This window comes from Tabrizicola sp. TH137, assembly GCF_002855575.1.
In the GTDB taxonomy this organism is placed as follows: domain Bacteria; phylum Pseudomonadota; class Alphaproteobacteria; order Rhodobacterales; family Rhodobacteraceae; genus Paragemmobacter.
Genome location: NZ_PKRQ01000004.1, coordinates 215,775 through 325,866, shown reverse-complemented (window position 1 = coordinate 325,866; position 110,092 = coordinate 215,775). Strand labels below are relative to the sequence as shown.

The window sequence follows — 110,092 nt, the reverse complement described above, 5'->3', positions numbered from 1 at the left end:
GCCGCCAAAGCCGCGCCCAACTGCGCCATGGCCGTCGGTGTGGCAAAGGCATCGCCCTTCACATCGGCGTGGTAACGCAAGTCACCGATCGCCGCCGCCCCCTCGCGCGCCAGCACCATCAGGGCATAGGCCAGCGCCTCACCGCCAAAGTCGAAATCGGGCGCGAAATTCACCTGATTGCGCAGATTGTCCAGCGCCATGCGGAAGGCAGGGTCTGGCACCTCGAACCCCCGCGCCTTGGCCCGCGACAGGAAGTCGGTCACATAGGCATCCAGCCACAGATCACCCGACCCCGGCCCCCAAAGGCCAAATCCGCCCTCCGCGCCCTGATTGGTCAGGATCTCCGCCACCGCCTCTTGCACCCGGCCCTGCACATTCTCCGCCCAGGGCAGCGACATGGCCTGCGCCACTTCGTCGAAATAGAGCAAGGGCATCGCCTTCGATGTCATCTGCTCCGTGCAGCCATAGGGATACCGGTCCAGCGCCGCCAACAGCCCCGGCGCATTCAGCCGCGCCAAAGGCCCGATGGCCAGCGTCGCCCGCGCGCCGGGCAGATATCCCGCCAGCACCGCATCGTCGAACTGGAAGGTCTGCCCCGCCGCCAGATCGAACCGCGACACGCGCACCACCTCCGGGTCGTTTCGCTGCACGGGCAGGGTTAGCACCTTCTCCAGCACCTTCCCATCCGGCGTGGTCAGCGTCACCGCCACCTCGTGGATACCCTCCGCACCCGCCACCACCGGCACGGCAAGCACCTGCTTGCCCTTCTCTGCCAGATCGACAGTCGCGGGCGCGTCGCCCACCTCCACGCCCCGGCCCGCGACGGCAAGCTGCATCGTCCCGAAGGGCCCCGTTGCATGGACAATCTCCAGCAACACCCGGCTTTCATCCCCCGGCGCCATGAAACGAGGCAGCGACGCCGTCACCACCACCGGATCGCGCACCAGAACGTCCGCGCTTGCCTGCCCGACCCCGGTCTTGGACCAGGCCACCGCCATCACCTTCACCGTGCCGTTGAAGGCCGGAAGCTGGAACTCCGCCCGCGCAAATCCATCCGCGCCCACTGCCACCGGCCCGGTGAAATAGGCCACCAGCTCTTCCGTGGGGGGCGGCGCCTGCAACCGCGCCCCCGCCCCCGCATCGCCACCCGACCGCACCACGCCCTCGGCCCCGTTCAGCCCGTCGATCAGCCGCCCATAGATGTCGCGGATGCCGACGCCCAGCTTCCTCTGCCCGAAGTAATGCCCCTGCGGATCGGGCGCCTTGTATCCCGTCAGGTTCAATATCCCCTGATCCACTGCCGCGATGGTGACATAGGCCGTCTCGCCCGCCGCCACCCCGTCCACCTTTACTGCAACGGGCAGCGCCCCACGCGGATCGACCTCGGCCGGAACCTCCACCCTGGCCGCCAGGGCCCGCGCCCCCGGGTCCACCCCGGCATGGGCCAGGCCCAGCGCGCGCGCCGGGTTCCGCCCCGCCGCCACATCCATCGGCCGCAGCACCTGCGCGGTCACATAGACACCCGCGCCCCAGTCATCCGTCACGGGCAGGTCGATGACAGTCTCGCCTTCCGCCACATCCACCGCCTGCATGGCGATCAGACGGTTCGACAGCACCATCACCACCGCCTTGCCCGCGAAACGCGGCACCAGCCGCAGCTTGGCCACATCCCCCGCCGCATAGGCTTCCTTGTCCAGCGACAGGTCCAGCGTATCCGGCGTCGCCGCCGCATCCGCCGCCGCGAACCAGCCCGCGCTGAAGGGAACCGACGTCACCGCCACCCCCTCCGCCTGCGTCACGGTCAGCACATATTCGCCCCATGTCACCGGCACCGCGATCTCGGTCGGCGCATCCAGCGCCACATCGCCCTCTGCCACCCGCTCGCGCCGGGTCACGGGTTGCCACATCCAGTTGCCGAAACTCTGATACCACTGATAGGTCGTCTCGATCCTCACCACCTCCCAGCGGGCGGCCATCGGTGCGGCCTTGCCATCCGCGCCCACCGCCGCCAGCGTGAACCGCGCCTCGGCATTCTCGCCGACCACGCCGTCGAACATCGGCTTCACCCCGATCATCGGCGCGCTCGCGGCCAGCGGCACCGTTGTCACGCGCTCCACCGGGCGCCCCGATCCTTCGGCCACCCGCACCGCTACCCGCGCCTCCAGAGGCAGCCCGGCATCCTCCACATCCGGCAGGGCCACGGTCACCGTGGCCAGCCCCGCCGCATCTGTCCGCGCCGGGTCAAGCCCCTGCATCACTGCGCTGAACGGGCTGTCATGCGGGCCAAAGCGATAGCCCTCCCATCCCGGCAGACCCGCCGCCGCGCGCAGCAGAACCTCGCCCTCCACCGCCAGATCGGCCCCCGGCGCGCCGAACAGATAGCGCGCCGTCACGCCCAGTTCCGCCACTTCTCCGGCACGCATCCCCTCGGGCAGCGCCACGTCGAAATCAATCCGCTCCGGCAGGAAATCCTCGACAAGGAACGTGGTCGCCGTCAGCGGCGGCGCGTCCGCATCCGCCAGCACCTCCATCCGCCACACGCCGCGCGGCGCACTGGCAAGGATCGGCTGGCTGATCACATAGCCGCCACCCCAGTCATTCACCACCTGCCGGGCATGTTCCACGCCGTCGGGCCGCTTCACCACCACGGTCAGGGGCAACCCCTCCACCGCCGCCGCCCCCGAATCCCGCGCCAGCGCCGTGGCAAAGACCGTCTCCCCCGCCCGATAGGCCCCCCGATCCGTCGCAAGGAACACATCCACCGGCGGCGCGGCCTCACGCCCCTCCACCCCGCGATCCGACAGATCGAATTCCGGGTCGTTCAGCGACAGGAAGGCCACATCCGCCTCGCCCTCGCGCACCACCACCATCGCGGGTGCCGCCGCCCCCACCCCCTTCGTCAGCCCCGCATCAAACCGCGCATAGCCATCCGCATCCGTTGCGACGGTCCCCAGAACCTCGTTCCCGTTCGACAGAAGCTCAACCGAAACCCCCGCCTTCGCCTCTGCCGATCCCAGCGACCGCACAAAGACATGCAGCCCATCCACCCCCGACAGCGTCGTCACCCCAAGGTCCGACACCGTGAACCACTGCCACCCGGCGGGCACCTGCCAGGCCTGCTTGCCCGGCACCGAAGCGCGCAGCGCATAAACCCCCGCCCCTTGCCCGGCCAGCGCCTCGGCCATCGGCAGGCGCGTGGTCACGTCCCGGTTCACCTCCATCCCCACTTCTGCCGTCCCGCGCCAGACCTCCGTCCCCGTCTGGGCGGTGAAATCATACTCCTGCCATTCCGCCATCGGCGCCGACAGATAGCCGTTCTGGAAGGCCCGGATCAGGTTCCGGTCCGTGACGCGATACAGCACCAGATCCAGCGCCTCGGTATTCACCGTCTCAACCGGCAGCGCAGGCTCCCCCGCCTTGGGCAGCACATAGGCCCGCCCCGGAAAGCGCACGCCGGGCGACCGGTCGCGGATGTATTGCGTGATATCCACCGACGCCGTCAGCACCTGCCCATCCGCCGCAGGCAGCCCCTCGCGGAAGGTCACTGTCGCGCGCTGGCCATGCACCAGCCCCTCGACGCAGATATCGCGGAACTGCGCGCTCACCGTCAGCCCCGGCTCGTCCAGCTGCACGAAAGAGGCATAGTCCACCCCCTTCGCCACCAGATCCTCCGAAAACGTCGCGCAGATGCGCGGGCGGGCCGTATCGCTCTCCACCCGGTTCTCCACGATGCGGAACCCGTATTGCCCCGCCGCCTGCGCCAGATAGGCTGCGGTGTCGTCGCGCTCCTGCAACGATTGCGCCAGACGCAGCGCCTTCACCGTGTCCGAACCGCGCGCGATCCGCTCCAGCGCCATGCCCATGGTGACAAGGATCGTATGCCGCTCCGCCGCAGTTTCGGCCCGAAGATAGCCGTTCACCGCCGCCTGATAGGCGCGCTCCCGCAGCGCCTGCTGATCCGGCCCTTCCACATCGCCCGCCGCCAGCGTCAGCCGCGCATAGTCCCCCCAGTCGCCTGCCGCATCCGTCAGGCTGACCACCGCCCCCATGTTCCGCGCCGCAGCCGCGAAATCGCCCTGCATCTCGGCCTCTTGCGCCGCGGTCAACCACTCCGCCGCCGTCCACGGCCCCGCCACATGCTCCCGCGCCAGCGCTTCCGCCTGCGCCGTCACCGCGCCCAGTTCCCAATCCTGCACGAAGGCGATCTCGCCGCGCCGCAGCCGCGCCCGCTCCGCCGCCCCCGCCTCTGCCGCGCGCACGGCACCGGAAAAGGCCCCCGCATAGGAAACGCCCTCGCCCGGCCCCGCCTTCAGGAAACAGCTTCCGTTCCGGGTGTTGAAGGTGAAGGCTTCGCAAGTGGCATTTGCCAGACAAGCCCGTTCACAGGCCTCCAGCGTCGTGTCGAAGGCCGACGCGATGTCGCCCCCCGGCAGATCCAGATCCTGCGAAAGAACGATGCGCTTCGGCGGCACAAGGTCCTGCGCCGCAACGGCAAATGGCGCAAGGATCAGCGCGGCGGCAAGGGCAATCGGGGCAAGACGCATGGGGGTCACCATAGGCTTCAGGGTCAAACCGATGCTGGCACGGCAGCCCTCCCCGGCGCAATGAGTCGTCCATGCCAAGGTGATGGGCGCGGCCCTTAACCCCCTGTTCACCGACAGCTTCCATGCTGTGCACGACGCGCCGCCCCTGCTTGAGTCGAGGTTACATGAACGCCACCCCGCCGCCCGTTTCGCCGCCCCCCGCCGCCTCGCTTTCGCTCGCCGAACGGCTCGCCCGTGAACGCCGCGCGCGGCTGGCGGCGGAACGCACGCTGGAATGGAAGATGCGGGAACTGGCGGCGGCACAGGAAAAACTCGCCCTGCAAGCCCGCGCCCTCTCCGAACAGATGGTCGAGGAACGGCAATCCGCCCATGCGGCACGGTCCGAAGCCGCACGCCTCAAGGGCCAGAACGAACGCTATCTGGGCGATCTCGACCGCGCCCATACCGCCGCCGTCATGGCCGAACGCCGCCTCCGCACCTCCATCGACACGATCCGCGACGGTTTCGCCGTCTTCGACACGGACAACCGCCTTGTCATGGCCAACCGCGCCTTCCTCGCCCCTTTTGCCCCCGGCAGCATCCTGCCCGGCATGGCCTATCCCGATCTGCTCGCCGCCCTCACGCCCCTGCTGCGGCTTGACGTGGCGGGTGACGACTGGGTGCAGCAGATGCTTGCCCGCATTGCCTCCGATCCGATCCCGCCGGTCGAACTTGCCCTCCTCTCCGGGCCCTCGCTGCGACTTGAGGACAGCATCGCCCGCGACGGCGACAGGGTCTGTCTCGCCATCGACATCACCGCCGAAATGCGCCTGCGCGCCGCGATCGAGGCGATCCCCGACGGTTTCGTCATCTTTGATCGCAATGACAGGCTGACCCTCTGCAACCAGACGTATCGCGACCTTTGCGCCGCCGACGGCATCACCGTCGAACCCGGCATCCGCTTTCAGGACATCCTCCGCGCCAGCGTCGCTTCGGGTCAGTTCCCCGCCGCAGCGGGGCGCGAGGACGACTTCATACAGGACCGGCTGGCCGAATTCCGCGCCGCATCCGGCCATGTCGAACTGCACCTCGCCGATGGCCGCTGGCTGCGCGCGCAGGACCGCCCCACCCCTGACGGTGGCCGGGTCGGCCTGCGCCGCGACATCACGGCCGAACGCGAGGTTCAGGAAACGCTCCGCGCCGCGCGCCACGCGGCTGAGGCCGCAAACGGGGCGAAATCCGCCTTCCTTGCCAATATGAGCCATGAGATCAGGACCCCGATGAACGGTGTCGTCGGCATGGCCGAACTGCTCTGCGGCACCGATCTCACCGAAGACCAGCGCCTCTTTGCGGAAACCATCCGTTCGTCGGGCGAAGCGCTCCTCGCCATCATCAACGACATTCTGGACTGGTCCAAGATCGAGGCGGGCCGTCTGGTCCTGCACCCGGCGCCCTTCGATCTTGAAAGGTTGATCCATGAAACCGCGATCCTCCTGCAACCGCAGGCACGGGCCAAGGGGATTGATCTGCTGGTCGATTACGACATGTTCCTTCCCACCCGGCTTGTCGGCGATGCAGGCCGATTGCGGCAGGTGCTGACCAATCTCATGGGCAACGCCGTCAAGTTCACCGAAACCGGCCATGTCCTCGTCCGCGTCGTCGGCACGATGGAAGACGGGGATCGCCTCCGCCTTCACATCACGGTCGAGGATACGGGCATCGGCATCGCGCCCGAACATGCGGACCATATCTTCGGGGATTTCAATCAGGTCGAAACCGCCGAGGACCGGCGCTATCAGGGCACCGGTCTGGGCCTCGCCATCACCCGCCGCCTCGTCGAACGGATGGACGGCCATCTCTGGCTCGACTCCGTTCCGGGTGAAGGGTCCTGTTTCGGATTTGCCCTGACGCTTCCGGTGGCCGAACGGATTGCCGCGCCGGGGGTGCCAACGGCACTGCACCATGTCCTTCTGGCCGAGGCGAACCCCGTCAACCGCGCCATTCTGGAACGCCAGTTGCACCAACTGGGCATCGCCGTCCTGCACCACCGTTCCGGGCTGGAACCCCTCTCGACGGACGGGCTGGATCTGCTCCTGATCGACGCCGATCAGGGCGCCGAGGATGGCCTTGCCCTGCTCTCCGCGCTCCGCGCCCGGGGCCATCGCGCGCCCGCGCTGCTCATGGCCGCACCCGATGCCATGGCCCGGGCCGAGGCGCTGGTCGCCGAGGGCAGCGCGCAGGCCGTGCTGGCCAAGCCGGTGCCGCGCTCGGATCTCTTTGCCGCGCTGCGCCACCTGACCGGCGCGCGGCTTCCCGCCGCCGTCGCCGAACCGCCCGCCGCGCGCCGCCTGCGCATCCTCGCGGCCGAGGACAATCGCACCAACCAGCTTGTCCTCGCCAAGATGCTCCGCGACCTCGACCTCGATCTCCGCTTTGCCGAAGACGGGCGTCAGGCCATCGACCTTTGGCGCGGCTTCCACCCTGACCTGATCTTCATGGATATCTCCATGCCCGTGATGGATGGCTGCACCGCCGCCCGCGCGATCCGGGCGGCGGAAGGCGGCCTTGCCCATGTCCCCATCGTCGCACTGACCGCCCACGCGATGGAGGAAGACAGCGACCGCATCCGCGACGCAGGCATGGATCATCACCTGACCAAACCGCTCCGCCGCTCCGCCATCCTTGATGTGCTGTCCCGCTACACAGCCCGCCTTGAGGACCGCGCCACCGCCGCCTGAGGTCAGGCCGCCGCCGCCTCGTCGCGCCGGAACACCAGCCGGTCCCCGCCGCTGGCCCCGGCATCAAAGGCATAGCCCCCCGTGCCAAAGCCGCGCAGGTCTTCTGCCTCCGTCAGGCGGTTCTCCGCGATGAACCGCGCCATCGCGCCGCGCGCCCTCTTGGCAAAGAAGGAAACGACCTTCGCCCCGTCCCCCGCCCCTTCCAGAAACACCGGTGTGATCACCCGCAGCTTCAGCGCCTTGGGATCGACCGCCCCGAAGTATTCCTGCGAAGCGCAGTTCACCAGAACACCCGTCCCCGCCTCTTCCGCCGCCTGGTTCAGGGCCTTGGAAATCCGGCTTCCCCAGTAGGCATAAAGATCGGCCCCCTTCGGATTGGCCAGACGGCTGCCCATCTCCAGCCGGTAAGGCTGGATCAGGTCCAACGGCCGCAGCAACCCGTACAGCCCCGACAAGATCCGCAACCGCCCCTGCGCCCAGCGCAGCGCATCGGCATCCAGCGTCTTCGCCTCCAGCCCGGCATAGGTGTCGCCATCAAAGCAAAAGGCCGCGGGCCACACTGCCCCCGCCGCAGGTTTCGCCTGAAACGCCCGGAACCGCTCCGCGTTCAGCTTGGCCAGGGGCTCGGATATCCCCATCAGCCCCCGCAACTCCGCCACCGAAAGCCCGCGCGCGATCTTGGCCAGCTTCACCGCCTCTGCGGCAAAGGCAGGCTCCGTCGGCTCAAACCCGCCGGGCAGCTCGCGCCGCGTCTCGTCCAGTCGTTTCGCAGGGGAAATCACGGTCAGCATGGCACTCTCCTTCGCACCCGAAATAGCCCCCGTCACGCCTCGCGCAAGACCGAAAGAAAGGCCTCGCCGAACCGCTCCACCTTCTGGTCGCCCATCCCCTGGATCCGCTGCAACTCCGTCAGCGTCGAAGGCCGCCGCTCCGCGATGATCCGCAAGGTGGAATGGGTCACCGACAGGTATTTCCCCGTCCCGTCCTCGCCCCGCGACAGCGCCACCTGCACATCGGCCAACCGGTCGAAGACCGGCCCCGCCTCACGCCCCGCCAGCCGCATCCGTTGCGGATGCAACACCTCCACCGCGCCGCAGATCACCTCAAGGAAGGCCGCGCCATAGCTCTCCAGCTTCTTCGCCCCCACCCCCGTGATCCCCGCCATCGCATCCATCGTGGCGGGCCGCCGTTCTGCCATCTCGATCAGCGTCCGGTCAGGGAAGATCACATAGGCCGGCACCCCCGCCGCCTCGGCCAGCGCCCGCCGCTTGGCCTTCAGCGCCGACAGAAGCGGCGCATCCTCATCCGACACCAGCGCCTTCACCGCCACTGTCGGCCGCGCCGCATCCACCGTATCCTTCCGCAGGGTGATCGACGCCTCCCCCCGCAGGATCGGCCGCGCCGCCTCGGTCATCCGCAGCGCGCCATGCCGCTCCGGGTCGGGCCGCACCAGATCGCGCCCCATCATCTGCCGGAACACCGCACCCCAGGCGGCCTTCGTCAACTCCCGCCCCACGGCAAAGGTGGGCAGCTTGTCATGCCCCCGTTCGCGCACCTTGTCGGTCGCCTGCCCGGTCAGAATGTCGATCAGATGCCCCGCCCCGAACCATTCCCCCGTCCGCAGGATCGCCGACAGCGCCTTGCGCACCGCATCCGTCGCATCGAACACAACGGCGGGCCGGTCGCAGATGTCGCAATTCCCGCAAGGCTCCGCCGCCTCGCCGAAATAGCCCAGCAGCACCTGCCGCCGACACCCCACCGCCTCGGCCAGACCCAGCAGCGCGTTCAGCCGCGCGTGATCCGCCGCCTTCCGATCCGGCGGCGCCAGCCCCTCGTCGATCTGCGACCGCCGCAACCTTATGTCGTCGGGGCCATAAAGCGTCATCGTCTCTGCCGCCGCCCCGTCGCGCCCCGCGCGCCCGATCTCCTGATAATACCCTTCGATCGACTTCGGCAGGTCCGCATGGGCGACCCAGCGGATATCCGGCTTGTCGATCCCCATGCCGAAGGCGATGGTCGCCACCACGATCAGCCCATCCTCGCGCTGGAACCGTGCCTCGACCTGCCGCCGCGCCTCCGGGTCCATCCCGCCATGATAGAAACAGGCCGCATGCCCCGCCTCGCCCAGGGCCTGCGCCAGCGTCTCGGTCTTTGCCCGCGTCGCGCAATAGACGATGCCCGATTGCCCCTTCCGCGCGGCGGCAAAGCGCAGGACCTGCGTGCGCGGATTGTCCTTCACCGCAAAGGCCAGATGGATGTTCGGCCGGTCGAACCCGCGCAGGAAGGTGGCAGGGGCCACCCCGTCGAACAGACGCGTGACGATTTCGCCCCGCGTCTCTTCATCCGCTGTCGCGGTAAAGGCCGCCAGCGGCACCCCCAGCGCCCGCCGCACCTCGCCGATCCGCAGGTAATCGGGGCGAAAGTCATGCCCCCACTGGCTTACGCAATGCGCCTCATCGACCGCGATCAGCCGCGTCCCGATCCGCCGCAGCATCGGCAAAGTGGCAGCCGAGGCCAACCGCTCCGGCGCGATGTAAAGAAGTTTCAGCCGCCCCTCATCCAGCGCGGCAAAGACCTCTTCCGTCTCCCCATCCGTATTGCCCGAGGTGAGCGCACCCGCCTCCACCCCCGCCGCGCGCAAAGCCCGCACCTGATCCCGCATCAGCGCAATCAGCGGCGAGATGACCACCGTCACCCCCTCCCGGCACAATGCGGGCAGTTGAAAGCAAAGTGACTTCCCGCCCCCCGTCGGCATGATGGCCAGCGTGTTGCGTCCCTCCAGCACCGCCTCCACGATCTCGGCCTGACCGGGGCGGAACCCCGGAAATCCGAAGACGGAGCGCAGCAGCGTTTCGGGATCGGTCATGGGCGGCAGGGGGCCTGAATCGGGGGAAGGGCAGGGCGAGCCTACCCGGGCGTGGTTTAGGGAGAGTGAAGTCACATGAAGGCGGCGGAGTTGTTGATCAGCACGATCCGCAGCGCATAGACCGCGATCAGCACGACCAGCGGCGCAAGGTCGATCCCGCCCAGATTGGGCAGGACAGACCGGACGCGCGAGTAAATCGGTTCAAGAATCCGGTTCAACCCGTCCCAGATCTGCGCCACCAGCGGTTGGCGCAGGTTCAGGACCTGGAAGTTGATCAGCCAGCTCATGATGATATGGGCCAGGATGATCCATTGCGCGATATCGAGGATCAACAGCAGGATTTGCAGGATCGAGGTCATTCGGCGGCCTCCGCATACTAGGGCTTGTGTCAGACCTAGCGGGAGAAGGGCCGTTTCGCAACGCCCTAGACAGTGTGATCCCCCGGAAATCTTGCATGCCCGGCGGGCGCAACGTCACCGCTTGACCTCGCGCCGCCCAGAAGGCACCCCGATGGCAACAGGAGTCGCCCGATGTATCCTTTCCTCCGCATGGCGAAAGAGTTGTGGAAGTTCCGCAACGCCCCCGCCCTTCCCATCTTGGGCACCCATGTCAGCACCCATCGCTGCTGGCCCTGGGACCTTGATCCCTGGGTCGAGCTGAACAATGGCCGCACCCTCACCCTCTACGATCTGGGCCGCATCCCCCTGGGCATCCGCACGGGGCTGAAACAGGTGCTGCTTGCCAATCGCTGGGGGCTGACTGTGGCAGGCAATACCGTCCGCTACCGCCGCCGCGTCCGCGCTTTCGATGCGGTGACGATCCACAGCCGCTGCATCGGCTGGGATCACCGCTTCCTCTACATCGAACAGTCGATGTGGAAGGGCGATGATTGCACCAGCCATCAGGTCATCCGTTCCGCCGTCACGTCGAAAGACGGCATCGTGGCCCCCTCCCGCGTCCTGGCCGCCATGGGCCAGCCGGTGGACAGCCCGGCCTTGCCGGATTTCGTGCAGGCCTGGATCGCGGCCGAAGATCGGCGCGCCTGGCCGCCCGCCCGCTGAACGCCAAGCTTGCGCCACGGCCTGTTTCGCGATTCAATCCGCGAAAAGGCCAACAGGGCAGGGGGCAGTCATGGCAGGCACGGTCAGCGCGAAAAGGCGCATCTGGGGCTGGTGGTTCTTCGACTGGGCCAGCCAGCCCTACAACACCCTGCTCCTGACCTTCATCTTCGGCCCCTATTTCGCAGAAATCGCCCGCGGTGCCTACATGGCCGAAGGCGTGGATGCCGAGGCGGCAGGTGCGGCCGCACAGGCCTATTGGGGCGCAGGTCTCGCCATCTCCTCTGTTCTCATCGCGATCCTTGCGCCCTTTCTGGGGGCCATCGCCGACAGCACCGGACGCCGCATGATCTGGGTCTGGTTCTTCTCGGCCTTCTACATCCTTGGGTCCTTCGCGCTCTGGTTCATCGCGCCGGGGGGCGACAACCTCTTCTGGGCGGTGGCCTTCTTCGGCCTGGGCTTCATCGGGATGGAATTCGCCACCATCTTCACCAACGCCCTGATGCCCAGCCTGTCCGACCATGACGACATGGGTGCCATCTCCGGCTCCGGCTTCGCCTTCGGCTATCTGGGCGGCGTGCTGGCGCTGGCCATCATGCTGCTCTTCTTCGCCGAAAACAGCGCCACGGGGAAAACCCTCATCGGCCTCGACCCCCTCTTCGGCCTCGACCCCGAGGCGCGCGAAGGCACCCGCGCCGTCGGCCCCTTCACCGCGATCTGGTATGCGGTCTTCATGATCCCCTTCTTCGTCTGGGTCCGCGAACCCCGTACGGAACGCCGCCCCCTCCACCTCGGCCGCGCCATGGCCAGCCTGCGCGACCTTCTCGCCTCGCTCCGCTACCGCGGCAGCCTCTCGGCCTATCTCGCCTCCTCGCTCTTCTACCGCGACGCGCTCAATGCCCTCTACGGCTTCGGCGGCGTCTATGCCTCCGGCGTCCTGGGCTGGGAAATCACCCAGATCGGCGTCTTCGGCGTCGTCGGTGCCCTCACCGCCATGGTCGCCAGCTGGATCGGCGGCAAGGCCGACCGCCGTTTCGGCCCCAAGCCCGTCATCGCCACCTGCATCGTCATCCTCATCTTCGTCTGCCTCATCATCGTCGGGATGACCCGCGAAAGCCTCTGGGGCATCCCCCTCGACCCGGCCTCCTCGGCCTCCGACGACATCTTCTTCGCCTGCGGGGCGCTTCAGGCCGCCTCCCGCACCATGATGGTCCGCCACACCACCCCCGACCGCGCGACCGAAGCCTTCGGCCTCTTCGCCCTCTCCGGCAAGGTCGCCTCCTTCATCTCCCCCGCCCTTATCGCGCTGGCCACCACGATCAGCGGATCGCAGCGCATCGGCATCTCTCCGCTGATCGTGATGTTCCTGATCGGCCTCCTTCTGCTAGTCTTCGTCAGGGCAAAGGGCGAACAGGCGTGATGATCGGACGATTGGCAGGATGGTTGCTGGCAGTTGCCCTCGCGCTGCCCGCACAGGCGGAAACCAAGGCGAACCAGCTTTTCGGCGCGGCCTCCTTGCCGACCGACTCCCGCCCCATGCCCTACGGCACCTATAACAAGGGCTGCGCCGACGGCCTGATCGCCCTGCCCGAAACCGGCCCCACCTGGCAGGCCATGCGCCTCTCGCGCAACCGCAACTGGGGCCATCCGGTGATGATCGACTATCTCATCGACCTGAGCGAGGCCGCCCGTCAGATCGGCTGGCCCGGCCTCTATATCGGCGACATCAGCCAACCCCGCGGCGGCCCGATGACCAGCGGCCACGCCTCCCACCAGATCGGGCTCGATGCCGATGTCTGGATGCTGCCGCCCCGCCGCCTCGACCTGTCCCGCCAGGAACGTGAAGAGATTTCCTCCATCCCCGTCCGCTCCGCCGATCAGCGCAGCGTGACCGAAAACTGGACGCCAGCCCATCACGCGCTCCTGCGCGCCGCCGCCTCCGATGCCCGCGTGGACCGCATCTTCGTCGCCGCTGCGGTCAAGATCGAGATGTGCAAATCCGCCACCCGCGCCGATCGCGACTGGCTTCAGAAGATCCGCCCCATCGGCGGCCACGAAACCCATTTCCACATCCGCCTCAAATGCCCGCGCGGCGCGCGGCATTGCGACGGCCAGACCCCGACCGTGAAGGAACTGTCGAACGGCGGCGATGGCTGCGACGATACGCTGATGTGGTGGGTGTCGGACGAATACCTCAACCCCAAGCCGGACCCGAACGCCAAACCCGTTCCGCGCCAGCGCGGCGCGCGCGATTACACCCTTGCCGATCTGCCCAGACAATGCCGAAACGTCCTTTCCTCGCCCTGACGGCGGGGATGTTTCTGGTTCTTGGCCTTCAGGGCAGCGCCAGCCAACCCTATCCCGCAGGCTTTCTTGCCGCCACGCCATGGCAGATGGATGACCCGAATTTCGGCGGGCTTTCCGGGATTGAACTGTCGGATGATGGCCTGTCCTTCGCCGCTGTCACCGACAAGGGCTGGTGGACCCAAGGCACCTTCACCCGCGATGCCGAAGGCCGCATCACCGCCATTCAGGCGCAACCGCTCCGCTTCCTGCGCGGAAGGTTCGAGGCGCCACTCTCCCGCGGGCGTCAGGATGCCGAAGGTCTGGCGCAAGGGCCCGATGGCAGCTTCTATATCTCCTTCGAACAGATCCCCCGCGTGCTGCGTTACGACACGCTCGACGGACCGGCGCGCAACCTCATCACGCCACGCGAATTCGCCCGGATGCAGCGCAACTCCGCGCTCGAAGCCCTCGCCATCGGCCCTGATGGCACGCTCTACACCCTGCCGGAACGGTCTGGCGAACTGACCCGCCCCTTTCCCATCTGGCGCTATCGCGACGGCAGCTGGGATCAACCCTTCTCGCTGCGCCGCGACGGCGGCTTCCTTGCCGTCGGCGCCGATATCGGCCCCGATGGCCGCTTCTACCTTCTGGAACGCGAATTCCACGGCGTAACCGGCTTCGCCTCCCGCGTCCGCAGCTTCGCCCTCTCCGAAACCGGCCTTTCGGATGAACGCACCGAATTGCAAAGCAGCGTGGGCCAGCACGACAATCTCGAAAGCATTTCGGTCTGGCGCGCGCCGGACGGCACGCTGCGCCTCACCATGATCTCGGATGACAATTTCTACTTCTTCCAGACGACCGAGATTGTCGAATACCGCATTCTTCCCCCACCTGACCCGATTGCTGGCACGGCGACGGACGATTGACAGGCCCGCCCCAGGGGCGTAGGGGACCGCGTCCTCCGATCAGCGGGGGGCCAAGTCTCCGCGACCTTGTCAAAACGGAACACCAGACATGACCCGCATCTCGCTCTTTGGCGTCCTCGCCATGACCATCGTCGTCGTGGCCTCCAACATCCTTGTCCAGTATCCCATCGGCACCTGGCTTACCTGGGGTGCCTTCACCTATCCGCTGGCCTTCCTCGTCTCCGACATCGTCAACCGGCTGGAAGGCGCCGCCGCCGCCCGCCGCGTGGTCTATGCCGGCTTTGCCACCGGCCTGGCCTGCTCGGCCATCGGCACCCAGATCATCGGCGAATACGGCCCTCTGGTGACGATGCGCGTTGCGCTGGGCTCCGGCATCGCCTTCCTGACCGCGCAGCTCATCGACGTGATGATCTTCGACCGGCTCCGCGCCCGCGCCTGGTGGCAGGCCCCCTTCATCTCCACCTTCGTCGGCTCCTCGCTCGACACGGCGATCTTCTTCTCCATCGCCTTCTCCACCACGCTCACCCTTCTGGAACCCGGCAATGACGTGTCCTGGGCCGCGCAGCCGACCGCCCTTCTGGGCTTCGGGCCAGAGGTTCCTTTCTGGGTTTCGCTGGGCTTTGCGGACTGGTTGGTGAAGATCGCCGTCGATCTGCTCGCATTGTTGCCGTTTCGCTTTGCGATCCACCGATTCACGGCAAGGGTTGCGTGAAATCTGTTGACGAACACAAAATCTGTGTCACCCTCCCCCTATCTGAAACCCATTGAAAGGAGGTGATCCAGTGTCTAGAGCTACATTGGAGAGAGGTGTCGGGACAGTCAGGAGGATCGTTTTCTGAGGGCAGCCCCTCAGTCGACAGTCTACCTGATTGGGCTTGAAACCTAACTGGCCCATCTCCTTGGATCTCGGAAAGGGTCGCCGTCCAGGCGACCCTTTCTCTTATGAAACACGACTGCCCGAGCGTGCCATGCTGCGCATCACCGACACCATCTCCATCGCCGATTGGGAACTTTCCGAACAGTTCGTGCGCGCCTCCGGCCCCGGCGGGCAGAATGTGAACAAGGTCTCCACCGCCGTCGAACTCCGCTTCGAGGCAGAGCGTTCCCCCCACCTGCCCGCCCCGGTGAAGGCCCGGCTGAAACGTCTCGCCGGGCGGCGCTGGACAACAGAGGGCGCGATTGTCCTTCAGGTCGATGAAACCCGCAGTCAGGCCCGCAACCGCGAGATTGCGCGCGACCGTCTCGCCGACCTCATCCGTCAGGCCCTCGTCGCCCCGAAGCGCCGCATCGCGACCAAGCCCACCCTCGGCAGCCAGCGCCGCCGTCTCGCCGCGAAATCCGTCCGCGGCGAGGTGAAATCGCTGCGCGGTCGAGTCGAGGGCGAGGATGACTGACCCCGGCCCCGACGCGCAGGAGGCCGCCGCCCTCTGGCGCGGCACGATCCGTCGGCTGATCGTCGCCCGCGAGAACGCCGTTTACGAAATGACCCTGCCGGATGGCCGCCGCGCCGCCCTGCGCCTGCATCGGCCCGGCTATCAGGACGCAGCCGCGATCCGCTCGGAACTCTGGTGGTGCGCCGAACTCGCCGCGCTCGGCCTTCCGGTCCCCACGCCGCTGCCTCTGCCCGATGGCGGGCTGCTGGCCCAACTCTCCTCCACCCGCCACGCCTCTGCCATCCGCTGGCTGGAGGGCGACCCGATCGGCAGGGCCGGCCAACCCTTGCCGCAGCCCGTCCCCGCCCAGATCGACCTTCACTTCCGCCTCGGGCAACTGCTCCTCCGCCTGCACCGGGCCAGCGACGGGCTCTCCCTCCCGCCGGATTTCCAACGCCCGCGATGGGATATTGAAGGGCTGGTCGGAGAGAACCCGCTCTGGGGCCGGTTCTGGGAACATCCGTTCGCTGCGTGGCCACAACTTTCTGCACAGTTTGCGGCACGGAATGCGGTACAGTCGATGATGACGGCCCATGCCGCCGAAAACGGCGATTTCGGCCTGATCCACGCTGATGTCCTGCGCGAAAATGTGCTTTTATCCCAAGGGGATATCGCCCTCATCGACTTCGACGACAGCGGTTTCGGCTTCCGCCTCTACGATCTGGGCACGGTCCTGTCCCAGAACCAGTACGAACCCGCCCGCGACGCCCTCCGCGACGCGCTGATGGCCGGATACGGGACGCAAGATACGGAAAAGGTGGAACTTTTCACGCTGGCCCGCATCCTCGCCTCGGTCGGCTGGACGATCCCGCGCCTCGCGCCCGACGATCCCATCCACCAAAGCCACCTCGCCCGCGCCGACACAGTGATCCGCCGCCTCCTCGGCTAGACCACCACCTCCACCGCCGCCTGCGCCCCCACCCCGAAAACGCGCTTGTAGCGCTCGATTTCCGCCGCCGGCCCCATTGCCTTGTTGGGGTTGTCCGACAGTTTCACCGTGGGCCTTCCATTGGCCGAAACCGCCTTGCAGACAAGGCTGAACGGCGCCAGCCTGTCCCCTGCCAAACCCCTGAAATCATTGGTCAGCATCGTGCCCCAGCCGAAGGACACCTTGACCCGGCCATGAAACTGCCGATGCAGTTCCTCGATCTTTTCCACATCCAGCCCATCGGAAAAGATCACCAGCTTCTGCATCGGATCCTCGCCCCGCGCCTTCCACCAGCGAATCGCCGTTTCCGCTCCCTTGGCCGGATCGCCGCTGTCGATGCGGATACCGGTCCAGGTCGTTAACCAGTCAGGCGCATTCCGCAGGAATCCTTCTGTCCCATAAGTATCCGGCAGGATGATCCGCAGGTTCCCGTCATGCTCTTCATGCCAGTCGGCAAGCACCTGATAGGGCGCCTGCGCCAGCTCCGCATCGCTTTCCGCCAGCGCCGAATAGACCATGGGCAATTCATGCGCATTGGTCCCGATCGCCTCGATGTCCCGCTTGCGCGCGATGGCGCAATTCGACGTGCCGATGAAGGTCGCGCCCAGCCCTTCCTGCATCGCCTGCACGCACCAGTCCTGCCACAGGAAGGAATGCCGCCGCCGCGTCCCGAAATCCGCGATCCTCAGTGTTTCCAGACCCTTCAACCGCTCGATCTTTTCCCACAGCCGGGTCATGGCGCGGGCATAAAGCACCTGTAGCTCGAACTTGCCCATCCCCTTCAGAACCGCGCGCGACCGCAACTCCATCAGCACGGCCAGCGCCGGAATCTCCCACAGCATGACCTCGGGCCAAGACCCTTCGAAGGTCAGCTCATACTGCCCATCCCGCTTTTCCAGATGATAGGGCGGCAGTCTAAGTGCCTCGAACCATTCCATGAAATCGGGGCGAAACATCTGGCGCTTGCCATAGAACATGTTCCCGCGCAGCCAGGTGCTCTCCCCGCGCGACAGCGACAGCGACCGGACATGATCCAGTTGCTCGCGCAATTCACCTTCGTCGATCAATTCGGCCAGCCGCACCGATGTGCTGCGGTTGATGAGAGAGAAGGTTACCGTCGTCTCCGGCTTGTTGCGAAAGATCGACTGGCACATCAGCAGCTTGTAGAAATCGGTGTCGATCAGCGACCGGACGATCGGGTCGATCTTCCAGTTGTGGTTGTGCACACGGGTGGCGATATCGACCACGTCACTCCTCCAGTGCGACGCCGGCCGCGCGCATCTCTTCGGTCATCCGCGCCAGCGACCCGCCAAGGTCGATCCCCCGGCAGGCCCCCAGCAGAACCCGCGCGCGCAGTCCCAATCGCGCCGCATCCAGCGCCGAATAGGCGACACAGTAATCCGTCGCCAGACCGACGAAGGTGACAGCCGTGATCCCCCGCGCGCTCAGGTAACCATTCAGGCCCGTCGTCGTGTTACGGTCATTCTCGAAAAAGGCGGAATAGCTGTCGATCGCGACGCGAAATCCCTTCCGGATGATCAGATCGGCCGGATCGGTGCGCAGGTCGCGATGAAAGGCCGCGCCCGGCGTGCCCTGCACACAATGATCGGGCCAGAGCGTCTGCGGACCGTAAGACATTGTTAAGGTTTCAAAGGGTGAGTGGCCCGGATGATTGGACGCGAAAGAGGAATGGTCGGCAGGATGCCAGTCCTGGGTCAGGATGACGTTCGGGAACTCATCCATCAACCCATTGACACGATTGATGATTTTATCCCCATCCGCCACGGCCAGCGCGCCGCCGGGGCAGAAATCGTTCTGGATGTCGATGACGATCAGGGCTTCATCGGCGGGGCGCATCTTGGACCTCACGGCAGGGTCGATGCTCCTGCCTAGGAAACCCCTGTCCCTGCGTCAATGGGAACCGCTTGAAACAGAAGGAAAACGGGTGCATCCGGAGTGCATGCTGACCGTTGCCGCGCTCTATCATTTCGCTCGTTTCCCCGATCCGGCCACCCTGCGCGCGCCGCTTCTGGACCTGTGTCTTGCTGAGGGCGTGAAGGGTTCGCTCCTGCTGGCGGGCGAAGGGATCAACGGAACAATCGCCGGATCGCGCGCCGCAATCGACACGGTTCTCGCCCATATCCGCACATTGCCTGGATGCGCCGATCTGGAATGGAAGGAAAGCCACGCCCCGACGATGCCTTTCGGGAAGATGAAGGTGAAGGTGAAGCGCGAAATCGTGACGATGGGCGAACCCGATGTGGACCCGAAGGCGCGGGTCGGTCACTACGTCACTGCGGCCGATTGGAACGACCTCATCTCCTCCCCCGATGTCGCAGTGATCGACACCCGAAACGAATACGAAGTCGCCATCGGCACTTTCGCCGGAGCCGTCGATCCCGGCACCCGCAGCTTCAGCCAGTTCCCCGCCTGGTGGAAGGCGAACCGCGACCGCTTTCACAACAAGCGGATCGCCATGTTCTGCACGGGTGGCATCCGCTGTGAGAAATCTACGAATTTCCTTTTACAACAAGGGGTTGAAGAGGTTTACCATTTAAAGGGTGGCATCCTGAAATACCTTGAAGAGGTGCCAAAGGACCAATCTCTCTGGCAGGGGGAATGCTTCGTCTTCGATCAGCGCGTCTCTGTCGGGCACGGGCTCGTGCCCGGCAACCTGTCGTCCTGCGGGGCCTGCCGCCGCCCGGTCACACCGGAAGGCATGGCAGACCCTGCCTATGAGGAAGGTGTCTGCTGCCCGGCCTGCAAGGACGACTACACGCCAGAAGATCGCGCCCGTTTCCGCGAACGCCAGCGCCAGATGAAACTGGCCGAGTCACGGGGCGAACCGCATCTCGGCGCGTGAGGATCAGCGCAAGCGTTGCCCCAAATCGTTGAAGAACAGCGCATCGGCGGCGTCGAACCCCACGCCGATCTGCGTGCCTATGGCCGGAATCACATCGCCCTTAGCCTCGATCACCAGTTTCTCGCCTGTCTCTCCCGTGACGTGGATATAGCTGACGCCGCCAAGCGCCTCGGTCATTTCCACGCGGTGGGTGCGCCCCTCAGTCACCCGCAGATGCTGCGGACGAAGACCAACCTCCACCTTTGCCCCGGCTCCCGGCAAGGCGACCCCCGCAGCGACCGATGCCGAAAGCCCCGGCGCAGCCACGCTGCCAGCCCGTTCAACCGTCGCGGCGATAAAGTTCATCGCCGGACTGCCGATGAACCCCGCAACAAAGCGGTTGTCGGGATTGTGGTACAATTCCAAAGGCTTGCCAACCTGCTCGACCTTCCCTTTGCGAAGGACGACGATCTTGTCGGCCAGAGTCATCGCCTCCACCTGGTCATGCGTCACATAGATCATCGTCGCGCCGATCTCGCGGTGCAGGCGGGCGATTTCCACCCGCATCTCCACCCGCAATTCGGCATCTAGGTTCGACAGCGGCTCGTCGAAGAGAAACACTTCCGGCCCCCGCACGATGGCCCGGCCGATCGCCACGCGCTGCCGCTGGCCACCCGAAAGCGCCTTGGGCTTCCGTGTCAGCAATTCGTCCAGTTTCAGGATGCGCGCGGCCTCGGCCACATTGCGGTCGATCTCGGCCTTCGGATGGCCGGTCATCTTCAGGCCGAACCCCATGTTTTCCGCAACCGTCATATGGGGATAAAGGGCATAGGTTTGAAAGACCATCGCCACGCCGCGTTCCGAAGGATCGGCCTTGGTCACGTCGCGACTGCCGATCCGGATCGACCCTTCCGAGGTTTCCTCCAGCCCCGCGACCATCCGGAGCAGCGTGGATTTCCCGCAACCTGAAGGGCCGACGAAGACACAGAACTCGCCATCCTCGATCGTCAGGTCCACCCCATGGATGACCTGCGCCTCACCAAATCGCTTCACGACCTTCTGTAGCGTTACCCCGGACATGTCTTCCCCTCCCTGATTAACCTTGTTCCGGAAAGCGCCAGCTTTCCGCTTCTGCGGCGATCCGCGCCGCGGTGTCCTTGATGCGATCCGCCCCCGCCTCCAGTTCGGAAAGCGACGTGCGCGCCGTTGTCGATGTGACCGACAGCGCCCCGATCACCCGCCCGGTCCGGGTCAGGATGGGCACGGCACAGCAGATGATTCCCGGTTCATGCTCTTCCCTGTCGAAGGCATGGCCGCGGGTCCGAATCGCCTGAAGCTCGGCCTTCAGCTTGTCCGGCGAGTCCAGCGTGTGAGGTGTGAATCGATGAAAGCTCTGCCGCTGGAGCGCGCGTTCCAACACCTCGTCGGGCAGGAAGGCCAGCATCGCCTTGCCTACACCCGTGCAGTAGGCCGGGCCGACCTTACCGGCTTGTGCGAACATCTCTACCGGTTTGGTCGCGTTGCGCTTGTCGACATAGAGAACCTGCCCGTTGTCGAGTTGGGCCAAGTGGATCGTCTCACCGGTTTCTTCTGCCAATTCATCCAGATAGGGCCGCGCTATCGGCGCAAGCGATGACGTCGCCCAGGCAGCATGGGCCAGTCGGACAAGCCGGACACCAAGCGAGTAGGTCTGCCGGTCCGGGTCATAAGACAGCATCCCCTGATGGGTAAGCGTCTGGATCAGCCGGTAAAGCGTGGCCTTGGGATAGACGGCATCCGCCAGCAATTCGGTAAACCGAACAGGCCGCCCCGCACCCGCCACCATATCGAGCACGTCCAGCGCCTTTCCGACTGTCCCGTCGCCCTGATCTGCCGACATCACACGCCCTCGCGTTACAGTTGACAGCCTAGACGATACGCACCATAGTTTTCAATATTCAAGACTAAGTTTCACATAATGGAACCAAACGGGAGGAAACCATGGTCCATAGAAAAGCGGGCGCCTTGGCCCTGGTGGCGGCGTTGATGCTGTCGACATCGGCCATCGCGCAGGACAAGCGCGTTGTCACATGGAATGCGGATTACGATCCGATCCCGTTGGCGGCAGCCGAAGCCTTGATCGCAGATTTCGAAGCCGCAAACCCCGAGATCGACATCCAACTGACCAACTTCGATCACGAGGCCTACAAGAACGCGATCCGCAACTTCCTGACCGCCGATCCCCCGGATCTGGCCAACTGGTATGCCGCGAACCGCATGCGTCCCTTCGTCGAGGCCGGTCTCTTTGCCGACATCTCGGATCTCTGGGCTTCCGAAGGCCTGACCGATGCGCTCGCCTCTTCGCTGCCTTCGATGACCATTGATGGAAAGCAGTGGGGCATTCCCTACACCTATTACCAGTGGGGCATCTACTACAACCGTGACGCCTATGCCGCCGCAGGTGTGGAGCTTCCGGGCGAAGGTGGCGTGACCTGGGAGCAGTTCCTGGCGAATTGCGAAAAGTTCAAGGCGGCCGAGATTGACTGCGTGACCACTGGTTCCAGCGCGCTGTGGCCGGTCGCGGGTATCTTCGACTATCTCAGCCTGCGCACCAACGGCTATCAGTTCCACAGCGATCTGGCCGCCGGCAAGATTTCCTGGACCTCGCCGGAAGCCCGCGCCGTCTTTGCGGAATTCGCAAAACTGCAGCCTTTCGTGACCGAAAATCATGCCGCGATCGACTGGCAGGATGCTGCTGCGATCTTCGTGCAGGACAAGGCGGCCCATTACGTGATGGGCAACTTCGCCGTCGGCGTCTTCAAGGAAGGCGGGATGACGAATGACAACCTCGGCTTCATGGTGTTCCCGGAAATCACCCCCGGCATCGCCCGCGCCGAAGAAGCGCCGACCGACACGGTCCACCTGACCAGCGGGGCGCAGAATCCCGAGGATGCCAAGACGTTCCTTGCCTACATGGCAAGTGCCGAAGCGCAGTCCAAGTGGAATGCGGCTGTGGGTCAGTTGCCCACCAACAAGAACGCGACGGTTGATCCGGCCGATCCGTTCCTGTCGGCAGGCTTCCAGGCCCTGTCCACTGCGACGGGCGGCATTGCACAGTTCTGGGACCGCGACGCGGATGCCGAATATGCGAAGGCCGGCATGGAAGGCTTCCAGCAGTTCCTCGTGCAGCCCGATCAGCTTGAAGCGATCCTGGAGCGGCTGGAACAGACGCGCCTGCGCCTCTACCCGCAGTGATCTGACAACGCGGGCGCCCCGTTTACCCGGGGCGCCCGCTTTCTGTTCCGGGGGGGAAGGCAGATGGCACAAGCGACGGATATGAATTCTGCTGACGCAGGTCACCGGCCTGCACGGCGTTGGAACCAAAGGGCCCTTGCCCCCTGGCTGTTCATGGCGCCCGGGCTTTTCATGTTCACGGTCTATGTGCTCTGGCCCATCGTGCAGAGCATCACGCTGTCGTTCTACGACTGGAACGGGCTGTACAATCAGGATGGTGAATTCACCGGAACCTTTGTCGGCATGGGGAACTATGCCGAACTGATCCGGGACCCAGCCTTCGAGACGAGCCTGTGGAACAACTTCTACTGGCTGGCGCTCTATCTTCTTGCGCTGCCTGCGGGGCTGCTCATCGCCATCTTCCTGAACCAGACTGTCACGGGTATCCGCCTGTACAAGTCGCTGTTCTTCTTTCCCTTCGTGATTTCTCAAGTCGTGGTCGGCCTGATCTTTGCTTGGTTCTATGCGCCGAATTTCGGGTTGTTCTACCTGCTGACCGAATGGGTCACGGGCGACGGCACCGCCATTCTTGCCGACCCCGACCTGGTTACCTTCGGGATCATCGCGGCAGGCCTTTGGCCCCAGATCGCCTATGTCATGATCCTGTACCTTACCGGTCTGAACAATGTCGCCCCCGATCAGATCGAGGCCGCGCGGCTGGACGGTGCCAAGGGTTGGCGGATGCTGTGGTATGTCGTGCTGCCGCAACTGCGCCCGGCCACCTTCATCGCGGTGATCGTCACGGTTATCGGGGCGCTGCGCAGTTTCGACCTTGTGTCGATCATGACGACCGGTGGGCCTTTTGGTTCGTCGCGCGTGCTGTCCTATTACATGTTCGAGATGGCGCTGGGCGAGTTCGGGTTCCGCATGGGCTATGGCGCCGCCATCGCCGTCGTCCTCTTCGCGATCATGATGATCTTCATTTCGGGCTTCATCTGGAAGATGTGGCGCGACGAGAAGGAGCGCTGAGATGTTTCCTCGTCCCATTCAGCAGTCCAGCCCTGCGGTGCAGTGGCTTTACTCCATCGCTTTGCCTGTCGCGCTTCTGATCTGGCTTTTTCCCCTGCTCGGCGTGGCGCTCACCTCGTTGCGCCCGGCATCCGATCTGGCGCAGGGCAACTATTTCGGCATGCCATCGGGCATCGCCTGGGAAAACTACATCTTCATCTTCACCGAGACGCCCATCGGGCAATACATGGTGAACTCGCTCTGGGTGACGATCCCCACCGTGATCGGGGCTGTTGGCCTGTCGCTGATGACGGGTTTCGCGCTGGCGGTCTATGGGTTCCGGGGCAATATCCTTGTCTTCTTCATGTTCGTGGCCGGCAACTTCGTGCCGTTCCAGATCCTGATGGTTCCGGTGCGCGACATGACGCTGAACCTTGGGATGTATGACACCTGGTATGGGTTGGCGCTGTTCCACATCGCCTTTCAGACCGGCTTTTGCACGTTGTTCATGCGTAACTTTATCAAGGCACTTCCTTACGAATTGATTGAGGCGGCGCGCGTCGAAGGTGTGGCCGAGTGGCGCATCTTCTGGTTCATCGTCCTGCCGCTGATGCGCCCCGCCATCGCGGCGCTGAGCGTGCTGGTCTTCACCTTCATCTGGAACGATTTCTTCTGGGCGACCGTCCTGACGCAGGGCGTGGATAGCCAACCGATCACGGCGGGTCTGTCGTCCCTGAACGGTCAGTGGATCGCGCAGTGGCATCTTGTCAGCGCGGGGTCGATCCTTGCGGCCTTGCCGCCTGTCCTGATGTTCTTCCTGATGCAGAAGCATTTCATCGCGGGTCTGACACTGGGGGCGGTGAAGTGACGGAATTCAGGCTGGATGCCGGAACCGGGGATCAGGCGCAGACCATCGCCCTGACGACCTCGGGGGGTATCCCGGAAGTGATCTGGTGGGGCGCGCGACTGCCCGAAGATGAGGACTTGGCACAACTGGCCGCCGCCGCGCGGCATGATCTGACAGGGGGCATGCTGGATGCTTTGCCGGCGCTGTCGCTCTGTCCTGAGGCGGGGCGTGCCTTCCAGGGGCAGCCGGGATTGGTGCTGGCGGCGGCAGATGGAACGCCGATGCTGCCCGCCTTCACCTTTGAGCGGGTCGAGGCGGAGCCTGGCCATCTGCGTCTGGTGAGCGTGGCGGAGGGGCTGCGACTGACGCATGACCTTCGCGCCTATCCGACCGGAGTGATCGGTCTGAAGACCCTGCTGGATGCCAAGCATCCCGTGCGCTTGCATTGGCTGGCTGCGCCGGTTCTTCCTGCGCCGCAGGAAGGGGATATCCTTGATATCCACGGGAAATGGACACGGGAGTTTCACCTGAATCGCGTGGCCTGGACGCCGGGCATCCGCCTGCGCGAGGCGCGGACGGGGCGGTCGGGTCATGAACACCCGCCCTATGTCATCTTTGCCGGGCAAGGCGCGACCAATGCCCGCGGCGCGGCCTGGGCTCTTCACTACGGCTGGTCGGGTGGGCATCGCATGGTGGCGGAGGAACTGCCCGACGGGCGACGTCAGGTCCAGTTTGGCCATGCCTGGGGGGCAGAAACGCAGCCCGGCCTGCATTTCCAGACGGCAGAGCTTCTGGCGCTGTGGTCGGGTGCGGGGTTGAACGGGATCGGCGCGACCTTCCAGCGCGATATCCGCGACCGGGTGGTGACATGGCCCGACCCGACGCGTCCGCGCCCGGTACATTACAACTGCTGGGAAGCGATCTATTTCAACCACAACCTCGCCGACCTTGCCGCCATCGCCGACCGTGCGGCGGACATGGGGGCGGAGCGCTTTGTTCTGGACGACGGCTGGTTCGGACGGCGGGACGATGACACAACGAGCCTTGGCGACTGGACAGTGGACCGGCGGAAATGGCCCGATGGTCTGCATCCGTTGATCGCGCATGTCCACAAGCTGGGCATGACATTCGGCCTCTGGTTCGAGCCCGAGATGGTGAACCCCGACAGTGATCTGATGCGCGCCCATCCGGACTGGAGGCTGGGGTCCGCGGATCAGGTGGCAGGGCGCAACCAGATGGTGCTGGACCTGGCGAAGCCCGAGGTGCGCGAATATCTGTTCAATGCGGTATCCGAAATCCTGGGCGAATGTCCCATCGACTACATCAAATGGGATCACAACCGCCTGCTGCCGGTCGTTGATGCCGCGCAGACGCGCGGGATTTATGAATTGCTTGCGGCTCTGCGGAAGGCCCATCCCGGGGTGGAGATCGAAAGCTGCGCCAGCGGCGGTGGCCGCATAGATGCGGGCATTCTGGCCCATACCCAGCGGGTGTGGCTGTCCGACAGCATCGACGGCATCGAGCGGCTGCGGATGCAGCAGGATGCGGCGCTGTTCCTGCCCGCGGCGGTGACAGGCAGCCATGTCGGGGCGCGGCGGAGCCATACGGCGGGGCGGGTTCTGCCCATGTCCTTCCGCGCCTGGGTGGCGGCGCAGCGGCATTTCGGCTTTGAGATGGACCTGCGGTCACTGACCGAGGATGAGGCGGCGACGCTGAAATCTGTCACAGGCTGGTGGAAGGCCAATCGCGACTGGATGATGGCGGGCACGATCCACCGGCTGGACAGCGACGATCCGGCTGTGGTCGCCGAGGTGCAAATCGCGGCCGATGGCGGGCGATTTGTCATGTTTGCCGGGCAGGAGGCAACGAGCGTGCAGATCCTGCCGCGCCCTTTGCGCCTGACGGGGCTGGACGCGGGGGCGACCTATCGGCTGCGTCTGGTGAACCCGGAAGATGCACCGCCGCAGTCGCGCGGACCGAATGCGTTCAAATCCGGGGGGTTGACGCTGTCAGGCCAAGCGCTGATGCAGCGGGGCGTGTTGCTGCCTGTGGCATGGCCGGCAACGATCTGGGTGATTGAAGGCGAGCGGCTCTGACGGGCGGTCCTGAGGGAAGGCGAAACGATGACGGTGGAATGGATCGCGGTCGACTGGGGCACGACCAACCTGCGCGCCTTCGCCATGGCGCGCGAAGGTGTGGTGGCGCAGGCATCGTCGGAAGACGGCATGGGGCGGCTGGATCGGGATGGGTTCGAACCGGCGCTGCTGCGCCTGATCGGGCCTTGGCTGCCCGAGGGTCGCGTGACCGAGGTGATCGCCTGCGGGATGGTGGGCAGCCGCCAAGGCTGGCACGAGGCGCCCTATCGGGCCGTTCCCTGCACGCCTCTGGATTCGGGCAGCCTTGTCACCGTGCCGACACGGGACACGCGGATCCGGGTGCGGCTGGTGCCGGGATTGAAGCAGGGCAGTCCGGCCGATGTGATGCGCGGGGAAGAGACGCAGATCGCCGGGGCGCTGGCTTTGCTGCCTGGCTTTGACGGGGTGGTCTGCCTGCCCGGCACCCATTCCAAATGGGCGCATCTGAGTGCTGGGGAAGTGGTCAGCTTCCAGACCTTCATGACAGGCGAAATGTTTGCCCTGCTGTCGCAGGCCTCGGTCCTGCGGCACGGGATGCAGGGCGAGGGCTGGGATGATGCAGCCTTTGATGCCGGGGTATCGGATGCGCTGGCGCGACCGGAACGGATCGGGGCGAAGCTCTTCGGCATCCGGGCGGAGGGGTTGATCGCCGGGCTTGCCCCGACATCGGCGCGGGCGCGGCTGTCGGGGCTTCTGATCGGGATGGAACTGGCGGCGGCCCGGCCCTATTGGCTGGGTCAGGCGGTGGTGATTGTCGGATCGGAAGGGATTTCGGCCTCTTACGCGAGGGCGCTGAAAGGGCTGGGTGTCGAGGCGCGGTTGGTGAAGGGGGGCGATGCCGTCCTTGCCGGGTTGGGCGTGACACGGGCGAGGGTGAACGCATGACGGAGCGGAAGATCATCGCGATCCTGCGGGGGATCACCCCGGAGGAGGCCGTGCCGATGGCTGAACAGTTGGTGAAGGCCGGGATCACATGGATCGAGGTACCGCTGAACAGCCCGCATCCGATGACCTCCATCGCGGCGATGGTCAGGGCGCTGGGCGAACATGCGGTGATCGGGGCCGGCACGGTGCTGACCGTGGCGGATGTGGCGGAAGTGGCCGATGCCGGCGGGCGGCTGATCGTGTCGCCCAATTGCGACGCGGAGGTGATCTCCGCGACCAAGGCGCGGGGCATGCAAAGCTGGCCGGGCGTGATGACGCCGACGGAATGCTTTGCCGCGCTGAAGGCCGGGGCGGACGGGTTGAAGATTTTTCCCGCCAGCCTGATCGGGCCGGACGGGGTGAAGGCGATCCGTGCGGTCTTGCCGAAGGCGTGTCAGGTCTATGCGGTGGGAGGGGCTGGGGCGGAAAACTTTGGCCAGTGGATCAAGGCCGGGGTGAACGGTTTCGGGATCGGCACGGCGCTTTATACGCCGGGGCTATCGGTGGCCGAGGTTGCCGCGAGGGCGGCGCGGATCGTGGCGGCCTATGACGAGGCGCTGGCATGATCTTTGACAGTCGCGTCTGCGAATTGGGCGAGGGGGCCTTCTGGCATCCGCTGCGGCGGCAGTTCTTCTGGTTTGATATCCTTGGGAAAAAGCTGCACTCGGTTGAGGACGGCGAGGCGCGGTCCTGGTCATTCGTCGAACTGGTTTCGGCCGCCGGATGGGTCAGCCGCGACGTGCTGCTGATTGCGGGAGAGCGGGATCTGTTCCTGTTCGATCTGGAAACCGAGGAAATCGAGACGGTTGCAGAGCTTGAGGCAGATGATCCCGGCACGCGATCCAATGACGGGCGGGCGGATCGGCAGGGCGGGTTCTGGATCGGGACGATGGGCAAGCGGGGCGGGGATGACCCCGGGCGCGGGTCGATCTGGCGGTGGTATCGGGGCGAGATGCGCCGGATTTTCACCGGGCTGACCATTCCGAATTCGATCTGCTTCAGCCCTGATGGCCGGTTCGCGCATTTTTCGGACACGCTGACCCACCGGATCCAGAAGGTGGCGCTGGACGCGGACGGCTGGCCTATGGGTGCGCCGGAGACTTTCATCGACCTGAGCGCAGAGGGCATTCTGCCCGACGGCGCTGTGGTGGATGCGGAAGGCAACCTGTGGAATGCGCAATGGGGGGCGGGGCGGGTGGCTTGCTATGGCCCTGATGGGCGGTTCCTCAAGGCTGTACCGATGGGGGCTTCGCAGACATCCTGCCCGGCTTTCGGGGGGGAGGGGTTGGCGACGCTCTTCTGCACCTCGGCCCGCGAGGGCATGGATGCGGCGGCGCTGGCCGCCGATCCCGAAGCCGGGAAGACTTTTGCAGTTCAGGGGCTTGGCCCCGGACTGCCCGAACCACAGGTGATCTTGTGAAACGCACGCTTGGCGTCTGCTACTATCCCGAACACTGGCCGGAAGAGAAATGGGCCGAAGATGCCGCGCGCATGGCGGCGCTGGGTCTGACATGGGTTCGCATCGGCGAATTCGCCTGGAGCCGGATGGAACCCGAGCCGGGGCGATTTGATTGGGACTGGCTGGATCGGGCGATTGCCGTGCTGGGCGGGGCGGGGCTGAAGGTGGTGCTGGGGACGCCCACGGCGACGCCGCCGCGCTGGATGCTGGACCGCCACCCCGACATGCTGGCGGTGGATGCGCAAGGGCGGCCGCGGGGGTTCGGATCGCGGCGGCATTACTGTTTTTCGCATCGCGGCTATCGGACCGAATGCGCGCGGATCGTGACGGAACTGGCGCAGCGCTATGGGCGGAACCCGCATGTGGCGGCGTGGCAGACGGATAATGAATATGGCTGCCACGATACGGTGCTGAGCTATTCCGAGGCGGCAAAGACTGCCTTCCGCGAATGGCTGGCGCAGCGGTATCAGAGCCCGCAGGCGTTGAACCGGGCCTGGGGTAATGTCTTCTGGTCGATGGAGTATTCCAGCTTTGACGAGGTGGGGCTTCCCAACCTGACGGTGACCGAGGCGAACCCGTCGCATACCATGGCGTTCCGGCGGTTCGCCAGTGACGAGGTGGCGGAGTTCAACCGGGTGCAGACGCAGATCATCCGCAAATTCTCGGCCGCGCCGATTGCCCATAACTATATGGGAAGGATCACGGAGTTCGACCATTTCGCGGTGGGGGCAGACCTTGATATCGCGTCTTGGGATGCCTATCCGCTGGGCTTCCTGTCGGATCGGCTGGAGGTGAGCGCCGAGCACAAGCGGCGCTTCGTGCGGCAGGGGGACCCGGATTTTCAGGCCTTCCACCACGACCTTTACCGGGCCGTCGGGCGCGGGCGGTGGTGGATTATGGAGCAGCAGCCGGGGCCGGTGAACTGGGCCCCGTGGAATGCCGATCCGCTGCCCGGCATGGCGCGGCTTTGGGCCTGGGAGGCCTTTGCTCATGGGGCGGAAGCCGTGTGCTATTTCCGCTGGCGGCAGGCGCCGTTTGCGCAGGAGCAGATGCATGCGGGGTTGTTGAGGCCCGACTCTGCGCCTGCGCAAGCCTTTGAAGAGGCGGGGAAAGTGGCGCAGGAACTGGCCGCGATGCCCGATGTGGGGACGGCGCGGGCGGATGTGGCGCTGGTGTTCGACTATGCCAGCGCCTGGGCGTGGCAGACGCAGCCGCAGGGGCGGGATTTCGACTATTTCCGGCTGGTCTTTGCCTTCTACCGGGGTCTGCGCCGGCTTGGGTTGAACGTGGATATCGTGCCGCCGGATGTGGCGGACCTGTCGGGCTACAGGCTGGTTCTTGCACCGGGGGTGGCGACGCTTTCGGATGCTTTCCTCGGGGCGTTGAAAGCCTTCAAGGGGGCGGCGCTGATCGGGCCGCGCAGCAATGCCAAGACGGTGGAGTTTGCGACGCCTGTCCCGCTTCCGCCCAATCTGCCGGGGCTGGATGCCGTGGTGGCGCGGGTGGAAAGCCTGCCGCCGGATGTGCCGGTGCCGCTGGAGGGTGGCGGTAACCTGTTGCATTGGCGCGAGAAAATCGAGACCGGGGCCGAGGTGGTGGAGCGGGCGGCGGATGGCTGGCCTGCGCTGATCCGCAGCGGTGGCCTGCATTATCTGGGCGGTTGGCCGGAGGATGCGGTGCTGGACCGGATGCTGACGGCGCTGTGCGAGAGGCAGGGGATTTCGGTAGAGGTCCTGCCCGAGGGGCTGCGGCGGCGGGATACCGACACGCACCGCTTCTGGTTCAACTACAACCCGGTTCCGGTGGAATGGGGCGGGGTGGTGATTCCGCCCGCCGGGGTGCATTGGGAGGCGCTTTAGAGCGCCTCCACCGGGCCTTTCGTCGATGCGAAGGCCACGCCATTGGGGCCGAGGGTGAGGGTTTCGCCGTCGAGGCGGGCGGCGAGCGAGGGGCCAGTAAGCTCTGCCAAGCCCCTGATCTTTATGATGGTTTCGGCGGGTGACAGGTTGAAGAGGCAGGCCAGGCCATCGCCCCGCGTGAAGGCCAGAACTGGATCGGGCAGGTCGAGGAAGCGGGTGCGGCCTCGGCGCAGCTCTGCCGAGGCGCGGCGGTAACGAAGCATTAACCTATAAAAATTCATAACGGAATCAGTGTCTTGCGCCTGCGCGGCCGCGTTGCGGGCGCGTTGCGGGGGTTTCACGGGCAGCCACGGGGTGCCGGTGGTGAAGCCCCCTTGCGCGCCGTCATCCCAGACCATCGGGGTGCGGGTGTTGTCGCGCCCCACGGGTTCGGGCCAGAAGGCGATCCCTTGGGGATCGGTGAGTTCGTGGAAGGCAAGGTCGGTGTCGGTCTGGCCGAGTTCTTCGCCCTGCCAGAGGCAGACGGAGCCTTCGAAGGAGAGGATGAGGGCGGCCGCCTGTTTCGCCAAGGCATCCTGCGAGGTGCCGTGGCGCGCCCAGCGGGTGACGTGGCGCGGCACGTCGTGGTTGGAGAAGGCCCACATCGGCCAGCCGTGCGGGGCGCCGGCGAAGAAATCCTCGATCTTGCGGCGGAAGGCGGCGGGGGCGTAGTCGGGCCCCATCATCTCGAAACTATAGCACTGGTGCAGGCGTTTGGGGCCGGTGTATTCGCCCATCAGGCGGATGGCGTGGTGGCTGTCGCCCACTTCTCCGACCGAGGCGCGTGCGTCATAGCTGTCGAGAAGGCTGCGGATGCGTTCCATCCAGCCTGTCGTTTCGGGGCGGTTCTTGTCGAACAGGTGATACTGCATCTCGTAGGGATTGCCGTCGGGGCGTGATTTTTCGCGGAAGTCGGCAGGATTGTCGCGCAGTTGCGGGTCGTGGAAGAAATAGTTGGCGGTGTCGAAGCGGAAGCCGTCCACGCCGCGGTCGAGCCAGAAGCGCATGTTGGCGAGGTGCCAGTCCTGCACCGCCGGGTTGTGGAAGTTGAAGTCGGGCTGTTCTGACAGGAAGTTGTGAAGATAGTACTGCTTGCGCCGTGCATCCCATGTCCAGGCGCTGCCGCCGAAGACGGAGAGCCAGTTGGTGGGGGGCGTGCCGTCCTTTTTCGGGTCGGCCCAGACGAACCAGTCTGCGCGCGGGTTGTCGCGGCTGGCGCGGCTTTCGGTGAAGAAGGGGTGCTGGTCCGAGCAATGGCTAAGCACTTGGTCGATAATGATTTTCAGGCCGAGGTCATGGGCCCGCTGGATGAGCGCATCGAAGTCCTGAAGGGTGCCGAAAGTGGGGTCGATATCGGTGTAATCGCTGACGTCATAGCCCATGTCGCGCATGGGCGAGGTGAAGATGGGCGAGAGCCAGATGGCATCGACGCCGAGGTCTGCGATATGGGGAAGGCGGGCGGTGATGCCGGGGATATCGCCGATCCCGTCGCCATTGCTGTCCTGAAAGCTGCGGGGATAGACCTGATAGGTGACGGCCCCTTTCCACCAATCCTGCCCCGACATGCGCCCCCCTGTGGATGACTTCCTGCCTTCAGCGATAGCGGCTTGGGGGGGCTTTGGACAGGGGGAAGGGCGAAAACGGCTGTGCCGCAGGGTGTGCCGCATTCTGTGCCGCAAACTGTGGCCACGCTGCGGGTGGTGGGTTGCGGAAGAATTAAGCGCCGCTGGAACGCGGGAGGGGAAAGGGGGCTGTGGCGGGGAGGCCGTAACCTGTGCCGTAAACTGTGCCGCAAATTGTGGCCACGCTGCGGGCGCCTTGGTGAGGTTCGGGAAAGGGGTGATCCGGCAGGGGCCGTATTCCGGCGTGGCGCGGGTGGCCGGATGCGGGACCGGGGGTTTCACACCCCCGGACCCCCGTGGAGTATTTCCCGCCAAGATGAAGGGGTGGGGGCGGGGAAGGCTGGGCGGATTGTCTGCATCACAATTCCGCATTTGACCTTGGGTCGTCACGGGCGGAGAAGGTGGGGGCAAGAGCGAGGTATCCCGCATGACGCGCAGCGCGCCCCTGATGACCCCGGTCCTGATCGCGGGCTGTTTCATCCTGATGCTGGGTTTTGCCATCCGGGCGAGTTTCGGGGTGTTCCAGATCCCGATTGCCGAGGAGTTCGGCTGGGCGCGGGCGGAGTTTTCGCTGGCCATCGCCATCCAGAACCTGGCCTGGGGGATCGGGCAGCCGCTGTTCGGCGCGGTGGCGGAGCGGTTCGGGGACCGCAAGGCCATCGTGGCGGGGGCCTTGATGTATGCGGCGGGGCTGGTGCTTTCGGCCTGGGCGATCACGCCGGGGCAGATGCAGGTGCTGGAGATCCTCGTGGGGTTCGGGATCGCCGGGACGGGGTTCGGCGTGGTGCTGGCCATCGTGGGGCGGGCGGCCAGTGCCGAGAACCGGTCGATGGCGCTGGGCATTGCCACGGCGGCGGGATCGGCGGGGCAGGTGATCGGCGCGCCGGTGGCGGAGTTCCTGCTGCAATCCTATAGCTGGCAGGACGTGTTCCTGATCTTTGCGGTGGTGATCCTGTCATCGCTGTTTGCGCTGCCTTTCATCCGGTCGCCCAAGGTGGCGACGAAGGCGGAGCTGGAAGAGAGCATGGGGGTGGTGCTGAAGCGCGCCTTCAAGGACCCGTCCTATACGCTGATCTTCCTTGGGTTCTTTTCCTGCGGCTATCAGCTTGCCTTCATCACGGCGCATTTCCCGGCCTTCGTGACGGAGCTGTGCGGGCCGATTGACCCCGGCGGGATGATCGCGGGGATGGGGATCACGACGACATCCGCGCTGGGTGCGGTGTCGATTGCGACCATCGGGCTGTTCAACATCGCAGGCACCATCCTCGCCGGGTGGTTAGGCAAGCGCTACACGAAGAAGTATCTGCTGGCGGGAATCTATACGGGGCGGACGGTTGCGGCGGCGGTGTTCATCCTGCTGCCGATCACGCCGGAGAGCGTGCTGATCTTTTCCGCCGTGATGGGGGCGCTGTGGCTGGCGACCGTGCCGCTGACCAGTGGCCTCGTCGCGCATCTTTACGGGCTGCGCTACATGGGCACGCTTTATGGCGTGGTGTTCCTGAGCCACCAGATCGGCGGGTTCCTTGGCGTGTGGCTGGGGGGGATGATGTATGACATCACCGGGGGCTATACGCTGGTCTGGTGGATCGGCGTGGGGGTGGGGGCGTTTTCGGCCATCGTCCATCTGCCGGTGCGCGAGACGCGGGGGCCGGTTGCCGCCGCCGCCTAACCCGGTGGCGGGGTGACGATCAGGATTTCGAGGTCGCGGTCGGGGGTGAAGTCCTGTTTGCGGATTTCGAAGGTCGTCGGCCCGGTCTTTTCCACCCCGTCGGCGCAGAGGGAGAGGATGTTCTCCGGCGCCCCCTTGTCGAGCGTGAGGCGGAAGTCGCCGATGGGGCCTGCCCAGGAATTCGCGGTTCTGAGGACATAGGCGATGTTATAGGCGATGCCCATGCCATCGCTGGGGGCGAGGCGTTTGGCGAGGCCGCGTGAGGTGGATTCGTCGATGCAGTAGCGGGTGGCGTAGTCGCTGGCCCAGCCTTCCTCGGCCGGGTGCTGCCAGTAGAAGAGGCCGCCGGGCGGGCGGTTTTCATATTCATGGGCGATGGTCAGGGTCTGGCCTGCCGGGAAGGTCTGCGTCCAGTGGTGGCGCAGGACGATGGACCAGAGGGGCCAGACTTCGGCGGGCATGCCCTGTGCGGGATCGCCGTCGTAGAATTCGGCAAGGCCTGCGGCGGTGAGGGCTGTGCGTTCGGCGGGGGTCTTGGCGAAGAGGGCGTCGGTCAGGCTTTTGATGTCGATGGTGAGGGGGATGTTGGCGGCGCGGAGGGCGGCGGTGACGTCGGTTCCGGGCGTGTCGTATTGGGCGGAGAGGGGGCGGGTGTCATCCCAGGGCGGTTCGATCACGGCGATGCGGTCGATGGTGACGGGGACGGGTTGGCCATCGACGGTGGCGGTGAAGTTCACGAGGTTGTCGCGGTCGCCGTCGTGGATGTTGAAATCCGAGGTCATCAGCGCCTGAAGCGAGATGGGGGGGAGGGGGAAGATCACCTCGCCCGTCACATCGGCATCGGTGAGGTTGCGGAAGGTATAGGTGACGCGGATTCGGTCGGGGGAGATGAAGAGGTCTTCCGTCTCCATCGCGATGGCATCGGTCTGGGCGAAGTGGAGGCCGGTGGCGGAGAGGCCGCCGAAGCCGTCATTGGCGGGGACGGGTGAGGCGAGGAGGAGGGAGAGGGAGATGGCGAGGGCGGTGGCGGTGGGGGCACGGAACATGGGGCAACTCCTGACGATGGGGGAAGGATGCCCTTGGGCGGGGGCGGCTGGCAAGGGTCTGGGGTTGCGGTCGCGCGGCGGGATTGGCAGGGTGCGGGCCGGGATGGAGGAACTCTCAGAATGATTGCGGGGATTGCGGCGCTGGTGGCCGCTTATGTGCTGAGCCAGTTCTACCGGGCCTTTCTGGCGGTGCTGGCGCCGGTGCTGGAGGCGGAGATCGGGGCGGGGGCGGAGGATCTGGCGGCGGCTTCGGGGCTGCTGTTTCTGGTCTTTGCGCTGGCGCAATTGCCGATCGGGTCAGCGTTGGATCGGGTGGGGCCGCGGGTGACGGCATCGGTCGGGCTGGGGATCGCGGCGGCGGGGGCGGCGGTCTTTGCCATGGCGCAGGGGCCGGGGGCGGTGACCATTGCCATGGCCCTGATCGGGGCGGGCTGCGCGCCGGTTCTGGTGTCGTCCTATTACATCTTTGCGCGGATCTATCCGGCGGCGGTCTTTGGCACGCTGGCAGGGCTGATGATCGGGATCGGGTCGGTGGGCAATATCGCGTCGAGCCTGCCCCTGGCGGCGGCGGTGGAGGCCTTTGGCTGGCGGGAGACGCTGTGGGGCGTGGCGGGGGGCACGCTGCTGGTGGCGGTGGCGCTGGCCCTCGTGGTGCGCGATCCGCCGCGGGCGGAGGGGGCGGGGCAGGGATCGACGCTGGACCTGTTGCGGATGCGGGCGCTGTGGCCGGTGATGGCGATGATGGTGGTCTGCTATGCGCCGGCTGCGGGGCTGCGGGGGCTGTGGGTGGGGCCTTACTATGCGGATGTCTTCGGGGCGGATGCGGCGGCGATCGGGGTGGCGACGCTGGTGATGGGCGGGGCGATGGTTCTGGGGAACTTTGCCTATGGGCCGCTGGACCGGGTGCTGGGAACGCGGAAATGGCTGATCTTCGGGGGGAACCTCGGGGTGCTGGCCTGCCTTGCCGGGTTGATCCTTTGGCCGGGGGCGGGGGGCTGGGTGACGCTGGCGCTGTTTGCCGGGATCGGGTTCTTTGGCGCGTCCTTCCCGATGGTGGTGGCGCATGGGCGGGCGTTCTTTCCGCCGCATCTGATGGGGCGGGGGGTGACGCTGTTGAACCTGTTCGGGATCGGGGCGGTGGGATTGGCGCAGGTGGCGACGGGGCGCATTCATGGCGCGCTGGAAGGGGGGGCGGCGGTGCTGCCCTATCAGGGCATCTTTGCCTTCTTCGCCGTCACGCTGACGGTGGGGATGGGGATCTATCTGTTCTCGCGCGACCGCACCGATTGACGGATTGGCGTCGCGCGGCGGAATCCGCTTTTCCCCCTGCGCCGCTTGGGGTATGCGGCCCCGTCCCTGTGTCAGGGGGACGGGAAAAGGAGATCCATGATGGGCTACAAGGTCGTAGTCGTCGGTGCCACGGGCAACGTTGGCAAGGAAATGCTGAACATCCTCGCGGAACGCGAGTTTCCGGTCGATGAGATCGCGGCGCTGGCGTCGCGCAAATCGCTGGGCACGGAAGTCAGCTTCGGCGACCGAACTTTGAAGACCCAGGACCTCGACACGTTCGATTTCACGGGCTGGGATATCGCGCTGTTTGCCATCGGGTCGGACGCGACGAAGGTCTATGCGCCCAAGGCGGCGTCGCAGGGCTGCGTGGTGATCGACAATTCGTCGCTCTATCGCTATGACCCCGACATTCCGCTGATCGTGCCGGAAGTGAATGCGGATGACGTGGTCCGCTACAAGAACAAGAACATCATCGCGAACCCGAACTGTTCCACCGCGCAGATGGTGGTGGCGCTGAAGCCGCTGCATGACCGGGCGCGGATCAAGCGGGTGGTCGTGGCCACCTATCAATCCGTGTCGGGCACCGGCAAGGAGGCAATGGACGAACTGTGGAACCAGACCAAGGGCATCTTCGTGCCGGGGCAGGAAGTGGCGCCGAAAGTCTATCCGAAGCAGATCGCCTTCAACGTCATTCCGCATATCGACGTCTTCCTGGACTCGGGCGAGACCAAGGAAGAATGGAAGATGGTGGCCGAGACGAAGAAGATCCTCGATCCGAAGATCAAGGTGACGGCGACCTGCGTGCGGGTGCCGGTCTTCGTGGGCCATTCGGAAGCGATCAACATCGAGTTCGAGGAGTTCCTCGACTGGGAAGAGGCGACCGACATCCTGCGCGAGGCCCCCGGCGTGCTGGTGGTGGATAAGCGCGAGGCGGGTGGCTACATCACGCCCATCGAATGTGTGGGCGAATATGCGACCTATGTCAGCCGCATCCGGCAGGACAGCACCATAGAGAACGGGCTGAACTTGTGGTGCGTGTCCGACAACCTGCGCAAGGGGGCGGCGCTGAACGCGGTGCAGATCGCCGAAGTTCTGGGGAACCGCTGCCTGAAGAAAGGCTGAGCCTGCCCGCCCTGACGGACTGGAGAGCCCCACCCCCGGCGGGGCTTTTCCGTTCCGGTGGCATGTTGGCGGTGGTTGCGGGGCCGAATCGGGCGATGGCGCCGGGCCGGGAGGCGGATCGGGGGCGGGGGACGGCAGGGATGGTACCGGTCGGGGCGGTTTGCGGGATGGACGGCCCCCTTGCCGAAGGGAGGGGTCGCCCCCCCTGCCAAGGTATTGGCCGCATCCGCCCGTGGCGGGGAATGAGGCCAAAGTTGGATTGAGACGGCGCGGGCGATGGCCTTTCTTGGGAGCATCAAACAAAGACCAGCCTGGGGGTTGTCACATGTTCAAGGTTCTTGTCGAAACGATCCTGAAGACGTCCGCCGATGAGGACGGGATCACTGCGCCGCGCACTTTGGCCCGGGCCGAATTGCAGGCCCTGTTCCGCGACGATTTCGCGGCGCAGGCCATGTTGATCCGGTCGCGGAAGGCCATGCGTGCATCGAAGGTGCAGATGGCGGCGTGAGCGCCACCGATCTGGTTCGACACCGACGCCCGGTCGCCTGTGAGCGCCGGGCGTTCTGCGTTGCGGGGGCGGGGTTAGCGCCTCAGGAGGGAGAGTCCGGCAAGGATCAGCCAGAGTGTCAGGGCCAGGTAACCGCCGATGGCCGTCAGGGCGAATGGGTCACCTGGCAGGCCGAGGGCGAGGGCAGGGGTTTCGAAACTGCCCGTCGTGATGAGGGCGGCGGTGGCGGTGCCGGTCCAGGCGAGGGCGCGGCGGCCTTCGCGGCGGTGGATTGCGGCCATGAGGCCCACATGGCAGGCGGTGGCGAGCTGGCCCAGATGTTCGCCGATCACTGCGCCGCCGAAGGCATGGAGCGCGGTGAAGCTGGCGGTGGCATCGGGCAGGGTGGCAAGCTGCGGCAGGACGAGTACCCAGCGCAAGAGGCCCATCGCCTGAAGCACACCTGCAAAGGCCCCGGCGATGGCGGCGGCGCTGGCCAGGGCGGGCGCATGCTGCGCCCGGCCCTGACCCAGCGCCTGCGCCATGGCGAGGGGGGCGAAGATCAGGGCACAGGCGGCGAAGGCATACCATGTGGCGATGAGGGGGGGGCCGCCTGCGGCCAGCGCGGCAAGGATCGTCTCGGGCGGTTGGCGCAGGATGCCGGGATAGTCGAAGGTGGCGGCGAGGCGGGCATAGGGCAGGTTGAAGGCGAGCGCGAGCGCGATCAGCCCGGCGCCAAGGGCGCGGGTGGGGTTGACCTGGGTCATCGGGGTCTCCATGATGTCACTGAATGGTGACATAAGGGCCTTGGGCGAGTCGCGCAAGGAAAATGTCACCGATAGGGGACACAAGATGAGCAAGGACCGGCAGGAGACGGAGGCAAGGATCGTTGCAGCCGGATTTGGCGTGCTGGCGCAGGCCGGTTTGCCGGGATTCGGCGTCAATGCCGTGGCGCGCGCGGCAGGCTGCGACAAGAAGCTGATCTATCGCTATTTCGAGGGCGAGGAGGGGCTGCTGGCGGCCATGGGGGCGGAATCGGGACGGGCGATGGCTGTCGCTTTGCAGGGGGTGCTGCGGGACCCTGTGGCGGATTATGCCGCGCTGGTGGCGCGGCTGCTGCGGGCGCTGGCGGCGCATCTGGCGGAGGACGCGCTGGCGCGTGAGGCGGCGCGGGTGGCGCTGGCGGCACCGGAGGCGGCGGCGGCGCCGTTTCGGGCGGCGCGGGCGGCGGTTCTGCGCGAGTGGTTCCAGCGCGCCAAGGCCGAGACGGGGCTGGCTGCGCCCGAGGGGGCGGATGCGGCAGCGGTGAATGCGGTGCTGATCGCCGGGGTGGAGGCGCTGGCGGTGGCAGGGGATTATGCCGGGCTGTCGCTGCGGCGGGACGGGGCGCGGGTCGGCGCGGCGCTGGAGCGATTGTCTTCCATCCATCGGTGATCTGGCGGAGCGGCGTGCCGCCGCGCGGCTTTCCTGTCGGCTGCGCGCGTGCCGCGCTTCGCCTCCGCGTTCAGGGGGCGTTCCGCCCCCTCTGTCCGCGCGGTTCCCGCGCGGCCATTCACCCCCTGAGAGTATTTTTCGCCAAGATGAAGGGGCAGGCCTCTTGCGGCGGGTTTATTTCAGAAGCGTTCGGCGCGGAGGACCTGGGTGTCGGTGACGCTGACCACGCCGATATGGCGTTCGACCACGGTGAAGGCGGCCTCGAGCAGGGTGTCGAGCCGTTCGGGGCGGATGAGGCAGATGACCGCCACCATGCCCGCGCGGCCGACCTGGCCTTCGCGCGTCCAGCGGCCGGAGCGACCGGAGCCGCCGAGGACGGGCAGGACGGTGAAGCCGGTGACGCCCGCGCGGGTGAGGGCATCGGTCAGGCGGTTTTCCATCGGGGCCTCGATGATGATTTCGACGCGCTTTGCCTGATGGGTTTGCATGTCAGCCTCCGGTGAGGGCGGTGGCCACGGCGACATAGGCCGGGATGCCGAGGGTGAGGTTGAAGGGGAAGGTGATCCCCAGCGAGAGGGTGAGGTAGATCGAGGGGTTCGCCTCGGGCAGGGCCACGCGCATGGCGGCGGGGACGGCGATATAGGAGGCGGAGGCGGCGAGCGTCATCATGAGCGCGGTGCCGCCGGGGGAAAGGCCCAGGGCGAGGGCCGCGGCAAGGCCTGCCGCCGCGCCGAGGATGGGCATCAGGATGCCGAAGGCCAGCGTGCCTGCGGTGAGGACGCCGCGCGCGCCGCGGAGGCCGCGCCCCGCGACAAGGCCCATGTCGAGGAGGAAGAGGCAGAGCACCCCCTGGAAGGGCGAGACGATGAAGCTTTCGATCCGGGCCATCCCTTCGGCCCCGGTGATGAGGCCGATGGCGAAGGAGCCGACGAGAAGGACGATGGAGCCGTTGAGGAGGATTTCGCGCCAGAGCTCTGCATCCATGCCTTCGGCGCGGCCGCCGGCGCGGGAGACGATGAAGAGGGCGGAAATGATGGCCGGGGCCTCCATCGCGGCGGCGACGGCGACCATGTAGCCTTCGGCGGCGATGCCTTGCGATTGCAGGACGGAGGTGGCGGTGACGAAGGTCACGATGGAGATGGAGCCGTAATGGGCGGCGACGGCGGCGGCATCGGTGACGGAAAGGCGGGTGAGGGCTTTCAGGAGCGCGAAGGCCGCGAAGGGCAGGGCGAAGGAGAGGATCACCCCGGCGACGAGGGCGGCGATCAGGCTGCCGTCCAGACCGTGATCGGCGACCGAGACCCCGCCCTTGAAGCCGATGGCGAAGAGAAGGTAGATCGACAGCGCCTTGGCGGCGGCCTCGGGGACCGAGAGTTCCGACCGTGCCAGCGCGGCGGCGAGGCCCAGCGCGAAGCACAGGATCATGGGCGTCAGCAGGTTTGCACCTGCCAGCGTCAGGATATCTTGCATGACGGGTTCCCCTGTTGGCTGGCGGCGAAGATAGCGCCGTTCACGGCGCTGTGAAGGTGTTGCGTCATGGGCGGCGTCGCCGGCCTTGTTTCCGGCGCGAGCGGCCTGCCCTTTGCGCAGGGTGGCGGTGGAAGATGAGTATTTGGGCCAAGATGAAGCGGCAGGGGCGGGTTCTGTCGATCTGCGCCACCCGTCAGACGGGGACGAAACCGCCGCGGGCGGGGTCGAACTGTTCCAGCCCGCCTTCGCCCGTATCCGTCCAGAGGCCGTGGAGGGTGAGGCGGTCATCCTCGACCGCGGTTCGGACGAAGGGGAAGGTCATCAGGTTTTCGAGGCTGACGAGGACGGCTTCCTTTTCCAGGGCGCGCAGGGGATCGGCAGGGGCGGTGGCGCGGACCCGTTCGTAGCCGGGGCGGAGGATATCCATCCAGCGGCCGACGAAGGAGGATTTCTCTTCCAGTGCGGGGGCGTGGCCCGAGCACATGTCATGGCAGCCCTTGACCCCGCCGCAGTTGGAATGGCCCAGGACCACGATATGGGCGACGCCGAGCGAGGTGACGGCATATTCCACCGCCGCCGAGGTGCCGTGGTATTCGCCATCCGGGTTATAGGGCGGGACGAGATTGGCGACATTGCGGTGGATGAAGAATTCGCCTTCGTCCGCGCCGAAGATGGAGGTCACATGCACGCGCGAGTCGCAGCAGGAGATGACCATGGCGCGGGGATGCTGGCCGCTTTCGGCAAGGCGGCGATACCAGGCCTTGTTGTCCTGATAGGTGGTCGCCCGCCAGCCCTGGAAGCGGCTGATCAGATAGGCGGGAAGGGGCCGGGCCTGCTGCATCGGGGCATCCCTGTGCGGGGGTCTTCGCTGCCTTCCTAGGGCGAAGTATAGGAAAATTCGAGTGTTTATTTGCGAGAGCGAAAACCTTTCCTTCAGTGGCACGATTCATGCTGTTGCCCGGGTGTGACAGGTTCCAGGGGGTGGCATGTCCGAGAGTGTGGTGCAGTTGCATCTGCGCGAGCAGGTGGACGAGAACGAGGCAGCGATCCTTGCGATCTTCGACCGTCTGGGGCCGGACCCGGGGGCCAAGCTGGTATCGCGGGCGGTGGGTGAACTGGCCATTGCCGTGACGGTGATGGCGGCGCAGGTGGACCGGCATGAGCTGGGATCGTTGCCGCGCGGGTTGAAGCGCATGGAGGCGCTGGCCGGGGGCGTGGGCATGGTGAGCCTGGCCCAGGTTGCGGCGGATGCGCGGGCGGTGCTGTTGCGCGGGGATGCGACGGCCTTTGCGGCGGTCTGGGCCCGTCTGATGCGGGTGGCGGAGCAATCGCTGGTGCGGCCCTGAGGCCCGGGCTGCCTGCCGGGGGTTGCGGGGGGCGCGGTGGGGTGTAGGGTCGCGGCATGCGATCCGAAGGAACCCTGACCATGGCCGATCTTGATTACCCGCTGCTGACCCCCGCCTTTGCCGATCCTGGGGCGGTGGCACGGCCTCTCTACATCGTGACGCCTGACGGGCTGGCCGATCTGGCGGCGCGGCTGGGGGCGGTGGCGGCGGCCTGGCTGACGGCGACAGGGTTCAAGGGCGATCTGGGCGAGCTGCGTCTGCTGCCGGGGCCGGAGGGCGCGGTTGTGGGGGCGGTGGCGGGCTATGGCACGGCCGCGGCCCGGCGGCGGCTGCGGTTCGGCCTGGTCAAGGCGGTGGCGGGTCTGCCCGCAGGCGATTGGCGGATCGAGGGGGATCTGACGCGGGTCGAGCGGGCGGAGGTGGCGCTGGGCTGGCTTTTGTCGGCCTATCGCTTTGGCAGCTATCGCAAGCCGAAGGAGGCGGGGCTGGCGCGGCTGGTCTGCCCGGCGGGGGTGGAGGCGGCGCGGATCATGGCGATGGCGCGGGGGGAGTATCTGACGCGCGACCTGATCAATACGCCCGCGCAGGACATGGGGCCGGGGGAGTTGGAGGCGGCGTTTGTCGCGCTGGCCGGGCGGCATGGGGCGGCAGTGTCGGTGGTGCGGGGGGAGGACCTGCTGGAGCAGGGATTCCCCATGGTCCATGCCGTGGGACGGGCGAGCCCGCGCGCGCCGCGGATCATGGAGATGCGCTGGGGTGCGGCGGGGCCTGCGCTGACGCTGGTGGGCAAGGGGGTCTGCTTTGATACCGGGGGGCTGAACCTGAAGCCGTCGAACGGCATGAGCCTGATGAAGAAGGACATGGGGGGCGCGGCCACGGTGATGGGGCTGGCGCAGATGATCATGGAGTTGCAGTTGCCGGTCCGGCTGCGGGTGATCGTGCCGGCGGTGGAGAATGTGGTTGCGGGCAATGCGCTGAAGCCCAAGGACATTCTGACCAGTCGCAAGGGTTTGACGGTGGAGGTGAACGACACCGATGCCGAGGGGCGGCTGATCCTTGGCGATGCGCTGGCCTGGGCGGTGGAGGAGCCTTGCGACCTGCTGGTCTCTATGGCGACGCTGACGGGCGCGGCGCGGGTGGCGGTGGGGCCTGACCTTGCGCCCTATTACTGCGACGATGCCGGGCTGGTGGCGGCGCTGGAGGCGGGGGCGGCGGAGGGCTGCGATCCGGTCTGGCGGCTGCCCTTCCACGATGCCTATGAAAGCGTGATCGAGCCGGGGATTGCCGATCTGGACAATGCGCCGGGCTTCGGCTTTGCCGGGTCGATCACGGCGGCGCTGTTCCTGCGGCGCTTTGCCGACCATCCGCGCTATGTGCATTTCGACATCTATGGCCATACGCCGACCGAGGCGCCGGCGCGGCCGAAGGGCGGGGTCGGGCAGGGGGCGCGGGCGGTGCTGTGCGGGTTGCCGGGGATGCTGGGGCTGTGATGGATCGGCGGCTTACCCCGTTCTCGGGCCGCGTGGCGCTGGAGGCGCTGCGCGGGCGCGTGGCGGCCGATGCTTTTGTCGCGGGCGAGGCGGGGGCGGTGGCAGTGCCGCTGGCCGATCTTTGCGCCGCGCCGGGGGGGGCGCGGGATCGGCAGGTCGCGATGGGTGAGCCGCTGGTGGTGGTGGAGCGGCGGGCGGGCCATGTCTTCGTACAGATGGGCAAGGATGGCTATTGCGGCTGGCTGGCGGAGGCGGAGGTCGGACCGGAGATGGTTGCCACCCATTGGGTGGCCGTGCGCGGGACGCATCTTTACCCCGAGCCGCGGGTGCAGGCGCGCGAGAAGGCGGCCCTGCCCTTTGGGGCGCGGCTTGCGGTGACGGGGGGGGATGCGAAATGGGCCGAAGCGGCGGGCGGTTTCGTTCCGGCCATGCATCTGCGCCGGATCGGGGACGGGTTCCACGATCCGGTGGCGGTGGCAGAGCTTTTCCTTGGTGCGCCCTATCTGTGGGGTGGAAACAGTGCGGCGGGGGTGGATTGTTCCGGGCTGGTGCAGGCGGCCTTCCTTGCCTGCGGGCGGGCCTGTCCGGGGGATAGCGACATGCAGGCTGCGATGGGTGCCGAGGTTGCGCCGGGCGCGGCCCTGAGGCGGGGCGATCTGGTCTTCTGGAAGGGGCATGTGGCGATGATGGTGGATGCGGCGCGGATCATCCATGCCAATGGCCACAGCATGGATGTGCGGATCGAGGGGCTGGAGGCGGCCATGGCCCGGATCGCGGCACAGGGCGGCGGGGACGTGACGGGGCGGCGGCGGGTTTGACGGCTGTGCAGGGCGCGCGCTAAGGTCGCGGTCTTCAAGGGGTGGATGGATGGGCGACGAAAGCCAGACGATCCGGCGCGGGCGCAAGTTCGATCAGGTGCTGGCGGGCGCGCGCGACATCTTTCTGCGCGACGGGTTCGAGGGGGCCTCGGTCGATGACATTGCCCGCGCGGCAGGGGTGAGCAAGGCGACGCTTTACAGCTATTTCCCGGACAAGCGGCTGTTGTTCATGGAAGTGGCCAAGGCCGAATGCCGCCGTGCGGCGGATGAGGCGGAGGCCCTGATCGGGGAGGATGTGCCGGTCGCGCAGGCGCTGCATCTGGCGGGCGAGCGGATCGTGGCCTTTGCCCAGTCGGATTTCGGGCAGCGGATGTTCCGCATGTGCGTGGCGGAAAGCGACCGGTTTCCGGCGCTGGGGACGGCCTTTTATGAAAGCGGGCCGGAACTGGTGCGGGCGCGGCTGGTGCGGTTTCTGGCCAAGGCCGCGGCGCGGGGCGAGTTGCGGATCGACGATCTGGACCTTGCGGCGGATCAGTTCGCGCAACTGTGCAAGGCCGATCTGCATGACCGGGCCATCTTTGGCATCGGCGCGACCACCGCCCCGCGCGACGTGGCGCGGGTGGTGAACGGAGCGGTGGCGATGTTCATGGCGCGGTATGGGGTATAACCGCACGGAAGTTCGGTTATCGTTTCGACTTTATCAGCCGTTTTCCCGCAGGATCGCGCCTGCGAGGTAAAGGGAGCCGCAGATGAGGATGCGGGCTTCGGGGTTTGTGGCTGCGATGGCGGCGACGGCTTCGGCAACGGAGGGGGCGGCGGTGGCGTCGATCCCAGCGCTGCGGGCGGCGTCGCGGGTGGCCTCGGCCGGGAGGGTGTTCTTCTCGCCGGGGATGGAGACGGCGTGGAGGCGCGTGACATGGGGGGCGAGGGGGCGCATGTAGCCCGTCACGTCCTTGGTGTTCAGCATCCCGCAGACGAGATGGGTTTCGCGGGCGGGCATGCGGGAGAGGGTGGCGGCAACGGCCTCGCCCCCGGCAGGGTTATGGCCGCCGTCGAGCCAAAGCTCGGCCTTGGGCGCGAGGTCGATCAGGGGGCCGCGGCGCAGGCGCTGCATCCTTGCGGGCCATTCGGCGCGGGTGACGGCGGCCTCGCAGGCGGCCTCGTCGTGGCCGAGGATGCGCAGCGCGGTGATCGCGGCACCGGCGTTCTGGATCTGATGCGGGCCGGGCAGATTGGGGAGGGGAAGGTCGAGAAGGCCGTTTTCATCCTGATAGATCAGGCGACCGCGTTCTTCCCATGCCTGCCAGTGCTGGCCATGGGCGAGGATGGGGGCGCCGAGGCGGGCGGCGGTGGCTTCCATGACCTGAAGCCCCTCATCCGTCTGGGGGCCTAGGATGACGGGGATGCCGCGCTTGATGATGCCTGCCTTTTCGGAGGCGATCTTGGCCAGCGTGTCGCCGAGGAAGGATTCATGATCCATCGAGACGGGGGTGATGATCGACAGGCACGGCGTGATGACATTGGTGGCGTCGAGGCGGCCGCCGAGGCCGACTTCGAGAAGCGTCCAGTCGGCCGGGGTGCGGGCGAAGGCCAGGAAAGCGGCGCAGGTGGTGATTTCGAAGAAGGTGATCTCGTCCGGGCCGTTCTTGGCCACGCATTCATCGAGCAGGGCGGCGAGGGCGGGTTCCTCGATCAGCGCCCCGGCGAGGCGGATGCGTTCATGGAAGCGGGCAAGGTGGGGGGAGGTATAGGCGTGGACCTTTTTCCCCGCCTGTTCCAGCCCGGCGCGGATCATGGCCTGCGTGCTGCCCTTGCCGTTGGTGCCTGCAATGTGGATGGCCGGGGGAATCGCCCGTTCCGGGTTGCCGAGGAGGCCAAGCAGGCGGTGGACGCGGTCGAGCGTCAGGTCGATGACCTTGGGGTGAAGGGTCATCATCCGGTCGAGCAAGACGTCGGAGGGAAGGGTGGTCACGTCAGGCTTCGATGGCTTGTGCAGTCAACTCGCCCTTGATCGCCGGGGGCTGGTTCGTGAGCATGCGGAGGATGGTGACCAGTTCCTCGCGCAGGTCCTTGCGGTGGGTGACGCGGTCGAGCATGCCGTGATCGAGCAGGTATTCGGCGCGCTGGAAGCCTTCGGGGAGTTTCTCGCGGATCGTCTGTTCGATGACGCGGGGACCGGCGAAGCAGATGAGCGCGTTGGGTTCGGCGATCTGGACATCGCCCAGCATGGCGTAGGAGGCCGTCACACCGCCCGTGGTGGGATGGGTGAGGACGACGATATAGGGAAGCCGCGCCTCTTTCAGCATCTGCACGGCGACGGTGGTGCGGGGCATCTGCATCAGCGAGAGGATGCCTTCCTGCATGCGTGCGCCGCCTGCGGCGGAGAAGAGGACGAGGGGGCGTTTCATCTTCACCGCGCGTTCGGCGGCGGCGAGGATGGCATTGCCCACATACATGCCCATGGAGCCCGCCATGAAGGAGAAATCCTGTGCGACGGCGACGATGGGCGTCTTGGCGATTTCGCCTTCGGCGACGAGCATCGCCTCTTTCTCGCCCGTGGCCTTCTGTGCGGCCTTGAGGCGTTCGGGATATTTCTTCTGGTCGCGGAAATGCAGGGGATCGGTGACGGGTTCCGGCACCTTCACCTCGGTGAAGATGCCGCCGTCGAAGAGGGCGGTGAAGCGGTCGCGCGGGCTGATCGCCATGTGATGGTCGCAGGAGGTGCAGACGTTCAGATTGGCGGCAAGCTCGCGGTGGAAGAGCATGGTCCCGCATTCGGGGCACTTCGTCCAAAGATTTTCAGGCACTTCCCGGCGGGAGAAGAGCGAGTTGATCTTGGGGCGGACGTAGTTGGAGATCCAGTTCATGCGGGCTTGGCCTTTATGCGCGGGTCCGGCGGATGGGTGGCAGAGATAAGCCGGGGGGGTGGGAAATGCAATCGGGCAGGGGCGGGATGGGCGGCGGGCGGTGATCTGGCGGAGCGGCGTGCCGCCCGGTGATCGAATTGTGCGGCGTGCCGCCGCGGGTCTTTCCTGTCGGCTGCGCGCTGGCGCGCTTCGCCTCCGGGTCAGGGGGCGTTTTCAGGGGGGGCGTTCCGCCCCCTCGGCCTTCGGCCTCACCCCCTGAGAGTATTTGGGACCAAGATGAAGGGGAAGTCTCCGCTCAGGCTGTGAAACTGTGCGGGGGCAGGCGCATCAGGAGATTGGCGTCGGGGCTGATTTCGGACCAGATGTCCATCAGGCTGGCATGGCCGACGCCGAAGAAATTGCCCTCGGTGGCAAGAAGGTCGGTGATGATCTGGACATGGAGATGGGGCGCCCAGCCGCCGTTTTCGGGCCAGTCGCCGAGATGGGCGATGATCTGGCCTGCGGCGACCGTTCCGGTCGGGTGCAGGCCGGGCAGGGTGGCGGCGAGATGGCCGTAGAGGGTGAAGAAGCGGGTTCCGCCCAGGTCGTGTTCGAGGATCAGCGTATGGCCGTAATCGAGCGGGTCGGCATTGTAGGTGAGGTGTTTCACCCGGCCCGGCAGGGGGGCGTGGACGGGGGTGGTTGCCGGGGCGAAGACGTCGATGCCGAGATGGATGGTGCGGCGTTCCGGCGAGGCGGCATCGGCGAATTGCGGGGTGGCATAGACGGTGCGGTTTTCGCCGTAAAGGCCGAGGCCGTAGCGGATGCCTGCCGCCTGATGGCGCGCGAACCAGGGATCGAAGACCGGGTCGGAAAAGGCGGGCATGTCGGCGCGTTCCCCGCGCGTGGGAAGGGCCATGGTGGCACCCAGGGCCGGATCGGGGAGGAAAAGCGGGTGGAGATCGGCGGTGGCGAGGGCGGCACGGAGCCGCGCCGCGCCGGGGATGGCCGTGCCGGTGATGGCATGGCGGGAAATGGCAGCGAGGAGGCCCGCATCGACAGCCGCCAGGCGGGCGGCCGTGGCGGGATCGCAGGCGGCGATGAGGTCGGGGATGGGCGGGGCCACCTTGAGCCGCGCGGCCGCCTGATGCAGCGCGGCGTAGAGGTCGGGCTGGCCGGAGAGGGCGGCGGCGAGGGTTCTGGCCGGGGAGCCGGTCGGGGTGGAAGGGCTTTGGGTCATCGGGTCCTGCGGGTTGCTGGGGGCGAGTGAAGCGGTTCGGCCGGGAGGATGCAATGGCTGTGCGGCCGGGCGCGGCAGTGCGGGTGGTGGACGCGGGGCGGGGCGGGCGTTATCCAGCCGGGGCGGACGGGCGAGGCCGCGCGGAGGGCCGGGGAGTGCGGGCGTGGTGGACAGGGTGAGCGGGCGAAGGCTGGTCGGGCGGGGCGGACGGGCAGTCCTGCTGGCGGCGGGGCTGTTCCTGGCGGGTTGCGTGACGACAGGGGGCGGGTTGCGGTCGGTTGCGCTGCTGGACGGGGCGCTGATCGCGGCGGCACCCGCGGGCTATTGCCTTGCGCCGGGGGCCGGGCGGCGCAGCGGCGACGGGGCGGTGGTCCTGATGGGGCGCTGTTCCGCGGCGAGCACGGCGGAACCGGCGGTTCTGACGCTGTCGGTGGGGCCTGCGGGATCGGCCGGGGCGATGACGGCGGGCGGGGCGGGGCTGGCGGCCTATTTCACCTCGGCCGAGGGGCGCGCGGCGCTGAGCCGCGAGGGACGGGCGGGCGATGTGGTGGTGCTGGAAGCCGTCGGTTCGGGGGAAGCGTTCCTGTTGCATGTGCGCGACCGGGCGGTGGGGGATTACTGGCGCGCGGTGACGGGCATCCGGGGGCGGCTGGTCACGGTCTCGGCCTCGCGCCCCGATGGGGAGGCGCTGGCCGAGGGGAAGGGGCGGGCGCTGGTGGAGGCGGCGGTGGCGGCGCTGCGCCGGGCGAATGCGGGCTGAGGGTTGCGCCGGAGCGGGGAAGTTTGCTTTTGACGCGAAATGGAGTGGCGCGAAGCGGGCATTCACGCAATAGATAGGGATGTGCGTGCCGGAGGGGCGCGGGTGGTGCAGTGCGGTTCGGGACGGAGATGGTAGGGAAGCTGGACGGGGTTCTGGACAGGCTGTTGCAGCGCCGGGTGCTGCGACGGTGGGAGGAGATCGCAGAGGCGGCTCCGAACGCCGATCTGGAAACGCTGCGCGGCTGGCGCGGCCGGGCGCGGGCGATGCGGCGTCATCTGGACCGGGTGATCCATCAGGCAGAGCATCGGCTGGCCTTGCCGGTGATCGGGTCGAATGCCTTTCGAAAGCCGCTGGGCACGGACTGGGCCTGGCGGCCCGATCTGTGGCGGGGGCCGATGCCGGTGCCGGGGCAGGCCTCGGTGCCGAACCGGATGGTGTTCTGCGAGGGGGCGACGGTCTTTCACGATTGCCGGGTGAGCGAGCTGACGGTGCGGCAGATCCGCAATGCGCGGGAAAGCGACGTGGCGCCCTTCGGCTTTCGCATGGATGTGTTCCGCTTTGACGGGTCCTTCCTGTCGCTGGTGATCGACCTGCCGGAAGAGGCGGCGCGGGGGTTGAAGCTGCGCCACCTGATCCGGCTGGACGTGATCGTGGAACTGGAGAAGCCGCTGGAGATCTTTGCGCGGCTGAACGTGAAATACGGGCCGAATGTGGAGCAGATGGTGCTGGAACTGCCGCTGGGGGCGGAAGAGGTGATGGTGGAATTCGACCTGACCTACACGAAGATCAACGAGAAGCGGATCGAGAAGCTGTGGATCGACCTGATCTTCGAGGGACCGGAGATGAACCAGATCATCCTGCGCGACGTGACGGTGAGCCGTCGCCCTCGGGCGGAACTGTGAGGGGGCGGCGATGGATGGGGTGACGCTGACCAAGACGCGGATCCGGGCCGGGATCTGGGAAGGGGTGCTGTCGGGAACGGATACCCCGTCGCTTGAGGTGCGGCATCAGGAGGCAGAGGTGCCGGGCCTGACGGTGACGGCGATCCCGGATCGGCCGGGCGAATGGGCGGTGCGCGTACCGGTGCCGGTGGAGGCGCTGGGCGAGGGGGTGCAGACCTTCCTGATCCGCAACCGGGCCACGGGGGAGACCTTGCAGCATTTCACCATCATCACCGGGGTGGCGATGGAGGATGACCTGCGGGCGGAGGTCGATCTTCTGCGGGCGGAACTCGACATGCTGAAGCGGGCGTTCCGGCGGCATTGCGTGGAGACGCTGGGCTAAGGGCGCGAGCCCTGATCCGGCATTGCCCGTGACAGATGTCGGAGTTTGAGCATTTTTGCCAAGATGAAGATAGCTGGGGCGCTGGCCTCGTGGGGGCGCTGGGTTTCTTGCGCGCCGCCTTGCCCATGACGTTGCGTCGGCCGTGACAGGGGCGCGGGGCTGCGGCAGTGTCGCGGGCCGGAGGACCCTGACATGACCGAATATCCGCATCTGCTTTCGCCGCTGGACCTTGGGCATGTGGTTCTGACGAACCGCGTGTTGATGGGGTCGATGCATACCGGGCTGGAGGAGCGCGGGGACTGGAACCGGGTGGCGGAATTCTATGCGGCGCGGGCGCGGGGGGGTGTCGGCCTGATGGTGACGGGGGGGATGGCGCCCAATGCCGAGGGCGGGGTCTTTCCGGGGGCGGCGGGGCTGTACACGGCGCAGGATATTGCCAATCACCGGGTGGTGACGGACCGGGTCCATGACGCGGGCGGGCGGATCGCGATGCAGATCCTGCATGCGGGGCGCTATGCCTATGGCAAGGACTGCGTGGCGCCAAGCGCGATCCGGTCGCCGATTTCGCCTTTCGTGCCGCGCGAGCTGGATGCGGCGGGGATCGAAAAGCAGATCGCCGATATCGTGACGGCGGCGGTGCGGGCGCGCGAGGCGGGGTATGACGGCGTGGAGGTGATGGGGAGTGAGGGGTATTTCCTGAACCAGTTCCTTGTCACCCATACCAACCGCCGGACGGATGACTGGGGCGGCAGTTACGAGAACCGGATGCGCCTGCCGGTGGAGGTGGTGCGGCAGGTGCGGGCGGCGGTGGGGGCGGATTTCATCCTGATCTACCGCATCAGCCTGATTGATCTGGTTCCGGATGGAAGCACCTGGGACGAAGTCGCACGGCTTGCCCGTGCGGTGGAGGCGGCAGGGGCCACGATCCTGAATACGGGGATCGGCTGGCATGAGGCGCGGGTGCCGACGATTGCGACATCCGTGCCCCGCGCGGCCTTTGCTCATCTGACCGGGCGGCTGCGGGGGGAGGTGGGGATACCCGTCATCACCTCGAACCGGATCAACGCGCCGGAGGTGGCGGAAAAGCTGCTGGCCGAGGGGATGGCCGACATGGTGAGCATGGCGCGGCCCTTTCTGGCGGATGCGGATTTCGTGGCCAAGGCGGCGGCGGGACGGGCCGAGGAAATCGCGCCCTGCATCGCCTGCAATCAGGCCTGTCTGGACCATACGTTCAGCGGCAAGTTGACGAGTTGCCTCGTGAACCCGCGCGCCTGCCATGAGGTGGAACTGACCTATGAACCCGTCGCGGTGGCGAAGTCGGTGGCCGTGGTGGGGGCTGGCCCTGCCGGGTTGATGACGGCGGCGGTGGCGGCGGAGCGGGGGCATCGGGTGGTGCTGTTCGACCGGGCGGACCGGATCGGGGGGCAGTTGAACCTGGCCAAGCAGGTGCCGGGGAAGGAGGAGTTCCACGGGCTTGTCCGCTGGTTCGCGGCGCGGATCGCGCGGGCGGGGGTGGAATTGCGGCTGGGGGCCGAGGTGGCGGTCGAGGATCTGCGCGGGTTCGACGAGGTGGTGGTGGCGACGGGGGTGACGCCGCGCGATCCGGGGATCGAGGGGCAGGAGCGGGCGCTGGGTTACATCGACGTGCTGAATGGCGCGCCGGTGGGGCGGCGGGTGGCGGTCGTTGGGGCGGGCGGCATCGGGTTCGACGTGGCGGAGTATCTGGTGCATCGCGGGGTGTCCCCGACGCTGGACCCGGCGCTGTGGCGAAAGGAATGGGGCGTGGGCGATCCGGCAGAAGTGCGGGGCGGGCTGGTAGCGGCCGAGCCGGAACCGGCGGCGCGCGAGGTCTGGCTGTTGCAGCGCAAGGCCGAGAAGCCGGGGCGGGGTCTGGGCAAGACGACGGGATGGATCCATCGCGCGGCGCTGGCGGCGAAAGGGGTGAAGATGATCGGGGGCGTCAGCTATCGCCGGATCATCGAGGAGGGTCTGGTGGTGTTGCGCGACGGGGTGGAGGAGTTGACTCCGGTCGATTCGGTGGTGCTCTGCGCCGGGCAGGAACCGGCGCGGGGGCTGGCCGAGGCGCTGGCCGCGGCGGGCATCGCGGCGCATGTCATCGGGGGGGCGGATGTGGCGGCCGAACTGGATGCGAAACGGGCCATAGATCAGGGCGCGCGGCTGGCGGCGCGGCTGTAGCCCGGCCTTGAAAAGCAGGGTGTGGCGCGTCCTGTTTCCCTGCCTTCAACGATCCCAAGGAAAACCCCGGATCGGCCCCGTCCGCGCCCCGATCCTGCCTGATTTCGCGGTCAATCCTGTGCGACACGACCTCATAGCTTGCCAGAGGACAACAATGGACCGACTGACGGAAATGGAAGCCTTCGCCACTGTGGTGGATCAAGGCGGCTTCACCGACGCGGCCAAGAAGATGGGAATTTCGAAATCCGCGGTGTCGAAACATGTGTCGGCTCTGGAGGCGCGGTTGGGGGCCCGTCTTCTGAACCGGACGACGCGCCGGGTGTCGCCCACCGAGATTGGTCTTGCCTATTATGATCGCGCCCGCCGCGTGCTGAATGACGCGGGCGAGGCGGATGCCCTTGTCACATCCATGCAATCGGCCCCGTCGGGCCTGCTGCGCATCAGCGTGGCCACGGATTTCGGGGTGAACCTGCTGTCGCCGATCCTTGGGGATTTCCTGCTGGAATATCCCGAGATCACGGTGAACATGGTGTTGAACAACCGCTATGTGGAACTGATCAGCGAAGGGTTCGACATGGCGATCCGGGTCGGGGAGCTGGAGGATTCCAGTCTGCGCGCCCGCAAGCTGACGGAGACGACGAAGCGGATGATCGCCTCGCCGTCCTATTTCCAGCGCTATGGGCGGCCGCTGAAGATCGACGATCTGAACGACCACAAGCTGCTGCACTATTCGAATCAGGCCAATGGCAATGTGTGGAAGATCACCGCGCCGTCGGGCGAGAAGCGTCAGGTGCGGTCGGTCGGCTGGTTGACGGTGAATGACGGGCAGTCCTTGCTGAATGCCGCGATTTCGGGGCTTGGCATCGCTTATCTGCCGTCCTTCCTTTATGCCGATGCAATGCGGCAGGGGTTGGTGGAAGAGGCCATTCCCGGCCTGCCGACGGAAAGCCTGGGCATCTATGCCGTCTATCCGCCGGGGCGGTTCACGCAGCCCAAGGTGCGGGCCTTCATTGATTTTCTGGCCAAGCAGTTGGTGGACAAGGGCCCCGACAACTGGTGAGGAATCGCCGGTTCCCCATGCGAATGGGGGGCCGATACTCCTGGGGGAGTCAGCGGGTCGAGGTCAGGATGACCTCGACCCTTCTGTTTTGGGCGCGGCCTTCGGGCGTGGCATTGTCGGCGCGCGGTTCGGCGGGGCCTGCGCCGCGCGTGGACAGGCGGGCGGGATCGGCGCCGAGGGCGACCAGCGCGGCGCGGGTGGCATCGGCGCGGGCGAGGGAGAGGGCGATATTGGCGTCGGCCGGGCCCGAAGCATCGGTATGGCCGACGAGTTCCACCGTGGCGGCGGGATTGGCGGCGAGCCATGCGGCAAGGTCGCGGAGCGAGGCGTAATCGTCCGGGGCGAGGGTGGATTGGCCCGAGGGGAAGACGAGATCGTCAAGCGCGAAGGGCTGGCCGGTGGCGAGGGCGGCGGCCAGCGGCGTGAGGGGCGCCGGGGCGGCGGTTTCCGTGACAGGGGCGGCCGTAGGCGTGGCCGAGGGATCGAAGGGCGATTTCGTGGAGACGGTCAGGTCTGGCGTGCCGATGGGCGCGGGGCCGATGGTGGTAAGCTGCACGAAGCCGGTATCGGCGGAGCGGCTGACCATGAGGGTGAGCCAGTCGCTGCCCTGCGCGCTGTCGCGGCGGGCGGCGAGAAAGCGGAAATCGCCGAGATCCACATGCATCTGCGGTTCGGGCAGGATGTCGGTTCCATAGCGGAAATCGAAGCCGCCGCAGGCGGTGGTTTCGCATTCGAAGACTGTCGTGAAGCCCGTTTCGGCAATCTGTTCGCGCAATGGGGCGAGGATCTGGAGCGTGGTCATCCCGGGGGCCGCGACTTTCCAGGCGGTCTGGTCAAAGACGCCTTCGGCGGCGGTGACGGGGATGCTGCCCGCCTGCCAGGGGCCGGTCGGGATGTTGTAGGAGGTGAGCGCCTCGCGCCGTTCGCCCGAGGCAGTGGCCGGGGCGGGAAAGCGCAGGTCCAGCGCCTGCACCATGCCGGGCAGCGGCAGCAGGGCCAGCAGCAGGGCGGGCAAGGCGGCACGGCGGCGACGCCGTGACGGAAGGTGCGGACGCGGATCGGTCAACTGCTCTTGGCCTTTGAGTGGGGCTCACTTCTTTCGATAGTGATACTGTCCCACAACGGCCATGTTCAGGAAAGTATAGAGCGCGCGGGCGGCCAAGTTCCGCTCAGTCACCAAAAGGGTGAGCGTCTCGGCGCCCTGATCGCGGGCCCAGAGGGCAGCGGCCCGCAAGATGTTGTGGGCGCAGCCTTTTCGGCGCTGGTCGGGGGCGACCTCGAGCGCGTGAAGCATTGCAACATTGCCGTGGATGGCCGTGAAGGCGATGCCTGCGGCGCGGTCGCCCGTGCGGCCGAGGATGGCGGTTTTCGGGCCTTGCACCCGGTCCATCACGGCGAGGCGGCCGGGGCCGATTCCGCCTTCGGCCCAGAGTTGCGCGGCCACGGCGAGAGGGGGCCAATGCGGAAAGCTGGTGAGGAAGGCGGGGGGCGGGTCGGCCAGTGCGGCGGTGGGGGCGGCATAGGCGACGACGGGGTCGTGATGGGCATAGCAGCGGGCGGCGAGGGCGGCATCGAGGGCGCTGTCCCAGGGGTGGATGACGAAGAGGGGGGATTGGCCGAGGGCCTGCATGGCGGCCTCGGCCTGCGGGATGTCGTCGGGCGTCCAGTCGCCGGCGGGAGAGGCGGCGGAGACGCGCTGGCCGCCGCCCCGGCCTTCGCGGAGGAGCCAGGGGCCGAGGCGATGGGTCGCGGCGGGGGGCCAGGTCGCCTCGGCCACCTCTGCAAGGAGGGCGGGCGTCATGGGAAGAGCGCGCAGAGGCGGGTCATGGCGGCGTCGATCCGGGCGGGATCGGTGCCGCGGATGACGAGGTTGGTGCCATAGACGCCGTTGGTGTTGAAGGGATAGCTGCCCATGGAGAGATCGGGGAATTCGGCGGCGAGGGCGGCGAAATCCCCTGCAATCTCGCCCTCGCCCCGGTTGACGCGGTGGGATTGCGACAGGAGCGGCGCGCCGCCCGTCAGGGTGGGCAGGACGCCGGCAAGCATCGCCTCGAAGATCGAGGGGACGCCGGCCATGACATGGACATTGCCCAGCGTGAAGCCGGGGGCGGTGGAGATCGGGTTGTCGATCAGGGTCGCGCCATCGGGGATGCGGGCCATGCGCTGGCGCGCCTCGTTGAAGGGGAGACCGGCGCGGTCGTAATGCGCCTGAAGGAGCGCCATGGCATCGGCGCGGTGGGTGATGGGGGTGGCGAAGGCGGCGGCGATGGCTTCGGCGGTGATGTCGTCATGGGTGGGGCCGATGCCGCCGGAGGTGAAGAGATGGTCATGCCGGGCGCGCAGATCGTTGACGGCGGTCACGATGGCGTCATGGTCGTCGGCCACGACGCGCGCCTCCATCAGGCGGATGCCGTGGTCGGTCAGGCGCTGGGCGAGGTGATGCATGTTCGAATCGCGGGTCCGGCCCGAGAGGATTTCATCGCCGATCACCAGCATGGCTGCGGTGGGATTGGGCATGTCGCGGCTCCGTTCATCAGGACTGCGAGGGGTATAGGCCGAGGGCGGGAGGTTTCAAAGGGGCAGGTCTGGCCTTTGCGGGCGGGTTTGACTATCTAGGCGCTGTTGCAAGGGAAAGTTCGGCCAGTGGACGAGACGCGCGGGCGCATCACGAAGGACGGTATCCGCATCTATGAGGATGCGGATTTCGCGGGCATGGCCGAGGCCGGGCGCGTGGCGGCCGAAATCCTCGACATGGTCGGCCCGCTGGTCGTGCCGGGGGCGACGACGGGCGAGATTGATGCCTTCATCACCGAAGAGGTGGCGCGGCGGGGCGTGGTGTCGGCGACGATCGGCTACAAGGGCTATCGCCATGCGTCCTGTATCAGCGTGAACCATGTGGTCTGCCACGGCATTCCGGGGGCGAAGATTCCAGGGCGCAGCAGCGACGTCTTGCAGGCGGCGGATATCCTGAATGTCGATGTGACGGTGGTGGTGGATGGCTGGTTCGGGGATTCGAGCCGGATGTATGTGGCCGGGACGGCGAAGCCTTTCGCGCAGCGTCTGATCAACGTGACGCATGAGGCGCTGCTGCGCGGGATTGCGGCGGTGAAGCCGGGGAACACCTTCGGCGATATCGGCCATGCGATCCAGAGCTATGTCGAAAGCCAGCGGATGAGCGTGGTGCGCGATTTCTGCGGCCATGGGCTGGGCCGCGTGTTCCACGCACCGCCGAATGTGCTGCATTACGGGCGGCCGGGCAGCGGGCCGGTGCTGGAGGAAGGCATGTTCTTCACCATCGAGCCGATGGTGAATCTGGGGCGGCCGGAGACGAAGGTTCTGGCCGATGACTGGACGGCGATCACGCGGGACAAGTCGCTGTCGGCGCAGTTCGAGCATTCGGTGGGGGTGACGGCGACGGGTTGCCAGATCTTCACCGCCTCGCCCGCTGGCAAGTTCCATCCGACGCAGTAAGGCAGTTTGTGACGCACAAACTGCGGCGGAATTTGACGCAAATTCCGGGGCCTGACCTTGGGCCGGATTTCTGCGTGCAGAAATCGGCGCGAAGTCTGCGTCAGACTTCGCCTTGGACGGTTGCATCCGTCCCGGTGGCGTGAAAGCTTTGCCGCAAGAATGCGAGGTGAGCGATGAAGACCGTATCGGAAAGCCGGGCCTTTGGCGGTGTGCAGGGGGTGTATACGCATCCCTCGGGCATCTGCGATTGCGACATGACCTTCGGGCTGTTCCTGCCCGAACAGGCCGAAGATGGGCCGGTGCCGGTGCTGTGGTTCCTGTCGGGGCTGACCTGCACGCATGAGAATGCCATGGTGAAGGCGGGTGCGCAGCGCTGGGCCGCAGAGGCGGGGATTGCGCTGGTGTTTCCTGACACGTCCCCGCGCGGGGAGGGGGTGCCGAATGATCCGGCCTATGACCTTGGTCAGGGGGCGGGGTTTTATGTGAACGCCTCCGAGGACCCTTGGGCGCAGCATTACCAGATGTGGGATTACATCACGGATGAATTGCCGAACGTGCTGTTTTCGGCCTTTCCCCTGGCCGAGGCCGCGCAGGCGATCACCGGCCATTCGATGGGCGGGCATGGCGCGCTGACCATCGCGATGAGCTTTCCGGGGCGGTTCCGGTCGGTTTCGGCCTTTGCGCCGATCTGCAATCCGGTGGCGAGCGACTGGGGGCGCAAGCAGTTCACCGCCTATCTGGGGGCGGATGAGACGGCCTGGGCGGGCTATGACGCGACGCTGATGATGCGGCGCTATGGCTTTGACGGGCCGATGCTGGTGGATCAGGGGACGAAGGACCAGTTCCTTGACTTGCTGAAGCCCGAGGCGCTGGCCGAGGCGATGGCGGCGCGGCGGCAGGGTGGCGCGTTCCGGATGCAGAAAGGCTATGACCACAGCTATTTCTTCGTCTCCACCTTCATGGAGGAGCATGTCGCCTTTCACGCGCAGGCCTTGATGGGCTGACCATGGCGCGGCTGTTCGTGGATGCCGATGCCTGCCCCGTGAAGGAGGAATGCGAGCGCGTGGCGGTGCGGCATCGGGTGCGGATGATCGTGGTGTCGAACGGGGGCATTCGGCCGAGTGCCAATCCGTTGGTGGAGAGTGTCTTCGTGGCGTCGGGGCCGGATGAGGCGGACAAGTGGATCGCGGATCAGGCCGGGCCGGGGGATGTGGTGGTGACGGGGGATATTCCCTTGGCGGCACGGGTGATCGCAGGCGGTGCGGTGGTGGTGAAGCACAATGGCGAGGTGCTGACCGACCGCAACATCGGCAATGTGCTGGCGACGCGCGACCTGATGGCCGATCTGCGCAGCGCCGATCCCTTCCGGCAGGGGGGCGGGCGGCCCTTTTCCAAGGCGGACCGGTCGCGGTTCCTTGAGGCGCTGGAGCGGGTGATGCGGGGCGCGCTGGCGGGCGGGTGATCTGCGCCATGCCCGTGTCGCGGCGGGGATAGACTTGGCCGGAGCGCGGCGGTTTCCTTCCCCCATCATGACCGAGATTTCCAGCCGGGCCACGCTGACCGGCATCCTTCTGGCGATTGGCGGCAGCGCGATGCTGTCGGTCAACGACGTGGCGATCAAGTTCCTGTCGGGAGACTATGCGCTGCATCAGGTGATCCTGATCCGGGCGGGGATCGGGATGATCTTCCTCTTGGGATTGATGCACTTCTCTGGCACGGGTTTCCGGCAGATCCTGACGGTGCGGGGGCGGGATCATCTGATCCGGGTTGCCTTCGTCATGGTGTCGAATGTCTGCTATTTCCTTGGCCTTGCGGCGCTGCCGCTGGCCGATGCAGTGGCGATTGCCTTCGTGGCGCCGCTCTTGGTGACGGTGCTTTCGGTTCTGGTGCTGGGCGAGGCGGTGGGGCCGCGGCGATGGGCGGCGGTGGCGGTGGGGATGCTGGGCGTCGTCGTCATGCTGCGGCCGGGGGCGGGGGTGATCCAGCCCGCGGCGATCCTCGTGCTGATATCGGCCTTCTGCTATGCGTCGAGCCATATGATGACGCGGCGGATGAAGGATACGGAAAGCGCGATGACGCTGTCCTTCTATGTGCAGCTTGGGTTCATCTTCGTGTCTTCGACCATGGGTCTTGTGGTGGGGGATGGGCATCTGGCGGGGTCTTCCGATGCCTCGCTGGCCTTCCTGTTCCGGCAATGGGTCTGGCCGCCGGTTGCGGATTGGCCGTGGTTTCTGGCGACCGGGCTGTCAGTGGCCATCGGGGGGCTGATGGTCAGCCAGGCCTATCGGATGCTGGAGGCGGCGCTGGTGGCGCCGTTTGAATATACGGCGATGCCCTTGGCCATCCTGTGGGGGGTGGTGATCTTTGGAACCTATCCCGACCTTACGGCGGCCTTCGGGATTGCGCTGATCTGCGGGGCGGGCCTTTATACGCTGTGGCGCGAGACGGTGCGCCGGAAGAAGGATGTGACGGGTGATCCCAGAGGCGGTGGTCTTTGACATCGGCAATGTGCTGCTGGAATGGCAGCCGGAGCGGTTCTACGACGGGGTGATCGGGGAGGCGCGGCGCAGGCGGCTGTTTGCCGAGGTCGATCTGGTGGGGATGAATGAGGGGGTCGATCTGGGCGATCCCTTTGCCGCATCGGTGGAGGCTCTGGCCGAGGCGCATCCCGACTGGGGGCCAGAGATAAGGATGTGGCGTGAGCGGTGGTTCGAGATTGCGCATCCGCCCATCGAGGGGTCGATCCGGGTGATGCGGGCCTTGCGGGAACGGGGGGTTCCGGCTTTTGCATTGACGAATTTCGGGCGCGAGACCTTTGACGCGGCGGTGGAGCGGCTGCCGTTTCTGGCAGAGTTTGATCGGGCCTGGGTCAGCGGGCGGATGGGCGTGATGAAGCCCGATCCGGCGATCTATGCGGCGCTGGAGGCCGAATGCGGGATCGCGCCCGGGCGGCTGATCTTCACCGATGACCGGGCGGAGAACATCGCGGCGGCGGCGGCGCGAGGCTGGCAGACCCATCTGTTCGAGGGATGGCAGGGTTGGGCGACGCGGCTGGTGGCGGCGGGATTATTGACCAAGGCGGAGGCGGGGCTGTGAGCGTGGATTTCGTGCCTTTCGAGGCGGAGCGGCTGTTGCGCTGGGACGGGTTGCTGGCGGCCTTCGAGGCGGGGCATCGGTTGCCGAAGCCCGATATCAAGGATCTGTTCGTCTATCGCGGTGGGGACACGATCCTTGACCGGGCGACCTGGATTGATGGGCTGGGCGCGCTGGTCAAGGTGGCGACAGTGGTGCCGGGGAACGTGGCACGGGGCAAGCCGACGGTGAACGGGGCGGTGACGCTGTTTGACGATGTGACGGGGGAATTGACCGGGCTGGTGGATTTCCACCTTGTGACCAAGTGGAAGACGGCGGGCGACAGTCTGCTGGCGGCGCGGCGGCTGGCGCGGAAGGATGCGCGGCGGTTCCTGCTGGTGGGGGCGGGGAAGGTGGCGCAGTCGATGGTGGAGGCCTATGCGTCGGTCTTTCCGGCGGCGGAGTTCACCGTCTGGAGCCGCAGCCGCGCGAGTGCCGAGGCGATGGGTCTGCCGGTGGCGGATGATCTGGAGGCGGCGGTGAAGGCGGCTGATGTGATCTGCACCGCGACCATGGCGACAGCGCCACTGATCAAGGGGGACTGGTTGCAGCCGGGGCAGCATCTGGACCTGATCGGGGCCTACAGGCCCGACATGCGTGAGGTGGATGATGCGGCCATGGCGCGGGCGCGGGTCTTTGTCGATGCGCGGGCGACCACGCTGCACCATATCGGCGAGTTGATGGCGCCGCTGAAGTCCGGCGCGATCACGGAAGCCGATGTCGTGGCGGATTACTACGACGATCCGGCGATCTATGTGCGGCGGTCGGAGGATGAGATCACCATCGCGAAGAATGGCGGCGGGGCTCATCTTGACCTGATGACGGCGGCATACATCCAGACGGCTTGGCGTGCCGTCTGAGGGCGGGCTTTGGAATAAAGCTTGCCCTTGTCGCGTTGTCCTGTCGGAGTGGCAGGACAACCGAAGGATGTGCCGATGACCGACAGATTTCGCCGTGATCTTGTGGCCCTTGTGCCAAAGCTGCGGCGGTTCGCCTATTCCCTGACCGGGAACCGGCAGGATGGGGATGATCTGGTGCAGGCGGCCTGCGAGAAGGCGCTGCGCAATGTGGCGCAGTTCCGCGAGGGGACGCGGATGGACAGCTGGATGTATCGGATCATCCAGACGCTGTGGATCGACGATCATCGGCGGGTGAAGCGGCAGGGCGCGCGGGTGGACCCCGACACGGTGGCCCTGAGCGACGAGGGCAAGGCGGCGGCCCTGCCCGAGGATCGCATGATGCTGGCCCGCACGCGGGCGGCGATGGAGGAACTGCCCGAGGCGCAGCGCAGCGTGCTGGCGCTGGTTGCCATCGAGGGGCTGAGCTATCGCGAGGCGGCGGAGGTGCTGGATGTGCCGGTGGGCACGGTGATGAGCCGCCTGTCGCGGGCGCGCGAGGCGCTGCTGCCGCGGCTGGGTCTGTCGCAGGGGCCGCGGCAATGAGGGGTGCGGGGAGCGGTGCGGGCATGAAGACGTCGATGGACAAGGAAGAGCTGGCGGCCTTCGTGGATGGCGAATTGACGCCGGAAGAGGCGGCGGCGGTGGTTCTGCATCTGGCCGATCATCCGGCGGATCAGGCCTATGTGGATGATCTTTTCGCGGCCAATGCCGCGCTGGCCGATGCCTTTGGCGCGCCTGCGTCGGAGCGGGTGCCGGATGCGATACTCGACACGATCGACGGGGCGGCGGTGCGGGCGCAGATCCTGCCCTTCCGGCTGCGCCCGGTGGGGGTGGCGGCGGGGTTGGCGCTGGCGGCGGCCCTGTCGGCGGTGGTCGTGCTGTTGCAGCCGCAGGACGGGCCTGCGCTGGCGCTGGGCCCGGTCATGGGCGGATCGGCACTGGCCGAGGCGCTGGACCTGATGCCGTCGGGAGCTGTGACCGACCTGCCGGATGGGCGGGAACTGATGGTTCTGGCGAGCTTTGCCGTGGAGGGCGGGCATTGCCGCGAAGTGGAGGTGCTTGACCGCGGGGCAGGGCAGATGGAACTGGCGCTGGTCTGTCTGGAGGCGCAGGCGCAGGGCGAAGGGGCGGGCTGGCAGGTCGAGGTTGTGCTTCAGGAAGTGCTGGAGACGGCGGCGGCGGACGGGTTCGTTGCCGCCGAAGGGACGGAGGTGGCGGGGCTGTCGTCCTTTCTGGATGCCCGTGGCGCGGGGCTGGCCCTGACGCCAGAGGAAGAGGCCGCCGCGATTGCCCGGACCTGGGGACGGTGATCACGGCTGCGTGAAGCCGTCGGGGGCGGGGAATAGAAGGGGACGGGGGGCGTTGTCTTGACATGGAACGGCCAGATGGCCCCAAGACAGGAGACACGCAGATGAACCCGATCAAGACGACCACGGCGATTGCCCTTCTTTCCCTTTCCCCGATGGCGGCGCAGGCGGCGATGCCCGTCGCCCTGCCGATGCCGGCCTCGGCGGTGACCCGCGATCTGGCGCAGGCGCAGCCGGTGTTCCTGGACCTGCAACAGCTCGAGCGGGACATGATGGTGCTGCTGAACGGCAATGGCGGCGACAGCCGGGACCGCAGCCGCGACGGCAACAGCGATGACGGCAACAGCGATGACGACAATGACGATGACGATCGCAACGGCGGCGGCAGCAATGGCGGCAGCAGCGGTGGTGGCAACGGCGGCAACAGCTGACACCTGATCGAGCAGTGGCAGGGGAACGCCGGTCCTTCGGGACCGGCGTTCTTCTTTGCGCGGCGGATGGCCCCCGGTTGCGGGGGCCTGCCCTGGTGTCAGTCGATGGCGGGTTCGGCGGCGGCGGGCAGGAGGGGGGCCGCGCAGAGGGTGGAGCTGTCGAGGAGACCGGCCCCGTAAACCTCATCCGGACCGGCGGCGCCGAGGTCGCGTGCGGTGCCGCGCAGCCGTTCGGCGATGGCGGCGGGGGTCAGCGTCGGGTCGCGCGACAGAAGGATCGCGGCGGCGGCGGTGACGAAGGGCGCGGCATAGGAGGTGCCGCTTTGCCCGCGCGCGCCGCGAATGGAGGTGGCGGCGAGCAGGTTCACGCCGGGGGCGGCAAGGTCGAGATGGCTGCCGCGCTGGGCGGCGCGGTAGATGCGGCCGCGGGCATCGACGGCGGTCACGGCGATGACGCCGGGATGAGCGGCGGGAAAGGCGGGTGGGGCGCCGGGGCCGGCATTTCCGGCGGCGGCGATGATGACCACGCCTTCGGGGCCTTGCAGGCTGTCCAATGCCTCGGCCAGCACGGTATTGGGGGGGCCGGAAAGCGAGAGGTTCATCACCCGCACGCCGCGCTGGGCCAGAAGGTCGATCCCGCGCAGGAGCGCCGCGACATCGGCGCGTTCGTCCGCCCCCTCCCGAATGAAGGCATCGACGGCGATGAGCTTTGCCTCTGGCACCAGCCCCGGCACGCGGCTGCCCGGTGCGCCGACGAGAAGGGAGGCGACGGCGGTGCCATGCACCTCGGCCGAAGGTTCGGCATCGGGCGGGGTGAGGCGAAGGACTTCAACGGCGGCGGGGGCGATGATGTCGTGGTCAGGGTTCACGCCGGTGTCGATGATGCCGATGGGCAGGGTGACGCGGCATTCCGGCGACCGTGCGGTGGGCCATCCGACGAGCGAGAAGGCCGGGCAGTTGGCGTGATCGCAGGGGACGGCTTCGGCGTTGTCAGGACGGTAGAAATGGTTGAGATCGGCATCCTCGCCCTCGGGCAGGGCGCGGACCCGGTCGCGCGCATCCTGAAGCGCGAGGCCGGGCGGGATGCCAAGGCGCTGCACGCTGCGGCCCAGTGCGGCGAGATCGTCCTGCGCCAGAAGGATGAAGCCTTCGGTCTGCAATTGCGCGAGGCTTTCGGGGGAGAGGTCGGTGACCACGACCTCCTCCGGCGCGGCGAGAGGCGGGGGGGCGGCAGCGGCCGGGGTGGCGCGGGGCTGGCGGCGCGGGGTGCGGCGATCGTCGGAGTCGCCGCCATTGCCGAAGCCACCGCCGCCGCCGTCATCGGAACCGCCCCCATTGTCATCGTCATCCTGTGCGAAGGCCGTGCCCGGAAGCTGGGATACGGGGGTGTCGATCAACGGCCAGAGCAGGCTGGCGACAAGGACGGTGGTGGTGAGGTGGCGAATGGTCATGATGCGGCCCTGTCCGGAAATGTAATGCGCCCCGGCGCGAAGGACAGCGCCGGGGGCAAGGCTTTGCCGAGGACAACGGTGGAAGGGGCGTGTCTATTCCGTCAGGAGACGCGCTTTCCCTGCACCCAGACGCCGCGCAGGGCGGCGGCGGGGCCGATGCGGGTGACGCGGATCACATCGGCCCGCGCACCGAGAGCGAGACGGCCCCGGTCGGGCAGCCCGGCGGCGGCGGCAGGGGCGGCGGTGACGGTGGCCACGCCGCGCGCCATATCGCCCCAGAGATCGCCCAGTTGCAGCGCGCCGGTCAGGAGCGAGGAGGGCACGTAATCCGACGACAGGATGTCGAGCAGCCCGTCTTCGGCCAAGGCCTGTGCGGCGACATTGCCGGAATGGCTGCCGCCCCGGATCAGGTTCGGCGCGCCCATCATGATGGCGATGCCGTGGTCGCGGCAGGCCTGTGCGGCCTCGGGCGTGGTGGGGAATTCGGCGAAATGCGCGCCATGGGTGGCCGAGCGGGCGACGTGGTCGGGATCGGTGTCGTCATGGCTGGCCAGCACCGCGCCATAGCGGCGGGCGGCGGCGACGGCGGCGGCTTCGTGTTCTGCGCCGAGGCGGGCGGAAAGGGATTTCTGCGCGGCAATGTGATCTTCGAATTCGGCTTCGGAGATGCCGTGCTTGCCGCAGACATATTTCCGCAGTTGCGTGAGGTCGCGGAACTGGCGCTGGCCGGGGGTATGGTCCATCAGGCTGACGATGCCGACGCTGTCTTCGGGGCCGAATTTGGCAAGCTCTTCCGTCAGGGTTTCGGAACAGACTTCGGCGCGCAGGTGGAGGAAATGGCTGATACGCAGCGCCTGTGACGCGCGCAGGTCGAGGATCTCATCGGCCAGGGCGCGGGCATATTCGCCGTAATTCGCCTTGGCGTTGGAGATGACGGAGCCCACGCGCAGCGCATCGAAGACGGTGGTGATGCCGACGGAAGCCAGTTCCGCATCATGGGCGAGGATGGCGGCGGCATGGGGCCAGTCCACCTTTGGCCGGGGTTCGATATGGCGTTCGAGGTTGTCGGTATGGAGTTCGATCAGCCCCGGCATGACCAGATCGCCGCCGCAGTCGATGGCCCCTTTCGCCACGCCCGCGCCTTCTGCGATATCGGCGATGGTGCCGCCGGAGAGGCGGATCGTGCCGGTGATCGTGGCATCGGGCAGGATGAGCGTGGCGTTGGAAAGGAGGGTTTCGTCGGTCATGGTGCAGATGGGTCCTGTGGTGCGGAGAAGGGTCCGGTGGGGTGCCGTGGCATGGCCGCGTCACATCCATGTGACAAAGCGGGGCTAGGCAGGCGGGCATGGACCAGATGAAGCGATTTGCCGTCTATTACGCGCCCGCCGAGGGCGAGTTCGCCACCCGCGCGGCGGAGTGGCTGGGTTGGGATGCGGTGGCGGGTGCGGCGCTGTCCGGCCCGGTGCCGGAGGGATTGCCCGATGGTCTGGGCGATATCACCGCCGATCCGCGGAAATACGGGTTCCATGGCACGATCCGCGCGCCGTTCCGGCCTGCCGAGGGGTTGGACCGTGGCGCGGTGGAGGGCGCTGTGGCGGCGCTGGCTGCGCGGTTGGGGCCTGTGGTTTGTGACGGGCTGGTGCTGGAGAACCTGCAAGGCTTCCTTGCGCTGACGCCCGAGGGGTGCGAGGCGGCGCTGCTGGAGTTGGGCGCGGCGGTGGTGGAGGGAACGGATCACCTGCGCGCGCCCCTGACCGAGGCCGAAATCGCGCGGCGGCGGCCTGAGCGGTTGTCGCCCCGGCAGCGGGAATTGCTGGCGCGCTGGGGTTATCCTTACGTGATGGAGGAATTCCGGTTCCATCTGACGCTGACGGATCGGCTGGCGGATGGGGTGGCGGGGCCGGTGGCGGCGGCTTTGGCCGCGCATTTCGCACCGGTGTTGCCGCGCCCCTTCGTGATCGCGGATCTGTGCCTGTTCGGCGAGGATGGGGCGGGTCGGTTCCATCTGCTGTCGCGTCACGCGCTGACCGGCTGAAGGGCCGTGAGGAACCGGGCGACGCCCTGTTCGACGGGGCCGTCGTTCAGCACGTCGATCACATGCAGGTTGGCGGGCAGGTCGAAACTGGGCCGTTGCAGGCGGGCGGCGATATCTTCGCGGCTTTCGCGGCCACGGGCGAGGAGGCGGTCCATCAGCACCGAAGAGGGCGCGGTGACGCGGATCACGGTCAGGTTGGGGAACATCTGCGCCGCCGGGTCCAGCGCGGCGCGGGAGCCGTTGAAGAGGACATCGCGCCCCTTGTGGCGTTCGGCGATCTGGGCGGCGGGCAGGCCATAGCGCAGGCCATGCGCGCGCCAGTCCAGCGCGAAATCGCCCCGCGCCTTGCGGGCGGCGAAATCGGCCTCGGTCACGCCGTCGAAATCCTCTCCGCCCAGTTCGGAGGGGCGGGTGATGACACGGCGGACGATCACCAGATCGGGCCGCGCGGCGCGGGCGGCAGCGATCAGCGTGTCCTTGCCCGCGCCGGAAGGGCCGACGACGGCGAAGAGGCGGCCCGGCTGAGCGTTGGCCGTCATGCGGCGGCCCCCTGCGGTTTCGGGGTGAAGCTGCCCACATCGACAAAGCGGTCGCAGACCTGCGCGCGGGCGGCTTCGTCATGGAAGATGCCGAGGATGGCCGCGCCGCGCGCCTTTGCCTCCTGGATCAGCGACAGGACGACGGCGCGGTTGGCGGCATCGAGGCTGGCCGTGGGTTCGTCAAGAAGGAGGGCCGGGTAGGGATGGGCGAAGCCGCGCGCGATGTTCACGCGCTGCTGTTCGCCGCCCGAGAAGGTGGTGGGCGAGAGGGACCAGAGCCGTTCGGGGATGTTGAGGCGCGAGAGCAGGTCGGCGGCGCGGGCGCGGGCCTGATCCTGCGGCGTGCCGAGGACGAGGAGCGGTTCGGCCACAACGTCGAGCGTTGGCACGCGCGGGACGACGCGCAGGAACTGGCTGACATAGCCCAGCGTGGCGCGGCGCAGCGCGATGATCTGGCGCGGTTCGGCCTGCACGACATCAAGGTCGCCCACCATGATGCTGCCCGAGGCGGCAAGGTAGTTGCCCCAGATCATCCGCATCAGCGTGGATTTCCCCGCGCCGGAGGCCCCGATGAGGCCGACGCATTCGCCCGGCATCACGGTGAGGTCGGCCCCGCGCATCACGGGCAGGACGGTGCCGCCCTGATTGTGCAGGGTGAAGTTCTTGGAAAGGTTCGAGACGCGGATCATCGGATCAGACCTGAAGGACGGAGGAGACGAGAAGCTGGGTATAGGCATGCTGCGGATCGTCCAGCACCTGATCGGTCAGGCCCTGTTCCACGACGCGACCGGATTTCATGACCATCAGGCGATCGGCCAGAAGGCGGACGACGGCAAGGTCATGAGTCACGATGATGGCCGAAAGGCCCATCTCGCGGACGAGGCCCCGCAGCAGGTCGAGGAGGCGGGCCTGCACGCTGACATCCAGACCGCCGGTCGGTTCGTCCATGAAGACGAGGCGCGGGCCGGTGACGAGGTTGCGCGCGATCTGGAGGCGCTGCTGCATCCCGCCAGAAAAGGCGGAGGGGCGGTCGTCGATACGTTCGACGGCGATTTCGACCCTTCCCAGCCAATCGGTGGCGCGTGCGCGGATGTCGCCATAATGGCGGGCGCCGACGGCCATCAGGCGTTCGCCGACATTGCCGCCTGCGGTGACGCCCATGCGCAGCCCGTCACGCGGGTTCTGGTGGACGAAGGCCCAGTCGCTGCGGGCGAGGCGGCGGCGTTCGGCCTCGGCCATCTGGAGGACGTCGCGGGGGCCGTCCTCGGTGGCGAAGATCACCTCACCCTCGTCAGGCCGCAAATGGCCGGCGAGGCAGGAGAGGAGGGTGGATTTGCCCGAGCCGCTTTCACCGACGATGCCCAGCACCTCGCCCGGCCAGAGGTCGAAGGAGATGTCGGCGCAGCCGATGCGGGGGCCGTAGCGTTTGGTCAGGCCCCGGACGGCGAGGAGCGGGGTGTCGAGGGCGACGGGTTGCATGAGGGTCATTCCGCGGCCTCCGTCGCGAAGGGGGTGCCGAGGCGCCCGATGAAGCCCGCCGCGCGGCGGCTGCGGCAATGGTCGGTGTCGGAACAGACATACATGCGGCTGCCCCGGTCATCGGTGATGACCTCGTCGAGATAGCTGTCGGAGGCGCCGCAGAGATCGCAGTCATGCGGGGCCTTCGACGCCTCGAACGGGTGATCTTCGAAATCGAGGCTGACGACATGGGTATAGGGGGGGACGGCGTAGATGCGCTGTTCGCGGCCCGCGCCGAAGAGTTGCAGGGCGGGGCTGTCCGAGAGTTTGGGGTTGTCGAATTTCGGGATGGGCGAGGGGTCCATGACGTAACGCCCTTCCACCTTCACGGGATAGGCATAGGCGGTGGCGATATGGCCGTGGCGGGCGATGTCTTCGTAGAGTTTGACATGCATGAGACCGTATTCCTCCAGCTCGTGCATCTTGCGCGTCTCGGTTTCGCGCGGTTCGAGGAAGCGGAGCGGTTCGGGGATCGGGACCTGATAGACGAGGATCTGGTCTTGGGTGAGTGGTTGTTCGGGAATGCGGTGGCGGGTCTGAATCAGCGTCGCCTCGGCGGTTGCCTCGGTCGTGGCGACGCCGGCGGTGCGCTGGAAGAACTTGCGGATGGAGACGGCATTGGTCGTGTCATCGGCGCCCTGGTCTATGACCTTGAGCCGGTCTTCGGGGGTGAGGCAGGCGGCGGTGACCTGCACGCCGCCGGTGCCCCAGCCGTAAGGCATGGGCATTTCGCGGCTGGCGAAGGGGACCTGATAGCCGGGGACGGCCACGCCTTTCAGGATGGCGCGGCGGATCATCCGTTTGGTCTGTTCGTCGAGATAGGCGAAGTTGTAGTCGGTCATCTTGATGCCTCAGTCCTGCGCGACGATCTGCCGAGGAAGGAGAGCGCGCGATGTGGGAAGCGTTTCTGCGTGTCACCGAAGAGAACCCGCTTTTCGGGTTCGGCTTGCTGTTCGGCGGGGCGGCGGTGCTGGTCTGGCTGGGACGGGCGCTGCTTATGCGCTTCGCGCCGAAGTGGATGGTTGGCCCTGGAGGATTTCTGATCGACACGCGCAGTCGGCTGGGTCTGTTCCAGATGCAGGACAAGGCACTGGAACATGACCGCGAGCGACGCGCGCTGCATGAGCAGATGGGATCCCCGGCTGAGGATCGGCGCCGCGACTGAGCCGGTCATTCCGCCGCCTCCTTCTGTGCCATCGCCTCGGCCCGCAGCTTGCGGATCAGTTCCAGTTCGGACTGGAAATCCACATAATGCGGCAGCTTGATATGTTCCAGAAAGCCCGTCGCCTGCACATTGTCGGCATGCATCAGGACGAATTCTTCATCCTGCGCGGGGGCGCCGGTGAAATCCTCGCCCAGTTCCTTCCAGCGCAGCGCGCGGTCAACAAGGCTCATGGCGATGGATTTGCGTTCATTCTGGCCGAAGGTCAGGCCGTAGCCGCGGGTGAATTGCGGGGGTTCGGTCCTTGATCCCTTGAACTGGTTGACGGTTTCGCATTCCGTCAACTCCACCTCGCCGATGCAGATGGTGAAGCCGAGTTCGGGAATGTCCATCTCCACCTCGACCAGCCCGATGCGCAACTCGCCCACGAAGGCATGGGTGCGGCCATAGCCGCGCTGGGTGGAATAGGCGAGCGAGAGGATGAAGCCTTCATCGCCGCGCGTGATGGCCTGAAGGCGCGTGGCGCGGGAGGCGGGCAGTTCCATCGGCTGGCGCGTCAGATCGGGGGGCGGGGTGTCGTCGGGGCGGGCCTCTTCGATCAGGCCGTCGCGACCGAGGAAGGTGGTGATATGCGGGACGGGGGCCGCTTTTGTGATGGCCTGCGGGGCGGAGGGCGCCTCGCCATTCGCCATCAGGGTGAAGTCGAGCAGGCGATGGGTGTAGTCGAAGGTGGGGCCAAGGATCTGGCCCCCCGGCGCATCCTTGAAGGTGGCGCTGATGCGGCGGGTGACGGCCATCTGCGCGGTTTCCACCGGTTTCGCATGGCCGAGGCGGGGCAGGGTGGTGCGATAGGCGCGGATCAGGAAGACCGCCTCGATCAGATCGCCGCGCGCCTGCTTGATCGCCAGCGCGGCGAGGTCTGGGTCGTAGAGGGAGCCTTCGGCCATCACGCGGTTGACGGCGAGGCGGAGTTGTTCGCGGATCTGGTCGGTGCCGATCTCGGCGATGGACGGATCTCCCCGGCGTTCTTCGGCGAGGAAGGCGTGTGCGTTGTCGATGGCGCGTTCGCCACCCTTGACGGCGACATACATCAGACATCCTCCACGATGGTGGACCGGGGCAGGCCGGCGAGCCGGTCGCCTGCCGTGAGGAAGGCATCGAAGCCCAGCGGGAAGAGCGCGCGATTGGCCTGGAAGACGGCGGTGTCGGGCAGAGAGAGGCGCGCGCTGCCCTTTATGCCGGGGCCGCGCAGACGGGGGCCGTCATGGGTGAGGGCGTCGCATTCCACGATCAGGGTGCAGGCGCGGTCTGGGTAGTCGGGCTGACCGATGGCGAAGCGGGTGACGGGCTGGAGAGAGGCCCATGTGCCAAGCGCGAAACTTGCCTCTTCTGCCGGGGCGAAGGGGGCGCTGCAATGGAAGGTGATCCAGTCGCGCAGGGCGGGCGTGTCATGCGACGGGGCGAGGAAGACGGGGGTAGTGCCGTCGAGCAGCGTCAGAAGCAGGGTTCCCGCCGCGATGGAGAGGGGGGCGGGCGGTTCGGCCCCGCGCAAGGTGACGATGGTGCCGGGGCGCGAGAGCGCGGTCAGGCAGGCGCGGAAGGCGCGGGCGGCATCGGTTGCCGGATCGGCGAGGCCGCCGGAGAGGGTGTCGGGCGCGATCATGCGTCTTCTCCGCGGACGAGGGTGAAGAATTCCACCTTGGTGGCGGCGGCCTTGGCGGCACGGGTCTGGCGGGCCTCTGCCTCGGCCTTTGCGAGGGGGCTGAGGATACGGGACTGAAGCTTTTCGCCTGCCGCTGTTTGCAGCAGGGCATCGAGCGCGGCGGCGCGCAGGGCGTGCGCCTTGTCGCGGCCCTGCACATAGCCATGCCCCACGGTGCCGCAGGACAGGCGCAGCGAGCAGCGGGTGACCGTCATCTCGCCCAGATTGAAGGGCGCGCCGGTTGCCCCTGCCCGACCACGCAGCATCACGGCACCGATTTCCGGGGCGCGGAGCAGGTGGTGGTCGGGCAGGGGGTCGGGCATCAGCGCGGCCAGATGTGCGGGTCTGGACCGGGCGAGCAGGCCGAGCCAGTCGGGGCGGGCCATCTGCGTGGGGAGGGGGCTAGACATCTGGGGGGACTTGTCCATGATCCTATACAACTATACAAATTCCATACACCAGCCAGCGAGTCGGTGCCACGACGCTTTGGTGAAACTTGTGTGACAGAAGGGGGAGGCATGGCCCGTTCGGCGCTGTGGCGCGAGATTGCGGCGGCCTTGGAGGCCGAGATCGGGCGGGGGCATTTTCCGCCGGGCGGGCGGCTGCCGACGGAGGCGGAGCTTTCGGCACGCTTCGGGGTGAACCGGCATACGGTGCGCCATGCGCTGGCCGATATGGCGGCGCGGGGATTGGTCCATGCGCGGCGCGGGGCGGGGGTTTTCGTGACGGGGCGGGCGGCGGAATATCCGCTGGGCCGTCGGGTGCGGTTCCATCAGGCAGTGACGGCGGCGGGGATGACGCCATCGCGCAATCTGACGCGGATCGAGACGCGCCCCGCCGATGCCGAAGAGGCCGCGCAGTTGCGGATCGCAGCGGGGGACGCGGTGCATGTGGTGGAGGGCGTGTCGATGGCGGATGGCCAGCCGATCGCGCTGTTCCGGTCGATCTTTCCGGCCGGGCCTTTGCCCGATCTGCCGCGGGTGATTACGGAGACGGGATCGGTGACGGCGGCGCTGGCGGCCTGTGGGGTGGCGGATTACACGCGCGAAAGCACGCGGATCACGGCCAAGGCGGCCAAGCCCGTGCAGGCGCTGGCGCTGCGCATCCGCGAGGGGGATCCGATGCTGCGCAGCGTGGCGGTGAATGTCGATGGCGAGGGGCGGCCGGTGGAATATGGCATCACCTGGTTTGCCGGTGATCGCGTGACTTTGACTGTTGCCGGGGGCTGACCTGTCATACCGCCGTTGCAGGCCCCGGTTATCCACAGCCCATTGCAACCCGTGAGTGTTCCCCATGCCGTCTTTCCTGCCTGCCCTTTCCCTGACCGGTGCCGATGTCCTGACCAAGGACGGTTTCGTCTGCCGCCCGGTCGGTGTGGCGATGGGGCAGGTCGTCGAGGCGACCGGCCTGCCGGAAGTGGATCTGCGCGGCTATTGGCTGATGCCGGGGATCGTGGACCTGCATGGCGATGGATTCGAGCGGCAGGTCTTTCCGCGCCCGACGGCACCTTTCCCCCTGCCTGCCGCCCTGGCGGCGACCGAGCGGGAAGCGGCGGCGAACGGGGTGACGACGGCCTTTCTGGCGCAAAGCTGGAGCTGGGAGGGAGGCTTTCGCGGGCCGGATCATGCCGAGGCGCTTATGGAGGCCGTGTTGCGCCATCGCGAGGGGGCGGTGGTCGATCTGCGGGTGCAGATCCGGGCCGAGACGCATCTCGTGGAGGCCGCATCGCGCCTGATCGCGGCGGTGGAGCGGTTCCGTGTGGGCTATGTCATCTTCAACGATCATCTGGAGGAAGGGTTCCAGATGCATCGCGGCAATCCCGCCCGTTTTGCCGATTGGGCGCGCAAGGCGGGGTTGACGGAGGTGCAGCTTCTGACGCGGATGGAGGCGGCGCGGACGCGGGCGCGGGATGTGCCACGGGCGTTGTGCATGCTGGCTTCGGCCTTTGATCGGCTGGGCGTGACCTATGGCAGCCATGACGATCCGGATGCCGAAACGCGCGAGGTTTACCGCATGATCGGGGCGAAAGTGGCGGAATTCCCGACCTCGCGCCGGGCGGCGGCGGCGGCGCGCGCGGCGGGCGATCCGGTGGTGATGGGGGCGCCCAATGTGGTGCGCGGCGGGTCGCAGGCCGGGAATATCGCGGCGGTGGACCTGATCCGCGAAGGGCTGTGCGATGCGCTTGTGTCGGATTACCACATCCCGGCCTTGCCGCTGGCGGTCTGGGCGCTGGTGGATCAGGGGGTGATGGCGCTGCCTGCGGCCTGGCGGCTGGTGTCGAGCGGACCGGCGCGGGTGCTGGGTCTGGTGGACCGGGGGGAGGTGGCCGCGGGCCTGCGTGCCGATCTGGTGGCCGTGCATCAGGAGACGCGGGCCATCGAGATGGTGCTGGCCGGCGGGCGCGTGGCGCATCTGTCGGGCGAGGCGGCGGCGCGGCTGGCCTCAGTAGGCCGGGCGGTGCGGATGGCGGCGGAATAGGATCTTAGCCGCCGTAGCGTTCCAGGAACTCTTCCGCCTTCAGATTGCGGAAATCGGCCAGCGCCGCGCGCAGGCGGGTGTGATCCCAGTTCCACCAGGACAGGGCCAAGAGCCGGTCGATCACCTGCGGGGTGAAGCGGCTGCGGATGGGCGCGGCAGGGACGCCCGCCACGATGGCGAAGGGGGCCACGTCGCGGGTGACGACGGCGCCGGAGGCGACGATGGCGCCGATGCCCACCGTCACCTCGGGTTTGATGATGGCGCCATGGCCGATCCAGCAATCCGCGCCCAAGGTGGTGCGACGAGCGGCGCGGGCGGCGAAGAAGTGCGGGTCATCCGTCACATCATCCCAGTAGTAGCTGGAGCGGTAGAGGAAATGATGCTGCGCGGCATGGGTGAAGGGGTGATCCGTCGGCCCGATCCGCGTCAGCGCGGCGATGTTGGAGAAGCGGCCGACGGTCGTGTTGGCGATGTCGGCAAGCCGGTCGCAATAGGCGTAATCCTCGAAGGTCGTGTTCTGGAGGCGTGAGCCCTGCCCGATTTCGACATAGGCGCCGAAGGTGCAGTTCACGGCTTGCACATCGGGGTGCAGGAAGGGCGTGTCGGGGGAAAGCTTGGGCATTCTGGTCATTCGCCCTTGATGAGCTTGCGCCGCAGCCAGCCCGAGAAGGCGTCCATCAGCATGACCATGAGGACGATGAGGACCATGTAATAGGCCACTTCCTCCCAGTCCTTCTGGGTGATGATGGCCTGTGTCAGCAACAGGCCGATGCCGCCGCCGACGATGGCACCGATGATGGTGGCGCTGCGGGTGTTCGATTCGAGGTAGTAGAGCACCTGTGCGAGGATCACCGGCATGAGTTGCGGGATCACGCCGAAACGGGCGCGTTGTGTGGCATTGGCGCCGGTGGAGCGGATGCCTTCGACCTGTTTCTCGTCGATGTTTTCCAGCGCTTCGGAGAAGGTCTTGCCGAAGCTGCCCGCATCTGTGATGGCGATGGCGATGGCCCCGGTCATCGGCCCCGGCCCGAAGGCGCGGGAGAGGATGATCGTCCAGATCAGCCCGTCCACGCCGCGGACGAAATCGAAGATGCGCCGGATCGTGCCGCGGAAGATGCCCAGCGGCATGAAGTTGCGCGCGGCGATGAAGGAGAGGGGCAGGGCCACGATGGCGGCGGCGAAGGTGCCGAGGAAGGCCATGAGCATCGTCTCGAAGATGGCCCAGGCCACATCGCCGTGCCGCCACATGCGGTTGGTCCAGAATTCGCCGACCATGTAGCCGAGGTTGGAGCGGGCGGCGTCCACCCGTTCGCCGACGGTGGCGAGGGTGACGAGTTCGAGGAAGGACTTGCCGTAGAAGGGGCTGTCGAGGGTGAAGAACCACAATTCCCACCCCGGATGGTATTTGAAGGTTTCCACCTTCGAGCGGGAATAGCTGAAGCGTCCGGCATCGGTGGTGACGCCGATGCGGTTCTGCGACACGCTGATCCAGTCGGGGATGGGTTGCGGCGCGGTCATGACCGGACGGCCGCCTTCGGAGCGGATGTCGATCAGGCCGTATCCCGGCACGTCATAGCGGGCCCCGGCATCGTCATAGGTGATGAGGTGGCCATTGCCGAGGTCGATCGTGGTGACCCCATCGGCGATGGTGACCCAGTCGGGCAACATGCCCTCGGGGTAGGTGCCTTTCGCTTCGCCCTCGATGGCGATGGTGACGTTGCCCGACCGGTTGTCGCGGGTGACATGGGTCTTGTGCGACCAGAAGTCGGACAGAAGGATCGCGGCATTGTCGAAACGCGCGCGCTGCACGAGGTTCGCGATGTCGAAGCTGATCGCGGCATAGATCAGGTAAGCGAGGATCACGGCCGGAACGGCCAGCGCGATGCGGCGCTTGCGGCGGAGTTTCTGGAGGATGGTTTCGGCCAGCGCGGGATCGGTGAGGGTCATCGTCATGGGTCAGTGTCCCTTGACCAGCTTGTGGCGGAAATGGTCGGAGATCTGGTCGATCACGACGATGGTGATGAAGAGGAGCAGGAAGATCGCGACGACCTGATCATAGCGGCCCTGGCCCCATTGCATCGCGACCTTGAGGTCATGCCCGATCCCGCCTTCGCCGACGAAGCCGAGGATGGCGCTGGCGCGGACGTTGATCTCGAACCGCAGGAGGGCATAGGAGAGCCAGTTCGGCGCCACCTGCGGGATGACGCCCAGCCACATGCGCTGTGACCACGTAGCGCCGACGGAGGCGAGGCCCTCGATGGGTTTTGTGTCCGCGTTTTCAGCGACTTCGGAGAAGAGCTTGCCCAGTGCGCCGCCCGTATGAAGGGCGATGGCGATGACGGCGGGGACGGGGCCGCCGCCGAGGATATAGATCAGGACCAGCGCGATCACGATTTCGGGGATGGCGCGGAGCGCATCCATCGTGCGGCGGAAGACCGGGATGAGGCGGGGCCAGCGGGCAAGGCCACGGGTGGCCAGCAGCGACAGGGCCATGGCGGCCAGCGCGCCGACAAGGGTGGCGACGGCGGCGATGTTGATCGTCTCGATCAGGGCGGGGAAATGTTCCCAGGCATATCCGGCGATGTTGGCGCGGTTCATCCAGGCTTCGGTCAGAACCTCGGCCGGGAAGTCGATGACCTGCGGCAGGCCGGACCAGAAATCGCCCGCGTTGCGCTCTTCGGCCAGCATCCAGCCTGCGGCGGTGAGGGCGATGAAGAAGACCAGAAGGATGCCGCCATACATGCGCTTGCGGCGGACCATTTCCAGATAACGGGTGTTGGAAACGGAAAGATCGGGACGTTTTCCCGGTTCCGGCCCGAATGCGATATCTACCATGAGGCCCCCAAAAAAAGGGCCGGGCCGCCCGATGGGCAGCCCGGCTTTGCGGTGTAAAGGCTTACATGCCTTCCTGAAGCTTGCGCGCGGCGAGCACGCCTTCATAGGCGGAGATGTCCACCGGGACGAAATCCTTCGCATCGCCGGCGGCGACGTTGTAGGCGCATTCCGGATCGGTTTCCCACAGGTCGGCGGTGAGCTGGGTGACCTTGTCCTTCACGTCCTGCGGCAGGGCCGAGCGGATGACCATCGGGCCTTCGGGGATCATCTTGGAGCGCCAGATTTCGACGAGGTTGTTCATGTCCACGAGGCCCGCATCGGCGGCGCGGCGGAAGGCGCCCGAATTGTAGCCGTCTTCCCAGTTGCCCAGGCCATCGGCCCAGGACACGGCGGCGTCGAAGTCGCCGTTATGGACGCCGACGATGGACTGTTCATGGCCGCCCGACATCTTCACTTCGGCGAAGTAGTCCTCCAGCGGGCCATAGGTTGCGATCAGTTCCGCGCCCGGCACCAGATATCCGGAGGTGGAGTTCGGGTCGGCGAAGGCGAAGACCTTGCCCTTGGCATCTTCGATGGAGGTGATGCCAGAGTCGGCGCGGGCGAAGCCGATGGAGTAGTAGCCGGTGGAGCCGTCCACGTTCTGCTTGGTCAGCTTCAGGTCCACTGCATTCGGGTCGGTCAGGTGGATCTTGGCGAAGGCCGAGGCGCCGAGCCAGGCATAGTCGATCGTGCCGCCGAGCAGGCCCTGGATCACGCCGTCATAGTCGGCCGGGGCGAAGAGCTTGACCGGGACGCCGAGCGTTTCTTCGATCTTGGCGCGGAAGCATTCCTGGTTCGTCAGGCGGTCCTGGGCGTTTTCGCCGCCGAGGATGCCGATGTTGAATTCGGTGATCTCCTGCGCCTGGGCAGTGCCGGCGAGGGCGGTGGTGGCGGCAAGAATGGCAAGCAGATGTTTCATCGGAGCACTCCGTTGAGGAAAGCCCCACAGCGTGGGGCGGTGGAAATCAGGAAAGCATTTCAGCGGCATAGGCCTTGTCCCCCTCGCGGCCGAGGCCTTCGATGGAGGTGGAGGTGGCGCTTTCGTTGAAGCTGGCATCGGCGCCGTAGATGTCGCGGGCGACGCCGGTGGTGAGCTGTTCGGGACGCCCGTCAAAGACGACGCGGCCGTCGCGCATGCCGATGACGCGGTCGCAGTAGCGGCGGGCGGTATCGAGGGTGTGGAGATTGGCGATGACGAGGCGGCGGTCTTCGTCATGGATGCGGCGGAGGGTATCCATCACGAGCTGGGCATTCATCGGGTCGAGGCTGGCAATGGGTTCATCCGCAAGGATAATTTTCGGGTCCTGCATCAGGGCGCGGGCGATGGCGACGCGCTGCTGCTGACCGCCCGAGAGCGCCTCGGCCCGTTTGGCGGCCTGTTCGGCGATGCCGAGCCGGTCGAGGATGGCGAGCGCCTTGAGCGTGTCGTCATCGGGCCAGAAGCCGAACATGGTGGAGAGCGTGCCGCGCCGGGCGAGCGTGCCATGGAGCACGTTGGAGACGACATCGGCGCGGGGCACGAGGTTGAACTGCTGGAAGATCATGGCGCATTGGCCTTGCCAGTCGCGCATGGCTTTTCCCTGAAGGGACAGGATGTTGCGGCCTTCGAAGAGAAGTTCGCCAGAGGTGGCGTCGGTGAGGCGGTTCATCATCCGCAGGAAGGTGGACTTGCCCGCGCCGGAACGCCCGATGATGCCGATGAAGGCGGGTTTCTCGATGGCGAAGCTGACACGGTCAACAGCGGCCTTCTGGCCGAAGATCCGGGTTACCTGGCGGGCTTCGAGCAGCATCTGTCAGTCCCCTTGTCACTGGTTGCGGCGGGGATGGCGGGGGGAGGTGACGGAATGTCTTCAGTTTCGTGAAAGTTTTCCAACAGGGCAGAAAAGCGAGGCGGGCGCTGGGTTTACGGGGCAGGGGCGGGGCAATCGGCTGTGCCGGATCCTGTGCCGTAACCTGTGCCGCAAACTGTGGCCACGCGCGGGGGTGTGGCGGATCGTTAAGGTTAACGGGCGTTAGGGAACGAATCGTCGGGGGGAGGGGTCGCAGGGGGGTGGTGCGGCTTTGGGGTTGGGGGCGTTGGCGGTGAGTATTTGGGGCCAAGGTGATAGGGCGAGGTTTGGTCTTTGGGGGAAGGATGTTCCGCCGGTTCCGGGGTGGGGCGGTTTGGAAGCGGTTGGCGCGGTTCTGGGGTTGGGCGTTGGCGGTGAGTATTTGGGGTCAAGGTGAGGGGAGGGGTTTGGTCTTTGGCGAAAAGGATGTTCCGCCGGTTCCGGGGTGGGGCGGTTTGGAAGCGGTTGGCGCGGCTCTGGGGGGGTGGCGTTGGCGGTGAGTATTTGGGGCCAAGGTGAGGGGAGGGGTTTGGTCTTTGGGGAGGGGCGGCGGGTGGTCAGCCGGTTCCGGGGTGGGGCGGTTTGGAAGCGGTTGGCGCGGCTCTGGGGTGAGGGCGTTGGAAGTGAGTATTTGGGGCCAAGGTGAGGGGGCGGGCGGGGGGCTTTGGGGAGGGGCGGGGGATGGGGCGGCGGGTGGTCAACCGGTTCCGGGGTGGGGCGGTTCGGAAGCGGTTGGTGCGGCTCTGGGGTGGGGGCGTTGGCGGTGAGTATTTGGGGCCAAGGTGAGAGGGGGGTTGGGCTTTAGGGAGGGGCGGGGGATGGGGCGGCGGGTGGTCAACCGGTTCCGGGGTGGGGCGGTTCGCAAGCGGTTGGTGCGGCTCTGGGGTGGGGGCGTTGGCGGTGAGTATTTGGGGCCAAGGTGAAGGGGGGAGTTGGGCTTTGGGGAGGGGCGGGGGATGGGGCGGCGGGTGGTCAATCGGTTCCCGGGTGGGGCGGTTCGGAAGCGGTTGGTGCGGCTCTGGGGTGGGGGCGTTGGAGGTGAGTATTTGGGGCCAAGGTGAAGGGGGGTGGTTCGGTCTTTGGGGAGGGGCCGGGCGCAGTGGGGAATGGGACGGCCGCCCTGGCGTTCTGACCGGGTTACCAGCGGATATGGGCGGGCCAGTGGAAGACCTCGTCCGGGTCGGGCAGGGCGGGGCCGGCGAGGGCCATGGTGCGGCGGCGCAGGGTGTTGGCGATAGCGGTGCGGTCGAGGGGGGCGAGTTCCTCGGCGGTGATGGGTTCGCCGAGGCGAATCTCGACCGGGCGGCCCATGCGGCGGCGGGTCTCGAAGAAGATCAGCGCAAGGCGCAGCGCATAGGAACTGTGGCTGGCGATCTGGAAGAGGCGCGAGTTCTGGCCGGGGAAGTGCAGCGGCAGGGTGGTGACGCCGGGCAGGGTGGCGAGGCGGCCCACGAAAGGGTGCCAGGGACTGTCCACCGCATGGCCCTTGAGCGGGCGGTTGGCAGTGGCGATGCCGCCTGCCGGGAAGATCGCCACGACCTTGCCCGCGGCCAGCAGCGCGGCGGCGCGGCGGCGGGTTTCGCTGGTCAGGCGGCGGGCTTCGGGCGTGCCGGAGAAATCGACGGGAAGGAGATGGGGGTCCACCTCGGGCAGGCGGCAGAGGAGGCTGTTGGTAAGGATATGGACATTGCCGCGCAGTTCCATCCCCAGGCGGCCTAGGGAGAGGCCGTCGATGATACCGAACGGGTGGTTGGCAATCAGCAGGAGGCCGCCTTCGCGGGGGAGGGCATCGAGATGTTCGGCGCCGGAAAGGCGCGGGCGGATGTCGAGCAGGCGCAGCGCCGCCTCGAAGACCGATTCGCCGGGGCGTTTGCCATGCGAGGCCCAGTCGGCATAGAGCCTTTGCAGCCGGGCACGGCCGGAGGCGCGTTCGATGGCGCGGATGACCGCTCGACGGAAGAGCGGCTGGTCCGGGTGGGAGTAGGTGAAGGCCGGGCTCTGCTGGGCGGGGGCCTCTTCGGGCAGGATGTCGGAATACATGGCCGGGCCTTTCCTTGGGCGGGGGTCAGAAGGCAGGTTCGGGGCGGGTCTGGCGCGCGGGGGGGAGGGCGGAATAACCCGCGCGGCCTGCGACCCAGGTGCGCAGCGGGGCGGGATGGCCGCCTTCGGGCCAGTCGATCAGGATGAGGTCGGCGCGCAGGCCGGGGGCGATGCGGCCCCGGTCGGTGAGGCCCATGGCAAGCGCCGGGTTGGCGGCGACGAGTTTCCAGAGCGCGGGCAGGGGGGCGATGCGGTCGGTGGAGAGCCGGACCATCGCGCCGAGCATGGCGGGATAGTAGTAATCGGAGGCGAGGATGTCGCAGAGGCCGCGGGCGATCATCTCGGCCGCGCCGGGGCTGCCGAGGTGGCTGCCGCCGCGCATGGCATTGGGTGCGCCGAGGACGATGGCATCGCCTGCCGCGCGGGCGGCGCGGAAGACACGGTCATGCATCGGGAATTCGGCGACGCGGGCGCCCAAGGCGCGGTAATGGTCGCGGGTTTCGATCTGGGCATCGTCATGCGAGAGCATGGGTGCGCCCGCGCGGCGGGCCATGGCGGCGATGCGGTCGATATCGGCAGGGACCTGCGGGCGGCGCGACCAGACGCGGGTGATGAGACCCACGAATTCCGCCGGGGTCATGTGGGAGCGTTTCGCGCGTTCCGCGAGTTTCGCGGCGAAGGCGGGGCTGGTGATATCGGTTACCGGGTAGTCGGGGACGTGGTCGAAGGGGCGGTCATGCAGCGCGATATCGGGGTGCAGGAGGGCGCTGGTCGTGTGGTCGTTGAAGGCGAGCGCGGGGCGGTCTGCCCCTTGCAGGACATGGGCGATGAGGGGTTCGGCTTCGGGGCAGAAGGTTTCCCAGCGGAGCTGGATGCGGTTGTCGGCGGTGAGGCGGGGGCGGAGTTCCTCGAGCGCGCGGACGATCTGCCAGCCGGTTTCGACGGAGCGCAGGCCCGGCTCCCAGGACAGGGTAAGGGCGTGATAGGCGGTGGCGATGCCGTTGGCGGCAAGCTGGCGGTCGGTTTCCAGCAGCGCGCCTTGGATCGGGACGGTGACGCCGGGGCGGGGCATGACCTGCCGTTCGAAGGCATCGCCGTGGATATCGACGAAGGCGGGGGCGAGGAGGAGGCCACGGGCGGGGATCACCGTCGCGCCGTCGCGCGCCACGTCGATGCCGGTGATGCGGCCATTCTCTATCCGGAGGGAGCCGGTTTCGATGCGGTCATCGAGGAGGAGGCGGGCGCCTTCGATGAGTTCGGCGGTCATTTCAGACGCTCCGCCAGAAGGTGCCAGTGCCAGGAGCCGGGCTTTTCATGCGGGCGGTCGAAGAGGGTGACGACTTCGAAGCCCCACATCAGGGAGAGGAGTTCCGGCGCGGTGCAGAAGTAATGCGGGTGGATCTTGTCGCCATCGCCGTCGAAGACCCAGGTGTTGCGGCTGATCTCGCGCCCCGGGGCCTTGGCCTGTTCGACGGGCAGGCGGCGGGCGGAGAGCATGGTGGCCATGAAGCTGCCGCCGGGGCGGGTGACGCGGGCGACTTCCGCCATGGTGCGGCGGACGACGGATTCGTCGCCGTGGTAGATGACGTTCCAGGCGAGGACATGGTCGAAGCTGGCGGGGGCGAAGGGCAGGTCGGTCATCGGCCCGTGATGGGTGGCGAGGGTCAGGCCTTCGGCAAAGGCGGCGGCAGCGATGGCGGCGGTGGCGGCCTCGGCCGCGTCAAGGGCGGTGACGTGGTGACCGGCGCGGGCGAAGGCGAGCGCATGGCGGCCAATGCCGGCGCCGAGGTCGAGGATGCGGGAGCCGGGGGGGAGGGAGGCGGCATGGTCCATCACCCACGGTTCGGCCATGGCCCAGGGCGAGGTGCCGTCGGCCTTTTGCCATTCCTTGTTCCAGTAGAGATGGGCGGTGTCGGTGGTCATGTCGTTCATATCAGCTTCCTGCGGATCCAGCCCGAGCCCTGTTCGACCGCGATCACGAGGGCCAGAAGAAGGAGGATGATCGCGAGGGCTTCGTCATAGTTGAAGAGGTCGAAGGCGACCTTGAGGTCCACCCCGATGCCGCCCGCGCCGACGAGGCCCAAGGCGGCAGAGCCGCGCACGGCCTTTTCCAGCGCGAAGAGGGAGGTGGCGGTGAAGGAGGGCAGGCAGGCGGGGAAGACGGCGGAGGCGATGATGCCCATGCGCGAGGCGCCGATGGCGCGGAGTGCGTCCTGCGGGCCGGGATCGGTTTCCTCCATCGCTTCGGCGAAGAAGCGGCCGGCGAAGCCGATCTTGTCCACCATGATCGCCATGACGCCGGCGGCGGGGCCAAGGCCCACGATGATGATGAAGATGATGGCCCAGACGAGATCGGGCACCGTGCGGAAGAGCGCGATGAGCGAGCGGGCGACGAAGCGCACAGCGGGGTGGGGCGAGAGGCGGTCGGTGGCGAGGATGGCGAAGGGGATGGCGAAGAGGAGGCCCAGCGCGCAGCCTGCGACGGCCATCTGGAGGGTTTCGAGCAGTTTCCAGCCGATGGGCACGATGCGCGAGAAATCCGGGGGGAACATCTGCATCAGGAGGCCCGAGGGCGCGAAGAGGCGGGCGATGCCGCTGCCCAGGGCCTGGGCCGAGGGGGCGGTGGCGGCGAGGGAGGAGATCACCAGCGCCAGCACCAGAAGAAGGCCCGCATATTCGGCGAGGCTGCGGTGCTGGAACCGGGGCGGGGCGGGAAGGCTGGTCATGCGGGGGTCCCGTGATCGAAGAAGCGGCGCAGCCCTTCGGCATCGGCCCGCGCCGTGGGCAGGTCGAGCGCGATGCGCCCCGATTGCAGGCCGAGGATGCGGTCGGAGAAGGCCAGCGTGTGTTCCAGCCGGTGCGAGATCACCAGAAGCGACAGGCCGTCGGCGCGGACAAGGTTGAGGAGGAGGGACATCACCTCTTCCCCGGTCTGGGGGTCGAGGCTGGCATCGGGTTCATCGGCGAGGATGAAGGCGGGGCGCTGCATCAGCATCCGCGCGATGGCGATGCGCTGCTGCTGGCCGCCCGAGAGGCTGTCCACCCGCGCCTCGGCCCGGTCGGCGAGGCCGACGCGGGAAAGGCAGGCCATCGCCTCGGCCCGCACCTCGGCGGGGGCGAGGGACTGGAACCAGGCGCGGGGGCCGGAGAGGCGGGATTGCACGCCATGGATGACATTCGACAGCGCCGAGAGGCGTGGCACGAGGTTGTGCTTCTGCCAGACGATGCCCACCTGCGCGCGGAAGCGGCGCAGGGCGGCGGGAGAAAGGGCGCGGATGTCCTGACCCAGCATCTCGATCCCGCCGGAGGTGGGTTCGGTCAGGCGGATGAGGCATTTCAGAAGGGTGGATTTGCCCGATCCGTTCGCGCCGATCAGCGCGGTGGACTGGCCGGGGGCGAGGGCGAAATCGACCCCGTCAAGGATCGTGCGGCCATCGGCATAGGCCTTGTGCAGGCGTGTCACGCGGAGCACCGGCCCCACTTGCGTGGAGCCGGTGGCCGTGCGGGCCGGGAGAAGGGGGGCATTCATCGGCACATGTCCCCGGATGCGATCACTGGCCGACGAATTCGGCGAATTCGGTGATGCCGATGTTGCGATACATCAGGCGGACCACGTCGTAATCCGCATCCGTCACAGTCGCGTTGAAGGAGCCGCCGATATACTTGGCATTCTCTTCCGTCGTGGTGACGGCGGCGAGGATCGCGTCGCCCTGTTCGGCAAAGGTCTTGCGGACGGTATCCACCACTTCGGGCGCGACATCGGGCGAGGCGAGCAGCACGTCATCGGGAAGCTGGTCGCCCTTCATGAGGATGCGGAATTTCTGATCGGGGAATTTTTCGGTGATCGAGTCGATATGGGTGCGGTTCAGGCCGATGCCCGCGATTTCGCCCTTGATGAGCGCCTCGACCGCGACATTGCGGTTCAGGAAGACGGGTTCGTAATCGGTGGCATAGGTGAGCCCGGCTTCGGACAGCAGGGTGACGGGGCCGAGATGCTGGGACGTGGAGCCGATTTCGCCGAAGGAGATCTTGCTGCCTTTCAGGTCTTCGGGCGACTGGATCGGCGCGCCGTCAAGGACGACGACCGAGGACCAGTAATCGGGGCGGACCCAGGTCACGACGGGCTGGGCATCGAGGCGGGCGTTGAACACGACATATTCCGCCGGGCCGGTGAGAACGAAATCGACCTGACCTGCGGCCATCGCCTCGACCGCGACGGTGCGGCCGGAGACGGGGAAGAATTCGACGGTCAGACCCGAGGCCTTTTCGAAGGCTTCCTTGAAGGGGCCCATCTCGCGCTGGACCGCTTCCATCCCGTCGATGTCGGTGAAGGCGAAGCGGATGGTTTCGGCGGCGACGGTGGGGGTGGCGGCGATCAGGCTGGCGGCGAGGAGGCCGGAGGCGAGGATGGTCTTCATGGCGGGTGTCCCGGTTCATGGTGGATGACGGGACCCGCATAACAACGGGCTGTGACGGCGCGACAAAGGTGCCGTGACGGTTGGGCGACGGCGTCATGACGTTTGCATGACGGGGCGGTGTCAGGGGGGATGGGGGGAGCGATCACTGGTCGGAGCGAGAGGATTCGAACCTCCGACCCCCTGCTCCCGAAGCAGGTGCGCTACCAGACTGCGCTACGCTCCGACCGTGTGGGGGGTGGGTTACAGCCCTGCCGCGCCTTTTGCAAGGGGTGGGGCGCGTCAATCCTGACGTTCGGGGATGCCCATGCGCCGCATCATCACGCTGACGCGGGGCATGGTGCCGGTTTCGGGGCGGCTGCGGGTGGAGAGGACGGGGCGGTTGCCCGAGACGGAGGGCGTGCCTTCGCGCAGGACGATGTAGATGCCCGAGGCGATGATGATGGCCGAGCCGATGGCGGTGAAGCGGTCGATTGATTCGTCGAAGAGGAGCGAGCCGAAGAGGGCGGCCCAGAGGATCTGGGAATACTGCATGGGTGCCACGATGATCGCCGGGGCGGTGCGATAGGCCTTGATGACGAGAAGGCCCGCGAGGAAGGAGAAGAGCGCGATGATCCCCATCAGGCCGAGATCGGTGATCTGCATCGGTTGATAGACGAAGGGCAGCGCCGCGCCCATGGCCAGAACGTTGCCGAGCATGGGGTAGAGCATGAGGACGGCGGAGCGTTCGTCCTTGCCGATCTTGCGCACGATGACGGAGCCGAGGGCCGCCGTGACGGCGGCGGCGAGGGCCGCGAGATGGCCGAGTTCGAGATCGGCCTCGCCCGGGCGCAGGACGACGAGGACACCCGCCAGCCCGACAAGGACGGCCGCGCCGCGGTGGAGCCCCACCTTCTCGCCCAGCATGGGGATGGCCATGATGGTGATGAGGAGGGGCATGGAGAAGAAGATGGCGTAGCATTGCGCCAGCGGCAGGGTGGAGAAGGCGTAGAAGGCGAGGACCCCGCTGATGACGGCGGAGAGGGCGCGCAGGAGGCTCCACCACGGGTGGCGGGGGACGAGGTTTTCGTCGCGCCGGTCGCCCATCAGCATGACGGAGAGGAGGGGGAAGGAGAGCAGGCCCGAGAAGAAGATGATCTGCACCGCCGAGAAGGTGCCGCCGAGATATTTCACCACCACGTCATGGGTGGCGTAGATGCCAAAGGCGGCAAGCGACAACGCGGCTCCCTTGAGGTTGGATTGCGATGGGGTCATGGGGGGCCTTCGGTCCGGCGCGGGCTGGTAGCGGTAACGTAATGGACCGGGACGGGGGCGGGTGCAAGGTGCGGTTGTGCCGACTTGCGGGGGGATGGGCCGGATGGCCCATCCTACGCGGTGGCGCGGGGTAGGATGGGCCATTGGCCCATCCAGCGGGTCAGAGCGAGGCGTCGAGCGCGGCGAGGACGGCATCGCCCATCTGGCTGGTCGAGACCGGGGTGCCGCCTTCGGGACCCATCAGATCGGCGGTGCGGACGCCGTCGGCCAGCACCTTTTCGACGGCGGCTTCGACGCGCGTCGCCTCTTCCCCCAGATCGAAGCTGTAGCGCAGCGCCATGGCGAAGGAGAGGATGCAGGCGATGGGGTTGGCCTTGCCCTGACCCGCGATATCGGGGGCCGAACCGTGGACGGGTTCATACAGCGCCTTGGGCCGGCCATTGGCCATCGGCGCGCCGAGGCTGGCCGAGGGCAGCATCCCGAGCGAGCCGGTCAGCATGGCGGCGGCATCCGACAGGAGGTCGCCGAAGAGGTTGTCGGTCACGATGACGTCGAACTGCTTGGGCCAGCGGCAGAGCTGCATCGCGCCCGCATCGGCATACATGTGCGAGAGGGCGACGTCGGGATATTCCTTGTCATGCACCTCTTGCACCACCTGCCGCCAGAGGATGCCGGATTCCATCACATTGGCCTTCTCCATCGAGCAGACCTTGTTGTTGCGGCGGCGGGCGAGTTCGAAGGCCGAGCGCGCGACGCGGGCGATTTCGGATTCCGTATAGCGCTGGGTGTTGATGCCGACGCGTTCATTGCCTTCGGTGAAGATGCCGCGCGGTTCGCCGAAATAGACGCCGGAGGTGAGTTCGCGGACGATGACGATGTCGAGGCCGGCGACGACCTCTTTCTTCAGCGAGGAGAAGTCGGCCAGCGCGTCGAAGCATTGGGCGGGGCGGAGGTTGGAGTAGAGGTCCATCTCCTTGCGCAGGCGGAGGAGGCCGCGTTCGGGTTTCACCGAGAAGTCGAGGTTGTCGTATTGCGGTCCGCCGACGGCGCCGAGGAGGACGGCATCCACCTCCTGCGCCTTGGCCATGGTGTCGTCATGCAGCGGGGTGCCGTGCTTGTCATAGGCGCAGCCGCCCACCAGATCTTCGGTCACGTCGAAGGTGATGCCGCGGCGCGTGCCGAACCAGCCGATGATCTTTTTCACCTCGGCCATGACTTCGGGGCCGATGCCGTCGCCGGCAAGGATGAGGAGGGAGGGATTGGCCACGATGGCGCTCCTGCTGATACGGAAGGGTCGCGGGGTGGCCTAGCGGCTTGACCTGTTCGGGTCAAGGTGGGGCGGGCGGGGGACGGGACGAGGGGACGGGGGTTGGTCTTTTTCCGCGGCCTAATCTTTGGTATAGTTCAAAACCTTAAGGGTAGCCCTAGCTTGCCGGAGGTAGGGCGTGTGTTTAGCAGAGTTGTGTTGGTTGAGTTTTCGGCATCCCATGATCGCAATGGTTTACAGGCAGCTCAGGCAGGTATTTCTCCTCCCCGAGTCCAGAGGCGGCCTGCAATTGGCGCAGGACGACGGTGCCGTGGTGCTGCGGTTGATGACCTGTCGGGTGTCTTTTGCGGCGGGCGATGATCTGGGGCGGGTCTTCCGTCATCGCTATGTCCTGCTGCAATATCTGGTTCTGAGCCTGCCGATCCTTGTCACCTTCCTGATGTTCAATCCGACGGCGGCGCTGTATGCGCCGCATCTGCCGCCCGTGGTGGTGGGGCTGGTGGCGATGATGTGGTTTCTGGCGGGCTATGTGGCCCTGCTGCGGCTGGTGCTGACGCGCCTGGGCGGAGGGCGGGTGGTGCCCTTGACGCCGGGGCTTGTTCTGGGCGCGCCGATCCTGCTGTTGACGGCGAAATATGCGGGGAACCTGATCGGGATGGAGGCCCAGTGGTCGCCGCTGCGGTTGCAGCTTCTGACCATCGTGCTGACCTTCTATCTGGAACTGGCGGCGACATTGGTGTTGCGCGGGGCGGTGCCGCGGGCGCTGGCGCAGTTGCGGGCGGAGCAGAGGGTGGCGCAAAGCCCGGCGGTTCCGCCGGTGATGCGGGCGGCCGAGGCGCGGGCGGCCGAGGCCCCGGCCCGCGAGGCCGATCTGCCGGACGCGCCGGAGGCGCTGCGCGATCTGCTGCGGCTGGAGGCGCAGGGGAATTATGTGCTGGTGGTGACGGCGGGCGGGCGGCATCTGCTGCCGGGGCCGCTTTCGGCGATGGTGGCTCGGCTTCCTGAAAGCCAGGGCCGCCGGGTGCATCGGTCGCATTGGGTGGCGGCGCGGGCGGTGGTCGGGATGCGGCGGTCCGCACGGAGCCTTGTCATCGACACGCAGGATGGCGCGAAGGTGCCGGTCGCCATCGGCCAGGTGGCGCAGGTGCAGGCCTGGGCCGAGCCTCTGGTCACCGAGGGCGGGGCAGGGCGGCAGGAGGCGGGGCCGGAGGGAGAGCGGGGCGCGGCCAGGACGGGAAGACCTGCGCGGGAGGCGGCGGGGCGCAGCAGGGGCGCAGCGACGAGGACGAAACCGTGACACAGGATGTGATCGACCGGCAGACGACGCTTGAGGTGGAACTGTTTTCGGGGGATCGGGTCCGTTTTCATCGGTTTGAACTGCCCAAGGCGCTGTTCCACCGCTATTCGCTGCTGATCTACATGGCGCTTGCGGCCTTTCTGAGCCAGACGCAGCTTTTTCACGCGCTGGTGACCCTGTCTTCCGGCCAGCGGGTGCTGATCGTGTGTTTCTGCATTCTGACCGCGCTTGTGCCCATCGCGCTTTGGGTGCTGGCTCTGGAATGGTTGCAGAAGCCGGGGACGGTGCGGCGGTTGAATGCGCCGCCGCAACTGCTTGTCTTCGCGCTGTTTCCGACAGTGGCCTATGTCTATCTGATCTACGTGCGGCCGGGGCGGGACTTCGGGGAACCGATGCATTTCGTCGTGATCTGGGTCTGGCTCTATGTGCTGCTGGAGATCGAGGCGCATGTGCTTTTGCTGCTGCTGATGCGTCCGGTGCTTCAGGACATGCGGGGGCGGCAGGTGGCGGTGGCGCTTGATCCGGTGGCGGCGGCGGAACTGGAGATCAAGGGGCAACGGGTGAAGGTGGGCGAGCTGTATCGGGTCACGGCGGAGGGGAATTACATCCGGGTGATCACCGCGCAGGGGCAGCATTTCCTGCCCGGCCCGTTCGGCCCTGTGGCGGATGCGCTGCCCGAGGGGCTTGGGATGCGGGTGTCGCGGTCGGATTGGGTGGCGCGGGGGGCCGTGATGCAGGCGCGGCGGAAGGGCCGCGACGTGACGCTGGATCTGCTGGACGGATCGGCGGTGCGGGTGGCCCAGGCGCGGCGCAAGGCGGTGCTGGACTGGATCGAGGGGCCGGGTCAGGGGGGTGCCTCTGCCGAGGGCTGGAGCGAAAGATCCACCCAGACCGGGTAATGGCGCGAGGCGGCGGCGAGGACGGGGGCGAGCGGGTCTTCGGGCGGTGGCCAGAGGACGCCTGCGCCCCGCAGCGCGAGGTTGCGCGAGGGCAGGATGTAATCGAGCCGCAGGCCGCCGAGGCGGGGATAGAGAACGGTATCGAGGGCCGGATCGCCCTGATGGGCGGGTTCGCTGCGGCCATGGCTGCCGCGCGGGGCGGCGTCGCGCAGCAGCGGATGGGTCAGGAGCGCCATGAGCGCTGCGGGGCGTCCATCGCCATCGGCGGGGTCGAGATTGGCATCGCCGATCAGCACGAAGGGCGGTGCGGGGGGCGGGGTGGGCAGGCTGCCGTCAAGGAGGCGGAGCCAGAAGGCGGCTTCGTCATGGTTGCGGCGTCCGTTGCGGTCTTCCGGGCCGTCGAAGACGGGGGGCGTGGCGTGCCAGATCAGGAGGGTGAGGTGGCGCCCGTCGGGCAGGGCGACGGGAAGTTGCAGGTGGCTGTGCGAGGGCAGGCGCTGGATGGCGGCGTGGGCGGGATCGCCGGGCGGCATCAGATGGCCGGGCAGATCGCGCCAGAGAAAGGCGGAATGGTCGGTCGCGCCGTCGGTCAGGAGCGGGAGGCGCGACAGGACCGCGCTTCCCCCGGCGCCCGGGAAGCGGCCCCAGCCCTGAGCATCGGCGGGGCCATGGGTGATGCTGTCACCATCGAGGTCAAGGCCGGTCGGCTGGCCGCTGTTGGGGCGGGGGGCGTGGAGATGCGGATAGCTGAGGCCCCTGTCGGCCAGGCGGCGGGCCAGCGCGCGGAGGGCGTGCAGCGCCGGGTCATGATCCATCCCCGTGAGGACGAGGATATCGGCATCGAGATGCAAGAGGACGGTCAGCGCCGCCGCGATGGCGGGATCGGTGCCGCGGTCGATATCCTGGAGGAGGAGGCCGGGGCCCGAACGCTCCAGCCCGATGTTCCAGGTCGCGATGCGGAGGGTTTCGGCCCGTGACGGGGCGGCTGCGATGGCCGCCTGGGCGACCATCAGCAGCGCCGCAACAATCAGGCGGGTTGCACGCCGCGTGCGGCGAGGGCCGCATTGGCCCGCAGCTTGTCGCGGATCATCTGCGCGAGGCGCATCATGGCGATGCCGCGCATGAAGAGGCTTGCGGGAAGGAAGGCCCATGCCGCCATCATCCAGATCAGGGTGTGCGGTGCGGTCAGCACGGCAGGATCGAGCCCGCCGAGCGTCAGTTGCACCAATGCCGGCATCAGGAATGGCAGGAGAAAGCCTAACGAAATGTTAATGCGCGCGTCGCGTTCGAGGCGGGCGACGATGTCGGAGACGCTGGTCGGGTCGAAGGTGGGCAGGTTGACCCAGACGTTGAAAGCGCGTCCCGGGCGCGGCCAGTTGCGGCGCATCAGGAAGGAGAAGACGAAGAGGCCCAGCAGCGTGGTCAGATAGGCGGTGCCGGCCGCGGTGCGGACGATGGCGATTTCGGCTGCGGTGGCGGTATCGGCCAGGCCTTCGGTGGCGAGGCGGACGGGGCTGTAGGGAAAGTCCATCGCCTGGCCGATCAGCATTCCGATGGCGGTGACGAGATCTGTCAGCGTGGACGGCAATTCGCGCCCGCGTTCGATCAGCGACAGCGCGAGGATGGTAAGGGCGAGCAGCGCGAAGCGGGTGCGGTTGAAGGGTGGCGCATCGCGGAATTCGATCAGGCCGGGCGCCTCGGCCCGGTATTCGACATAGGTGAGGCCGGCGGCGAAGAGCGCGACAAGGGCGATGGTCTGCTGGGCGTCAGCGCTGAGGCCGGGCACCAGAAGGGAGGGCGCAACAACCAGCGCCGCAACGATGAACGCGCGCAAAAGCGCACCTGTGAGCCGTGAAGCCACTGCCCTGCTTCCTTCCCGCGGCACGGCCCCGGGTTGCCCCCGAGTGCCAGAACCGGCGATTTCCCGCACATTGTGGCGGATTGCCTCAATCTTGCCCAATTTGTGCCAACTTTCGAAAAGGGTGACAACAGACGTTGGTATGTATGCCGCGCAATGCGGCCATTTCGCGGACAAGGTGTTGCGCGAATGAATCAAGATTCAGGTAAGAAAATGGCCGCCCCGAGGGGCGGCGCAAGATGTTGTGGTTCGCGTGATCAGGGCCGCTAGTCAGGCCGCCCGATTTCAGGCCCAGGGGCGCAGGGTGGCGACCTTCTTCTCGAAGGAGTCGATATGGGCGGCCTTTTCCAGCGTGAGGCCGATGTCATCCAGCCCGTTCAGCAGGCAATGCTTGCGGAAGGGGTCCACCTCGAAGCGGAAGGATTGGCCGTCGGAGGCGGTGACGGTCTGCGCTTCCAGATCGACGGTGATGCGGGCATTGGCGCCCTTGCGGGCATCGGCCATCAGGATATCCACCTGATCCTGCGGCAGGACGATGGGCAGGATGCCGTTCTTGAAGCAGTTGTTGTAGAAGATGTCGGCGAAGCTGGTGGAGATCACGCAGCGGATGCCGAAATCCAGAAGCGCCCAGGGCGCGTGTTCGCGCGAGGAGCCGCAACCGAAATTGTCACCTGCAACGAGGATCTGGGCCTGCCGGTAGGCGGGCTGGTTCAGGACGAAATCGGGGATTTCCTGCCCGTCCTGCGTATAGCGCATCTCGTCGAAAAGGTTCTTGCCGAGACCCGAGCGCTGGATCGTCTTCAGGAACTGCTTCGGGATGATCATGTCGGTGTCGATATTGACCAGCGGCATGGGCGCCGCGATGCCGGTCAGGGTGGTGAATTTGTCCATGTCGTTAGACCTCTGACTTGTTGACTTCACGCCCGTAAGTCCACATTTTATGGACAAATGGGCTGGGCTTTTCTCGGTCGGCGTTGGGCTTCTGGGCTTTTCCCGGAGGCCCTTCTGCTTTCAGGGGTAGATTTTCACTCCTTCAGCAGCCGAAGTGGTCCGGAGCGCGGAGAAGGCGCGGTTGGATTGGTGCGGTCGGAGATAGGATAAACCTATCGGCCGCGCCGCGAGGTCGGCGAGTTGAAGACCCGCCGAGTTCGTCTGCTTGCTGGAGAAAACGGGAACCCAGTTGAACCTCTGCACATTGCTGTCGCCGAAGCGGACCTTCGCCTGCCCGGCGGCCACTCTGTGGAATTCCAGTTCGAGAAGTTCGTCTTCCTTCCTTCCACGCGCTTCGAAGACGACATGCACTGTGCCGGAGGTCTCGCCTGCATGCATAAGGCGCAAGGCGGTCTGTTCCATGCAGATACCCAGCGCGATGTCGTAGGGGCTCCACGCCGTCTGTGCATGGGAAACGCGCGATTTGTCCACGATTGCACATTCAAAAGCGATGTCCCGTCGCGCCGCAAGCGAGCCAACTTCCGCGAGGAACCCTTGCCGGAGCGCGGGGTCTGCGCGCAGGAATGCGAAGGGGCCGCGCTGCTTGCGGATATCGCTTTCGTGCAGGATGACCTGATCGTGTCCGAAGTGGCGGAACTTGAAGGAGGTGACGTCAGGTTCGACCTGCCGGGCATACACGTCCTTCTCCACAATCAGGAAGGTCAACACGAAGATCGGAAAATGCTTCGTGTCGGCCTCCAAGTTGGGGGAGCCGCTCTCATCCGCATAGACGATGTATCGGCTGACAGCGGCCATTCGACGGTCACACCTCTTCAGCCATCATCTCGCGCACATCGGTCAGATGACCCGTGATCGCCGCTGCCGCCGCCATGGCGGGGGAGAGGAGATGGGTGCGGCCGCCGCGGCCCTGGCGGCCTTCGAAGTTGCGGTTGGAGGTCGCCGCGCAGCGTTCGCCGGGGGAAAGCTGATCGGGGTTCATGGCAAGGCACATGGAGCAGCCTGCCAGACGCCACTCAAACCCTGCGTCGATGAAGATCTGGGCCAGACCTTCCTCTTCCGCCTGCGCGCGGACGAGGCCGGAGCCGGGGACGACCATGGCGCGTTTCACCTTGATCTTCTTGCCCTTCAGGATCGCAGCGGCGGCGCGGAGGTCTTCGATCCGGCCATTGGTGCAGGAGCCGATGAAGACCGTGTCGATGGCGATATCCGTCAGCTTCATGCCCGGGGTCAGGCCCATGTAATCGAGCGAACGCTTGGCCGCCTCGACCTTGCCGCCGGTGAAGTCGTCCGGGGCCGGAACGACGCCGGTGATGGGCAGCACGTCTTCGGGCGAGGTGCCCCAGGTGACGACGGGGGCGATGTCTTCGCCCTTGATCGTGACCACCTTGTCGAAATGCGCGCCTTCATCGGTGAAGAGGGTCTTCCAATAGGCGAGGGCGGCTTCCCATTTCGCGCCTTTCGGGGCGTGGGGGCGGCCCATCACATAGGCGAAGGTCTTTTCATCCGGCGCGATGAGGCCCGCGCGGGCGCCGCCTTCGATGGCCATGTTGCAGACGGTCATGCGGCCTTCCATCGAAAGTTCGCGGATCGCCTGACCGCAATACTCGATGACATAGCCGGTGCCGCCCGCCGTGCCGGTTGCGCCGATCACCGACAGGGTGATGTCCTTGGCGGTGACGCCGGGGCGGAGCGAGCCGGTGATTTCCACCTTCATGTTCTTGGATTTCTTCTGGATCAGCGTTTGCGTCGCCAGAACATGTTCCACTTCCGAGGTGCCGATGCCGTGGGCCAGCGCGCCGAAGGCGCCGTGGGTGGCGGTATGGCTGTCACCGCAGACCACGGTCATGCCCGGCAGCGTCCAGCCCTGTTCGGGGCCGACGATGTGGACGATGCCCTGACGGATATCGGAAACGGGGTAGTAGTTGATGCCGAAATCCTTGGCGTTCTTGTCGAGCGCCTCGACCTGGATCCGCGATTCCTCGTTGTCGATATGCTTGTCGCGGCCTGCGGTCGTGGGGACGTTGTGATCCGGCACGGCGATGGTCTTTTCCGGGGCGCGGACGGTGCGGCCGGTCATGCGGAGCCCTTCGAAGGCCTGCGGCGAGGTCACCTCATGCACGAGGTGGCGGTCGATATAGAGGAGGCAGGTGCCGTCTTCGGCCTGATGGACGACGTGATCGTCCCAGATCTTGTCATAGAGGGTGCGCGGAGCGGTCATGGCTCATCCCTTGTTGGATATGGCTGTGGGTGTGGCGCGGCTGCGCCGGGACGCATTGGGGCAGCGTCAGATAAGTCGTGCGAGGACGGACCGGCTTTCGCGGGTGAAGCGCCAGGGCAGGCGGGCGTGATCGGCCATGTCGAAGAAGCGGGTCATGGGCCCGTAGATACGCGCGAATCCCGTTTCTGGCAAGCAGGCTGCGCGCGGGTCAGAGATCCTGCCAGCGGGGGAGGCCGGCGCGGGCGGCTTGCCTGCGGATGACGAAGGCGAAGGCTGCGCCGATACAGAGCGAGGTGATAAAGACGCCGGGCCAGCCGAAGCGGATCACCGTGACAAGGGCGCCGCGTTCGGGGGTGGGCACGATGCCCGAGGACAGGAGCCAGAGCACGCCGCCGAAGATGCCGAGGCCGAGGCAGAGGCCAAAGAGGAAGAGGGAGGTGACGGATTTGAAGTGGAGCGGGCGCACGGGGATGCCCATGGCAGAGAGGGCGCGCATGGCGGGGGGGAAGCAGTCCTTTTCGGTGATGCCTGCGGCGGCGGCGGCGGCGAGGGCGCGGTCGAGCCGGTCGCGATAGGTGCGGGGCGGGCTGCTGTTGGGGCGGCCAGTGGGGGTAGGGGGCGCGGGATATTGGGTGGTCTGGCGGATGCGGGCGAGGCGGGCTTCGAAATCGGCGTTGGTCATGGGAATGGGTCCGTCGCAAGGCGTTGGGAAAGGATGCGCGGGATTCGCGTCCAAGCTGGGGCGTGAATGGGGCGGGGATGCGACCGGGGGGAGGGGTGGCTGGGCCGGGGCCGGGCGCGCGCTAGGTTTGGTGTGGTGGCGTGGGGGGATGGGATGCGGTTCGGGATGGGTCTGGTGGCGGCTCTCGCCCTGTGCGGGGCGGGATGGGCCGGGGAAGAGGGCGGGATGACGCGGAAGGGATATGAGCGGCCTGCCTATGCCGTGGAGGCGGCGGAGGGCGCGCGGGAAGTGCGGGCTTATGGGCGGCGCGTGGTGGCCGAGGTGGCTGTGCGGGGCGAGAGGAAGGCGGCGGTGAATACGGGGTTCGGGCTGCTGGCGGGGTATATCTTTGGCGGCAATGAAGGGGGTGGAAAGATCGCCATGACCGTGCCGGTGGAGCAGGCGGATCGGGGCGCGGGGGTCTGGACGGTGCGTTTCACCATGCCGGCCGATGCCGTGGCGGCGGGGCTGCCCGTGCCGCGCGATGCCCGCGTGGTGCTGCGCGAGTTGCCTGCGGCACGGATGGTGGTGGAGGGGTTTTCGGGGATGCCCGACAGTGCCGACATGGCGGCGCGGGCGGAGGCGTTGCGGGACTGGGCCGAGGCGCGGGGGCTGCGGGTGGAGGGGGGGCCGGTCTATGCCTTCTACGATGCGCCCTGGACGCCTGCGGCGGCGCGGTTGAACGAGGTGGGGTTCGTGCTGCGCTGAGCCTGTGCGCGGGTGCGGAGTTCCGTCCGGCGCGGGATGGGCCTATCTTCGCCGCAATGGATGATGGAGGCCGCGATGCAGGTGGAACTGGGTCTGGACACGTTCGGCGACACGACGCTGGGGCCGGAGGGGCGGTTGCAGCACCATGAGGTGGTGCTGCGCGAGGTGGTGGAGCAAGGGGTGCTGGCCGATCAGGTGGGCATCCATTTCCTGGGCGTGGGCGAGCATCACCGGGCGGATTTTTCGGTTTCGGCGCCGGAGATCGTGCTGGCGGCCATCGCGGCGCGGACGGACCGCATCCGGCTGGGATCGGCGGTGACGGTGCTGTCTTCGGATGATCCGGTGCGGGTGTTCCAGCGGTTTTCCACGCTGAACGCGATTTCGGGCGGGCGGGCGGAAGTGATCCTTGGGCGCGGGTCCTTTACGGAGAGCTTTCCCCTGTTCGGCTATGCGCTGGAGGATTACGAGCAGCTTTTCGAAGAGAAGCTGGACCTTTTCGCGCGGCTGGTGCGGGAGGAGGAGGTGACCTGGTCCGGCGAGACGCGGGCGCCGTTGAGCCGGGCGCGGGTCTATCCGTCGCTGGGTGCGGGGATGCAGGTCTGGGTTGGCGTGGGGGGAAGCCCCGAATCGGTGATCCGGGTGGTGCGGCAGGATTTGCAGATGATGCTGGCGATCATCGGCGGCGATCCGCGGCGGTTCAAACCCTATGTGGACCTGTATCACCGTGCGGTGGCGCAGGTGGGAGGCGTGGTGCGGCCCATCGGCGTGCATAGCCCCGGCCATGTGGCCGAGACGGATGAGGCGGCGGCCGAGCAGCTTTGGCCGCATTACAAGGCGATGTTCGACCGGATCGGGGCCGAGCGCGGCTGGCCGCCGGTGACGACGGAGCGGTTCATGGGCGAGATCACGCAGGGGTCGCTCTATGTGGGCAGCCCCGAGACGGTGGCGCGGAAGATCGCGGCGACGCTGACGGCGCTGGGGGTGACGCGGTTCGACATGAAGTATTCGACCGGGCCGATGCCGCATGTCCATCTGATGGAGAGCATCCGCCTTTATGGCGAGAAGGTCATTCCGATGGTGAAGGACATGGTCGCGGGCGCGCGGATCGCGGCGCAGTGACCATTACGGCGCGAGGTGGGGGCGGAAGGCGGCCACCACCTCGTCATAGACCTTGCGCTTGAAGGGGACGATGGAGGCCACCATTTCGGCCGCGCCGATCCAGCGCCAGCGGGAAAACTCCGGGTGGGCGCTGTCGATGCGAATCTGGTCGTCGGTGCCGGTGAAGCGGAAGAGGAACCATTTCTGGCGCTGTCCGCGATACTTGCCTCCCCAGACCTTGCCCAGGAGTTCGGGCGGCAGGTCATAGGTGACCCAGTCGGGCGTCTTGGCGATGAATTCCACCAGATCGGCGGTGACGCCGGTTTCTTCCCAGAGTTCGCGCAGGGCGGCGGCGCGGGGCTTTTCGCCATCGTCGATGCCCCCTTGCGGCATCTGCCAGGCGGGGACGGTGGCATCGAGACGCTGGCCAGCGAAAATCTCGCCCTTCGCGTTGATGAGCGTGACGCCGACGCAGGGGCGGTAGGGCAGGGTTTCGGGGTCGATCGTCATGGGTCTGCGCGGCCCTTTGGACGGGGCCGCGCCTCCGGGTCAGGGTTGGGCCGAGGGGGCGACGGCCTTGAGGCCGCGCAGGATGTCCACCGCATAGGCGAGCTGGTAATCCTCGTCCCGCAGGGCGGCGGTTTCCTCGATCCGGGCGCGTTCCTCTTCCAGAAGCTTGCGTTCGTCTTCGGTCATCGAATCGTTCGAGATGATGCCGCGCAGATCGGCCTCGGATTGCGGCTGGAGGGCGATGGACCGTTCCTCCTCTTCCCCTTCCGGTTCCGGCGGGCGGGCCGGCTGGGCGACCACGATGTCGGGCATCACGCCGAGCGCCTGGATCGAACGGCCCGAGGGCGTGTAATAGCGCGCGGTGGTCAGGCGCATGGCCCCATCGCCACGCAGGGGGACGACGCTTTGCACCGAGCCCTTGCCGAAGCTTTTCGTGCCGACCACGATGGCGCGGCGGTGGTCCTGAAGCGCACCGGCGACGATTTCCGATGCGGAGGCGGAGCCGCCGTTGATGAGGACGACGATGGGCTTGGCCCCGGCCAGATCGCCCGGCGTGGCGTTGAAGCGTTCGCCATCGGCCGGGTCGCGGCCACGGGTGGAGACGATCTCGCCCTTGTCGAGGAAGGCGTCGGAGACGCTGATCGCTTCGGTCAGGAGACCGCCGGGATTGTTGCGCAGGTCGATGACGAAGCCATCGACATTGTCCAGACCGCCGAGTTCCTCGAGCGACTTCTTGAGTTCCTCTTCAAGGCCGGGCGTTGTCTGGTCGTTGAAGGTGGTGACGCGCAGGACGACGGTGTTGCCAACGATGCGCGAGCGGACGGCGGTGACCTTGATCGTGTCGCGGATGATGGAGACGTCGAAGGGTTCTTCCACGCCTTCGCGGACCACGGTGATGATGATTTCCGAACCGACCGGGCCGCGCATCATTTCGACCGCGTCGTCGAGGGTGAGGCCGAGGACGCTTTCGCCATTCACATGGGTGATGAAATCGCCCGCCTCGATTCCCGCCGCATCGGCGGGGGTGCCGTCCATCGGCGAGACGACCTTGACGAAGCCTTCTTCCTGCGTGACCTCGATCCCCAGACCGCCGAATTCGCCGCGGGTCTGGACCTGCATGTCATCGAAATCTTCGGGGGCGAGATAGCTGCTGTGCGGGTCGAGCGAGGTGAGCATGCCGTTGATCGCCGCTTCGATCAGTTCCTGGCTGTTCACCTCTTCGACATACTGGGCGCGGATGCGTTCGAAGATGTCGCCGAACAGATCGAGCTGTTCATAGACGTTTTCGGTTCGTTCGGCCTCTTGCGCGATCAGCGGTCCGGCGACCTGCGTGGTGATCAGGGCTCCCGCCAGCGTGCCGCCCAATGCGGCCATGACGAACTTCTTCATGTCGAACTCAATCCCTTCCTTCGGCGAACCAGGGTTCGGGGTCCACCGGCTCGGCTCCCTGCCGCAGTTCCAAGTAAAGCGTTTCCGATTCGCGTGCGCCACCACCTTCTTCCGACGCGGCGAGGATGTCTGCAAGCGCCGGCTCGTTCCCGCCCATGAGACCGAGGGGCGCACCCTGTGCGACCACCTCTCCGACCTCGCCATAGACGGTTTCCAGCCCGGCCAGGATGAGAAGATAGCCCCCGCCCGGTTCGAGGATCATCACATTTCCGTAGTCGAGCAGCGGGCCGCGATAGCGGATGGTGGCGGGCCAGGGCGCGGTGACCAGCGCGCGGGGGCGGGTGGAGAGGGTGAGGCCGGGGCGGCGGATGCCGGCGGCATCGGCTTCGCCGGGGCGGAGCAGGATGGACCCCAGCACGGGCCAGGGCAGCCGGCCCTGCGCGGAGGCAAAATCTTCGGTATCCGTCTCGTCGGGGGCGAGGCCTGCGGCAAAGGCTTCGAGCGTGTCGGCGCTTTCCAGCAGGCCGCGCAGGGTATCGGGGTCTTCGGTGAAGCGGCGGGGAAGATCGGTGCGGTCGGAGATCGCCTGCGAGAGCGCGGTGCGCGCCTCTTGCGCGGCGGAGAGGCCGCGGGCGAGGGTTTCGCCGGCGGCGAGTTGCAGGGCGCGCAGGTCGCGGAGTTCCTGGAGTTCGGCGCGAAGGCGGGCGGCTTCGGCCTGAAGCGCGGGGGTGACATCGGCGAGGATCATGCCCGACCGGACGGTGCCGAGCGCGCCGGAAGGATGCAGGAGGAGGGAGGGGCCGGGTTCCGCCTCCATCTGCCCCAGCACGCCGACGAGCTGGGCGATCTGGTCGCGCTGGGCGTTGAATTGCAGAGTGAGGGCGGTTTCCCGCAGGGAGGCCTGACGCAGCGCCTCGCGCAGGGCGCCGAGGCCGGTTTCATAGGCGCGGATCGTGTCGGTGAGGGCGGCGACACGGTCGCGGGCGCCCTCGGCCGCCTCCAGCGCCGCGACGGCGGCCTGAAGATTGGCCGAGGCTTGCGCCGCCTGTTCGGCCACGCCCTGCGCCGCAGCGGGGGCCGCGAGAAGGACAAGCGCGAGGGTGGCGGCGCGGCGGATCATTGCAGGAGGCTTTTCCCCGTCATCTCTGCCGGTTGCGGCAGGCCCATGAGGGCGAGGAGCGTGGGGGCGAGATCGGCAAGGCGGCCGTTCCGCAGGGTGGCACCTGCGGGGCCGCCATAGAGGATCACGGGGACGGGGTTGGTGGTATGGGCAGTGTGGGGGCCGCCGGTGACGGGGTCGATCATCTGTTCGCAGTTGCCGTGGTCGGCGGTGACGATCATCGCGCCCCCGACCGCATCCAGCGTATCCACGGCCTTGCCAAGGGCGACATCCACGGCCTCGCAGGCGGCGATGGCGGCGGCGAGGTCGCCGGTATGGCCGACCATATCGGGATTGGCGAAGTTGACGACGATCAGGTCGTAGCCCGCGCGGATCGCCTCGACCAGTCTTTCGCCGACTTCGGGCGCGCTCATTTCCGGTTGCAGGTCATAGGTGGCGACCTTGGGGGATTTCGGCATGGTGCGGTCTTCGCTGGTAAAGGGCTCTTCCCGCCCGCCGTTGAGGAAGAAGGTGACATGGGGGTATTTCTCGGTTTCCGCGAGGCGGAACTGGCGGCGGCCCTGGGCGGCCACCCATTCGCCCAGCGTGTTGACCAGCACGCGCTTGGGGAAGGCGGTGGTCATGTAGGCGTTGTGGGCGTCGGAATACTCGACCATCCCGAGGCGGGCCGCGAAGGCCGGGCGGGGGGCGGTGTCGAAGGCGGTGAAATCGGGGTCGCTGATGGCGGAGAGGATTTCGCGCGCGCGGTCGGCGCGGAAGTTGAGGCAGAAGAACCCGTCGCCGTCGCGGGCGCCGGTGTACTGGGCGAGGACGGTGGGGGCGATGAATTCATCCGTCTCGCCCTTGGCATAGGATTGGGCGACGGCGGTGGCGGCATCGGGGGCGGTTTCGCCCCTGGCATGGATCATGGCGGCATGGGCGCGGGCGACGCGGTCCCAGCGGGTATCGCGGTCCATCGCCCAGTAGCGGCCGATGACCGTGGCGATGCGCGCGCCGACGGGCAGGCGGGCGGAGAGGTCGGCGATGAAGCCTGCGGCGGAGGACGGGGCCACGTCGCGGCCATCGGTGATGGCATGGAGCCAGACGGGAACGCCCGCCGCGGTGATGGCGCGGCAGGCGGCGAGGACGTGGTTGATATGGCCATGCACCCCGCCATCGGAGGCCACGCCCATCAGATGCGCCGCCCCGCCGGTGTATTTCAGCGTGGCGATGAAGTCTTGCAGCGCGTCATTCGTGGCGAAGGAGCCGTCTTCCACCGCGAGGTCGATGGCACCAAGGTCCATCGCCACGACGCGGCCCGCGCCGATATTGGTGTGCCCCACCTCGGAATTGCCCATCTGACCCGAGGGCAGGCCCACATCGGGGCCATGGGTGATGAGCGTGGCATGGGGGCAGGTGGACCAGAGGCGGTTGAAGGTCGGCACCTTGGCCAGGGCGGGGGCATTGCCTTCGGTCCGGTCCGACAGGCCCCAGCCATCGAGGATGCAGAGGACGACGGGTTTCGGAACGGTCATGGCGGCGTGCCCCTTTGCGGTGTCGTTGGCTGCTGAATACCCCTCGGGGGATCGGGGGGCAACGCGTGAGGTTGGAAGGACAAAAGTTTTCGAAAACTTTTGCAAATTTCTTCGAAGAAATTTGGTCAGGTGCGGTGGTAGGGGCTGCCCGCAAGGATGGTGGCGGCGCGGTAGATCTGTTCGGCCAGCATCGCGCGCACCAGCATATGCGGCCAGACCATGCGCCCGAAGCTGAGGGAGAAGGCCGCGCGGTCGCGCAGGCCGGGGGCCAGACCATCGGCCCCGCCGATAAGGAAAGCCACGTCCTGCCGCCCCTCGTCGCGCCAGCGGGCGATCTGGGCGGCGAATTCGGGGGAGGACAGCACCCGCCCGCGTTCATCAAGCGTGGCGAGAAGCGACCCGGCGGGGACGGCGCGCAGCAGAAGTTCGGCCTCGGCCTCCATCCCGCCGCCCTTCTTGTCTTCGACCTCGATCTCGGTCAGCGGGCCAAGGGCGAGGGGCTTTCCGGTGCGGTTGAACCGCATCTGGTAGTCTTCGAGAATGGCGCGTTCGGGCTGATCGGCCCGGATGCGGCCCACGGCGCAGATGTGCAGCCGCATGGATCAGGCCCCGCGATGCGCGCTTCCCGGCAGCCACATCTTTTCAAGCTGGTAGAACTCGCGCACTTCGGGGCGGAAGACATGGACGATCACATCGCCCGTGTCGATCAGCACCCAGTCGCCGGTTTCCTTGCCTTCCATCTTGGAATGCAGGCGGAAATCCTGTTTCAGCCGGTCCACCAGCTTTTCCGAGATGGCGGCGACCTGGCGGGAGGAGCGGCCGGAGCAGATGACCATGTAATCGGCCACGTCGGAGCGGCCGCGCAGGTCGATTTGCACCACGTCCTCTGCCTTGTCGTCATCGACGGATTTGAGGACGGCGGCGAGAATGTCTTCGGAGCTGTGGGCGGGGGCGGTTGCCGTGGCCGTCTCGCTCATGCGCGGGGCCCTCGGGCCGACCGGCAGGCCGGTCGCTGGGTCAGAATGAGACAGGACATCGTCCTCCTGGGTTGCGCGCCGTGTGAGCCCCGGCGCGGGGCGTATGGGCGAAGGGTAGCATTGCGGGGGGCGTTTCTCAACGCCGGCGAGGGGGCCGACGATGGGGGCTGCCGAAGGCGGGGGCGATATCCGCTTGTCGCAGAAGGTGCAAGGGGGCCTTTGGCCGCGTCAGGCGATGTCGCGCATCTGGAGCTGGCCGCCGGGGCCGGGGCGGGTTTCGAAACGGCTGATCTTGCGGACGAGGTCGGAGAGTTTCGCGCTGCCATAGGTGCGGGTGTCGAAGTCGGGATTGCCCTGGGTGATGAACTGGCCGACCTGGCCGAGCGAATACCATTCGGCATCCGGGTCGATGGCGCGCATGGCGGCCACGATGAGGGGGATGGCCTTTGCGGGGGCTTCCTTCGTGCCGGGACGCGGCAGGGGTTCGGCGGGTTCCACCTTTGCCGTGCCCCGGACGGGGGCGGGTTCGGGCAGGTCTTCGGCGGCGGAGAGGTTCTCGACATAGATGAAGCGCTTGCAGGCCATGCGGAAGGCTTCGGGCGTCTTCTTTTCGCCGATGCCATAGACATCGAGGCCCTGTTCCCGGATGCGGGCGGCGAGGCGGGTGAAATCGCTGTCGGAAGAGACGAGGACGAAGCCGTCGAACAGGCCGGAATGCAGGAAATCCATCGCGGCGATGACGAGGCCGATGTCGGAGGCGTTCTTGCCCTTGGTGTTTGAAAACTGCTGATCGGCGACGAGGCCGAGGGCTGCGACCTTCTTCGCCCAGCCGGCAAGGCGCTGCGCGGACCAGTCGCCATAGATGCGGCGGACGGAGGCTTCGCCCAGGCTGGCGATTTCCTCGAAGATCGCCTCGGCATAGCCGGAGGGGACATTGTCGGCGTCGATCAGGACGCAGAGCCGGGGGGCGCGGGGTTCAGGCATGGCTTCTCCTCTGGTGGTAACTCTTGCGACAAAAGCTTGATCGGCGAAAGGAGAAAGGCCCGCATCCGGGCATCGCGCCGCCAAATTTCGGTCACAGCGCCATGACATCCGTCACGCAAAAGGATGGAGGTGCGGGATGCAGTCGCTTGCGGTGCCAGAGGCGGGTTCACGGTCCGTCGTCGCGCAGAACACGGTTTTCGGGCTGTTCCGGGCCGAGATCGGGTTGCTGGCGGTGGTCCTTGCGCTGTTGCTGGTCACGATCCTGCATGATGTGCTGCTGCCTTCGGCCGTGGACTGGGCGGGCTTTGCCCCGATGATCGCGGCGACGCTGGCGCTTGTGGCGTTGGGGGCCTTCATCCGGATGAACCGCCCGAGGCCGCAGCTTGCGGCCTTTGCCGTGTGCTTTGGTCTTTTTTGCAGCTTTTCGGCAGTGGTCGCCATTTTCATCTTCCAGCTTTTTCCCTTCGAGCGCCCGACGATCGACCGGGCGCTGATCTCTGTCGATGCGGCGCTGGGCTATGACTGGTCGGATTTCCTGCTGCTTCTGGCGCAGTGGCCGGCCTTCGGGCGGTTCCTTGGATGGGTCTATGCGGCGGCGATTCCGCAGCTTGTGGTGGTGATCGTGGCGCTGGCCGTGCAAGGGCGGGAGCGGGCGCTGCACCGGTTCCTGTGGGTCGGTGTCGGCGGCATGGCGGTGACCGTGCTGATCTGGCGGCTGCTGCCTTCGGTCGGGCCGTCGCCCTATCACGAGATTCCGGGCGAGGCGGCGCTGATCGGCCTTGTCGTGGATGGGGATTATGCGGCGCGGCTGGTGCGCTATGCGTCAGAAGGCGTGCCGGTGATCCGGCCCGACCTTCTGATCGGGGTGGTGGCCTTCCCGTCCTTCCACATGTTCATGGCCTGCATGGGCCTTTGGTTCGCGCGGGGAACGGTGGTCTTTCCGGCCATGGTGATGGTGAGCGGGTTGATGATCCCGGCCACGCTGGGCCATGGGGGGCATCATCTGACGGATCTGATCGCCTCGGTCTTCCTTTTCTCGGCGCTTGCGGCCCTCGCGGCCCGGTTCCTGCCGGACCGCGAGACCCTGCGCTGAGGTCAGTACACCACGACGGCGCGGATCGACTTGCCCGCGTGCATCAGATCGAAGCCTTCGTTGATGCGGTCGAGCGGCAGGATGTGGGTGATCATGCTGTCGATCTCGATCTTGCCGTCCATGTACCAGTCCACGATCCTGGGCACATCTGTCCGGCCACGCGCGCCGCCGAAGGCGGTGCCTTTCCAGACGCGGCCGGTGACGAGCTGGAAGGGCCGCGTCTCGATCACCGCGCCTGCCGGGGCCACGCCGATGATGATGGACTGGCCCCAGCCGCGATGGGTGCATTCCAGCGCGTCGCGCATCACCTTGACGTTGCCGGTGCAGTCGAAGGAGTAGTCGGCCCCGCCGATCTTGTCGAAGGGGGTCTTGGTCAGATCCACGATGGCCTGCACCACCGACATGCCTTCGGGGAGTTTCTTCGGGTTGACGAAATGGGTCATCCCGAACTTTTCGCCCCATGCTTCCTTGTCGTCGTTGATGTCGACGCCGATGATCATGTCCGCCCCGGCCATTTTCAGGCCTTGAATGACGTTCAGCCCGATGCCGCCCAGACCGAAGACCACGGCCTTGGCGCCGATTTCCACCTTGGCGGTGTTCAGCACGGCGCCGATGCCGGTGGTGACGCCGCAGCCGATGTAGCAGATCTTGTCGAAGGGGGCGTCATCGCGGACCTTGGCCAGCGCGATTTCGGGCATGACCGTGTGATTGGCGAAGGTGGAGCAGCCCATGTAGTGATAGATGGGCGTGCCATCGAGCATGGAGAAGCGGGTGGTGCCGTCGGGCATGAGGCCCTGGCCTTGCGTCGCGCGGATGGCGGTGCAGAGGTTGGTCTTCTGTGACAGGCAGGACGGGCATTCGCGGCATTCGGGCGTGTAGAGCGGGATGACGTGATCGCCGGGTTTCAGGGATTTCACGCCGGGGCCGCATTTCACCACGACCCCCGCGCCTTCATGGCCGAGGATGGAGGGGAAGATGCCTTCGGGATCGGCGCCGGAGAGGGTGAATTCGTCGGTGTGGCAGATGCCGGTGGCCTTGATCTCGATCAGGACCTCGCCCTCCCTGGGGTCTTCGAGGTTCACTTCCATGATTTCAAGCGGCTTGCCTGCGGCAACGGCGACGGCGGCGCGGGTACGCATAAGATCCTCCCATACAAGCGGCGGGCCGTGCTGCGCCCTGCCATTGCCGGGCAGGCTGTGCGAAACGCGCGGCGAATGCAATCGCCGAAACGGCTGATCCTTGCCGGTTTGCGGCAGGGCGGCTTGTCACGGGCGGGCGGGCGGCACAGGCTGGTGTGGCGGAGGCGCGGGCCTTCGTTCGGGTAGGGAGTTTCCGGGATGAAAGCCTTCAGGACAGCCGCAGCGGGGCTGATGCTGGTGTTGGGAACGGCGGCCTGCGTGCCATCGTCGCCGCCTTATGCAGGCGATCCGGGGCCTGTTTCCGGGGGCGGGGTGAATGCCTGCGGGGCGCTGGACCTGCAATATCTGGTCGGGGCGCCGGCGCGCGATCTGGAGGCGATCCAGTTCAACAAGCCGGTGCGGGTGATCTATCCGGGATCGGCGGTGACGATGGACTTCAACCCCGAGCGGTTGAATTTCGAGGTGGATCGTGCGGGCCGGGTTGCACGGGTGACCTGCGGATGATGGCAAAAGGCCCCCGCAATGGCTGCGGGGGCCTTCTGTCCTGACGATCCCGAGCGAGGATCAGGACGGGATGCGATAGGTGGTGTGGCAATCCTTGCAGGCGCCGCCGATTCCGCCCATGCCGGCCTGCACGCCTTCCAGCGTGGTGGCGTCCATGCCTTCGGCGGCGGCCTTGAGCGCGTCGCCCTTCTTCACGAAGTCTTCCCAGTTCGTCCAGATGTCCGGCTTCGAGGTGGATTTGGGATCGGTCGCCTGCGGTTCGAACTTGGCGGCGATCTCGGCCGCAGCGGCGGCGATGGCGACCTTGGCCCCATCGGCGGCAGCGGCGTCGAAGGCCGTTTCGCCACCGGCCATCTTGCCGAGGATGCCCGTGTTCATGGCGATCGTGTCCATCAGTTCCTGACGGGCCTTCACGGTGGGGTCGGTGGCTTCGGCGGCGATGGCGACACTGGCCACCATCGCGAAGCCAAGGACGAGGGCCTTGGTGGAAAATTTCATTGTTCTGGCTCCCTGCTGGAAAAGTCCGGTCACTATAGACGTGAGAGTGAATCGCGGAAGTGACGTTGTCACCTGGTAACTGGGGCTTTTGCCCCAATTCACGGAAAATTGGGGCTTGCGGCTGGACTCCGGCCTTGATGGGGCGATATTTGAACAAAGGGTGAACATTTCGGAGTCGGGTCAGGGGACGGGGCGGGCATGGGGCGGCGGCGCATTCTTTCGCTGTGGTTTCCGCGACTTGGCGCGGAGCGGGGCCTGCGCCGGGCGCGGGCCGGGATGGCGGGTCTGGCCGGGCCGCTGGCCGTGGTGGGGGAGCGGAACGGGGCGCAGGTCATCACGTCGGTTTCGGCAGAGGCCGAGGCGGCGGGGGTGAGCCTTGGCCAGCCGCTGCGCGATGCCACGGCGATGTGCCCGGCCCTGACGACGATTCCCGCCGATCCGGCGGCGGAGGCGGCCTTTCTGATGCGGCTGCGGCGCTGGGCGGGGAAGTTCTCGCCCTGGGTGGCGGAAGAGCCGCCCGGCGGTCTGGTCGTCGATCTGACAGGCTGCGCGCATCTGTTTGGCGGCGAGGCCGCGCTTCTGGCGCAGGTGGAGGCGGATTGCGCCGAGATGGGGCTGACGCTGCGGGCGGCCATCGCCGATACGGTGGGGGCGGCCTGGGCGCTGTCGCGCCATGCGGGGCAGGGGGTGCAGGTCCTGCGCAGCGGCGATGCCATCCAGCAGGAGGCCCATGCGACGCGGTCGCGTGCGGCCAAGCGGCGGGGATGGGAGAAGGGCGGCGCGCTGCCCGTGGCGGGGGCGGGGGCGGCGGGCCCGCGCGGCGTGATCGCGCCGGAGGGGAAGATGCGGCAGGCGCTGGGGCCGCTGCCCGTGGCCGCGCTGCGGCTGGAGCCGGAGGCGGTGGAGGGGTTGGTGCGGCTGGGCCTGCGCCGGGTGGAGGATATCGCGGTGCTGCCACGCGCGGCGCTGGCGCGGCGGTTCGGGGCGGCGGTGCTGCGGCGGCTGGATCAGGCGCTGGGGCTTGAACCCGAACCGGTGACGCCGGCGGGGGCGCCCCTGCATTTCGCGGCGCGGATCAGCCTGCCGGAGCCCATCGGCCTGCTGGCCGATGTGGAGGCGGCGCTGGACCGGCTGCTGCCGGTCCTTTGCGCGCGGCTGAAGCGGCAGGGGCATGGCGCGCGGCGGGTGCGGCTGGAGGCGGTGCGGACGGATGGCGCGGTGCAGGTGGCCGAGGTGGGGCTGGCCCGCGCCTCGGACCGGGAGGATCGCATCCGGCCCCTTCTGGCGATGAAGCTGCCCGATCTGGAGGCGGGCTTCGGGTTCGACATGATCCGGCTGGAGGCGGTGGCGGTGGAGCGGCTGGCCCCGATGCAGCATCGCAGCCCGGCGGTGACGGGGACGGTGGCGGGGACGGTGGCGGTGGCCCCGCAGGATGGGGGCCTGGACGATCTGCTGGGCAAGCTGGGGGTGCGGCTGGGGGCGGAGGCGGTGACGCGGTTCCATCCCGGTGACAGCCATGTGCCGGAAAAGGGGGCGCAGGTTCTGGCCGCGGCATGGTCGGCCGCTTTCACGGGGGAATGGCCGAAGCGGGGGCGGCGGCCCTTGGTGCTGTTCCGCCCCGAACCGCTGGGCGCGCCGGAGGATGACCCGACGCCCCCCGCCCGGTTCCGCTGGCGGCGGCGCGAGATGGTGACGCGCTTTGCCGTGGGGCCGGAGCGGATCGCGCCGGAATGGTGGCTGGACGATCCCGACTGGCGGACGGGGCCGCGCGATTACTGGCGGGTGGAGACGGAAGCGGGCGAGCGGCTGTGGCTGTTCTTCGCCCATGGCGGGGATGTGACGGGGGGGTGGTTCTGTCACGGGGGGGAGTGAGGGGCGCGGCGGGGCGGTGCGTGGGGACCACGCACCCTACGGGCCATTGGCGGGGTGATCCCCGCCTTACGGGATGCACCCTGTTGACGGGCGGGCGTGGGCGTGGCCTCGTGGTCAAGGCACAGGCGAAGGGGGTGGACGCTATGGACCTGCATCACGTGACGGCCCGGCTGGATGTGAACGACGCCGATCTGTCGGGATCGCGGTTCAACGATGCGAACCTGTCGGGGGCGAGTTTCAACCAGATCAATTTCTCGGGCGCGCGTTTCAACGACAGCAACATGAGCGGCTGGCGGGTGAATGACGTGAACCTGTCGGGCGCGGTGTTCGATAACCTGAATCTGTCGGGGGCGGTGCTGACCAATTGCCGCCTGACGGGGGTGACGATCGACGGGGTTCCGCTGGAGGAGATGATGGCGGCCTGGCGGCGGTCGGTCGGGGGCTGAGGGGGCGCCCTATCCGACAGGGGATTGGGAGGCGGTGGAGGCGGCGCGCATGGGTTGGACCTTGCATCTGCCCGACGCGCGGGGGAATCTGTCGGACCGCGAGGCAGACCTGCGCCGCCTGCTGGCGGAGTGCGATTTCGGCAGGATCGGCTGATTGCCCGCAAAGGCTGGCGTCGATGAAGACCAGACCGACCATGGAGCAAGCATGACCAGAGCGCGCGTCACCGG

General features: G+C 67.0%; 110 protein-coding genes and 1 tRNA gene (2 of these 111 only partly in view). 53 read left to right on the top strand and 58 right to left on the bottom strand.

Features of this window, described 5'->3' with window-relative positions:
• A protein-coding gene (locus C0V75_RS14305) for an alpha-2-macroglobulin family protein (protein ID WP_101921786.1) crosses the window boundary here: on the bottom strand, positions 1-4,544 show its 5' portion. It extends 862 nt beyond the left edge of the window; only the first 4,544 of its 5,406 coding nucleotides appear in the window; the start codon lies at positions 4,542-4,544; its stop codon lies off the left edge, out of view.
• 164 nt (positions 4,545-4,708) lie between these two features.
• Between C0V75_RS14305 and C0V75_RS14300 the strand changes: the two genes are divergently transcribed.
• A complete protein-coding gene (locus C0V75_RS14300) occupies positions 4,709-7,261 on the top strand; it encodes a response regulator (protein WP_101921622.1) in 2,553 nt (850 codons plus the stop codon).
• Positions 7,262-7,263: 2 nt separating this feature from the next.
• Here the strand turns inward: C0V75_RS14300 and yaaA are convergent, their stop codons facing one another.
• The 3 genes from yaaA to C0V75_RS14285 form a co-directional block, all read right to left on the bottom strand.
• Positions 7,264-8,052 (bottom strand): peroxide stress protein YaaA, encoded by a 789-nt coding sequence (gene yaaA, locus C0V75_RS14295; RefSeq protein WP_101921621.1) that lies wholly within the window; start codon positions 8,050-8,052, stop codon positions 7,264-7,266.
• A 32-nt stretch (positions 8,053-8,084) separates the two neighbouring features.
• Entirely contained in the window at positions 8,085-10,127 is a 2,043-nt protein-coding gene (recQ, locus tag C0V75_RS14290; RefSeq protein ID WP_101921620.1) for a DNA helicase RecQ, read from the bottom strand.
• A gap of 71 nt (positions 10,128-10,198) precedes the next feature.
• On the bottom strand, positions 10,199-10,486 hold the full coding sequence (locus C0V75_RS14285; RefSeq protein ID WP_101921619.1) for a YggT family protein: 288 nt from the start codon (positions 10,484-10,486) through the stop codon (positions 10,199-10,201).
• 171 nt (positions 10,487-10,657) lie between these two features.
• Here C0V75_RS14285 and C0V75_RS14280 point away from each other — a divergent pair, with 171 nt between their 5' ends.
• The 7 genes from C0V75_RS14280 (at position 10,658) to C0V75_RS14250 (ending at position 16,719) form a co-directional block, all read left to right on the top strand.
• The gene (locus tag C0V75_RS14280; protein ID WP_101921618.1) at positions 10,658-11,188 is read left to right on the top strand and encodes an acyl-CoA thioesterase; all 531 of its coding nucleotides are present in this window, start codon (positions 10,658-10,660) and stop codon (positions 11,186-11,188) included.
• A gap of 70 nt (positions 11,189-11,258) precedes the next feature.
• Positions 11,259-12,605, top strand: coding sequence for an MFS transporter (locus tag C0V75_RS14275; protein ID WP_101921617.1), 1,347 nt, complete (start codon positions 11,259-11,261; stop codon positions 12,603-12,605).
• Positions 12,605-13,492: a penicillin-insensitive murein endopeptidase gene (gene mepA / locus C0V75_RS14270; RefSeq protein ID WP_101921616.1), complete on the top strand. Its 888-nt coding sequence runs from the start codon at positions 12,605-12,607 to the stop codon at positions 13,490-13,492. Before C0V75_RS14275 ends, mepA begins: the two co-directional genes overlap by 1 nt.
• Positions 13,465-14,397 carry an esterase-like activity of phytase family protein gene (locus C0V75_RS14265; protein ID WP_101921615.1) on the top strand — a complete coding sequence of 311 codons (933 nt, stop codon included), beginning with the start codon at positions 13,465-13,467 and terminating at the stop codon, positions 14,395-14,397. Before mepA ends, C0V75_RS14265 begins: the two co-directional genes overlap by 28 nt.
• Positions 14,398-14,485: 88 nt before the next feature.
• Positions 14,486-15,109 (top strand): queuosine precursor transporter, encoded by a 624-nt coding sequence (locus tag C0V75_RS14260; protein WP_101921614.1) that lies wholly within the window; start codon positions 14,486-14,488, stop codon positions 15,107-15,109.
• A gap of 256 nt (positions 15,110-15,365) precedes the next feature.
• On the top strand, positions 15,366-15,791 hold the full coding sequence (arfB, locus tag C0V75_RS14255) for an alternative ribosome rescue aminoacyl-tRNA hydrolase ArfB (RefSeq protein ID WP_101921613.1): 426 nt from the start codon (positions 15,366-15,368) through the stop codon (positions 15,789-15,791).
• On the top strand, positions 15,784-16,719 hold the full coding sequence (locus C0V75_RS14250; RefSeq protein ID WP_101921612.1) for a phosphotransferase enzyme family protein: 936 nt from the start codon (positions 15,784-15,786) through the stop codon (positions 16,717-16,719). The genes arfB and C0V75_RS14250 overlap by 8 nt, the downstream gene beginning before the upstream one ends.
• On the opposite strand, the gene pncB is transcribed toward C0V75_RS14250, so the two are convergent.
• Together pncB and pncA are read right to left on the bottom strand one after the other, a co-directional pair.
• On the bottom strand, positions 16,716-18,005 hold the full coding sequence (gene pncB, locus C0V75_RS14245; protein WP_101921611.1) for a nicotinate phosphoribosyltransferase: 1,290 nt from the start codon (positions 18,003-18,005) through the stop codon (positions 16,716-16,718). The two genes, C0V75_RS14250 and pncB, sit on opposite strands and share 4 nt — an antisense overlap.
• A gap of 1 nt (position 18,006) precedes the next feature.
• The gene (gene pncA, locus C0V75_RS14240; protein WP_101921610.1) at positions 18,007-18,615 is read right to left on the bottom strand and encodes a bifunctional nicotinamidase/pyrazinamidase; all 609 of its coding nucleotides are present in this window, start codon (positions 18,613-18,615) and stop codon (positions 18,007-18,009) included.
• Between the two features lie 103 nt (positions 18,616-18,718).
• Between pncA and C0V75_RS14235 the strand changes: the two genes are divergently transcribed.
• A complete protein-coding gene (locus C0V75_RS14235) occupies positions 18,719-19,621 on the top strand; it encodes a rhodanese-related sulfurtransferase (RefSeq protein WP_101921609.1) in 903 nt (300 codons plus the stop codon).
• Positions 19,622-19,624: 3 nt separating this feature from the next.
• On the opposite strand, the gene C0V75_RS14230 is transcribed toward C0V75_RS14235, so the two are convergent.
• Positions 19,625-20,680 (bottom strand): ABC transporter ATP-binding protein, encoded by a 1,056-nt coding sequence (locus tag C0V75_RS14230; protein ID WP_101921608.1) that lies wholly within the window; start codon positions 20,678-20,680, stop codon positions 19,625-19,627.
• Between the two features lie 16 nt (positions 20,681-20,696).
• Positions 20,697-21,479 carry an IclR family transcriptional regulator gene (locus C0V75_RS14225; RefSeq protein WP_101921607.1) on the bottom strand — a complete coding sequence of 261 codons (783 nt, stop codon included), beginning with the start codon at positions 21,477-21,479 and terminating at the stop codon, positions 20,697-20,699.
• Between the two features lie 101 nt (positions 21,480-21,580).
• On the opposite strand from C0V75_RS14225, the gene C0V75_RS14220 reads away from it, so the two are divergent.
• The 8 genes from C0V75_RS14220 (at position 21,581) to C0V75_RS14185 (ending at position 31,045) form a co-directional block, all read left to right on the top strand.
• On the top strand, positions 21,581-22,834 hold the full coding sequence (locus C0V75_RS14220; protein ID WP_101921606.1) for an ABC transporter substrate-binding protein: 1,254 nt from the start codon (positions 21,581-21,583) through the stop codon (positions 22,832-22,834).
• Positions 22,835-22,915: 81 nt separating this feature from the next.
• Positions 22,916-23,842, top strand: coding sequence for a carbohydrate ABC transporter permease (locus C0V75_RS14215; RefSeq protein WP_216821461.1), 927 nt, complete (start codon positions 22,916-22,918; stop codon positions 23,840-23,842).
• A gap of 1 nt (position 23,843) precedes the next feature.
• Positions 23,844-24,689, top strand: a complete 846-nt coding sequence (locus tag C0V75_RS14210; protein WP_101921605.1) for a carbohydrate ABC transporter permease — start codon at positions 23,844-23,846, stop codon at positions 24,687-24,689.
• Positions 24,686-26,764 (top strand): alpha-galactosidase, encoded by a 2,079-nt coding sequence (locus tag C0V75_RS14205; protein WP_101921604.1) that lies wholly within the window; start codon positions 24,686-24,688, stop codon positions 26,762-26,764. The genes C0V75_RS14210 and C0V75_RS14205 overlap by 4 nt, the downstream gene beginning before the upstream one ends.
• 27 nt (positions 26,765-26,791) lie before the next feature.
• Positions 26,792-27,688, top strand: coding sequence for a 2-dehydro-3-deoxygalactonokinase (locus C0V75_RS14200; protein WP_101921603.1), 897 nt, complete (start codon positions 26,792-26,794; stop codon positions 27,686-27,688).
• Positions 27,685-28,293 (top strand): 2-dehydro-3-deoxy-6-phosphogalactonate aldolase, encoded by a 609-nt coding sequence (locus tag C0V75_RS14195; RefSeq protein ID WP_101921602.1) that lies wholly within the window; start codon positions 27,685-27,687, stop codon positions 28,291-28,293. The genes C0V75_RS14200 and C0V75_RS14195 overlap by 4 nt, the downstream gene beginning before the upstream one ends.
• Positions 28,290-29,147: an SMP-30/gluconolactonase/LRE family protein gene (locus C0V75_RS14190; protein ID WP_101921601.1), complete on the top strand. Its 858-nt coding sequence runs from the start codon at positions 28,290-28,292 to the stop codon at positions 29,145-29,147. Before C0V75_RS14195 ends, C0V75_RS14190 begins: the two co-directional genes overlap by 4 nt.
• A complete protein-coding gene (locus C0V75_RS14185; protein ID WP_101921600.1) occupies positions 29,144-31,045 on the top strand; it encodes a beta-galactosidase in 1,902 nt (633 codons plus the stop codon). The genes C0V75_RS14190 and C0V75_RS14185 overlap by 4 nt, the downstream gene beginning before the upstream one ends.
• Here C0V75_RS14185 and C0V75_RS14180 read toward each other — a convergent pair.
• Entirely contained in the window at positions 31,042-32,649 is a 1,608-nt protein-coding gene (locus tag C0V75_RS14180; protein WP_101921599.1) for an alpha-amylase family glycosyl hydrolase, read from the bottom strand. The two genes, C0V75_RS14185 and C0V75_RS14180, sit on opposite strands and share 4 nt — an antisense overlap.
• Positions 32,650-33,133: 484 nt before the next feature.
• On the opposite strand from C0V75_RS14180, the gene C0V75_RS14175 reads away from it, so the two are divergent.
• A complete protein-coding gene (locus C0V75_RS14175; protein ID WP_101921598.1) occupies positions 33,134-34,375 on the top strand; it encodes an MFS transporter in 1,242 nt (413 codons plus the stop codon).
• Here C0V75_RS14175 and C0V75_RS14170 read toward each other — a convergent pair.
• Positions 34,372-35,421 carry a DUF4424 family protein gene (locus C0V75_RS14170; RefSeq protein WP_101921597.1) on the bottom strand — a complete coding sequence of 350 codons (1,050 nt, stop codon included), beginning with the start codon at positions 35,419-35,421 and terminating at the stop codon, positions 34,372-34,374. The genes C0V75_RS14175 and C0V75_RS14170 overlap by 4 nt on opposite strands.
• 120 nt (positions 35,422-35,541) lie before the next feature.
• Here C0V75_RS14170 and C0V75_RS14165 point away from each other — a divergent pair, with 120 nt between their 5' ends.
• From C0V75_RS14165 to C0V75_RS14155, 3 genes are all read left to right on the top strand, one after another.
• Positions 35,542-36,711: an MFS transporter gene (locus C0V75_RS14165; protein ID WP_101921596.1), complete on the top strand. Its 1,170-nt coding sequence runs from the start codon at positions 35,542-35,544 to the stop codon at positions 36,709-36,711.
• 99 nt (positions 36,712-36,810) lie between these two features.
• On the top strand, positions 36,811-37,833 hold the full coding sequence (locus C0V75_RS14160; RefSeq protein WP_101921595.1) for an aspartate-semialdehyde dehydrogenase: 1,023 nt from the start codon (positions 36,811-36,813) through the stop codon (positions 37,831-37,833).
• Between the two features lie 325 nt (positions 37,834-38,158).
• Positions 38,159-38,341 carry a hypothetical protein gene (locus C0V75_RS14155; protein ID WP_101921594.1) on the top strand — a complete coding sequence of 61 codons (183 nt, stop codon included), beginning with the start codon at positions 38,159-38,161 and terminating at the stop codon, positions 38,339-38,341.
• Positions 38,342-38,415: 74 nt separating this feature from the next.
• Here C0V75_RS14155 and C0V75_RS14150 read toward each other — a convergent pair whose 3' ends face one another.
• Positions 38,416-39,087, bottom strand: coding sequence for a DUF4386 family protein (locus C0V75_RS14150; protein WP_158241851.1), 672 nt, complete (start codon positions 39,085-39,087; stop codon positions 38,416-38,418).
• Between the two features lie 85 nt (positions 39,088-39,172).
• Here C0V75_RS14150 and C0V75_RS14145 point away from each other — a divergent pair, with 85 nt between their 5' ends.
• Positions 39,173-39,754 (top strand): TetR/AcrR family transcriptional regulator, encoded by a 582-nt coding sequence (locus tag C0V75_RS14145; RefSeq protein ID WP_158241850.1) that lies wholly within the window; start codon positions 39,173-39,175, stop codon positions 39,752-39,754.
• Positions 39,755-39,933: 179 nt separating this feature from the next.
• Here C0V75_RS14145 and C0V75_RS14140 read toward each other — a convergent pair whose 3' ends face one another.
• From C0V75_RS14140 to C0V75_RS14130, 3 genes are all read right to left on the bottom strand, one after another.
• Complete coding sequence (locus C0V75_RS14140) at positions 39,934-40,242, bottom strand: DUF3240 family protein (protein WP_101921592.1); 309 nt, start codon at positions 40,240-40,242, stop codon at positions 39,934-39,936.
• 1 nt (position 40,243) lies between these two features.
• Positions 40,244-41,224, bottom strand: a complete 981-nt coding sequence (locus tag C0V75_RS14135; protein WP_101921591.1) for a sodium-dependent bicarbonate transport family permease — start codon at positions 41,222-41,224, stop codon at positions 40,244-40,246.
• 193 nt (positions 41,225-41,417) lie between these two features.
• Complete coding sequence (locus C0V75_RS14130; RefSeq protein ID WP_101921590.1) at positions 41,418-42,065, bottom strand: carbonic anhydrase; 648 nt, start codon at positions 42,063-42,065, stop codon at positions 41,418-41,420.
• Between the two features lie 145 nt (positions 42,066-42,210).
• On the opposite strand from C0V75_RS14130, the gene C0V75_RS14125 reads away from it, so the two are divergent.
• The 4 genes from C0V75_RS14125 (at position 42,211) to C0V75_RS14110 (ending at position 45,545) form a co-directional block, all read left to right on the top strand.
• Positions 42,211-42,570 (top strand): hypothetical protein, encoded by a 360-nt coding sequence (locus C0V75_RS14125; protein ID WP_101921589.1) that lies wholly within the window; start codon positions 42,211-42,213, stop codon positions 42,568-42,570.
• Between the two features lie 104 nt (positions 42,571-42,674).
• Positions 42,675-44,060: a M17 family metallopeptidase gene (locus C0V75_RS14120; RefSeq protein WP_101921783.1), complete on the top strand. Its 1,386-nt coding sequence runs from the start codon at positions 42,675-42,677 to the stop codon at positions 44,058-44,060.
• A complete protein-coding gene (locus C0V75_RS14115; protein WP_101921588.1) occupies positions 44,060-44,878 on the top strand; it encodes a C40 family peptidase in 819 nt (272 codons plus the stop codon). The genes C0V75_RS14120 and C0V75_RS14115 overlap by 1 nt, the downstream gene beginning before the upstream one ends.
• 49 nt (positions 44,879-44,927) lie before the next feature.
• A complete protein-coding gene (locus C0V75_RS14110) occupies positions 44,928-45,545 on the top strand; it encodes a TetR/AcrR family transcriptional regulator (protein WP_101921587.1) in 618 nt (205 codons plus the stop codon).
• Between the two features lie 33 nt (positions 45,546-45,578).
• Here the strand turns inward: C0V75_RS14110 and C0V75_RS14105 are convergent, their stop codons facing one another.
• The 3 genes from C0V75_RS14105 to C0V75_RS14095 all read right to left on the bottom strand — a co-directional run bounded on the left by C0V75_RS14105 (position 45,579) and on the right by C0V75_RS14095 (position 48,964).
• Positions 45,579-46,814: a folylpolyglutamate synthase/dihydrofolate synthase family protein gene (locus C0V75_RS14105; RefSeq protein ID WP_101921782.1), complete on the bottom strand. Its 1,236-nt coding sequence runs from the start codon at positions 46,812-46,814 to the stop codon at positions 45,579-45,581.
• Between the two features lie 37 nt (positions 46,815-46,851).
• Entirely contained in the window at positions 46,852-47,745 is an 894-nt protein-coding gene (gene accD, locus C0V75_RS14100) for an acetyl-CoA carboxylase, carboxyltransferase subunit beta (RefSeq protein WP_101921586.1), read from the bottom strand.
• 295 nt (positions 47,746-48,040) lie between these two features.
• Positions 48,041-48,964, bottom strand: coding sequence for a peptidoglycan DD-metalloendopeptidase family protein (locus tag C0V75_RS14095; protein ID WP_101921585.1), 924 nt, complete (start codon positions 48,962-48,964; stop codon positions 48,041-48,043).
• A 163-nt stretch (positions 48,965-49,127) separates the two neighbouring features.
• Here C0V75_RS14095 and C0V75_RS14090 point away from each other — a divergent pair, with 163 nt between their 5' ends.
• From C0V75_RS14090 to C0V75_RS14070, 5 genes are all read left to right on the top strand, one after another.
• Positions 49,128-49,724, top strand: coding sequence for a cation transport ATPase (locus C0V75_RS14090; RefSeq protein ID WP_143710430.1), 597 nt, complete (start codon positions 49,128-49,130; stop codon positions 49,722-49,724).
• 128 nt (positions 49,725-49,852) lie between these two features.
• Positions 49,853-50,626, top strand: coding sequence for a DUF6478 family protein (locus C0V75_RS14085; protein WP_173861078.1), 774 nt, complete (start codon positions 49,853-49,855; stop codon positions 50,624-50,626).
• Between the two features lie 10 nt (positions 50,627-50,636).
• Positions 50,637-51,008 (top strand): hypothetical protein, encoded by a 372-nt coding sequence (locus C0V75_RS14080; RefSeq protein ID WP_101921583.1) that lies wholly within the window; start codon positions 50,637-50,639, stop codon positions 51,006-51,008.
• 192 nt (positions 51,009-51,200) lie between these two features.
• Positions 51,201-53,204 (top strand): NADPH-dependent 2,4-dienoyl-CoA reductase, encoded by a 2,004-nt coding sequence (locus tag C0V75_RS14075; protein ID WP_101921582.1) that lies wholly within the window; start codon positions 51,201-51,203, stop codon positions 53,202-53,204.
• A 154-nt stretch (positions 53,205-53,358) separates the two neighbouring features.
• Entirely contained in the window at positions 53,359-54,264 is a 906-nt protein-coding gene (locus C0V75_RS14070) for a LysR family transcriptional regulator (protein ID WP_101921581.1), read from the top strand.
• Positions 54,265-54,313: 49 nt separating this feature from the next.
• Here the strand turns inward: C0V75_RS14070 and C0V75_RS14065 are convergent, their stop codons facing one another.
• Genes C0V75_RS14065 through C0V75_RS14055 form a run of 3 tightly spaced genes read right to left on the bottom strand, consistent with a single transcriptional unit; the run spans position 54,314 to position 56,781 of the window.
• Positions 54,314-55,330 (bottom strand): OmpA family protein, encoded by a 1,017-nt coding sequence (locus tag C0V75_RS14065; protein ID WP_101921580.1) that lies wholly within the window; start codon positions 55,328-55,330, stop codon positions 54,314-54,316.
• Between the two features lie 24 nt (positions 55,331-55,354).
• Positions 55,355-56,065 carry an N-acetyltransferase gene (locus C0V75_RS14060; RefSeq protein WP_101921579.1) on the bottom strand — a complete coding sequence of 237 codons (711 nt, stop codon included), beginning with the start codon at positions 56,063-56,065 and terminating at the stop codon, positions 55,355-55,357.
• Positions 56,062-56,781 (bottom strand): molybdopterin-binding protein, encoded by a 720-nt coding sequence (locus C0V75_RS14055; protein ID WP_101921578.1) that lies wholly within the window; start codon positions 56,779-56,781, stop codon positions 56,062-56,064. The genes C0V75_RS14060 and C0V75_RS14055 overlap by 4 nt, the downstream gene beginning before the upstream one ends.
• 126 nt (positions 56,782-56,907) lie before the next feature.
• On the opposite strand from C0V75_RS14055, the gene map reads away from it, so the two are divergent.
• The 9 genes from map to C0V75_RS14010 all read left to right on the top strand — a co-directional run bounded on the left by map (position 56,908) and on the right by C0V75_RS14010 (position 63,504).
• Positions 56,908-57,735 (top strand): type I methionyl aminopeptidase, encoded by an 828-nt coding sequence (gene map, locus C0V75_RS14050; protein ID WP_101921577.1) that lies wholly within the window; start codon positions 56,908-56,910, stop codon positions 57,733-57,735.
• Between the two features lie 173 nt (positions 57,736-57,908).
• Entirely contained in the window at positions 57,909-58,739 is an 831-nt protein-coding gene (gene fghA, locus C0V75_RS14045; RefSeq protein ID WP_101921576.1) for an S-formylglutathione hydrolase, read from the top strand.
• 2 nt (positions 58,740-58,741) lie between these two features.
• Positions 58,742-59,197, top strand: a complete 456-nt coding sequence (locus tag C0V75_RS14040) for a YaiI/YqxD family protein (protein WP_101921575.1) — start codon at positions 58,742-58,744, stop codon at positions 59,195-59,197.
• A 67-nt stretch (positions 59,198-59,264) separates the two neighbouring features.
• On the top strand, positions 59,265-60,233 hold the full coding sequence (locus C0V75_RS14035; protein WP_173861077.1) for a DMT family transporter: 969 nt from the start codon (positions 59,265-59,267) through the stop codon (positions 60,231-60,233).
• Positions 60,208-60,831, top strand: coding sequence for an HAD-IA family hydrolase (locus tag C0V75_RS14030; protein WP_101921574.1), 624 nt, complete (start codon positions 60,208-60,210; stop codon positions 60,829-60,831). The genes C0V75_RS14035 and C0V75_RS14030 overlap by 26 nt, the downstream gene beginning before the upstream one ends.
• Positions 60,828-61,727 carry an ornithine cyclodeaminase family protein gene (locus tag C0V75_RS14025; protein WP_101921573.1) on the top strand — a complete coding sequence of 300 codons (900 nt, stop codon included), beginning with the start codon at positions 60,828-60,830 and terminating at the stop codon, positions 61,725-61,727. The genes C0V75_RS14030 and C0V75_RS14025 overlap by 4 nt, the downstream gene beginning before the upstream one ends.
• A 75-nt stretch (positions 61,728-61,802) precedes the next feature.
• Positions 61,803-62,309, top strand: a complete 507-nt coding sequence (locus C0V75_RS14020) for an RNA polymerase sigma factor (RefSeq protein WP_101921572.1) — start codon at positions 61,803-61,805, stop codon at positions 62,307-62,309.
• Positions 62,310-62,332: 23 nt separating this feature from the next.
• Positions 62,333-63,076 (top strand): anti-sigma factor, encoded by a 744-nt coding sequence (locus tag C0V75_RS14015; protein ID WP_143710429.1) that lies wholly within the window; start codon positions 62,333-62,335, stop codon positions 63,074-63,076.
• 101 nt (positions 63,077-63,177) lie between these two features.
• Positions 63,178-63,504 (top strand): hypothetical protein, encoded by a 327-nt coding sequence (locus C0V75_RS14010; protein WP_101921570.1) that lies wholly within the window; start codon positions 63,178-63,180, stop codon positions 63,502-63,504.
• 98 nt (positions 63,505-63,602) lie between these two features.
• On the opposite strand, the gene C0V75_RS14005 is transcribed toward C0V75_RS14010, so the two are convergent.
• Complete coding sequence (locus C0V75_RS14005; protein WP_101921569.1) at positions 63,603-64,955, bottom strand: S8 family serine peptidase; 1,353 nt, start codon at positions 64,953-64,955, stop codon at positions 63,603-63,605.
• Positions 64,956-65,056: 101 nt separating this feature from the next.
• Positions 65,057-66,202, bottom strand: coding sequence for an alpha-D-ribose 1-methylphosphonate 5-triphosphate diphosphatase (locus tag C0V75_RS14000; RefSeq protein WP_101921568.1), 1,146 nt, complete (start codon positions 66,200-66,202; stop codon positions 65,057-65,059).
• Positions 66,203-66,300: 98 nt separating this feature from the next.
• On the opposite strand from C0V75_RS14000, the gene C0V75_RS13995 reads away from it, so the two are divergent.
• On the top strand, positions 66,301-66,990 hold the full coding sequence (locus C0V75_RS13995; RefSeq protein WP_101921567.1) for a DUF1045 domain-containing protein: 690 nt from the start codon (positions 66,301-66,303) through the stop codon (positions 66,988-66,990).
• Here the strand turns inward: C0V75_RS13995 and phnN are convergent.
• The 4 genes from phnN to C0V75_RS13975 are packed head-to-tail and all read right to left on the bottom strand — an operon-like array spanning position 66,972 to position 69,889.
• Complete coding sequence (gene phnN, locus C0V75_RS13990; RefSeq protein WP_101921566.1) at positions 66,972-67,529, bottom strand: phosphonate metabolism protein/1,5-bisphosphokinase (PRPP-forming) PhnN; 558 nt, start codon at positions 67,527-67,529, stop codon at positions 66,972-66,974. The genes C0V75_RS13995 and phnN overlap by 19 nt on opposite strands.
• Positions 67,526-68,218 (bottom strand): phosphonate C-P lyase system protein PhnL, encoded by a 693-nt coding sequence (phnL, locus tag C0V75_RS13985; protein ID WP_101921565.1) that lies wholly within the window; start codon positions 68,216-68,218, stop codon positions 67,526-67,528. The genes phnN and phnL overlap by 4 nt, the downstream gene beginning before the upstream one ends.
• Positions 68,219-68,222: 4 nt before the next feature.
• Positions 68,223-69,017 carry a phosphonate C-P lyase system protein PhnK gene (gene phnK, locus C0V75_RS13980; protein WP_173861076.1) on the bottom strand — a complete coding sequence of 265 codons (795 nt, stop codon included), beginning with the start codon at positions 69,015-69,017 and terminating at the stop codon, positions 68,223-68,225.
• On the bottom strand, positions 69,014-69,889 hold the full coding sequence (locus C0V75_RS13975) for an alpha-D-ribose 1-methylphosphonate 5-phosphate C-P-lyase PhnJ (protein WP_101921564.1): 876 nt from the start codon (positions 69,887-69,889) through the stop codon (positions 69,014-69,016). Before C0V75_RS13975 ends, phnK begins: the two co-directional genes overlap by 4 nt.
• Positions 69,890-69,939: 50 nt before the next feature.
• Between C0V75_RS13975 and C0V75_RS13970 the strand changes: the two genes are divergently transcribed.
• Entirely contained in the window at positions 69,940-70,212 is a 273-nt protein-coding gene (locus C0V75_RS13970; RefSeq protein ID WP_101921563.1) for a hypothetical protein, read from the top strand.
• Between the two features lie 5 nt (positions 70,213-70,217).
• Here C0V75_RS13970 and C0V75_RS13965 read toward each other — a convergent pair whose 3' ends face one another.
• The 3 genes from C0V75_RS13965 to phnG are packed head-to-tail and all read right to left on the bottom strand — an operon-like array spanning position 70,218 to position 72,321.
• Positions 70,218-71,300, bottom strand: a complete 1,083-nt coding sequence (locus C0V75_RS13965; protein ID WP_101921562.1) for a carbon-phosphorus lyase complex subunit PhnI — start codon at positions 71,298-71,300, stop codon at positions 70,218-70,220.
• Complete coding sequence (gene phnH / locus C0V75_RS13960; protein ID WP_371410691.1) at positions 71,300-71,872, bottom strand: phosphonate C-P lyase system protein PhnH; 573 nt, start codon at positions 71,870-71,872, stop codon at positions 71,300-71,302. Before phnH ends, C0V75_RS13965 begins: the two co-directional genes overlap by 1 nt.
• Positions 71,869-72,321, bottom strand: coding sequence for a phosphonate C-P lyase system protein PhnG (phnG, locus tag C0V75_RS13955; RefSeq protein ID WP_101921777.1), 453 nt, complete (start codon positions 72,319-72,321; stop codon positions 71,869-71,871). Before phnG ends, phnH begins: the two co-directional genes overlap by 4 nt.
• Positions 72,322-72,429: 108 nt before the next feature.
• Here phnG and phnF point away from each other — a divergent pair, with 108 nt between their 5' ends.
• Entirely contained in the window at positions 72,430-73,140 is a 711-nt protein-coding gene (gene phnF, locus C0V75_RS13950; protein ID WP_101921561.1) for a phosphonate metabolism transcriptional regulator PhnF, read from the top strand.
• 64 nt (positions 73,141-73,204) lie between these two features.
• Positions 73,205-74,389, top strand: coding sequence for an alpha-D-ribose 1-methylphosphonate 5-triphosphate diphosphatase (locus C0V75_RS13945; RefSeq protein WP_101921776.1), 1,185 nt, complete (start codon positions 73,205-73,207; stop codon positions 74,387-74,389).
• A gap of 4 nt (positions 74,390-74,393) precedes the next feature.
• Here C0V75_RS13945 and C0V75_RS13940 read toward each other — a convergent pair whose 3' ends face one another.
• From C0V75_RS13940 to leuB, 14 genes are all read right to left on the bottom strand, one after another.
• Positions 74,394-75,011, bottom strand: a complete 618-nt coding sequence (locus C0V75_RS13940) for a chloramphenicol acetyltransferase (protein ID WP_101921560.1) — start codon at positions 75,009-75,011, stop codon at positions 74,394-74,396.
• Between the two features lie 5 nt (positions 75,012-75,016).
• Positions 75,017-76,342 (bottom strand): phosphonate ABC transporter, permease protein PhnE, encoded by a 1,326-nt coding sequence (gene phnE, locus C0V75_RS13935; RefSeq protein ID WP_101921559.1) that lies wholly within the window; start codon positions 76,340-76,342, stop codon positions 75,017-75,019.
• Between the two features lie 3 nt (positions 76,343-76,345).
• Positions 76,346-77,224, bottom strand: a complete 879-nt coding sequence (gene phnE / locus C0V75_RS13930; protein ID WP_101921558.1) for a phosphonate ABC transporter, permease protein PhnE — start codon at positions 77,222-77,224, stop codon at positions 76,346-76,348.
• A gap of 61 nt (positions 77,225-77,285) precedes the next feature.
• Positions 77,286-78,182, bottom strand: a complete 897-nt coding sequence (gene phnD, locus C0V75_RS13925; RefSeq protein ID WP_101921557.1) for a phosphonate ABC transporter substrate-binding protein — start codon at positions 78,180-78,182, stop codon at positions 77,286-77,288.
• Between the two features lie 46 nt (positions 78,183-78,228).
• Positions 78,229-79,053, bottom strand: a complete 825-nt coding sequence (gene phnC, locus C0V75_RS13920; RefSeq protein ID WP_371410690.1) for a phosphonate ABC transporter ATP-binding protein — start codon at positions 79,051-79,053, stop codon at positions 78,229-78,231.
• A 1,176-nt stretch (positions 79,054-80,229) separates the two neighbouring features.
• Positions 80,230-81,132: a 1-acyl-sn-glycerol-3-phosphate acyltransferase gene (locus tag C0V75_RS13915; RefSeq protein WP_101921556.1), complete on the bottom strand. Its 903-nt coding sequence runs from the start codon at positions 81,130-81,132 to the stop codon at positions 80,230-80,232.
• Between the two features lie 25 nt (positions 81,133-81,157).
• Positions 81,158-82,399 carry an alpha-D-ribose 1-methylphosphonate 5-triphosphate diphosphatase gene (locus C0V75_RS13910; protein ID WP_101921555.1) on the bottom strand — a complete coding sequence of 414 codons (1,242 nt, stop codon included), beginning with the start codon at positions 82,397-82,399 and terminating at the stop codon, positions 81,158-81,160.
• The gene (locus C0V75_RS13905; RefSeq protein ID WP_254216474.1) at positions 82,396-83,064 is read right to left on the bottom strand and encodes a class I SAM-dependent methyltransferase; all 669 of its coding nucleotides are present in this window, start codon (positions 83,062-83,064) and stop codon (positions 82,396-82,398) included. Before C0V75_RS13905 ends, C0V75_RS13910 begins: the two co-directional genes overlap by 4 nt.
• A complete protein-coding gene (gene phnE, locus C0V75_RS13900) occupies positions 83,061-83,858 on the bottom strand; it encodes a phosphonate ABC transporter, permease protein PhnE (protein ID WP_101921554.1) in 798 nt (265 codons plus the stop codon). Before phnE (C0V75_RS13900) ends, C0V75_RS13905 begins: the two co-directional genes overlap by 4 nt.
• Positions 83,855-84,661 carry a phosphonate ABC transporter ATP-binding protein gene (locus tag C0V75_RS13895; protein ID WP_101921553.1) on the bottom strand — a complete coding sequence of 269 codons (807 nt, stop codon included), beginning with the start codon at positions 84,659-84,661 and terminating at the stop codon, positions 83,855-83,857. The genes phnE (C0V75_RS13900) and C0V75_RS13895 overlap by 4 nt, the downstream gene beginning before the upstream one ends.
• Positions 84,662-84,683: 22 nt before the next feature.
• On the bottom strand, positions 84,684-85,550 hold the full coding sequence (locus tag C0V75_RS13890) for a PhnD/SsuA/transferrin family substrate-binding protein (protein WP_101921552.1): 867 nt from the start codon (positions 85,548-85,550) through the stop codon (positions 84,684-84,686).
• 146 nt (positions 85,551-85,696) lie between these two features.
• Positions 85,697-85,773, bottom strand: a tRNA-Pro gene (locus tag C0V75_RS13885).
• 56 nt (positions 85,774-85,829) lie between these two features.
• Positions 85,830-86,801, bottom strand: a complete 972-nt coding sequence (locus tag C0V75_RS13880) for a DMT family transporter (RefSeq protein WP_101921551.1) — start codon at positions 86,799-86,801, stop codon at positions 85,830-85,832.
• A gap of 160 nt (positions 86,802-86,961) precedes the next feature.
• Positions 86,962-88,068, bottom strand: a complete 1,107-nt coding sequence (gene leuB / locus C0V75_RS13875) for a 3-isopropylmalate dehydrogenase (RefSeq protein WP_101921550.1) — start codon at positions 88,066-88,068, stop codon at positions 86,962-86,964.
• 289 nt (positions 88,069-88,357) lie between these two features.
• Between leuB and C0V75_RS13870 the strand changes: the two genes are divergently transcribed.
• Positions 88,358-89,365 (top strand): LytTR family DNA-binding domain-containing protein, encoded by a 1,008-nt coding sequence (locus C0V75_RS13870; protein ID WP_143710428.1) that lies wholly within the window; start codon positions 88,358-88,360, stop codon positions 89,363-89,365.
• Positions 89,362-90,264 carry a LytTR family DNA-binding domain-containing protein gene (locus C0V75_RS13865; RefSeq protein ID WP_101921548.1) on the top strand — a complete coding sequence of 301 codons (903 nt, stop codon included), beginning with the start codon at positions 89,362-89,364 and terminating at the stop codon, positions 90,262-90,264. Before C0V75_RS13870 ends, C0V75_RS13865 begins: the two co-directional genes overlap by 4 nt.
• On the opposite strand, the gene C0V75_RS13860 is transcribed toward C0V75_RS13865, so the two are convergent.
• The 6 genes from C0V75_RS13860 to C0V75_RS13835 all read right to left on the bottom strand — a co-directional run bounded on the left by C0V75_RS13860 (position 90,210) and on the right by C0V75_RS13835 (position 95,973).
• Complete coding sequence (locus C0V75_RS13860) at positions 90,210-91,205, bottom strand: endonuclease/exonuclease/phosphatase family protein (protein ID WP_173861082.1); 996 nt, start codon at positions 91,203-91,205, stop codon at positions 90,210-90,212. The genes C0V75_RS13865 and C0V75_RS13860 overlap by 55 nt on opposite strands.
• An 86-nt stretch (positions 91,206-91,291) precedes the next feature.
• On the bottom strand, positions 91,292-92,125 hold the full coding sequence (locus C0V75_RS13855) for a hypothetical protein (RefSeq protein WP_173861075.1): 834 nt from the start codon (positions 92,123-92,125) through the stop codon (positions 91,292-91,294).
• A 282-nt stretch (positions 92,126-92,407) separates the two neighbouring features.
• Positions 92,408-93,013 (bottom strand): 3-isopropylmalate dehydratase small subunit, encoded by a 606-nt coding sequence (gene leuD, locus C0V75_RS13850; RefSeq protein WP_101921546.1) that lies wholly within the window; start codon positions 93,011-93,013, stop codon positions 92,408-92,410.
• Between the two features lie 120 nt (positions 93,014-93,133).
• Positions 93,134-93,868 (bottom strand): DUF3800 domain-containing protein, encoded by a 735-nt coding sequence (locus C0V75_RS13845; protein ID WP_101921545.1) that lies wholly within the window; start codon positions 93,866-93,868, stop codon positions 93,134-93,136.
• Between the two features lie 7 nt (positions 93,869-93,875).
• A complete protein-coding gene (leuC, locus tag C0V75_RS13840) occupies positions 93,876-95,291 on the bottom strand; it encodes a 3-isopropylmalate dehydratase large subunit (protein ID WP_101921544.1) in 1,416 nt (471 codons plus the stop codon).
• A gap of 208 nt (positions 95,292-95,499) precedes the next feature.
• On the bottom strand, positions 95,500-95,973 hold the full coding sequence (locus C0V75_RS13835; RefSeq protein WP_101921543.1) for a DUF6404 family protein: 474 nt from the start codon (positions 95,971-95,973) through the stop codon (positions 95,500-95,502).
• A 153-nt stretch (positions 95,974-96,126) separates the two neighbouring features.
• Between C0V75_RS13835 and C0V75_RS13830 the strand changes: the two genes are divergently transcribed.
• Both C0V75_RS13830 and C0V75_RS13825 read left to right on the top strand, forming a co-directional pair.
• Positions 96,127-96,720, top strand: a complete 594-nt coding sequence (locus C0V75_RS13830; RefSeq protein WP_158241848.1) for a heme-binding protein — start codon at positions 96,127-96,129, stop codon at positions 96,718-96,720.
• A gap of 75 nt (positions 96,721-96,795) precedes the next feature.
• The gene (locus C0V75_RS13825; RefSeq protein WP_216821465.1) at positions 96,796-97,839 is read left to right on the top strand and encodes an LLM class flavin-dependent oxidoreductase; all 1,044 of its coding nucleotides are present in this window, start codon (positions 96,796-96,798) and stop codon (positions 97,837-97,839) included.
• 3 nt (positions 97,840-97,842) lie between these two features.
• On the opposite strand, the gene C0V75_RS13820 is transcribed toward C0V75_RS13825, so the two are convergent.
• From C0V75_RS13820 to C0V75_RS13790, 7 genes are all read right to left on the bottom strand, one after another.
• A complete protein-coding gene (locus C0V75_RS13820; protein ID WP_101921541.1) occupies positions 97,843-98,328 on the bottom strand; it encodes an RNA pyrophosphohydrolase in 486 nt (161 codons plus the stop codon).
• 39 nt (positions 98,329-98,367) lie between these two features.
• Entirely contained in the window at positions 98,368-99,717 is a 1,350-nt protein-coding gene (locus tag C0V75_RS13815) for a S41 family peptidase (protein ID WP_101921540.1), read from the bottom strand.
• A 7-nt stretch (positions 99,718-99,724) separates the two neighbouring features.
• Complete coding sequence (locus tag C0V75_RS13810) at positions 99,725-100,837, bottom strand: murein hydrolase activator EnvC (protein WP_371410689.1); 1,113 nt, start codon at positions 100,835-100,837, stop codon at positions 99,725-99,727.
• Complete coding sequence (gene gpmI / locus C0V75_RS13805; protein WP_101921539.1) at positions 100,834-102,351, bottom strand: 2,3-bisphosphoglycerate-independent phosphoglycerate mutase; 1,518 nt, start codon at positions 102,349-102,351, stop codon at positions 100,834-100,836. The genes C0V75_RS13810 and gpmI overlap by 4 nt, the downstream gene beginning before the upstream one ends.
• Positions 102,352-102,476: 125 nt before the next feature.
• The gene (gene rlmH / locus C0V75_RS13800; protein WP_101921538.1) at positions 102,477-102,950 is read right to left on the bottom strand and encodes a 23S rRNA (pseudouridine(1915)-N(3))-methyltransferase RlmH; all 474 of its coding nucleotides are present in this window, start codon (positions 102,948-102,950) and stop codon (positions 102,477-102,479) included.
• Positions 102,951-102,953: 3 nt separating this feature from the next.
• Positions 102,954-103,328 (bottom strand): ribosome silencing factor, encoded by a 375-nt coding sequence (gene rsfS, locus C0V75_RS13795; RefSeq protein WP_101921537.1) that lies wholly within the window; start codon positions 103,326-103,328, stop codon positions 102,954-102,956.
• A gap of 228 nt (positions 103,329-103,556) precedes the next feature.
• The gene (locus C0V75_RS13790) at positions 103,557-104,312 is read right to left on the bottom strand and encodes an NYN domain-containing protein (RefSeq protein WP_101921536.1); all 756 of its coding nucleotides are present in this window, start codon (positions 104,310-104,312) and stop codon (positions 103,557-103,559) included.
• A gap of 136 nt (positions 104,313-104,448) precedes the next feature.
• Between C0V75_RS13790 and C0V75_RS13785 the strand changes: the two genes are divergently transcribed.
• A complete protein-coding gene (locus tag C0V75_RS13785; RefSeq protein ID WP_101921535.1) occupies positions 104,449-105,405 on the top strand; it encodes a phosphatase PAP2 family protein in 957 nt (318 codons plus the stop codon).
• Between the two features lie 2 nt (positions 105,406-105,407).
• On the opposite strand, the gene C0V75_RS13780 is transcribed toward C0V75_RS13785, so the two are convergent.
• Positions 105,408-106,544, bottom strand: coding sequence for an S-(hydroxymethyl)glutathione dehydrogenase/class III alcohol dehydrogenase (locus tag C0V75_RS13780; protein WP_101921534.1), 1,137 nt, complete (start codon positions 106,542-106,544; stop codon positions 105,408-105,410).
• Positions 106,545-106,742: 198 nt separating this feature from the next.
• Here C0V75_RS13780 and C0V75_RS13775 point away from each other — a divergent pair, with 198 nt between their 5' ends.
• Positions 106,743-107,048, top strand: a complete 306-nt coding sequence (locus C0V75_RS13775; protein ID WP_254216473.1) for an I78 family peptidase inhibitor — start codon at positions 106,743-106,745, stop codon at positions 107,046-107,048.
• A gap of 60 nt (positions 107,049-107,108) precedes the next feature.
• On the opposite strand, the gene C0V75_RS13770 is transcribed toward C0V75_RS13775, so the two are convergent.
• Entirely contained in the window at positions 107,109-107,546 is a 438-nt protein-coding gene (locus C0V75_RS13770; RefSeq protein WP_158241847.1) for a cytochrome c, read from the bottom strand.
• Between the two features lie 198 nt (positions 107,547-107,744).
• On the opposite strand from C0V75_RS13770, the gene C0V75_RS13765 reads away from it, so the two are divergent.
• The 3 genes from C0V75_RS13765 to C0V75_RS13755 all read left to right on the top strand — a co-directional run.
• Complete coding sequence (locus C0V75_RS13765; protein ID WP_101921531.1) at positions 107,745-109,418, top strand: DNA polymerase Y family protein; 1,674 nt, start codon at positions 107,745-107,747, stop codon at positions 109,416-109,418.
• Positions 109,419-109,501: 83 nt separating this feature from the next.
• A complete protein-coding gene (locus tag C0V75_RS13760) occupies positions 109,502-109,864 on the top strand; it encodes a pentapeptide repeat-containing protein (RefSeq protein WP_216821460.1) in 363 nt (120 codons plus the stop codon).
• A 205-nt stretch (positions 109,865-110,069) separates the two neighbouring features.
• Positions 110,070-110,092: the 5' portion of a VOC family protein gene (locus C0V75_RS13755; RefSeq protein ID WP_101921771.1), read on the top strand. It continues 397 nt past the right edge of the window; 23 of the gene's 420 nt are visible here — the first part of the coding sequence; it begins with the start codon at positions 110,070-110,072; the stop codon falls past the right edge of the window.

Excerpts from the sequence above, each read along its gene's own strand:
- C0V75_RS14300 (WP_101921622.1), top strand. The coding sequence starts at position 4,709 with ATGAACGCCACCCCGCCGCCCGTTTCGCCGCCCCCCGCCGCCTCGCTT.
- yaaA (WP_101921621.1), bottom strand. The coding sequence starts at position 8,052 with ATGCTGACCGTGATTTCCCCTGCGAAACGACTGGACGAGACGCGGCGC.
- recQ (WP_101921620.1), bottom strand. The coding sequence starts at position 10,127 with ATGACCGATCCCGAAACGCTGCTGCGCTCCGTCTTCGGATTTCCGGGG.
- C0V75_RS14285 (WP_101921619.1), bottom strand. The coding sequence starts at position 10,486 with ATGACCTCGATCCTGCAAATCCTGCTGTTGATCCTCGATATCGCGCAA.
- C0V75_RS14280 (WP_101921618.1), top strand. The coding sequence starts at position 10,658 with ATGTATCCTTTCCTCCGCATGGCGAAAGAGTTGTGGAAGTTCCGCAAC.
- C0V75_RS14275 (WP_101921617.1), top strand. The coding sequence starts at position 11,259 with ATGGCAGGCACGGTCAGCGCGAAAAGGCGCATCTGGGGCTGGTGGTTC.
- mepA (WP_101921616.1), top strand. The coding sequence starts at position 12,605 with ATGATCGGACGATTGGCAGGATGGTTGCTGGCAGTTGCCCTCGCGCTG.
- C0V75_RS14265 (WP_101921615.1), top strand. The coding sequence starts at position 13,465 with ATGCCGAAACGTCCTTTCCTCGCCCTGACGGCGGGGATGTTTCTGGTT.
- C0V75_RS14260 (WP_101921614.1), top strand. The coding sequence starts at position 14,486 with ATGACCCGCATCTCGCTCTTTGGCGTCCTCGCCATGACCATCGTCGTC.
- arfB (WP_101921613.1), top strand. The coding sequence starts at position 15,366 with ATGCTGCGCATCACCGACACCATCTCCATCGCCGATTGGGAACTTTCC.
- C0V75_RS14250 (WP_101921612.1), top strand. The coding sequence starts at position 15,784 with ATGACTGACCCCGGCCCCGACGCGCAGGAGGCCGCCGCCCTCTGGCGC.
- pncA (WP_101921610.1), bottom strand. The coding sequence starts at position 18,615 with ATGCGCCCCGCCGATGAAGCCCTGATCGTCATCGACATCCAGAACGAT.
- C0V75_RS14235 (WP_101921609.1), top strand. The coding sequence starts at position 18,719 with ATGCTGACCGTTGCCGCGCTCTATCATTTCGCTCGTTTCCCCGATCCG.
- C0V75_RS14230 (WP_101921608.1), bottom strand. The coding sequence starts at position 20,680 with ATGTCCGGGGTAACGCTACAGAAGGTCGTGAAGCGATTTGGTGAGGCG.
- C0V75_RS14225 (WP_101921607.1), bottom strand. The coding sequence starts at position 21,479 with ATGTCGGCAGATCAGGGCGACGGGACAGTCGGAAAGGCGCTGGACGTG.
- C0V75_RS14220 (WP_101921606.1), top strand. The coding sequence starts at position 21,581 with ATGGTCCATAGAAAAGCGGGCGCCTTGGCCCTGGTGGCGGCGTTGATG.
- C0V75_RS14215 (WP_216821461.1), top strand. The coding sequence starts at position 22,916 with ATGAATTCTGCTGACGCAGGTCACCGGCCTGCACGGCGTTGGAACCAA.
- C0V75_RS14210 (WP_101921605.1), top strand. The coding sequence starts at position 23,844 with ATGTTTCCTCGTCCCATTCAGCAGTCCAGCCCTGCGGTGCAGTGGCTT.
- C0V75_RS14200 (WP_101921603.1), top strand. The coding sequence starts at position 26,792 with ATGACGGTGGAATGGATCGCGGTCGACTGGGGCACGACCAACCTGCGC.
- C0V75_RS14195 (WP_101921602.1), top strand. The coding sequence starts at position 27,685 with ATGACGGAGCGGAAGATCATCGCGATCCTGCGGGGGATCACCCCGGAG.
- C0V75_RS14190 (WP_101921601.1), top strand. The coding sequence starts at position 28,290 with ATGATCTTTGACAGTCGCGTCTGCGAATTGGGCGAGGGGGCCTTCTGG.
- C0V75_RS14180 (WP_101921599.1), bottom strand. The coding sequence starts at position 32,649 with ATGTCGGGGCAGGATTGGTGGAAAGGGGCCGTCACCTATCAGGTCTAT.
- C0V75_RS14175 (WP_101921598.1), top strand. The coding sequence starts at position 33,134 with ATGACGCGCAGCGCGCCCCTGATGACCCCGGTCCTGATCGCGGGCTGT.
- C0V75_RS14170 (WP_101921597.1), bottom strand. The coding sequence starts at position 35,421 with ATGTTCCGTGCCCCCACCGCCACCGCCCTCGCCATCTCCCTCTCCCTC.
- C0V75_RS14165 (WP_101921596.1), top strand. The coding sequence starts at position 35,542 with ATGATTGCGGGGATTGCGGCGCTGGTGGCCGCTTATGTGCTGAGCCAG.
- C0V75_RS14160 (WP_101921595.1), top strand. The coding sequence starts at position 36,811 with ATGGGCTACAAGGTCGTAGTCGTCGGTGCCACGGGCAACGTTGGCAAG.
- C0V75_RS14155 (WP_101921594.1), top strand. The coding sequence starts at position 38,159 with ATGTTCAAGGTTCTTGTCGAAACGATCCTGAAGACGTCCGCCGATGAG.
- C0V75_RS14150 (WP_158241851.1), bottom strand. The coding sequence starts at position 39,087 with ATGACCCAGGTCAACCCCACCCGCGCCCTTGGCGCCGGGCTGATCGCG.
- C0V75_RS14145 (WP_158241850.1), top strand. The coding sequence starts at position 39,173 with ATGAGCAAGGACCGGCAGGAGACGGAGGCAAGGATCGTTGCAGCCGGA.
- C0V75_RS14140 (WP_101921592.1), bottom strand. The coding sequence starts at position 40,242 with ATGCAAACCCATCAGGCAAAGCGCGTCGAAATCATCATCGAGGCCCCG.
- C0V75_RS14135 (WP_101921591.1), bottom strand. The coding sequence starts at position 41,224 with ATGCAAGATATCCTGACGCTGGCAGGTGCAAACCTGCTGACGCCCATG.
- C0V75_RS14130 (WP_101921590.1), bottom strand. The coding sequence starts at position 42,065 with ATGCAGCAGGCCCGGCCCCTTCCCGCCTATCTGATCAGCCGCTTCCAG.
- C0V75_RS14125 (WP_101921589.1), top strand. The coding sequence starts at position 42,211 with ATGTCCGAGAGTGTGGTGCAGTTGCATCTGCGCGAGCAGGTGGACGAG.
- C0V75_RS14115 (WP_101921588.1), top strand. The coding sequence starts at position 44,060 with ATGGATCGGCGGCTTACCCCGTTCTCGGGCCGCGTGGCGCTGGAGGCG.
- C0V75_RS14110 (WP_101921587.1), top strand. The coding sequence starts at position 44,928 with ATGGGCGACGAAAGCCAGACGATCCGGCGCGGGCGCAAGTTCGATCAG.
- C0V75_RS14105 (WP_101921782.1), bottom strand. The coding sequence starts at position 46,814 with ATGATGACCCTTCACCCCAAGGTCATCGACCTGACGCTCGACCGCGTC.
- accD (WP_101921586.1), bottom strand. The coding sequence starts at position 47,745 with ATGAACTGGATCTCCAACTACGTCCGCCCCAAGATCAACTCGCTCTTC.
- C0V75_RS14095 (WP_101921585.1), bottom strand. The coding sequence starts at position 48,964 with ATGACCCAAAGCCCTTCCACCCCGACCGGCTCCCCGGCCAGAACCCTC.
- C0V75_RS14085 (WP_173861078.1), top strand. The coding sequence starts at position 49,853 with ATGGTAGGGAAGCTGGACGGGGTTCTGGACAGGCTGTTGCAGCGCCGG.
- C0V75_RS14080 (WP_101921583.1), top strand. The coding sequence starts at position 50,637 with ATGGATGGGGTGACGCTGACCAAGACGCGGATCCGGGCCGGGATCTGG.
- C0V75_RS14075 (WP_101921582.1), top strand. The coding sequence starts at position 51,201 with ATGACCGAATATCCGCATCTGCTTTCGCCGCTGGACCTTGGGCATGTG.
- C0V75_RS14070 (WP_101921581.1), top strand. The coding sequence starts at position 53,359 with ATGGACCGACTGACGGAAATGGAAGCCTTCGCCACTGTGGTGGATCAA.
- C0V75_RS14060 (WP_101921579.1), bottom strand. The coding sequence starts at position 56,065 with ATGACGCCCGCCCTCCTTGCAGAGGTGGCCGAGGCGACCTGGCCCCCC.
- C0V75_RS14055 (WP_101921578.1), bottom strand. The coding sequence starts at position 56,781 with ATGCCCAATCCCACCGCAGCCATGCTGGTGATCGGCGATGAAATCCTC.
- fghA (WP_101921576.1), top strand. The coding sequence starts at position 57,909 with ATGAAGACCGTATCGGAAAGCCGGGCCTTTGGCGGTGTGCAGGGGGTG.
- C0V75_RS14040 (WP_101921575.1), top strand. The coding sequence starts at position 58,742 with ATGGCGCGGCTGTTCGTGGATGCCGATGCCTGCCCCGTGAAGGAGGAA.
- C0V75_RS14035 (WP_173861077.1), top strand. The coding sequence starts at position 59,265 with ATGACCGAGATTTCCAGCCGGGCCACGCTGACCGGCATCCTTCTGGCG.
- C0V75_RS14020 (WP_101921572.1), top strand. The coding sequence starts at position 61,803 with ATGACCGACAGATTTCGCCGTGATCTTGTGGCCCTTGTGCCAAAGCTG.
- C0V75_RS14015 (WP_143710429.1), top strand. The coding sequence starts at position 62,333 with ATGAAGACGTCGATGGACAAGGAAGAGCTGGCGGCCTTCGTGGATGGC.
- C0V75_RS14010 (WP_101921570.1), top strand. The coding sequence starts at position 63,178 with ATGAACCCGATCAAGACGACCACGGCGATTGCCCTTCTTTCCCTTTCC.
- C0V75_RS14005 (WP_101921569.1), bottom strand. The coding sequence starts at position 64,955 with ATGACCATTCGCCACCTCACCACCACCGTCCTTGTCGCCAGCCTGCTC.
- C0V75_RS14000 (WP_101921568.1), bottom strand. The coding sequence starts at position 66,202 with ATGACCGACGAAACCCTCCTTTCCAACGCCACGCTCATCCTGCCCGAT.
- C0V75_RS13995 (WP_101921567.1), top strand. The coding sequence starts at position 66,301 with ATGGACCAGATGAAGCGATTTGCCGTCTATTACGCGCCCGCCGAGGGC.
- phnN (WP_101921566.1), bottom strand. The coding sequence starts at position 67,529 with ATGACGGCCAACGCTCAGCCGGGCCGCCTCTTCGCCGTCGTCGGCCCT.
- phnL (WP_101921565.1), bottom strand. The coding sequence starts at position 68,218 with ATGATCCGCGTCTCGAACCTTTCCAAGAACTTCACCCTGCACAATCAG.
- phnK (WP_173861076.1), bottom strand. The coding sequence starts at position 69,017 with ATGACCCTCATGCAACCCGTCGCCCTCGACACCCCGCTCCTCGCCGTC.
- C0V75_RS13975 (WP_101921564.1), bottom strand. The coding sequence starts at position 69,889 with ATGACCGACTACAACTTCGCCTATCTCGACGAACAGACCAAACGGATG.
- C0V75_RS13970 (WP_101921563.1), top strand. The coding sequence starts at position 69,940 with ATGTGGGAAGCGTTTCTGCGTGTCACCGAAGAGAACCCGCTTTTCGGG.
- C0V75_RS13965 (WP_101921562.1), bottom strand. The coding sequence starts at position 71,300 with ATGTATGTCGCCGTCAAGGGTGGCGAACGCGCCATCGACAACGCACAC.
- phnH (WP_371410691.1), bottom strand. The coding sequence starts at position 71,872 with ATGATCGCGCCCGACACCCTCTCCGGCGGCCTCGCCGATCCGGCAACC.
- phnG (WP_101921777.1), bottom strand. The coding sequence starts at position 72,321 with ATGTCTAGCCCCCTCCCCACGCAGATGGCCCGCCCCGACTGGCTCGGC.
- phnF (WP_101921561.1), top strand. The coding sequence starts at position 72,430 with ATGGCCCGTTCGGCGCTGTGGCGCGAGATTGCGGCGGCCTTGGAGGCC.
- C0V75_RS13945 (WP_101921776.1), top strand. The coding sequence starts at position 73,205 with ATGCCGTCTTTCCTGCCTGCCCTTTCCCTGACCGGTGCCGATGTCCTG.
- C0V75_RS13940 (WP_101921560.1), bottom strand. The coding sequence starts at position 75,011 with ATGCCCAAGCTTTCCCCCGACACGCCCTTCCTGCACCCCGATGTGCAA.
- phnE (WP_101921559.1), bottom strand. The coding sequence starts at position 76,342 with ATGACGATGACCCTCACCGATCCCGCGCTGGCCGAAACCATCCTCCAG.
- phnE (WP_101921558.1), bottom strand. The coding sequence starts at position 77,224 with ATGGTAGATATCGCATTCGGGCCGGAACCGGGAAAACGTCCCGATCTT.
- phnD (WP_101921557.1), bottom strand. The coding sequence starts at position 78,182 with ATGAAACATCTGCTTGCCATTCTTGCCGCCACCACCGCCCTCGCCGGC.
- phnC (WP_371410690.1), bottom strand. The coding sequence starts at position 79,053 with ATGCTGCTCGAAGCCCGCCAGGTAACCCGGATCTTCGGCCAGAAGGCC.
- C0V75_RS13915 (WP_101921556.1), bottom strand. The coding sequence starts at position 81,132 with ATGTATTCCGACATCCTGCCCGAAGAGGCCCCCGCCCAGCAGAGCCCG.
- C0V75_RS13910 (WP_101921555.1), bottom strand. The coding sequence starts at position 82,399 with ATGACCGCCGAACTCATCGAAGGCGCCCGCCTCCTCCTCGATGACCGC.
- C0V75_RS13905 (WP_254216474.1), bottom strand. The coding sequence starts at position 83,064 with ATGAACGACATGACCACCGACACCGCCCATCTCTACTGGAACAAGGAA.
- phnE (WP_101921554.1), bottom strand. The coding sequence starts at position 83,858 with ATGACCAGCCTTCCCGCCCCGCCCCGGTTCCAGCACCGCAGCCTCGCC.
- C0V75_RS13895 (WP_101921553.1), bottom strand. The coding sequence starts at position 84,661 with ATGAATGCCCCCCTTCTCCCGGCCCGCACGGCCACCGGCTCCACGCAA.
- C0V75_RS13890 (WP_101921552.1), bottom strand. The coding sequence starts at position 85,550 with ATGAAGACCATCCTCGCCTCCGGCCTCCTCGCCGCCAGCCTGATCGCC.
- C0V75_RS13880 (WP_101921551.1), bottom strand. The coding sequence starts at position 86,801 with ATGACCCCATCGCAATCCAACCTCAAGGGAGCCGCGTTGTCGCTTGCC.
- leuD (WP_101921546.1), bottom strand. The coding sequence starts at position 93,013 with ATGGACAAATTCACCACCCTGACCGGCATCGCGGCGCCCATGCCGCTG.
- C0V75_RS13845 (WP_101921545.1), bottom strand. The coding sequence starts at position 93,868 with ATGGCCGCTGTCAGCCGATACATCGTCTATGCGGATGAGAGCGGCTCC.
- leuC (WP_101921544.1), bottom strand. The coding sequence starts at position 95,291 with ATGACCGCTCCGCGCACCCTCTATGACAAGATCTGGGACGATCACGTC.
- C0V75_RS13835 (WP_101921543.1), bottom strand. The coding sequence starts at position 95,973 with ATGACCAACGCCGATTTCGAAGCCCGCCTCGCCCGCATCCGCCAGACC.
- C0V75_RS13830 (WP_158241848.1), top strand. The coding sequence starts at position 96,127 with ATGCGGTTCGGGATGGGTCTGGTGGCGGCTCTCGCCCTGTGCGGGGCG.
- C0V75_RS13825 (WP_216821465.1), top strand. The coding sequence starts at position 96,796 with ATGCAGGTGGAACTGGGTCTGGACACGTTCGGCGACACGACGCTGGGG.
- C0V75_RS13820 (WP_101921541.1), bottom strand. The coding sequence starts at position 98,328 with ATGACGATCGACCCCGAAACCCTGCCCTACCGCCCCTGCGTCGGCGTC.
- C0V75_RS13815 (WP_101921540.1), bottom strand. The coding sequence starts at position 99,717 with ATGAAGAAGTTCGTCATGGCCGCATTGGGCGGCACGCTGGCGGGAGCC.
- C0V75_RS13810 (WP_371410689.1), bottom strand. The coding sequence starts at position 100,837 with ATGATCCGCCGCGCCGCCACCCTCGCGCTTGTCCTTCTCGCGGCCCCC.
- gpmI (WP_101921539.1), bottom strand. The coding sequence starts at position 102,351 with ATGACCGTTCCGAAACCCGTCGTCCTCTGCATCCTCGATGGCTGGGGC.
- rlmH (WP_101921538.1), bottom strand. The coding sequence starts at position 102,950 with ATGCGGCTGCACATCTGCGCCGTGGGCCGCATCCGGGCCGATCAGCCC.
- rsfS (WP_101921537.1), bottom strand. The coding sequence starts at position 103,328 with ATGAGCGAGACGGCCACGGCAACCGCCCCCGCCCACAGCTCCGAAGAC.
- C0V75_RS13790 (WP_101921536.1), bottom strand. The coding sequence starts at position 104,312 with ATGCCTGAACCCCGCGCCCCCCGGCTCTGCGTCCTGATCGACGCCGAC.
- C0V75_RS13785 (WP_101921535.1), top strand. The coding sequence starts at position 104,449 with ATGCAGTCGCTTGCGGTGCCAGAGGCGGGTTCACGGTCCGTCGTCGCG.
- C0V75_RS13780 (WP_101921534.1), bottom strand. The coding sequence starts at position 106,544 with ATGCGTACCCGCGCCGCCGTCGCCGTTGCCGCAGGCAAGCCGCTTGAA.
- C0V75_RS13775 (WP_254216473.1), top strand. The coding sequence starts at position 106,743 with ATGAAAGCCTTCAGGACAGCCGCAGCGGGGCTGATGCTGGTGTTGGGA.
- C0V75_RS13770 (WP_158241847.1), bottom strand. The coding sequence starts at position 107,546 with ATGAAATTTTCCACCAAGGCCCTCGTCCTTGGCTTCGCGATGGTGGCC.
- C0V75_RS13765 (WP_101921531.1), top strand. The coding sequence starts at position 107,745 with ATGGGGCGGCGGCGCATTCTTTCGCTGTGGTTTCCGCGACTTGGCGCG.